Origin of the sequence: Herbaspirillum sp. C7C8, assembly GCF_022627875.1 — a bacterium.
In the GTDB taxonomy this organism is placed as follows: Bacteria; Pseudomonadota; Gammaproteobacteria; order Burkholderiales; family Burkholderiaceae_D; genus Herbaspirillum.
The window spans coordinates 56,530-170,587 of record NZ_JABXGG010000008.1; the positions used below are offsets into that span (position 1 = coordinate 56,530).

The 114,058-nt window shown below is 63.8% G+C and carries 101 protein-coding genes and 1 pseudogene (2 of these 102 running past the window's edge); 51 read left to right on the forward strand and 51 right to left on the reverse strand.

Features of this window, described 5'->3' with window-relative positions; translation table 11 throughout:
• A protein-coding gene (locus HWE01_RS11480) for an MBL fold metallo-hydrolase (RefSeq protein WP_241821871.1) crosses the window boundary here: on the forward strand, positions 1-841 show its 3' portion. The gene continues 224 nt to the left of window position 1, outside the view; 841 of the gene's 1,065 nt are visible here — the last part of the coding sequence; the start codon falls outside the window, past its left edge; its stop codon occupies positions 839-841.
• Between the two features lie 108 nt (positions 842-949).
• Here the strand turns inward: HWE01_RS11480 and def are convergent, their stop codons facing one another.
• Entirely contained in the window at positions 950-1,468 is a 519-nt protein-coding gene (gene def, locus HWE01_RS11485) for a peptide deformylase (protein WP_008333604.1), read from the reverse strand.
• Positions 1,469-1,773: 305 nt separating this feature from the next.
• Between def and dprA the strand changes: the two genes are divergently transcribed.
• The 3 genes from dprA (at position 1,774) to HWE01_RS11500 (ending at position 6,549) form a co-directional block, all read left to right on the forward strand.
• Entirely contained in the window at positions 1,774-2,907 is a 1,134-nt protein-coding gene (gene dprA, locus HWE01_RS11490; protein WP_241821872.1) for a DNA-processing protein DprA, read from the forward strand.
• Between the two features lie 86 nt (positions 2,908-2,993).
• Positions 2,994-3,470 (forward strand): Smg family protein, encoded by a 477-nt coding sequence (locus HWE01_RS11495; RefSeq protein ID WP_008333600.1) that lies wholly within the window; start codon positions 2,994-2,996, stop codon positions 3,468-3,470.
• A 412-nt stretch (positions 3,471-3,882) separates the two neighbouring features.
• A complete protein-coding gene (locus HWE01_RS11500; RefSeq protein ID WP_241821873.1) occupies positions 3,883-6,549 on the forward strand; it encodes a DNA topoisomerase III in 2,667 nt (888 codons plus the stop codon).
• 76 nt (positions 6,550-6,625) lie between these two features.
• Here HWE01_RS11500 and HWE01_RS11505 read toward each other — a convergent pair whose 3' ends face one another.
• Entirely contained in the window at positions 6,626-7,402 is a 777-nt protein-coding gene (locus HWE01_RS11505; protein ID WP_008333590.1) for an exodeoxyribonuclease III, read from the reverse strand.
• Positions 7,403-7,576: 174 nt separating this feature from the next.
• On the opposite strand from HWE01_RS11505, the gene pyrE reads away from it, so the two are divergent.
• Positions 7,577-8,236: an orotate phosphoribosyltransferase gene (gene pyrE / locus HWE01_RS11510; protein ID WP_008333588.1), complete on the forward strand. Its 660-nt coding sequence runs from the start codon at positions 7,577-7,579 to the stop codon at positions 8,234-8,236.
• An 89-nt stretch (positions 8,237-8,325) separates the two neighbouring features.
• On the opposite strand, the gene HWE01_RS11515 is transcribed toward pyrE, so the two are convergent.
• From HWE01_RS11515 to HWE01_RS11540, 6 genes are all read right to left on the reverse strand, one after another.
• Complete coding sequence (locus HWE01_RS11515; RefSeq protein ID WP_008333586.1) at positions 8,326-8,826, reverse strand: LapA family protein; 501 nt, start codon at positions 8,824-8,826, stop codon at positions 8,326-8,328.
• A gap of 179 nt (positions 8,827-9,005) precedes the next feature.
• A complete protein-coding gene (locus HWE01_RS11520) occupies positions 9,006-9,533 on the reverse strand; it encodes a TlpA family protein disulfide reductase (protein WP_241821874.1) in 528 nt (175 codons plus the stop codon).
• 159 nt (positions 9,534-9,692) lie between these two features.
• Positions 9,693-10,352, reverse strand: a complete 660-nt coding sequence (locus tag HWE01_RS11525) for a BON domain-containing protein (RefSeq protein WP_008333582.1) — start codon at positions 10,350-10,352, stop codon at positions 9,693-9,695.
• A complete protein-coding gene (locus HWE01_RS11530; protein ID WP_175343786.1) occupies positions 10,345-10,941 on the reverse strand; it encodes a phosphoheptose isomerase in 597 nt (198 codons plus the stop codon). The genes HWE01_RS11525 and HWE01_RS11530 overlap by 8 nt, the downstream gene beginning before the upstream one ends.
• Before the next feature lie 141 nt (positions 10,942-11,082).
• Positions 11,083-11,451, reverse strand: a complete 369-nt coding sequence (locus tag HWE01_RS11535) for a YraN family protein (protein WP_241821875.1) — start codon at positions 11,449-11,451, stop codon at positions 11,083-11,085.
• Positions 11,452-11,458: 7 nt separating this feature from the next.
• On the reverse strand, positions 11,459-12,736 hold the full coding sequence (locus tag HWE01_RS11540; protein WP_008333579.1) for a penicillin-binding protein activator: 1,278 nt from the start codon (positions 12,734-12,736) through the stop codon (positions 11,459-11,461).
• 13 nt (positions 12,737-12,749) lie between these two features.
• Here HWE01_RS11540 and rsmI point away from each other — a divergent pair, with 13 nt between their 5' ends.
• Positions 12,750-13,670, forward strand: a complete 921-nt coding sequence (gene rsmI / locus HWE01_RS11545) for a 16S rRNA (cytidine(1402)-2'-O)-methyltransferase (RefSeq protein ID WP_008333578.1) — start codon at positions 12,750-12,752, stop codon at positions 13,668-13,670.
• A 142-nt stretch (positions 13,671-13,812) separates the two neighbouring features.
• Here the strand turns inward: rsmI and HWE01_RS11550 are convergent, their stop codons facing one another.
• From HWE01_RS11550 to HWE01_RS11575, 6 genes are all read right to left on the reverse strand, one after another.
• A complete protein-coding gene (locus HWE01_RS11550) occupies positions 13,813-15,021 on the reverse strand; it encodes a septal ring lytic transglycosylase RlpA family protein (protein ID WP_008333571.1) in 1,209 nt (402 codons plus the stop codon).
• 174 nt (positions 15,022-15,195) lie between these two features.
• The gene (gene rodA / locus HWE01_RS11555; protein WP_241821876.1) at positions 15,196-16,305 is read right to left on the reverse strand and encodes a rod shape-determining protein RodA; all 1,110 of its coding nucleotides are present in this window, start codon (positions 16,303-16,305) and stop codon (positions 15,196-15,198) included.
• A gap of 106 nt (positions 16,306-16,411) precedes the next feature.
• Positions 16,412-18,379 carry a penicillin-binding protein 2 gene (gene mrdA, locus HWE01_RS11560; protein ID WP_241821877.1) on the reverse strand — a complete coding sequence of 656 codons (1,968 nt, stop codon included), beginning with the start codon at positions 18,377-18,379 and terminating at the stop codon, positions 16,412-16,414.
• Positions 18,380-18,398: 19 nt separating this feature from the next.
• On the reverse strand, positions 18,399-18,908 hold the full coding sequence (gene mreD, locus HWE01_RS11565) for a rod shape-determining protein MreD (protein WP_008333565.1): 510 nt from the start codon (positions 18,906-18,908) through the stop codon (positions 18,399-18,401).
• Positions 18,905-20,008: a rod shape-determining protein MreC gene (gene mreC, locus HWE01_RS11570; RefSeq protein ID WP_008333560.1), complete on the reverse strand. Its 1,104-nt coding sequence runs from the start codon at positions 20,006-20,008 to the stop codon at positions 18,905-18,907. Before mreC ends, mreD begins: the two co-directional genes overlap by 4 nt.
• Before the next feature lie 298 nt (positions 20,009-20,306).
• Positions 20,307-21,350 carry a rod shape-determining protein gene (locus tag HWE01_RS11575; protein WP_006465688.1) on the reverse strand — a complete coding sequence of 348 codons (1,044 nt, stop codon included), beginning with the start codon at positions 21,348-21,350 and terminating at the stop codon, positions 20,307-20,309.
• Between the two features lie 359 nt (positions 21,351-21,709).
• Here HWE01_RS11575 and gatC point away from each other — a divergent pair, with 359 nt between their 5' ends.
• The 3 genes from gatC (at position 21,710) to gatB (ending at position 25,058) form a co-directional block, all read left to right on the forward strand.
• Positions 21,710-22,012 (forward strand): Asp-tRNA(Asn)/Glu-tRNA(Gln) amidotransferase subunit GatC, encoded by a 303-nt coding sequence (gene gatC / locus HWE01_RS11580; RefSeq protein ID WP_008333559.1) that lies wholly within the window; start codon positions 21,710-21,712, stop codon positions 22,010-22,012.
• Positions 22,013-22,085: 73 nt separating this feature from the next.
• A complete protein-coding gene (gatA, locus tag HWE01_RS11585; RefSeq protein WP_175343778.1) occupies positions 22,086-23,552 on the forward strand; it encodes an Asp-tRNA(Asn)/Glu-tRNA(Gln) amidotransferase subunit GatA in 1,467 nt (488 codons plus the stop codon).
• A 45-nt stretch (positions 23,553-23,597) separates the two neighbouring features.
• Positions 23,598-25,058, forward strand: coding sequence for an Asp-tRNA(Asn)/Glu-tRNA(Gln) amidotransferase subunit GatB (gatB, locus tag HWE01_RS11590; RefSeq protein WP_241821878.1), 1,461 nt, complete (start codon positions 23,598-23,600; stop codon positions 25,056-25,058).
• A 101-nt stretch (positions 25,059-25,159) separates the two neighbouring features.
• Here the strand turns inward: gatB and HWE01_RS11595 are convergent, their stop codons facing one another.
• The 16 genes and pseudogenes from HWE01_RS11595 to aptA all read right to left on the reverse strand — a co-directional run bounded on the left by HWE01_RS11595 (position 25,160) and on the right by aptA (position 42,953).
• Positions 25,160-25,915 (reverse strand): putative type VI secretion system effector, encoded by a 756-nt coding sequence (locus HWE01_RS11595; RefSeq protein WP_241821879.1) that lies wholly within the window; start codon positions 25,913-25,915, stop codon positions 25,160-25,162.
• A 32-nt stretch (positions 25,916-25,947) separates the two neighbouring features.
• Positions 25,948-26,703: a putative type VI secretion system effector gene (locus HWE01_RS11600; protein WP_241821880.1), complete on the reverse strand. Its 756-nt coding sequence runs from the start codon at positions 26,701-26,703 to the stop codon at positions 25,948-25,950.
• Between the two features lie 32 nt (positions 26,704-26,735).
• A pseudogene (locus HWE01_RS11605) lies at positions 26,736-27,374 on the reverse strand (putative type VI secretion system effector); the annotation flags it as partial.
• On the reverse strand, positions 27,259-27,900 hold the full coding sequence (locus tag HWE01_RS22975; RefSeq protein ID WP_502798435.1) for a T6SS effector BTH_I2691 family protein: 642 nt from the start codon (positions 27,898-27,900) through the stop codon (positions 27,259-27,261). The pseudogene HWE01_RS11605 and the gene HWE01_RS22975, both read right to left, overlap by 116 nt.
• Positions 27,901-27,902: 2 nt before the next feature.
• Entirely contained in the window at positions 27,903-28,877 is a 975-nt protein-coding gene (locus tag HWE01_RS11610) for a DUF4123 domain-containing protein (RefSeq protein WP_241821882.1), read from the reverse strand.
• A gap of 277 nt (positions 28,878-29,154) precedes the next feature.
• A complete protein-coding gene (locus tag HWE01_RS11615; protein ID WP_241821883.1) occupies positions 29,155-30,090 on the reverse strand; it encodes a cupin-like domain-containing protein in 936 nt (311 codons plus the stop codon).
• A 138-nt stretch (positions 30,091-30,228) separates the two neighbouring features.
• Positions 30,229-31,833 (reverse strand): methyl-accepting chemotaxis protein, encoded by a 1,605-nt coding sequence (locus HWE01_RS11620; protein ID WP_241821884.1) that lies wholly within the window; start codon positions 31,831-31,833, stop codon positions 30,229-30,231.
• Positions 31,834-32,040: 207 nt separating this feature from the next.
• Positions 32,041-33,534, reverse strand: a complete 1,494-nt coding sequence (locus HWE01_RS11625) for a M81 family metallopeptidase (RefSeq protein WP_241821885.1) — start codon at positions 33,532-33,534, stop codon at positions 32,041-32,043.
• A 37-nt stretch (positions 33,535-33,571) separates the two neighbouring features.
• Positions 33,572-34,831: a Zn-dependent hydrolase gene (locus tag HWE01_RS11630; RefSeq protein WP_175343773.1), complete on the reverse strand. Its 1,260-nt coding sequence runs from the start codon at positions 34,829-34,831 to the stop codon at positions 33,572-33,574.
• Positions 34,832-34,866: 35 nt separating this feature from the next.
• Positions 34,867-35,571: an ABC transporter ATP-binding protein gene (locus tag HWE01_RS11635; RefSeq protein WP_175343772.1), complete on the reverse strand. Its 705-nt coding sequence runs from the start codon at positions 35,569-35,571 to the stop codon at positions 34,867-34,869.
• Entirely contained in the window at positions 35,568-36,335 is a 768-nt protein-coding gene (locus tag HWE01_RS11640) for an ABC transporter ATP-binding protein (protein ID WP_175343771.1), read from the reverse strand. The genes HWE01_RS11635 and HWE01_RS11640 overlap by 4 nt, the downstream gene beginning before the upstream one ends.
• A complete protein-coding gene (locus tag HWE01_RS11645; protein ID WP_241821886.1) occupies positions 36,332-37,336 on the reverse strand; it encodes a branched-chain amino acid ABC transporter permease in 1,005 nt (334 codons plus the stop codon). Before HWE01_RS11645 ends, HWE01_RS11640 begins: the two co-directional genes overlap by 4 nt.
• Positions 37,337-37,377: 41 nt before the next feature.
• A complete protein-coding gene (locus HWE01_RS11650; protein WP_241821887.1) occupies positions 37,378-38,244 on the reverse strand; it encodes a branched-chain amino acid ABC transporter permease in 867 nt (288 codons plus the stop codon).
• An 80-nt stretch (positions 38,245-38,324) separates the two neighbouring features.
• A complete protein-coding gene (locus HWE01_RS11655) occupies positions 38,325-39,518 on the reverse strand; it encodes an ABC transporter substrate-binding protein (RefSeq protein WP_008333535.1) in 1,194 nt (397 codons plus the stop codon).
• Between the two features lie 577 nt (positions 39,519-40,095).
• Entirely contained in the window at positions 40,096-41,589 is a 1,494-nt protein-coding gene (locus HWE01_RS11660) for a CoA-acylating methylmalonate-semialdehyde dehydrogenase (protein WP_008333534.1), read from the reverse strand.
• A 35-nt stretch (positions 41,590-41,624) separates the two neighbouring features.
• Positions 41,625-42,953 carry an omega-aminotransferase AptA gene (aptA, locus tag HWE01_RS11665; protein WP_008333533.1) on the reverse strand — a complete coding sequence of 443 codons (1,329 nt, stop codon included), beginning with the start codon at positions 42,951-42,953 and terminating at the stop codon, positions 41,625-41,627.
• A 338-nt stretch (positions 42,954-43,291) separates the two neighbouring features.
• Here aptA and HWE01_RS11670 point away from each other — a divergent pair, with 338 nt between their 5' ends.
• The gene (locus HWE01_RS11670) at positions 43,292-44,710 is read left to right on the forward strand and encodes an aminotransferase-like domain-containing protein (RefSeq protein WP_241821888.1); all 1,419 of its coding nucleotides are present in this window, start codon (positions 43,292-43,294) and stop codon (positions 44,708-44,710) included.
• Between the two features lie 6 nt (positions 44,711-44,716).
• On the opposite strand, the gene HWE01_RS11675 is transcribed toward HWE01_RS11670, so the two are convergent.
• A complete protein-coding gene (locus HWE01_RS11675) occupies positions 44,717-45,649 on the reverse strand; it encodes a DMT family transporter (RefSeq protein WP_241821889.1) in 933 nt (310 codons plus the stop codon).
• Between the two features lie 93 nt (positions 45,650-45,742).
• Between HWE01_RS11675 and HWE01_RS11680 the strand changes: the two genes are divergently transcribed.
• Positions 45,743-46,663, forward strand: coding sequence for a LysR family transcriptional regulator (locus HWE01_RS11680; RefSeq protein ID WP_175343765.1), 921 nt, complete (start codon positions 45,743-45,745; stop codon positions 46,661-46,663).
• A 126-nt stretch (positions 46,664-46,789) separates the two neighbouring features.
• Positions 46,790-47,437 carry an HAD family hydrolase gene (locus HWE01_RS11685; RefSeq protein ID WP_008333525.1) on the forward strand — a complete coding sequence of 216 codons (648 nt, stop codon included), beginning with the start codon at positions 46,790-46,792 and terminating at the stop codon, positions 47,435-47,437.
• Positions 47,438-47,459: 22 nt separating this feature from the next.
• On the opposite strand, the gene HWE01_RS11690 is transcribed toward HWE01_RS11685, so the two are convergent.
• The 3 genes from HWE01_RS11690 to HWE01_RS11700 form a co-directional block, all read right to left on the reverse strand.
• Positions 47,460-49,028, reverse strand: coding sequence for a methyl-accepting chemotaxis protein (locus HWE01_RS11690; protein WP_241821890.1), 1,569 nt, complete (start codon positions 49,026-49,028; stop codon positions 47,460-47,462).
• Positions 49,029-49,509: 481 nt separating this feature from the next.
• Positions 49,510-50,238 carry a DsbA family protein gene (locus HWE01_RS11695; protein ID WP_241821891.1) on the reverse strand — a complete coding sequence of 243 codons (729 nt, stop codon included), beginning with the start codon at positions 50,236-50,238 and terminating at the stop codon, positions 49,510-49,512.
• An 85-nt stretch (positions 50,239-50,323) separates the two neighbouring features.
• Complete coding sequence (locus tag HWE01_RS11700; protein ID WP_241821892.1) at positions 50,324-50,935, reverse strand: NAD(P)-dependent oxidoreductase; 612 nt, start codon at positions 50,933-50,935, stop codon at positions 50,324-50,326.
• Between the two features lie 186 nt (positions 50,936-51,121).
• On the opposite strand from HWE01_RS11700, the gene HWE01_RS11705 reads away from it, so the two are divergent.
• The gene (locus tag HWE01_RS11705) at positions 51,122-52,054 is read left to right on the forward strand and encodes a LysR family transcriptional regulator (RefSeq protein WP_008333512.1); all 933 of its coding nucleotides are present in this window, start codon (positions 51,122-51,124) and stop codon (positions 52,052-52,054) included.
• Between the two features lie 36 nt (positions 52,055-52,090).
• Here the strand turns inward: HWE01_RS11705 and HWE01_RS11710 are convergent, their stop codons facing one another.
• Entirely contained in the window at positions 52,091-52,651 is a 561-nt protein-coding gene (locus HWE01_RS11710) for a PAS and helix-turn-helix domain-containing protein (protein ID WP_008333510.1), read from the reverse strand.
• Positions 52,652-52,918: 267 nt separating this feature from the next.
• Here HWE01_RS11710 and HWE01_RS11715 point away from each other — a divergent pair, with 267 nt between their 5' ends.
• Positions 52,919-53,614 (forward strand): CoA transferase subunit A, encoded by a 696-nt coding sequence (locus HWE01_RS11715; RefSeq protein WP_008333508.1) that lies wholly within the window; start codon positions 52,919-52,921, stop codon positions 53,612-53,614.
• Positions 53,615-53,627: 13 nt separating this feature from the next.
• The gene (locus HWE01_RS11720; RefSeq protein WP_241821893.1) at positions 53,628-54,278 is read left to right on the forward strand and encodes a 3-oxoacid CoA-transferase subunit B; all 651 of its coding nucleotides are present in this window, start codon (positions 53,628-53,630) and stop codon (positions 54,276-54,278) included.
• Between the two features lie 106 nt (positions 54,279-54,384).
• On the opposite strand, the gene HWE01_RS11725 is transcribed toward HWE01_RS11720, so the two are convergent.
• Positions 54,385-55,899, reverse strand: coding sequence for a sensor domain-containing diguanylate cyclase (locus HWE01_RS11725; protein WP_008333498.1), 1,515 nt, complete (start codon positions 55,897-55,899; stop codon positions 54,385-54,387).
• A 95-nt stretch (positions 55,900-55,994) separates the two neighbouring features.
• Between HWE01_RS11725 and HWE01_RS11730 the strand changes: the two genes are divergently transcribed.
• Together HWE01_RS11730 and HWE01_RS11735 are read left to right on the forward strand one after the other, a co-directional pair.
• The gene (locus tag HWE01_RS11730) at positions 55,995-57,449 is read left to right on the forward strand and encodes a sensor histidine kinase (protein WP_241821894.1); all 1,455 of its coding nucleotides are present in this window, start codon (positions 55,995-55,997) and stop codon (positions 57,447-57,449) included.
• A complete protein-coding gene (locus HWE01_RS11735; RefSeq protein WP_241821895.1) occupies positions 57,434-58,783 on the forward strand; it encodes a sigma-54-dependent transcriptional regulator in 1,350 nt (449 codons plus the stop codon). Before HWE01_RS11730 ends, HWE01_RS11735 begins: the two co-directional genes overlap by 16 nt.
• Here the strand turns inward: HWE01_RS11735 and HWE01_RS11740 are convergent.
• The 3 genes from HWE01_RS11740 to HWE01_RS11750 all read right to left on the reverse strand — a co-directional run bounded on the left by HWE01_RS11740 (position 58,780) and on the right by HWE01_RS11750 (position 61,797).
• Positions 58,780-60,012 (reverse strand): MFS transporter, encoded by a 1,233-nt coding sequence (locus HWE01_RS11740; protein ID WP_008333492.1) that lies wholly within the window; start codon positions 60,010-60,012, stop codon positions 58,780-58,782. The two genes, HWE01_RS11735 and HWE01_RS11740, sit on opposite strands and share 4 nt — an antisense overlap.
• 73 nt (positions 60,013-60,085) lie before the next feature.
• Positions 60,086-60,844: an SDR family oxidoreductase gene (locus HWE01_RS11745; RefSeq protein ID WP_241821896.1), complete on the reverse strand. Its 759-nt coding sequence runs from the start codon at positions 60,842-60,844 to the stop codon at positions 60,086-60,088.
• A gap of 134 nt (positions 60,845-60,978) precedes the next feature.
• Positions 60,979-61,797 (reverse strand): SDR family NAD(P)-dependent oxidoreductase, encoded by an 819-nt coding sequence (locus HWE01_RS11750; RefSeq protein WP_241821897.1) that lies wholly within the window; start codon positions 61,795-61,797, stop codon positions 60,979-60,981.
• A gap of 110 nt (positions 61,798-61,907) precedes the next feature.
• On the opposite strand from HWE01_RS11750, the gene HWE01_RS11755 reads away from it, so the two are divergent.
• Positions 61,908-62,849, forward strand: coding sequence for a GlxA family transcriptional regulator (locus HWE01_RS11755; RefSeq protein ID WP_008333488.1), 942 nt, complete (start codon positions 61,908-61,910; stop codon positions 62,847-62,849).
• A gap of 14 nt (positions 62,850-62,863) precedes the next feature.
• On the opposite strand, the gene HWE01_RS11760 is transcribed toward HWE01_RS11755, so the two are convergent.
• Complete coding sequence (locus HWE01_RS11760) at positions 62,864-63,196, reverse strand: DMT family transporter (RefSeq protein ID WP_008333487.1); 333 nt, start codon at positions 63,194-63,196, stop codon at positions 62,864-62,866.
• 213 nt (positions 63,197-63,409) lie between these two features.
• Here HWE01_RS11760 and HWE01_RS11765 point away from each other — a divergent pair, with 213 nt between their 5' ends.
• From HWE01_RS11765 to HWE01_RS11780, 4 genes are all read left to right on the forward strand, one after another.
• The gene (locus HWE01_RS11765) at positions 63,410-64,144 is read left to right on the forward strand and encodes a hypothetical protein (RefSeq protein ID WP_241821898.1); all 735 of its coding nucleotides are present in this window, start codon (positions 63,410-63,412) and stop codon (positions 64,142-64,144) included.
• 79 nt (positions 64,145-64,223) lie between these two features.
• Positions 64,224-64,568 (forward strand): DMT family protein, encoded by a 345-nt coding sequence (locus HWE01_RS11770; RefSeq protein WP_008333485.1) that lies wholly within the window; start codon positions 64,224-64,226, stop codon positions 64,566-64,568.
• Positions 64,568-65,791, forward strand: a complete 1,224-nt coding sequence (locus tag HWE01_RS11775) for an MFS transporter (RefSeq protein WP_241821899.1) — start codon at positions 64,568-64,570, stop codon at positions 65,789-65,791. The genes HWE01_RS11770 and HWE01_RS11775 overlap by 1 nt, the downstream gene beginning before the upstream one ends.
• Positions 65,792-65,834: 43 nt before the next feature.
• Entirely contained in the window at positions 65,835-66,206 is a 372-nt protein-coding gene (locus tag HWE01_RS11780) for a c-type cytochrome (RefSeq protein WP_008333478.1), read from the forward strand.
• Between the two features lie 22 nt (positions 66,207-66,228).
• Here the strand turns inward: HWE01_RS11780 and HWE01_RS11785 are convergent, their stop codons facing one another.
• Positions 66,229-67,107 (reverse strand): oxygenase MpaB family protein, encoded by an 879-nt coding sequence (locus tag HWE01_RS11785; protein WP_241821900.1) that lies wholly within the window; start codon positions 67,105-67,107, stop codon positions 66,229-66,231.
• A 409-nt stretch (positions 67,108-67,516) separates the two neighbouring features.
• Between HWE01_RS11785 and HWE01_RS11790 the strand changes: the two genes are divergently transcribed.
• From HWE01_RS11790 to HWE01_RS11805, 4 genes are all read left to right on the forward strand, one after another.
• Positions 67,517-70,705: an efflux RND transporter permease subunit gene (locus HWE01_RS11790; RefSeq protein WP_241821901.1), complete on the forward strand. Its 3,189-nt coding sequence runs from the start codon at positions 67,517-67,519 to the stop codon at positions 70,703-70,705.
• 3 nt (positions 70,706-70,708) lie between these two features.
• On the forward strand, positions 70,709-71,941 hold the full coding sequence (locus HWE01_RS11795) for an efflux RND transporter periplasmic adaptor subunit (protein ID WP_241821902.1): 1,233 nt from the start codon (positions 70,709-70,711) through the stop codon (positions 71,939-71,941).
• Positions 71,938-73,416: an efflux transporter outer membrane subunit gene (locus HWE01_RS11800; RefSeq protein WP_241821903.1), complete on the forward strand. Its 1,479-nt coding sequence runs from the start codon at positions 71,938-71,940 to the stop codon at positions 73,414-73,416. Before HWE01_RS11795 ends, HWE01_RS11800 begins: the two co-directional genes overlap by 4 nt.
• 180 nt (positions 73,417-73,596) lie before the next feature.
• Entirely contained in the window at positions 73,597-75,147 is a 1,551-nt protein-coding gene (locus tag HWE01_RS11805; RefSeq protein WP_241821904.1) for a methyl-accepting chemotaxis protein, read from the forward strand.
• 158 nt (positions 75,148-75,305) lie between these two features.
• Here the strand turns inward: HWE01_RS11805 and HWE01_RS11810 are convergent, their stop codons facing one another.
• Both HWE01_RS11810 and HWE01_RS11815 read right to left on the reverse strand, forming a co-directional pair.
• The gene (locus HWE01_RS11810; protein ID WP_175343749.1) at positions 75,306-76,049 is read right to left on the reverse strand and encodes a response regulator; all 744 of its coding nucleotides are present in this window, start codon (positions 76,047-76,049) and stop codon (positions 75,306-75,308) included.
• A complete protein-coding gene (locus tag HWE01_RS11815; protein ID WP_241821905.1) occupies positions 76,046-77,500 on the reverse strand; it encodes an ATP-binding protein in 1,455 nt (484 codons plus the stop codon). Before HWE01_RS11815 ends, HWE01_RS11810 begins: the two co-directional genes overlap by 4 nt.
• A gap of 227 nt (positions 77,501-77,727) precedes the next feature.
• On the opposite strand from HWE01_RS11815, the gene HWE01_RS11820 reads away from it, so the two are divergent.
• The 8 genes from HWE01_RS11820 (at position 77,728) to HWE01_RS11855 (ending at position 88,272) form a co-directional block, all read left to right on the forward strand.
• Entirely contained in the window at positions 77,728-79,029 is a 1,302-nt protein-coding gene (locus HWE01_RS11820; protein ID WP_283817514.1) for an efflux RND transporter periplasmic adaptor subunit, read from the forward strand.
• A gap of 11 nt (positions 79,030-79,040) precedes the next feature.
• Positions 79,041-82,196, forward strand: coding sequence for an efflux RND transporter permease subunit (locus HWE01_RS11825; protein ID WP_241821906.1), 3,156 nt, complete (start codon positions 79,041-79,043; stop codon positions 82,194-82,196).
• Positions 82,196-83,716, forward strand: a complete 1,521-nt coding sequence (locus HWE01_RS11830) for an efflux transporter outer membrane subunit (RefSeq protein ID WP_241821907.1) — start codon at positions 82,196-82,198, stop codon at positions 83,714-83,716. Before HWE01_RS11825 ends, HWE01_RS11830 begins: the two co-directional genes overlap by 1 nt.
• 352 nt (positions 83,717-84,068) lie before the next feature.
• Entirely contained in the window at positions 84,069-84,923 is an 855-nt protein-coding gene (locus tag HWE01_RS11835) for an NAD-dependent epimerase/dehydratase family protein (protein ID WP_241821908.1), read from the forward strand.
• A 232-nt stretch (positions 84,924-85,155) separates the two neighbouring features.
• Positions 85,156-85,989: an amino acid ABC transporter permease gene (locus HWE01_RS11840; RefSeq protein WP_175343745.1), complete on the forward strand. Its 834-nt coding sequence runs from the start codon at positions 85,156-85,158 to the stop codon at positions 85,987-85,989.
• A complete protein-coding gene (locus HWE01_RS11845; protein ID WP_008333453.1) occupies positions 85,986-86,639 on the forward strand; it encodes an amino acid ABC transporter permease in 654 nt (217 codons plus the stop codon). Before HWE01_RS11840 ends, HWE01_RS11845 begins: the two co-directional genes overlap by 4 nt.
• On the forward strand, positions 86,623-87,417 hold the full coding sequence (locus tag HWE01_RS11850; protein WP_175343744.1) for an amino acid ABC transporter ATP-binding protein: 795 nt from the start codon (positions 86,623-86,625) through the stop codon (positions 87,415-87,417). The genes HWE01_RS11845 and HWE01_RS11850 overlap by 17 nt, the downstream gene beginning before the upstream one ends.
• Before the next feature lie 51 nt (positions 87,418-87,468).
• Positions 87,469-88,272: a transporter substrate-binding domain-containing protein gene (locus HWE01_RS11855; RefSeq protein WP_008333450.1), complete on the forward strand. Its 804-nt coding sequence runs from the start codon at positions 87,469-87,471 to the stop codon at positions 88,270-88,272.
• A 74-nt stretch (positions 88,273-88,346) separates the two neighbouring features.
• Here HWE01_RS11855 and HWE01_RS11860 read toward each other — a convergent pair whose 3' ends face one another.
• Complete coding sequence (locus HWE01_RS11860) at positions 88,347-89,069, reverse strand: FadR/GntR family transcriptional regulator (protein ID WP_008333449.1); 723 nt, start codon at positions 89,067-89,069, stop codon at positions 88,347-88,349.
• 447 nt (positions 89,070-89,516) lie between these two features.
• On the opposite strand from HWE01_RS11860, the gene HWE01_RS11865 reads away from it, so the two are divergent.
• A complete protein-coding gene (locus HWE01_RS11865; protein ID WP_008333446.1) occupies positions 89,517-90,773 on the forward strand; it encodes an MFS transporter in 1,257 nt (418 codons plus the stop codon).
• Positions 90,774-90,863: 90 nt separating this feature from the next.
• Here HWE01_RS11865 and yfcF read toward each other — a convergent pair whose 3' ends face one another.
• Together yfcF and HWE01_RS11875 are read right to left on the reverse strand one after the other, a co-directional pair.
• On the reverse strand, positions 90,864-91,523 hold the full coding sequence (gene yfcF, locus HWE01_RS11870) for a glutathione transferase (protein WP_241821909.1): 660 nt from the start codon (positions 91,521-91,523) through the stop codon (positions 90,864-90,866).
• A 355-nt stretch (positions 91,524-91,878) separates the two neighbouring features.
• Positions 91,879-92,613 carry a GntR family transcriptional regulator gene (locus HWE01_RS11875; RefSeq protein ID WP_241821910.1) on the reverse strand — a complete coding sequence of 245 codons (735 nt, stop codon included), beginning with the start codon at positions 92,611-92,613 and terminating at the stop codon, positions 91,879-91,881.
• A gap of 402 nt (positions 92,614-93,015) precedes the next feature.
• On the opposite strand from HWE01_RS11875, the gene HWE01_RS11880 reads away from it, so the two are divergent.
• The 4 genes from HWE01_RS11880 to HWE01_RS11895 all read left to right on the forward strand — a co-directional run bounded on the left by HWE01_RS11880 (position 93,016) and on the right by HWE01_RS11895 (position 98,389).
• Positions 93,016-94,257 carry an MFS transporter gene (locus tag HWE01_RS11880; protein ID WP_008333429.1) on the forward strand — a complete coding sequence of 414 codons (1,242 nt, stop codon included), beginning with the start codon at positions 93,016-93,018 and terminating at the stop codon, positions 94,255-94,257.
• Positions 94,254-95,087 (forward strand): amidohydrolase family protein, encoded by an 834-nt coding sequence (locus tag HWE01_RS11885; RefSeq protein ID WP_008333420.1) that lies wholly within the window; start codon positions 94,254-94,256, stop codon positions 95,085-95,087. Before HWE01_RS11880 ends, HWE01_RS11885 begins: the two co-directional genes overlap by 4 nt.
• Before the next feature lie 278 nt (positions 95,088-95,365).
• Positions 95,366-97,036: a phosphoethanolamine transferase gene (locus HWE01_RS11890; protein WP_241821911.1), complete on the forward strand. Its 1,671-nt coding sequence runs from the start codon at positions 95,366-95,368 to the stop codon at positions 97,034-97,036.
• A 66-nt stretch (positions 97,037-97,102) separates the two neighbouring features.
• Positions 97,103-98,389 (forward strand): NAD(P)/FAD-dependent oxidoreductase, encoded by a 1,287-nt coding sequence (locus HWE01_RS11895; protein WP_241821912.1) that lies wholly within the window; start codon positions 97,103-97,105, stop codon positions 98,387-98,389.
• Between the two features lie 15 nt (positions 98,390-98,404).
• Here the strand turns inward: HWE01_RS11895 and HWE01_RS11900 are convergent, their stop codons facing one another.
• The gene (locus tag HWE01_RS11900; protein ID WP_175343737.1) at positions 98,405-98,935 is read right to left on the reverse strand and encodes a cysteine hydrolase family protein; all 531 of its coding nucleotides are present in this window, start codon (positions 98,933-98,935) and stop codon (positions 98,405-98,407) included.
• A gap of 175 nt (positions 98,936-99,110) precedes the next feature.
• Here HWE01_RS11900 and HWE01_RS11905 point away from each other — a divergent pair, with 175 nt between their 5' ends.
• Positions 99,111-99,293, forward strand: coding sequence for a hypothetical protein (locus HWE01_RS11905; RefSeq protein ID WP_008333409.1), 183 nt, complete (start codon positions 99,111-99,113; stop codon positions 99,291-99,293).
• A gap of 125 nt (positions 99,294-99,418) precedes the next feature.
• Entirely contained in the window at positions 99,419-101,878 is a 2,460-nt protein-coding gene (locus tag HWE01_RS11910; RefSeq protein ID WP_241821913.1) for a DEAD/DEAH box helicase, read from the forward strand.
• Positions 101,879-101,912: 34 nt separating this feature from the next.
• Here the strand turns inward: HWE01_RS11910 and HWE01_RS11915 are convergent, their stop codons facing one another.
• Complete coding sequence (locus HWE01_RS11915; RefSeq protein WP_241821914.1) at positions 101,913-103,346, reverse strand: MFS transporter; 1,434 nt, start codon at positions 103,344-103,346, stop codon at positions 101,913-101,915.
• Between the two features lie 204 nt (positions 103,347-103,550).
• Here HWE01_RS11915 and HWE01_RS11920 point away from each other — a divergent pair, with 204 nt between their 5' ends.
• On the forward strand, positions 103,551-103,832 hold the full coding sequence (locus HWE01_RS11920; RefSeq protein WP_241821915.1) for a hypothetical protein: 282 nt from the start codon (positions 103,551-103,553) through the stop codon (positions 103,830-103,832).
• Between the two features lie 36 nt (positions 103,833-103,868).
• Here HWE01_RS11920 and HWE01_RS11925 read toward each other — a convergent pair whose 3' ends face one another.
• Positions 103,869-105,728 carry a sigma-54-dependent Fis family transcriptional regulator gene (locus tag HWE01_RS11925; RefSeq protein ID WP_241821916.1) on the reverse strand — a complete coding sequence of 620 codons (1,860 nt, stop codon included), beginning with the start codon at positions 105,726-105,728 and terminating at the stop codon, positions 103,869-103,871.
• 57 nt (positions 105,729-105,785) lie between these two features.
• On the opposite strand from HWE01_RS11925, the gene HWE01_RS11930 reads away from it, so the two are divergent.
• The 6 genes from HWE01_RS11930 (at position 105,786) to HWE01_RS11955 (ending at position 110,289) form a co-directional block, all read left to right on the forward strand.
• Positions 105,786-105,998: a hypothetical protein gene (locus HWE01_RS11930; protein ID WP_241821917.1), complete on the forward strand. Its 213-nt coding sequence runs from the start codon at positions 105,786-105,788 to the stop codon at positions 105,996-105,998.
• A 24-nt stretch (positions 105,999-106,022) separates the two neighbouring features.
• A complete protein-coding gene (locus HWE01_RS11935) occupies positions 106,023-107,492 on the forward strand; it encodes a benzaldehyde dehydrogenase (RefSeq protein WP_241821918.1) in 1,470 nt (489 codons plus the stop codon).
• Between the two features lie 64 nt (positions 107,493-107,556).
• Positions 107,557-108,324 carry a coniferyl-alcohol dehydrogenase gene (locus tag HWE01_RS11940; RefSeq protein ID WP_241821919.1) on the forward strand — a complete coding sequence of 256 codons (768 nt, stop codon included), beginning with the start codon at positions 107,557-107,559 and terminating at the stop codon, positions 108,322-108,324.
• 60 nt (positions 108,325-108,384) lie between these two features.
• Positions 108,385-109,353, forward strand: coding sequence for a SphA family protein (locus HWE01_RS11945; protein WP_241821920.1), 969 nt, complete (start codon positions 108,385-108,387; stop codon positions 109,351-109,353).
• Positions 109,354-109,514: 161 nt separating this feature from the next.
• Positions 109,515-109,763, forward strand: coding sequence for a hypothetical protein (locus HWE01_RS11950; RefSeq protein WP_241821921.1), 249 nt, complete (start codon positions 109,515-109,517; stop codon positions 109,761-109,763).
• 265 nt (positions 109,764-110,028) lie between these two features.
• On the forward strand, positions 110,029-110,289 hold the full coding sequence (locus tag HWE01_RS11955) for a DUF4148 domain-containing protein (protein ID WP_008333395.1): 261 nt from the start codon (positions 110,029-110,031) through the stop codon (positions 110,287-110,289).
• A 211-nt stretch (positions 110,290-110,500) separates the two neighbouring features.
• On the opposite strand, the gene HWE01_RS11960 is transcribed toward HWE01_RS11955, so the two are convergent.
• Both HWE01_RS11960 and HWE01_RS11965 read right to left on the reverse strand, forming a co-directional pair.
• The gene (locus HWE01_RS11960; RefSeq protein WP_241821922.1) at positions 110,501-110,746 is read right to left on the reverse strand and encodes a hypothetical protein; all 246 of its coding nucleotides are present in this window, start codon (positions 110,744-110,746) and stop codon (positions 110,501-110,503) included.
• Between the two features lie 182 nt (positions 110,747-110,928).
• On the reverse strand, positions 110,929-111,591 hold the full coding sequence (locus HWE01_RS11965) for an NUDIX hydrolase (RefSeq protein ID WP_008333388.1): 663 nt from the start codon (positions 111,589-111,591) through the stop codon (positions 110,929-110,931).
• 211 nt (positions 111,592-111,802) lie between these two features.
• Here HWE01_RS11965 and HWE01_RS11970 point away from each other — a divergent pair, with 211 nt between their 5' ends.
• The 3 genes in view from HWE01_RS11970 to HWE01_RS11980 are tightly spaced (at most 29 nt apart) and all read left to right on the forward strand, a layout consistent with a single transcriptional unit that may run on beyond the window.
• Positions 111,803-112,666: a cysteine hydrolase family protein gene (locus tag HWE01_RS11970; protein WP_241821923.1), complete on the forward strand. Its 864-nt coding sequence runs from the start codon at positions 111,803-111,805 to the stop codon at positions 112,664-112,666.
• Between the two features lie 29 nt (positions 112,667-112,695).
• On the forward strand, positions 112,696-113,898 hold the full coding sequence (pncB, locus tag HWE01_RS11975) for a nicotinate phosphoribosyltransferase (RefSeq protein ID WP_241821924.1): 1,203 nt from the start codon (positions 112,696-112,698) through the stop codon (positions 113,896-113,898).
• A gap of 28 nt (positions 113,899-113,926) precedes the next feature.
• A protein-coding gene (locus HWE01_RS11980) for an NAD+ synthase (protein ID WP_241821925.1) crosses the window boundary here: on the forward strand, positions 113,927-114,058 show its 5' end (the start). Its footprint extends 1,566 nt past the window's final position; only the first 132 of its 1,698 coding nucleotides appear in the window; the start codon lies at positions 113,927-113,929; the stop codon falls past the right edge of the window.

Consider the following 114,058-nt stretch of genomic DNA (forward strand, 5'->3'; position numbering starts at 1 on the left):
CGCGGCCTGGGAGCGCATCTTCGCCGAGGAGCTCGACGGACTGCCCATCGTGCGCGTGCTGGTCACGCATTGCCATCCGGATCATGTGGGCCTGGCCGACTGGCTGTGCCGACGCTGGCAGGCGCCGCTGTGGATGAGCACCGGCGACTACGCCTTTGCGCGCGTGATGTCGGCGGCCTTGCCGGGGGCCGAGGGCACGGCGGCCACACCGCATTTCCGGCGCCACGGGCTGGCCGACCCCGAGACGGTAGCCACGCTGCAGGGGCGCAATTCCTATTACCAGGATCTGGTGCCGGCGGTGCCGCATGCGTATCACCGCATGCAGGACGGTCACGCAGTGCGCATCGGTGGACGGGATTGGGACATCATCACCGGTTTCGGGCATTCGCCGGAGCACGTGTCGCTGTACTGCGCAGCGCTCAATGTGCTGATTTCGGGGGATATGGTGTTGCCGCGCATCTCCACCAATGTCTCGGTGTTTGCCATCGAGCCGGAGAGCAATCCCGTGCAGCAGTATCTGGATTCCCTGAAGAAGTATGGCCACCTGCCGGCTGAGGTGCTGGTACTGCCTTCGCATGGCAAGCCCTTCCGTGGCCTGCATACGCGTATCGCGCAGTTGAACGATCATCACCGCGAGCGTCTGGCCGAAGTGTTGCACGCCTGCGCCACGCCGCAGACGGGTGTGGATATCCTGCCGGTGATGTTCAAGCGACCGCTGGATACGCACCAGCTCTCCTTTGCGCTGGGCGAGGCGGTGGCCCACTTGCACAAGCTCTGGGTTGACGGTGCGGTTAGGCGGATGCTGGGAGAGGATGGGGTGTATCGCTTCGTGGCGGTGTAAGTCTTTCTGCATCAATCGATGGCATTGATGCAGATGACGTATCAATGAAAAACGCCGGCGGGGATGACCCGGCCGGCGTTATTTTTCATCTCGGATGGGGCAGGCGCTTCAGCCCGCCTTCTTCTTCATCTCGCGCTCTTCCTTCTGCAGCTTGGTCTTGATGCGGTTGCGCTTCAACGGCGAGAGATATTCGACGAAGACCTTGCCCTTCAGGTGATCCATCTCGTGCTGGATGCACACGGCCAGCAGATCATCGGCATCGACCTCGAAGGCCTTGCCGTCGGCATCAAAGGCGCGCACCTTCACGCGGGCCGGACGCTCCACGCCATCGTAGATGCCGGGCACCGACAGGCAGCCCTCGTCGTAGACGCGCTTCTCTTCGCTGGCCCAGAGGATCTCGGGATTGATGAAGACCTGCAGGTTCTTGCCCTCGTCGGAGACGTCGATGACCACCACCTGCTCATGCACGTCCACCTGGGACGCGGCCAGGCCCACGCCGGGCGCGGCATACATGGTCTCGGCCATGTCAGCCACCAGTTTCTTGATGCGCTCGTCGAAGACGGTTACGGGGGCGGCGATCTTGTGCAGGCGCGGATCGGGGTAACGGAGGATGTTCAGCAGGGCCATACGTGGGTTCTCGGTAAGCTTGGGGTTCGGTCTCGGTGGACCTGGTTCGGGCCGGATCTCGTCATTTTGCGAGCGTCCAGGGAATTCATTTCGGGATTTATCGTGTAAATGTGGCCGGAGCGCGACGCTTCAAGCGCGGCGGCAGCACAATTGCCCTCTTTGGCTGGCGTGTGCTGCATGGCCCGGCGGCCAAGGGTTTCCCGATCAATTGGAAAAGTGTATCACAGCCAGCCCCCGGCTCGCCCGGAGAGCCGCGCTGCGCGGCCTTGAGCGGGCATCTGATGCACAAAACTTCATTTCCTGTCATGCAAGAGCATTTCCATCAAGAGTCTGCCGATCTGGCGTCCTGGCTGCGCCTGGCGATGACCGACGGTGTCGGTCCGGTGCTGGCGCGCCGGCTGTTGTCGGTGTTCGGTTTGCCGGGCAATCTCTGGCAGGCTGATGCGCAGGCCATTCGCGAGGTGGTGCCGGCGCCGGTGGCGGCCAGCTTGTTGCGGGCACCCACGGCGCAGCAATGTGAACGCATCGCGGCCACGCTGGCGTGGGTGCAGGTGCCGGGGCAGTCCATCGTCACGCTGGCCGATGCAGCCTATCCGCCGGGCCTGTTGCAGATCGCCGATCCGCCCTTGCTGCTGTATCTGCGCGGCAATCCGGCACTGCTGGCGCGTACGGCCCTGGCCGTGGTCGGCAGCCGCAATGCCACGACCCAGGGCGTGCTGCATGCGGCGCGTTTTTCCGAGGAACTGAGCCGGGCCGGCATCACCATCGTCTCCGGGCTGGCCTTGGGCATCGATGCGGCGGCCCATGCGGGTGGGCTCAGCGGGACCGGTTCGACGGTGGCGGTGATCGGCACCGGCATCGATCTGGATTATCCCCAGCGTAACCGGGCGCTGGCACAACGCATTGCCGAGGGCGGCTGCATCGTCAGTGAATATGCGCTGGGTACGCCGCCGCTGGCGGCCAACTTTCCGCGCCGCAACCGGATCATCTCGGGCTTGTCGCGCGCCGTGCTGGTGGTGGAGGCGGCAGCCCAGTCGGGCTCGCTCATCACCGCGCGCATGGCGGCCGAGCAGGGGCGAGATGTGTTTGCCATTCCCGGCTCCATTCATGCCCCGCTGTCCAAGGGCTGTCATCAGCTCATCCGCCAGGGCGCCAAGCTGGTGGAGACCACGCAAGACATCCTCGATGAATTGCCCGCATGGTCCGTGTTGTCTTCGCAGCAAGCTGTCGTGCAGGAAACTTCACCTGCCGCCGTGGAAGATGTCGATCCGGCAAGCCGCCGCGTACTGCAGAGTCTGGGTCATGATCCTGTGGATGCCGATACCCTCGCCCAGCGCTGCGGCCTTGATGCAGCGGCCCTGGCAGGGAGTTTGCTAACGCTGGAACTGCAGGGTTGGGTGGAGTTGCTGCCGGGTGCACGTTATCGTCGACTCGTGTGAAGAAATTATCCCCGCAGCGCCGCAAATCCTGCCATACTGGACTTGGCTGACTTGTACATTCATAACCTTCGCGATAGAGTACGAACATGTTTGATGTCCTCGTTTACCTGTACGAAACCTACTATCGCCCTGATGCCTGCCCCGAACCCGAGGCGCTCGTCAAGAAGTTGTCCGCGATTGGTTTCGAAGAAGATGAAATCTCCCAGGCACTCGGATGGCTGACGGATCTTGAAGTCGCCAATCATGAGTTCGCCGACAACTATCCCCGACAGACCGCCTTCTCCTTCGGTACGCGCATCTATGCGACCCAGGAAAGCGATGTTCTGGGCGTGGAAGCCATCGGTTTCATCCAGTTCCTCGAATCGGCCAAGATGCTGGACCCGATCCAGCGCGAGATCGTCATCGAGCGCGCCCTGGCCGCCGGTGAAGCCCCGGTCGGCCTGGAAAAGCTCAAGGTCATCGTCCTGATGGTGCTGTGGAGCCAGGGCAAGGAACCGGACGGTCTGATGTTCGAGGAGCTGTTCCTCGACGAGGACGACACCGAACCTCGCCTGCTGCACTGAAAGCACCGGCCTGGCACGAGCGACAGGGCTGGGAGGGAGCCTTGCTGACATCGTGCTGACGCCGCATCCTGGCGTTGTTGCTTCATTTCAAGCCATTTCGACATGAATGAGCAGGAATGAACATGAAAGCCCGGAAAAGCGCATGATTCATTGAAACGGCAAGCCCTTGTGCTTGCCGTTTCATTTGCATCACGCTTATCATTCCCCCGCATTGGCCCGATATTGGCTACTATATAAAAATTCCGTTGTCCACAGGCAATGAAACGCCGGCCACTTGCCCAGCTCGCCGCCGCGCATCGTTTCCCGCCTGGGATGGCATGGCGTTGTTTCGGGACATTCCGGCCCCATGTGAGGCTGATCGCATTTCCGCAACACGCCAGCAACTGACCTCTCACCACCGAGATCCATACTTATGAGCAAGACCCTCATCATTGCCGAGAAGCCCTCTGTCGCGAACGACATCGCGAAGACGCTCGGCGGCTTCACCAAGCACGATGAGTATTTCGAATCCGACGAGTACATCCTGTCCTCGGCTGTCGGTCACCTGCTGGAAATCGCAGTCCCCGAGGAATACGACGTCAAGCGCGGCAAGTGGAGTTTCACCCACCTGCCGATGATTCCGCCGCACTTTGCGCTCAATCCGATCGCCAAGACCGAGTCGCGCCTGAAGGTGCTCTCCAGGCTCATCAAGCGCAAGGATGTGACCACCCTCATCAACGCCTGTGACGCGGGCCGCGAAGGTGAACTGATCTTCCGCCTGATCGCGCAATACACCAAGGCCAAGCAGCCGGTGAAGCGCCTGTGGCTGCAATCGATGACCCCCGGCGCCATCCGCGAGGGCTTTGCCCATCTGCGCGATGATGAAGAAATGCTCCCGCTGGCCAATGCCGCGCGTTGCCGCAGCGAAGCCGACTGGCTGATCGGCATCAACGGCACCCGCGCCATGACCGCCTTCAACTCCAAGGAAGGCGGCTTCTACCTGACCACCGTGGGCCGCGTGCAGACGCCTACGCTGTCCATCGTGGTGGAGCGTGAAGAGAAGATCAAGAAGTTCGTCCCGCGCGACTACTGGGAAGTGCATGCCGAGTTCGTCTGCGCGGCCGGCATCTACAAGGGCCGCTGGCTGGACAAGGGCCACAAGAAGGATGAAGCCGATCCCGAGAAGCGCCCCGAGCGCCTGTGGAGCAAAGCCGCAGCCGACTCCATCGTGGCCGCCTGCCGCGACAAGCCGGGCAATGTCACCGAGGAATCCAAGCCGACCACGCAGATGTCGCCGGGCCTGTTCGACCTGACCAGCTTGCAGCGCGAGGCCAACTCGCGCTTCGGCTTCTCGGCCAAGAACACCCTGGGCCTGGCCCAGGCGCTGTATGAAAAGCACAAGGTGCTGACCTATCCGCGTACCGACTCGCGCCACCTGCCCGAGGACTACATCAACACGGTCAAGGACACCATGGAGGCGCTGGCGGAGAACAACAACTACCACCAGTTCTCCAAGCAGATTCTGAAGCAAGGCTGGGTCAAGCCCAACAAGCGCATCTTCGACAACACCAAGATCAGCGACCACTTTGCCATCATCCCGACCACCCAGGTGCCCAAGAACCTGTCGGAGCCGGAACAGAAGCTCTACGACCTGGTGACGCGCCGCTTCATGGCAGTGTTCTTCCCGCCGGCCGAGTTCCAGGTGACTACCCGCTTCACGGAAGTGTCGGGCCACCAGTTCAAGAGCGAAGGTAAAGTCATGATCAACCCCGGCTGGCTGGCCATCTACGGCAAGCAGGTCGAGGAAGACGACAAGGACAAGGAAGGCGGCGGCAACCTGGTCGCCGTGGCTCCGGGCGAGAAGGTCAAGACCGACAAGGTCACCGCCAACGGCCTGGTCACCAAACCGCCCGCCCGCTACACCGAAGCGACGCTGCTGTCGGCCATGGAAGGCGCGGGCAAGCTGGTGGATTCGGATGAGCTGCGCGAAGCCATGGCCGGCAAGGGCCTGGGCACGCCGGCCACGCGCGCGGCCATCATCGAAGGCCTGCTCAACGAAAAGTACCTGATCCGCGAAGGGCGTGAAATGATGCCCACCGCCAAGGCCTTCCAGCTGATGACGCTGCTGCACGGCCTGGGCGTGGATGAACTGACCGAACCCGAACTGACCGGCGAGTGGGAACACAAGCTGGCCCAGATGGAGCGCGGCAAGATCAGCCGTGACGAGTTCATGCGCGAGATCGCGCAGATGACCCAGATCATCGTCAAGCGCGCCAAGGAATACGACAACGACACCATCCCCGGCGACTACGCGACGCTGAAGACGCCTTGCCCCAACTGCGGCGGCGTGGTGAAGGAAAATTACCGTCGCTTCGCCTGCACCAAGTGCGAATTCTCGATGAGCAAGGTACCCGGTGGCCGCCAGTTCGAAATCGCCGAAGTGGAAGAGCTGCTGCAGAATCGCACCATCGGTCCGCTGCAGGGCTTCCGCTCCAAGATGGGCCGTCCGTTCGCGGCCATCCTGAAGATTTCGCGCGACGAAGAGATCAAGAACTTCAAGCTCGAATTCGACTTCGGCCAGGACCAGGCCGAGGGCGAAGGCGGCGAGCCGGTCGACTTCAGCGAGCAGACCCCGCTGGGCGCCTGCCCCAAGTGCGGCAGCGGCGTCTACGAAATGGGCCTGGCCTATGTGTGCGAGAAGACCGTGGCCAAGCCCAAGGCCTGCGACTTCCGCAGCAGCCGCATCATCCTGCAGCAGGAAATCCTGCCCGAGCAGATGGCCAAGCTCCTGAACGACGGCAAGACCGACCTGCTGCCGGGCTTCATCTCGCAGCGCACGCGCCGGCCTTTCAAGGCTTTCCTGGTGCGTGGCAAGGATGGCAAGATCAGCTTCGAGTTCGAGGAACGCAAGGCCAAGACGCCCGCCAAGGGCAAGGCCGCTGCAGCGGACGCTGATGATGGTGCCGACGAGGCAGCCGCCAAGCCGGCCGCCAAGAAGACGGCGGCCAAGACCACTGCCACCAAGACCAAGGCGGCTGCTGCCAAGAAGCCGGCTCTGCGCAAGGCCACGCCGAAGAAGGCCGCTGCACCGGACGCCTGATTTTCCACCTGGTGGAAACGACAAAGCCCTCGCACTTCACGGTGCGAGGGCTTTTTGTTGGCGAGCTCAGTGTGACTTAGTCGCCGTACACCACCGTCAGCGGCGCATGATCCGAAAAGCGCTGTTCCTTGTAGATCGCCGCACTGACCGCCTTGGCCGCGATGCCCGGCGTGGAGACGTGGTAATCGATACGCCACCCCACGTTATTGGCCCAGGCCTGGCCGCGATTGCTCCACCAGGTGTAGGCTTCGCCGGTGGTCTCGGGATACAGGCGACGATACACGTCCACCAGGCCCAGTTGGTCGAAGATGCGCGTCATCCAGGCGCGTTCTTCCGGCAAAAAGCCCGAATTCTTCTGGTTGCTCTTCCAGTTCTTCAGGTCGATTTCCTTGTGGGCGATGTTCCAGTCGCCGCAGATGACCACTTCGCGGCCGCTCTTTTCCAGTTCCATCAGGTGCGGCAGGAAGGCTTCCATGAAGCGGAACTTGGCTTCCTGGCGTTCCTCGCTGGAGGAACCCGACGGCGCATAGAGCGAGATCACGGTCAGGTCGCCGTAGTCGCATTCGACATAGCGGCCTTCGTCATCGAATTCGGTATTGCCGAAGCCGATGCGCACCGAGTCCGGCTGGCGGCGGCTGTAGACGCCCACGCCCGAGTAGCCCTTCTTCTGGGCATAGTGGAAATGGCCAACATAGCCGGCCGGGGCCAGGAAGTCTTCGGTCATGTCGGCGGCCTGGGCCTTGAGTTCCTGCACGCAGACGAAGTCCGGCGCTTCCTTCTGCATCCACTCGAAGAAGCCCTTCTTGGCGGCCGAGCGGATTCCGTTGAGGTTGGCGGAGACGATTTTTGGCATGGATGTCCTGTTTGCTTGTTGTGCAAGCGTGTTCATTAAGGCCGGTAGCATAACCGATAGGATGAATCATTTAAAATGGCGGCCTGATGAAGGCTTTGCCACCGTGCTGCCTTGCCCTGCGGCAAGCGGGCGCGGTCCGCACCTTCCGTTTTGACTCTTCCCGGGAAATACATTGTGAGCAACTTGCGACAGGAATTCATCGAATTCGCGGTATCGGCCGGCGTGCTGCGCTTTGGCGAATTCGTCACCAAGGCAGGCCGTACTTCGCCTTACTTCTTCAACGCCGGCCTCTTCAGCGAGGGTGCGACCCTGGCCCAGGTGGCCCGCTTCTACGCCCAGACCCTGCAGGATTCGGGTGTGGAATATGACATGCTGTTCGGCCCCGCCTACAAGGGCATCACCCTGGCCTCGGCCACTGCCGTGGCGCTGGCCGGCATGGGCCGCAACGTGCCCTTCGCCTTCAACCGCAAGGAAGCCAAGGACCACGGCGAAGGCGGCACCATCGTCGGCGCCAAGCTGCAAGGCAAGGTCGTCATCATCGATGACGTCATCTCGGCCGGTACCTCGGTGCGCGAATCGGTGGACATGATCCGCGCCGCCGGTGCCACCCCCTGCGCCGTGCTGATCGCACTGGACCGCATGGAGCGCTCGGGCAAGGACGGTGCGCTCTCCGAACTGTCGGCCGTGCAGGAAGTGGCGCGCGAATACGACATGCCGGTCATCTCTATCGGCAACCTCAATGACCTCTTCGAGTACATCTCCAACGGCGGCGATGCCCGCCTGAGCCAGTACAAGGATGCGGTGGCAGCGTATCGGACCCGATACGGCGTCTAAGTACCCTGGAAATGCCTCCAAAAGGCATTAAATGAAGAAAAAGGCTGGATCCGCGAGGTTCCAGCTTTTTTGCGTGCGCGTTGGAAGAATTACGCCAGATTCTGGGGCAGGGTAGTCACGCGCTGACGCTGCAGGCGGTCATCGAGCTCGCCCACCTGGGCGGCCACGGCATTCTCGGTCTGTTCCACACGCTGGTGGAGGTCACGCTGCAAGGCATCCAGACGCTGCGCCAGCAGGGTTTGCTGTTCGCTCTGGCGCTGCTGCAACTGCTCCAGCTCGGTCTTCAGATAGCCGCGCAGGTCGTTGAAGCGCGAATGCTCGGCCTGGTCGGCCAGGGCGCGCTGCGCTTCCAGCTGCTTGGTCAGGCGCCGGCTTTCCAGCATCACGGTCGTCTGCAGCGCCAGAATGTAGAGCAGGAAGAAGGCCGTCAGCACCACCACCACGCCCAGCATCACCGCACCCAGCGGCGCCTGGAACTCGGTATAGATCAGCGACAGCGTGGTCGTGGCCGTAAAGGCCGTCCAGTTGACGGCGGCAAAGATGGCGACCAGCGCCAGCAGCACAATCAGGAAAATGGTCCGGAATTTCATGTCAGCCTCCTTTGTTGTGAAGGTGTCGGCAGAGGCACGCAAGTGCTTGTCATGACAGCAATATGAATATCTTGGACTAGGTCAGGCGCAGGGATGTTCCTTGCAGTTGCCCGATTGCAATCGGAAATGAAAAAGCCGGCATCACAGCCGGCTTTTGGGGGGGGAGGGTGGCGCAGGGCTCAGGCGGCCGCCAGGGCCTTTTCCAGCAGCTGATGCAGTTCGGCGAACTGCGGCTCACCCACGTAGCGCTTGATGATGTTGCCATCCTTGCCGATGACGAAGGTGGTCGGGGTCAGCTTGACGTCGCCGAAGGCCTTGGCCAGCGTGTCTTGCGGGTCGAGGGCGACCTTGAAGGGCAGCTTGCGGGTCTCGGTGTAGTTCAGCACGAAGTTGGGCGGGTCATAGCTCATGGCCACGGCCACGAAGTCCAGGCCACGGTCCTTGAACTTGTTGTAGGTCTCGATCATTTGCGGCATCTCGCCCACGCAGGTGGTGCAGCTGGTGGCCCAGAAATTGACCATGACCACCTTGCCGCGCAAATCCTTCAAGGCGACCTGCTGGCCATCGAGCTTGGTGAAGGTGACGTCGGGTGCGGCATTGCCGGCATTGACCTTGAAATAGGCGAAGGCGGCCACGGCAGCCACCACGAGGACGGCGGCCAGCTTGATCATGAAACCGTTCTTGGAAGCGTTTGCCTGTGCTTGCATGGAAAACTCCGGATTCGGAATGCGGGAAGGGGCTGCACAGGGCAACCCCATTGAAGTGAAGCATTATAGACCGCCGCGCGGGATCCTGCGGGCCGGGCCTGTACGTGAAAACCGCCGGACGGGCCGGCGGTTTGACCTGCATCAGGGGGAGGCCTGCGCTCAGCTGGTGGACTTGTTCTCGTCGGCCGGCTTGCGCTGGTAATCCTTCAGTTCGTCCTCGGTGATGTATTCGAACAGGGTCACGACCTTGTTCACGCCCGAGACGCCGCTGGCGATCTGCGCCGCGCGCTGGCCTTCACGCTGGGTCACGCGGCCCATCATGTAGACGATGCCGCGCTCGGTGGTGATCTTGAAGGCGCTGGAATACAGCGTCTTGTCATCCACCAGGCTGGCCAGGACCTTGCTGGTGATGAGCGCGTCACTGGAGCGCGAACCGAAGCTCGACGACGGGCCCACTTCCAGTTCGTTGTACACCGTCTCGACGTTCTGGATGGCCTTGGTTTCACGTTCGGCGGCGGCCTTGGAGGCTTCGTCGGGCACTTCGCCCGACAGCAGCACCTTGCGGTTGAAGGCGGTCACGTTGACATGGGAGCCGGCGGCCACCACGTCGGGAATGCGGGCTTCGCCCTTGACGACGATCGCTTTGTCTTCCGTCTGCGCACCCAGGGTGCGACGGTCGGTGGCGGCAAAGGTGGTGGCCAGCGCACCGCCGGCAAAGACTGCAAAACAGCCCTGCAGGCTCAGGGCCATCATGCCGCCCAGGGCCACGGCCGCCAGCGGGCGGCGCAGGCGGATCAACAAGGATCGTGCATCATTCATTCGCATCATCTCCAAAAAGCGCGACGTCGATACCGTCGCAAATGCAGTGCAGCGACACCAGATGCACTTCCTGGATGCGCGCGGTACGGTCATGCGGCACACAGAGATGCACATCAGCGTCGGTCAGGATCTTGCCGATCTTGCCGCCACCCTTGCCGGTCAGGGCCACCACGCGCATGTCGCGTTCGTGGGCCACTTCGATGGCCGCCAGGATGTTGCCCGAATTGCCCGAGGTCGAGAAGGCCAGCAGGATGTCGCCGGCCTGGCCGAAGGCTTGGACCTGCTTCGAAAAGATTTCCTGATAGCTGTAATCGTTACCGACCGCCGTGAGGATGGAAGTATCGGTAGTCAGGGCCAGCGCCGGCAGCGGCAGGCGTTCGCGTTCGAAGCGACCGACCAGTTCGGCCGCGAAGTGCTGGCTGTCAGCGGCCGATCCGCCATTGCCACAGGCAAGAATCTTGTTGCCATTCGACAGTGCAGTGAACATAAGTTCAATCGCCTGTTCGATCGGTTGGGCCAACACGTTGGCAGCCTTCATCTTCAGGTCGGCGCTTTCCTGGAAATGGGCGAGGATGCGAGGATTTGTCATGGTGCCTGCGATTATAGAGGACTTGAACACGGCCAAGCCCGGGCAATTGGTAAAGAGAGGTTTCCGGAATCCGGTCGCACATGATACGCCATGCCCGGCGTGATGGCCCCATGCTGCCCGTTCAGGCAGGATCCGGGGGGATCAGGCGCTGATGGCGTTGCGCAGCCACTGCAGCTGGCCACCCTCGAGGGCGACCACGTCGAAGCGGCAGGGTGGCAGTCCGGACTGGCCTTGCAACCAGACCTGGGCTGCCACCAGCAGGCGCCGCTGCTTGGCCGCCGTGACGCTGGCCACAGCGCCGCCAAAGGCGCTGCTTGCGCGGGCACGGACCTCCACGAAGACGATGGTGGCGTTCTCCCGCAGAATCAGGTCGATCTCGCCGCCCTTGCAGCGGAAATTGCGTTGGATCAGTTGCAGCCCCTGCGCCTGGAGGTAGGCCAGCGCCCGCTCCTCGGCATCGTCTCCGGTGCGCTGGCGCGCCGTGCGCCGCAGCAGGCTGCCTGGCGCCATGATGGCCTCAGTACTGGTCGGCCAGCGGCACCGGCCAGCCGTCCTGGTAGACGGCCTGGGTTTCCTGGCGCTGGAAGAAGGTGGTGCCGCCGCTGACCATGTTCACGTTCAGCCGTCCGGTGACACCGTCGATGTCGAAGCCGGATTGCTTCTGGGCGATGCCGTAGGCCACCCGGTAGGCATCGATGCCCAGGGCGTACAGGCGTGCCAGGTCAGCATTGGGACGCTCGTTGTCATTGACGGTCGGGCGCGGGTAGCGAGCCACGGCCACGTTGTCCGGCTGCAGCTGCCAGGGGATGTCGATCAGACGCACACCATCCAGTTCGGGCAGCTTGTCGTTGGGATTGTCGCGCTTCAAGGTGTAGGGATTGATCTGTGAGGTGCCGTACAGCGGCATGTCGTTGCCCACGGCATTGCGCAACTGCACGGTCTGCGCCGCATCCAGGGCCACGAAGATCAGGGCCGGCTTTTCCTGCTCTACGCGCCTGGCCAGTTGTGCCAGGCCGGGGGCAGAGAGGGCGTTGGCGGGCGTGCTCAGTTCCAGCGTGTCCACCTGCATGCCGAGCTGGCGCGCGCGTAGCTGGAAGGAGCGGGCCGCACGCTTCTGCCAGGCCGTGCCGGTGGAAATGGCGAAGATCTTGCCGGGGGCCTTTTCCTTCTCGACCCAGTTGGCGACCTGGCGCGCTTCCTCGTCGATGGAGAGGCCCACGGCCAGCATCTGCGGCGGCAGCGGCAGATCGGCTTCGCCATTCATGTCGGGCTGCGCCAGGGCCACGGTGGGCTTGCTCACCCGTCCGCTCTGGGCCACGGCGGTGACGGCGCTGCGCGAGAGCGGGCCGACCAGGATGTCGTACTTGGCCGAGGCTTCGTCATAAGCGCGCTGCATGTCGGCGGCGGAGTCACCGGTTTCGACGATGGCCAGCTGGATGTTTTCCTTCTGGCGCGAATAGGCCGTCAGGAAACCCGCGCGCACCGCATCGGCAGCGGCACCGAAGGCACCGCTGCGGGAAGGCAGCAGCAAGGCCATGTGGATGATGGGGGGCGCGGGCGGGACGGCAGGAACGGCAGGGCCGCCTGCGGCGGCGGCTTGCATCTCGGGCGAAGTGCCCGGTGGCAGGGCCAGCGGGGCCGGGTCGGCGGCGGCCGCGGGGGCGCCTGGCGTGGCAGCCTGGGCCAGCAGAGGTACACTGTGGGCTGCGGCGGCGCTGGCCGTCACCATCCATGGTGCCAGCATGCCTGCCAGCAGGGCCGCGTGCGCGGTCATTTTCTTCCAACTTGTGAACATCCCGCCCCCTTCAATGAATCAGAATTCCAGCGTCGCCGCTTCCATCCTGCAGGATGCCGCCCAGCAAAGCTATCCGGTGTCGGCATTATATGTGCTGGCCACGCCCATCGGAAATGTCTGCGACATCACCCTGCGCGGCCTGCATGTACTGGCCATCGCCGATGCAGTGGCCTGCGAGGATACCCGCAATACCAGCCAGCTGCTGCAGCGCTATGGTCTCTCAAAGCAGCTGCTGGCCACCCACGAGCACAACGAACGCGAAGCCGCCGCCAGGATCGTCGAACGCCTGCAGGCCGGCCAGCGGGTCGCCCTGGTCTCGGACGCCGGCACTCCGGCCATCTCCGACCCCGGCGCCCGTGTGGTGGACGCCGTGCGCGCGGCAGGGTTCCAAATCATCCCCCTGCCGGGCGCATCGGCGGCGGTGACAGCCTTGTCGGCCTCGGGGCTGACCGATGCGCGGTTCCACTTCGTCGGCTTCCTTCCTGCCAAGACTCGCCAGCGTGAAACCGCCCTGCAGGAACTTGTCGCCCTGCAGGCGGCGCTGGTGTTCTACGAAGCCCCGCACCGCATCGTCGAGACCGTGCAGTCGATGCTGCAGGTGTTCGGCCCCACGCGCCAGGTGGTGCTGGCCCGCGAGCTGACCAAGCTCTTCGAGCACCTCCACCGCTGCCCGCTGGGCGAGGCGGTGGCCTGGCTGGAGCAGGATGGCAACCGCCAGCGCGGCGAATTCGTGGTCTTGCTGGAAGGCGCACAAGCGGTCGAGGGCGAGGATGCCGAGGGTGAGCGCGTGCTGCGCATCCTGCTGGAAGAGTTGCCCGTCAAGCAGGCGGCCGCACTGGCCGCGCAGATCACCGGCCAGAAAAAGAATGCCCTGTATGAACGCGCCTTGCAGATCCGGCAAGCTGCGCAAGACGATGGGGCCGACCACGCCTGAGGCCAGTCCGGCCCGCCAGGTGCCTGGCACAGCCGGTTCCGGCCGTGATATGAAGATGTGCGCGGCCCCCCGCGCCACGCCGCCCTGTGCGGCAAGTCCGCCGCAGGGCAGGTGAAGATATTTCCCAAAAACCGGGGCCGGCTCAGCGCTCCACGATGAAGGGGGTGCCGGCGCTGCGCTGGCGCACCAGCATGGCCGCATTCTGTGCCGCCGGGCGGGTCGGATAGGGGCCGGCGTAGAGCCGATAGAGGCCATTGACCTGCACCGCCTGCATGCTGTCGACGATGCCGGTGAGGCTGGGCAGCAGCTTGTCGCGTGCCACCAGGGCGTTGGCTTCTTGCGAGTAGGCACCGAACTGCAGGTAATAGCCGGCCGTCAGCGGGACCGCCTGGGGCATGGCGGGGGAAGGTGCCGAACCGCTGGCCACGGCATTGATGATGCCACCGCCACCGGCCAGACCGGCCCCGCCGGCGGCACTGGTGGTGCTGGCATTGATGGGCTGCACGGCCGCCACGGTAGGCTGTGGCGGCAGGCCTTGCGCGCTGACCGTATTGATTTCTACCGCACCGGTGGAGACGCCCTGACCAGCGGCCCCGCCATCGGCCACCCGGTTGATCGGGTCGGCCGCCGCCAGCCTGGTGCCGCCGCCATTGCGGCGGGCATCGGCCATGCGCTGGGCTTCTTCGGGCAGGATGCGTTCGACCTCCAGTTCGCTGCTGCCGCTGCCGAGGTAGCCGAGCTTGAGCGCGGCCGTGTAGGAGAGATCGATGATGCGGTTGGAGTGGAACGGACCACGGTCATTGATGCGCACGATGACCTGCTTGCCGGTCTTCAGGTTGGTCACCCGGGCATAGGAGGGAATGGGCAGCGTGGGGTGCGCGGCCGTCATCTTGTACATGTCGTAGAGCTCACCCGAGGACGTCTTCTGGCCGTGGAATTTCTTGCCGTACCAGCTGCCGATGCCGCGCTGGATGAAGGGCTGGTTCTCGTCCGTGATGGGTACATAGGTCTTGCCGAACACCTTGTAGGGCCGGCTGGCCGCCTTGGAGACCGGTTCCACCTGCGGTTCGGCATCGGCCACGTCCAGCAGTCCGTCGGGGATGTGGTCGCCCGGACCGTCATCCTTGTAGTAGCCGCCGCGACCGGAGCCCGCCGCCGGAAGCGCCGGCACATTGGCCGGCCGCGATCCGGCCGATTTGCTCGTGGTGGCCGGCGCCTGTGCAGTCTGGCGCGAGGCCTGCTGGGTGGTGCCGCAGGCGGCCAGCAGCAGGGGCAGCAGCAGCGCGCCCCAACGCAGGAGGCGGTCCCCGGGGGCGCGCCGGTGGTGATGTTCTGGAGTGTTTGTTCCCATGGCCTGTCCTTGGTCAGCAGTCGATGCGCCGGAACGGAAAAAAGCCCGTCCCGGCCGGAATGTTCGCAACGATACCAGAGTGCAATGCAGCGAAGCTGACAACAGGTCCGTGCAGCGAGTTCACGAATCGTCGTGAACTTGTCGGAGGGGCAACAATGCAGCTGCGCAGCCTGGTCAGCTCTGTACCAGCTTGCGATGGCGCTGGATGCTCATCAGGATGCCCGCGCCCAGCCCCAGCGTGACCAGGGCGGTGCCGCCATAGCTCATGAAGGGCAGCGGCACGCCCACCACCGGCAGGATACCGCTGACCATGCCCATGTTCACGAAGGCATAGGTGAAGAAGATCATGGTGATGGCCCCGCCCAGAAGGCGTGTAAAGAGCGTGGGCGCATTGGCCGTGATCATCAGGCCGCGCCCGATCAGCAGCAGGTACAGCACCAGCAGCACGATGTTGCCGATCAACCCGAATTCTTCCGAGTAGACCGAGAAGATGAAGTCGGTGGTGCGTTCGGGGATGAATTCCAGGTGGGTCTGCGTGCCCATCAGCCAGCCCTTGCCGGTGATCCCGCCGGAGCCGATGGCAATGGTCGACTGGATGATGTGGAAGCCCTTGCCCAGCGGATCGGAGGTCGGGTCGATGAGCATCATGACGCGCTGGCGCTGGTAGTCGTGCATGAAGGACCACACCACGGGCAGACTGGCCGCCCCCGCCACGAAGAGCGCCAACAGGATCTTCCACGGCAGTCCGGCAAAGAAGATGACGTAGAAACCGGCGGCCAGCACCAGCAGGCCCGTGCCCAGGTCGGGCTGGCGGATGATCAGGAAGCCCGGGATCAACAGCAGGATCGCCGCCACCAGGAAGGCATCCCAGCGCAACATGCCTTCGCGCTTCTGGAAGTACCAGGCCAGCATCAGCGGCATGGCGATCTTCATGATCTCCGAAGGCTGCACCACCATGCCGATGTTGAGCCAGCGGCGCGAGCCTTTCTTGATGATGCCGAACAGGGCCACCGCAATCAACAGCGTCACCCCCACCGTATAGACCGGCACGGCCAGGCGCAGCAGCAGCTGCGGGGAGACGTTGGCGGCGATCCACATGATGATGAAGGCCACCAGGATGTTGCGCAGCTGGTCTTCCACCCGGCCCGGAAAGTTCATCCCGGCCGAGTACAGCGTGACGATGCCCACCGAGACGATCAGGAACACGATCAGCGACAGCGCGCCGTCGAACACCGTCAGGTGCGGCTTGATGGTTTGCCACAGGGGCGGACGTTGCAGGCTCATGCCGGCTCCTCGTGCGTACAGCTTGTTGCGATGTCTGGCCCGGCACAGGGCGATGGCGCCGCGCCAGCGTTCATGTCAGCGGCCAGGGGCCAAACGTCATGGGCTTTCATTCCTGCACATCCGGCTGGACCGTCGGCGTGGTGCCACCGTCCTCGGTGGTGGGGCCTTCGACCGGGGTGTCGGCGCCTGCCGCATCGGGGGCGACAGCCTTGATCGGCTCGTTGGGACGCTTGCCCAGCATGAAGTAGTCCATGGCCTTGCGCACCAGCGGCGCGGCCACGCCGGCACCCCAGCCCCCGTTCTCGACCACGGCCGCGATGGCGATGCGCGGTGCATCGGCCGGCGCGAAGCCGATGTAGAGGCCGTTATCGTGGTAGATACGGGCCAGCTTTTTGGAATCATACTTCTGGTTCTTGGCAATGTTGACCACCTGTGCGGTACCGGTCTTGCCGCCGGACTCATAGGGTGCGCCCCGGAAGGCCGCCGCGGCCGTGCCTTCCTTGACCACGCCCACCATGGCGCGCTTGATGAAGTCGATGTTTTCCTGCTTGAGCGGAATGCGATAGCTTTCCTTGGGCACGGTCTCGGTGCGCTCGTGGGTGACGCCATCCTCGATGATCTTGACCAGGTGCGGCTTCATCACCACGCCATTGTTGGCCAGGATGGCCGTGGCCTGCGCCAGTTGCAGCGGGGTGAAGCTGTTGTAGCCCTGGCCGATGCCCAGCGAGACGGTATCGCCGGCGATCCAGCGCTTCTGTTCGGGTTTGCGGAAGGCGGTGCGCTTCCACTCGGTAGAGGGAAGGATGCCGTGCTTCTCGTGCTCCAGGTCGATGCCGGTGATCTGGCCGAAGCCGAAGGGCTTCATGAAGTCATGAATGGCATTGACCCCCATGTCGTTGGCCAGCATGTAGTAGTAGGTATCGCACGACACCACGATGGAGCGGTACATGTCGACGATGCCGTGGCCGCCTTCCTTGTCATCGCGGAAGCGGTGGTTGCCCAGCACGAAGTAGCCGGGATCGCGGATGGCATCCTGCGGGCGGCGCTTGCCCAGTTCCAGGGCGGCCAGCGCCATGAAGGGTTTGTAGGTCGATCCGGGCGAATACACGCCCGACAGCGGTCGGTTCAGCAGCGGCCGGTCGGGCGACTTGTTGAGCTCATCCCAGCTCTGCTGGTCGATGCCTTCGACGAACAGGTTGGGATCGTAGGAAGGTTGCGAGACATAGGCCAGGATGTCGCCCGTGGCCGGGTTGATCGCCACCAGCGCGCCCTTCTGGTCGCCGAAGGCTTCTTCCACCACCTTCTGCAGCTCGATGTCGATGGACAGGATCAGGTTCTTGCCGGGCGTGGCCGGCGTGCGCGAGAGCGAGCGCACCGCGCGCCCACTGGCCGAGATTTCCACTTCCTCGTAGCCGGTGGTGCCGTGCAGCTGGGTCTCGTAGCTCTTTTCCAGACCTTCCTTGCCGATGTAGTCGGTGCCGTTGTAGTTGGCTTCATCGTCGGAATCGGAGATGCGCTCGGCATCGCGCTGGCTGATCCGGCCGATGTAGCCGATCACGTGCGCGGCCGTCTTGCCGTAGGGGTACTGGCGGAACAGGCGGGCCTGCACTTCCACGCCGGGGAAGCGATAGCGCTGGGCGGTGAACTTGGCCACTTCCTCGTCGGTCAGGCGGGTGCGGATGGGCACGCTTTCGAAATTCTTGGATTCTTCCTGCAGGCGGCGGAAGCGGCGGCGGTCGCGCGGCTGAATTTCCACGATCGTGCCCAGCTCATCGATGAGGTCATCGATGTTGGTCTTGATCTTGGAGGGCGTGATTTCCAGCGTATAGGCCGAGTAGTTGCGTGCCAGCACCACACCGTTGCGGTCCAGGATCAGGCCGCGGTTGGGCACGATGGGCACCACCGAGATGCGGTTTTCCTCGGCCTGGGCGGCGTAGGCGTCGTGACGCACCACCTGCAGCCACAGGAACCGCGCCAGCAGCAGGCTGAAGCACACCAGTACCAGGATGCTGGCAGCCAACAGGCGCATCCGGAACAGCCTCAGTTCTTGCGCGGTATTCTTGAATTCAGTCATGCTGCTTGCACCTGGCCCTTCAGATGGGGCGGTTCTCGTCGCGGTCCACGGCGCGGCGCTGGGGCGCCAGCAGCAGGATGCTCACCAGCGGCCACAGCAGCGCCGAGACCACGCTTTCGCTGAAGTAGAACCAGTCCGGCGACTTGCCCGTCACCAGCAGCTGGATCACCAGCTGCACCGCCTGGGCCAGCAGCATCAGCGGCAGCACATGCAGCGCCTGGGTACGCAACGGAAACCACAGCACGCGGCGGTGGATCATGATGGCGAAATACGACAGCAGGGTATAGGCCAGCGCGTTCTCGCCCAGGAGCGTGGCTTCGTTGACGTCCATCAGCAGGCCCATCATGAAGGCGATGCTGATGCCGACCTTGCGCGGCTGGTGGATGTTCCAGAACACCAGCGCCAGTGCCACGAAGTCCGGCACGCCGACCATCTGGCCCCAGGGCATCAGGTTCAGCACGAAGGCCACGATGAGGCTGAAGGCGATGAACAGCGGACTGGCCGGCAGGAGGATGGTTTGATTGTTCATCGTGCGGATTCCTTGGCCGCCGGTTTGGCGGCACCAGTGGCAGCGGTGGCAGCCTTGGCACCGGTGGCCGGGGTAGTGGTCGCCGCCGCAGCGCCGGCCGGCTTGGCCGGCGTAGTCACGCTGGCTGAGCCCTTGCGCTCCTCGGCCGGCTTGTCCTTGGGCGCGGGGGTGGCTTCCTCGCCGCCGTTGTCACGGGTGCTGTCACGCAGGCGGCGCTTGAAGAGCTTGGCCGATTTTTCATCGATCACGTCCGGTTCGGGACGCGGCGGCAGGTTCTGGTCCACCAGCAGGATCAGCAGCTGGCGATGACGGTCGATGCCGGCCAGCGGGCGGCAGACGATGCGGGCGAAGGCGTCCGCCGAGCGGGTTTCCACCAGCGCCACGCTGGCCACCGACAGACCGGGGGGATAGACGCCGTCGATGCCCGAGGTCACCAGCACGTCACCCTTCTGGATATCGGCGTTGGAGGGCATGAAGCGCAGGTCCAGTGCGCCGGTCTGGCCACGGCCATAGGCCACGCTGCGCAGGCCGTTGCGCAGCACCTGCACGGGGATGGCCTGGTCCTTGTCGGTCAGCAGCGTGACTTCGGAAGAAAACGGGAACACCCGCGTCACCTGGCCCACGATGCCGACATCGTCGATCACCGGCTGCCCCGGCGTGACGCCCTGTTGCGAGCCGCGATTGAGGATGATCTTGCGGGTGAAGGGATCGCGCGCATCGTAGAGGATCTCGCCGACGATGGACTTGACCGGCACCTTCTGCTGCATGTCCAGCAGCTTGCGCAGTTGCGCGTTTTCGGCCGCCAGCAGGCTTTCCTGCTGCATCAGCTGGGCATTGACGATCTGTTGCTGACGCAGCTCGCGGTTTTCCTTCTGCAGCGAGGCCAGCGAAGAAAAGTACTCGGACGAATTGGTAAAGGCGTCGCGCGGAATCATCGCTACCGTCTGGAACGGATAGAGGGCCGTGCCCAGCGCCTGGCGCAGCGTGCCCAGCACGTGCATGCGGGCGTCGACCACCAGCATCACGACCGAGATCAATGCGAAGACGGTCACGCGCACCCGGGCCGAGGCGCCCTGCTTGAAGAGTGGTGGGATTTCCATGGCGTCAGGCCGACTGCAGGGTCACGTCAGGTGACCGGCTGCAGGCGGATAACTCACTTCCTGCGTCGAAAACGGTAACAAAAAGGGGAGCCGAAGCGTTCCTGCGACGGTCCACCAGCCGGCCCTGCCCCCTGTGCGCAAGCGGTGTGCGCATCCTGTGGCTGGTCGGCGTGAACGGCGTCATATCGAACGGATCGGTTCCCCACTCATCCGGCGGTACATTGCCGCCGGTTCATGCTGTACTGCCTGCGCCTGCAGTCCGGCAGGCGCATCGTGCTGCTCGGACTTGCTACCCGGCTTATTCGGCCGAGAAGATCGAGCCCAGCTTGTCCATGCGGTCCAGTGCCATGCCCGAGCCGCGCACCACGCAGGTCAGCGGGTCTTCGGCCACGATCACCGGCAGGCCCGTTTCTTCCATCAGCAGGCGGTCCAGGTCGCGCAGCAGGGCGCCGCCACCGGTCAGCATCATGCCCTTTTCGGCGATGTCGGCACCCAGTTCCGGCGGGGTCTGTTCCAGCGCGTTCTTGACGGCCGAGACGATGTTGTTCAGCGGATCGGTCAGGGCTTCCAGGATTTCATTGCTGGAGATGGTGAAGGAACGCGGGATGCCTTCGGACAGGTTGCGGCCCTTGACTTCCATTTCCTTGACTTCCGAGCCCGGGAAGGCCGAGCCGATTTCCTTCTTGATCGCTTCGGCGGTCTGCTCACCGATCAGCATGCCGTAGTTGCGGCGGATGTAGTTGACGATGGCTTCATCGAACTTGTCGCCGCCCACGCGCACCGAACCCTTGTAGACCATGCCGCCCAGCGAGATGATGCCCACTTCGGTGGTGCCGCCGCCGATGTCGACCACCATCGAGCCGGTGGCGTCCGAGACCGGCAGGCCCGAGCCGATGGCAGCGGCCATCGGTTCCTCGATCAGGTAGACCTGGGAGGCACCGGCGCCCAGGGCCGACTCGCGGATGGCGCGACGTTCCACCTGGGTCGAGCCGCAGGGCACGCAGATGATGATGCGCGGGGAGGGGCGGAACAGCTTGGAGTCATGCACCATGCGGATGAACTGCTTCAACATCTGCTCGGTGACGGTGAAATCGGCGATCACGCCGTCCTTCATCGGGCGGATCGCCTCGATGTTGCCGGGCACCTTGCCCAGCATCTGCTTTGCTTCCTTGCCGACCGCCTGGATGGTCTTCTTGCCGTTGGGGCCGCCTTGCTGGCGGATCGCCACCACCGACGGCTCGTCCAGCACGATGCCGTGGCCGCGCGCGTAGATCAGCGTGTTCGCGGTGCCGAGGTCGATCGCCAGATCGTTCGAGAAGTAACTGCGGAGAAATCCAAACATGAGTTGTCCTGATGCGCCCGCGAGGGGGCGCTAGCTTTTTGATAGGGGGAGGTGTCCGTTCATGCTGCGGCGACGCGAAAATCAGGCGCCTGCAAGGCATTAATCCGACATTCTACCTTATAATTCCCGAGAAACCAGCAAGCCGGCTTGCCAAAAGTATCAGCACCCCGTGCCCTTCCGGCCGCCATCTGGCGCGGGTTTGCCGTTTCTTGTGCGAACCACGCCCTGACCTGGTCAAGCCGCCGCGCAAGCGAACTGGCCGCGGGCAGCCAAGGCGGCAGAATTCGTCTACCGGCCGCAGCGGCTACGGGTCTTCCCATTTCAACATCACGCGGCGCGCCCTGCGCGTCCTTTCGACCATGTCTCTAGCCCTTTCCGACGTCAAACGCATCGCCAACCTGTCCCGACTGGAGCTGACCGACGCCCAGGCCGGTGCCACGCTGGACAAGCTCAATGGCATCTTCGCCCTGGTGGAACAGATGAAGGCCATCGACACCTCCGGCGTGGAACCGCTGTCGCACCCGATCGCCGCCATTGAGCCGGCGCTGGCGCTGCGCCTGCGCGAAGATGTCGTGACCGAATCCAATCGCCGCGACGACTACCAGCAACCGGCCCCGGCCACCCAGGATGGTCTGTACCTGGTGCCCAAGGTCATCGAATGAACCCGGCGCCTGGCGCCAGCCACCGTCCGCTTCCGGCCCAGCCGGCCCGCAAGACCGCAGCGTAACCAATTCCATGCACAAGCTCACCCTCAAAGAACTGTCCGCGCAACTGCAAGCGCGCAAGATTTCCGCCACCGAACTGGCCACCCTGTTCCTGGACCGCATCGCGGCCAGCGACCTCAACGCCTTCCTGCACGTGGACCGCGATCTGACCCTGGCCCAGGCCAAGGCCGCCGATGTGCGCCTGGCAGGCAATGATGCCGGAGCTCTGACCGGTGTGCCCATTGCCCATAAGGACATTTTCGTCACCCGCGACTGGCGCACCACGGCCGGCTCACGCATGCTGCAGAACTATGTGAGCCCCTTCGATGCAGCCGTGGTGGAACAGTTCAACGCAGCCGGTACGGTGACCCTGGGCAAGCTCAACTGTGACGAGTTCGCCATGGGCTCCAGCAACGAGAATTCCTTCTATGGCGCGGTCAGGAACCCCTGGGACAAGACCGCCATCCCGGGCGGCTCCTCCGGCGGCTCGGCGGCCGCCGTGGCCGCCCGCCTGGCGCCGGCGGCCACCGCCACCGACACTGGCGGCTCGATCCGCCAGCCGGCTTCGCTGTGCGGCGTGACCGGCATCAAGCCGACCTATGGCAGCGTGTCGCGCTACGGCATGATCGCCTTTGCCTCCTCGCTGGACCAGGGCGGCCCGATTGCCAAGACGGCCGAAGATTGTGGCCTCTTGCTCAATGCCATGACCGGTTTCGATGAACGCGACTCCACCAGCCTGCAGCGTCCCAAGGAAGATTTCACCCGCTCGCTGAACCAGAGCCTGCAAGGCCTGCGCATCGGCGTGCCCAAGGAATTCTTCGGCGCCGGCCTGGCCGCCGACGTGGAAGCCGCCGTGCGCGGCGCCCTGGCCGAGTTCGAGAAGCTGGGCGCGACCCTGGTCGAGATCTCGCTGCCCAAGACCGAGCTGTCCATTCCCGTGTATTACGTGATCGCCCCGGCCGAAGCCTCGTCCAACCTGTCGCGCTTCGATGGCGTGCGCTACGGCCACCGCGCCGCCGACTACAAGGACCTGGCCGACATGTACAAGAAGTCGCGCGCAGAGGGCTTTGGCGAAGAGGTCAAGCGCCGCATCCTGGTCGGTTCCTACGTGCTCTCGCACGGCTACTATGACGCCTACTACCTGCAGGCCCAGAAGATCCGCCGCCTGATCGCCGAGGACTTCCAGCGCGCCCTGGCCGGGGCCGACCGCCTGTGCGACGTCATCATGGGACCGGTCTCGCCGACCGTGGCCTGGGACCTGGGCGACAAGACCGATGACCCGGTGGCCAACTACCTGGCCGACATCTTCACGCTCTCCACCAGCCTGGCCGGGTTGCCCGGCATGTCCATTCCTTGCGGATTCGGACAGGGCGAGAAGAACGGCAAGCGTCCGGTCGGCCTGCAGATCATCGGCAATTATTTCGACGAAGCGCGCCTCTTGAACGTGGCGCACCAGTTCCAGCAGGCCACCGACTGGCACCTGCGCGAACCGGCCTGATCGCTGGCCCTCGTCACCAACAACAGCATTCGCAAGGACAACATCATGCAGTGGGAAGTCGTCATCGGCCTCGAAACGCACACGCAGCTTTCGACCCAATCCAAGATCTTCAGCGGCAGCTCGACCCGCTTCGGCGCCGAACCCAATACCCAGGCCAGCCCGGTGGACCTGGCCTTGCCGGGCGTGCTGCCGGTATTGAACAAGGGGGCGGTGGAACGCGCCATCCAGTTTGGTCTGGCCATCGGTGCCACCATCGCACCGCGTTCCATCTTCGCGCGCAAGAATTACTTCTATCCCGATCTGCCCAAGGGCTACCAGATCAGCCAGTTCGAGATTCCGGTCGTGCAAGGCGGCACCATGTCCTTCGCCGTAGAGAAGGATGGCAAGACCGAGATCAAGACCATCAACCTGACCCGTGCGCATCTGGAAGAAGACGCCGGCAAGTCGCTGCATGAAGACTACCAGGGCATGACCGGCATCGACCTGAACCGCGCCGGCACGCCCTTGCTGGAAATCGTCACCGAACCCGAGATGCGCAGCGCCGCCGAAGCCGTGGGGTATGCCAAGGCCCTGCATTCGCTGGTGGTATGGCTGGGCATCTGCGACGGCAACATGCAGGAAGGTTCCTTCCGCTGTGACGCCAACGTCTCCGTGCGTCCGGTCGGCCAGGAGAAGTTCGGCACCCGCTGCGAGATCAAGAACCTGAACTCCTTCCGCTTCCTGGAAGAGGCCATCAACTACGAAGTGCGCCGCCAGATCGAGCTGATCGAAGACGGTGGCACCGTGGTGCAGGAAACCCGCCTCTACGATCCGGACAAGAAGGAAACCCGTTCCATGCGCAGCAAGGAAGACGCGCAGGATTACCGCTACTTCCCCGACCCCGACCTGCCGCCGCTGGCCATCTCGCAGGAGTGGATCGATCGCGTCAAGACCACCATGCCCGAGCTGCCCGCTGCCATGCGTGCACGTTTCGTGACCGACTATGCGCTGCCTGAATACGATGCCATGGTGCTGACCCAATCCAAGGGCATGGCCTCCTACTTCGAAGCCGTGGTGGCTGCGGCCGGCAAGGAACAAGCCAAGCCTGCCGCCAACTGGCTGATGGGTGACGTGGCCTCCACCTTGAATCGCGAAGACACCGACATCGCCGATGCGCCCGTGAAGGCTGCGCAACTGGCGCTGCTGTTGAAGCGCATTGCTGACGGCACCATCTCCAACAAGATCGCCAAGGAAGTCTTCGCCGGCATGTGGGAAGCCAGGTCCGACAAGGAGACCCTGGCCGATGACATCATCGAGGCCAAGGGCCTGAAGCAGATCTCGGACAGCGGTGCGCTGGAAGCCATCGTGGATCAGGTGCTGGCGGCCAATGAAAAGTCGGTGGCCGAATTCCGTGCCGGCAAGGAGCAGGCCATCAACGCCCTGATCGGCCAGGCCATGAAGGCCACGCGCGGCAAGGCCAATCCGGCGCAATTGACTGAACTGCTGCGCAAGAAGCTGGCGGGCTGAGTCACACCCGTTGCCTGGTAGCGCAACAAGTTGGTGGATGAGCCCCACGCCTCGCAACGGGCGTGGGGTTTCTTATTGGGGGCTTGGAAAGAGGGGCAGTTTTAATATTTGAAATAGAGTCCGTTGTCTTCCTCATCTTCGTCATCCTCATCTGGTGCGGTCAGCCGTTTGGTTGACTCCCACAAATTGATGTCGGAGGGTGATGGAAACTCCAGCGCACAAAAGATCTTTGCTGCCAGCTTGGCGAACGGAAGCCATTTTCGAAGCATGGTGAAGCAGATTCCCGAGGTGATTACCATGCCAAGGAAGAGACCCCCCAGGGCTTCCCTTGAGGAAATAAATTTGATTCCTGGCTCCAGTGACGGTTTTCCGCCAAACAGAAATAAAAGAGAAAGCGCAATGATGAAAAAAGCGTTGGCAAACAAGGTCCGTCTCAGGGCAGCGCGCAGGTATGCGCGGGTTCCTTTGATGCAATGGGGGTAAAGCGCGATAGTTCGTTCCGCTGGTTTGTACAGAGCGAACAATTCGTAACTGCCACCTTGCTTCTTGATCACAGCTTCTACATAGTCGCCGTCTTTGAATGGGCTGCCCCACAACCACCCATAAGCACGACGTCCTTCCAACTCAAATTGAACATAATCGCCGATACCCTCCATGGACGAGGCATAGTTCGAAAGAGTCGCCGCCTGCCCGGAGTCACCGATCAAGGCCGACAGAATGGCTCCGAGGCGCATGTGGCTCTGATCGCGTGCAGTGAAGAAGAAATTGGCTGTCTCGCGTGACTTCCTGAAATTCTTTATATGGCCTGATAATTTCTGAAGATCATTGCTGTTGGGGATGTCTGTAAAGTCGGTCATCTTTTAACTTTGTGCTCGGGTAGCCGGCTCTTCTAATATTTAAAATAGAGGCCGTTGTCTTCCTCATCTTCGTCATCCTCATCCGGTGCGGTCCACCGTGTGGTTGACTCCCATAAATTGATGTCGGAGGGTGACGGAAACTCCAGCGCACGAAAAATCTTTTCCGCCAACTTGGCAAAGGGAATCCACTTTCGGGTCATTGCTACGCAACTTCCCGTTGTGAGCACTATGGCCAGCAGGAAGCTCCATATACCGCCCAATGAAGAAACGAATTTGATTCCTTGCTCCAGTGACTGATGGCCAACAAACAGGAACAAGATGCAAAGAACGGTGATGAAGAAAGCATTCACAAGCAAGGTCCGTTTAAGGGCGCTACGCAGATACGCACGGGTCCCTTTGACGCAATGAGGATAGAGCGCGATAGTTCGTTCCTCTGGTTTGTACAAGGCGAACAGCTCGTAACGGCTGCCTTGCTTTTTGACGGCCGCTTCCACATAGTCGCCCTCCCTGAAGGGACTGCCCCAGAGCCATCCGGCCAGAGAACGTCCGTCCAGTTCAAATTGAACGTAATCACCCATGTCCTCCATGGATGAGGCATAGTTCGAAAGAGTCGCCGCCTGCCCGGAGTCACCGATCAAGGCCGACAGAATCGCTCCGAGGCGCATGTTGCTCTGATCGCGTGCGGTGAAGAAGAAATTGGCTGTCTCGCGTGACTTCCTGAAATTCTTTATATGGCCTGATAATTTCTGAAGATCATTGCTGTTGGGGATGTCTATAAAGTCGGTCATCTTTTAACTTTGTGCTCGGGTAGGCGGCGCTTCTAATATTTGAAATAGAGTCCGTTGTCTTCCTCATCTTCGTCATCCTCATCCTGTGCGGTTAGACGCTTGGTGGATTCCGACAAATTGACCTCGGCGGGTCGCGGAAAATCTAGAGCACGAAATATTTTTTCCGCAAGCTTTGCAAAGGGGAGCCATTTCCAAAGTATGGCGAAGCAAATACCAGTGGTGAGTGCGATGGCAAGCAAGAATCCCCACCTTGCTTCTATTGAAGAAATGAATTCTATCCGGTAGCTCAGCGACTGATTTCCGCCCAAAAGGATGATGAGGGAAACGGCTGTGAGAAAGAGAGCGTTGGTAACCAAGGTCTTTCTCACTGCGCTACGTAAGAAAGCACGCGTGCCTTTGATGCAATGGGGATAAAGGGCAATAGTGCGTTCCTCCGGTTTATACAAAGCGAACAGCTCGTAGCAGTTTCCTTGTTGCCTGACGGCGGCCTCTACATAGTCGCCGTCCTTGAAAGGACTTCCCCATAACCATCCACCGAGAGCACGCCCGTCAAGCTCAAGTTGAACATAGTCTCCGATGCCCTCCATGGAAGAGGCATAGTTCGACAGAGTCGCCGCCTGCCCGGAGTCGCCGATCAAGGCCGACAAGATCGCTCCGAGTCGCATGTTGCTCTGATCGCGTGCCCGCGGCTATCCAGGTCGCCGGCTCCAAGCATTGCATCCGGCGGTCACGGAGTTTGACGTCACGCTCAAAGTCGGCCAGTGTCTCCGCGCTCCATATATGCTCGGAAAACGCCAGCCAGACTCGCTTGCAGTGTTGCGGCTCTTCGATCGTGATGACCGATGCCGGGAGATTGTGCCCATTGCGCGCACACTGGGGTTCCTCGCTGACCAGCCGGATGGCGCTCGCCGATGGCATCTTCCATAGCGTGCCGGCCTCGGAGACCGCATAGACTTCCCATTTGATGTGGCTGCCGCTGGGATGCTTCTCGTGGAAGAGATAGAGGAAACCCTGTCTCAAGGTGCGCAGCGCATAGTTGTGATTGCGCAGAGGAACCGTCAAGACCTTGTTACCCAACGGCGCGGGGACAAATGCTTCAACCTCCCTGGGGACCACGCAATAGCGTACCGGCAGGATGGCCAGACCGCTTTTGTTGCAGTTCGGGCAGGATGGATTCTGAGGATTGGTACAAGCCATGATCAAAGCGCCTTTCGAAAAATCCCTGCCAGCAAGTCAGGGCGGTCGTGGATGACGTCTTCCAGAGCCCGTCCATATGGCACACCCTCCGCCGTCTTCAGCCATACCGGGGCAAGCAAGGGGGCAAGATGGAAGTCCATGCCAATCTCCAGCGCGTGTCTGGCAAACAGGGTGCGGCAACGGGCGTCGCGCAAACCGTAACGGCTGGCATGTTGCAGACTGTGGAAGGTGTGCTGAGGCCACCCGGCTTGCATGGCGAGCCGGTCAGCCCACAGGCTGTCTTGCGAGCACAGCTGCAGCCATGCGGCATGGACGTTGGCAAAGTCACTGACGCCAGCCCACTGGTCGGCACTCAGTTGCAGGCGCATCATGGATGGCGCGCTGTCGATGGCAGAGAGGTCTTCTGGAGAACGGTCCTGAACCAGCAAGCTGTGTTGCCGTCCGATGGCCCAGACGGCCTGGGACGGGCCAAGCAAGGTGTGGCGTTGCTGCGCATCGAGCATGGGCCAAAGCCATTCGCGCACCCCGGGGTCATGAAACCGCAGCAAGGTGTCCAGTCCGTTCCATCTGTGGAGATAGCAGCTTGCAGCCCAATGTCGGGCCAGATCCTCGGGACTGACGGAGCAGGTGATCCATCCACATACCGAATGCCCGCGCATTCTTTGTAGCTGCTCCAGTGTCCAGTCGGCCCAAGCCCATTGCACGCTGCGTTCCAGCAGATCGGAGTCGTTGCGGCGCGCCAGATCCAGCGTCACCAGATAGGGCCCCAGCAGCGGGTCGAAGTTGGCATGCGCCACAGGAAGACGCACCCGCCTGTCTTGCTCCACCTCGCCGGCGTCGAAGGGATCCTGAAGCACAGGATTGATCCACAGCAGACATCGACTGTCCGAATGCGCGCTGAAATGGCGGTGCAGATTCTGGATCAGCACATCGGCGCCGCCAGCCACCGCTGGCGCTTGGCGGCTCACGTGGTCCATGCGCTTGATGTCGCTGGTGTCGGCGCAGCGAGCCGCCTGGTTGATCGTGCGGGTTGCGATTGGGACTTCACGGTTTTCCTCGTCGTCAGGTCTTCAGGAAGAAGCTGCGATCTGGACTGTTGGTGAAGTTGAAGTGAAAACAGGTGCAGAAGCGTGTCTGCATCAGGCCGCAGCAAGGCCGCACATCATGCGGGGCCAATATCTGCGGAAGGCGTAAAGGGAAGAAAAAGAAGCGGAAGCTAGAAAATGATCGACGTTTATCTCGTCAACGTTTCGATCATGGCGATTCTGCGGCGTCCAAGACCAATGGTCGCCCCCGCGCCCAGCGATTGCTGGACAGCGAGAACGTCAACGAACTCACCTGGTGATACCACCCCGCGGGGATATACAGCATCTCTCCCGGCTGCACTTCGCAGCACACCAGTGCCGCCTGGCGCGCCAGCGGGAAGCGTTCCAGGTCCGGGTGATCCGGATCGAAGGGCGAGCCGAACAGGATGGCATTGGCCTGCTTCGGATAGAGATACTGGTCATGATGCGGCGGCGCCAGCCAGACCCGCTTCTTGCCCCACAGCTGGGCAAAGACATTGTCGTCATAGTCGCAATGCAGCGGCGTGATACAGCCTGCCGGACCGAGCCAGAACCGCGGCGGTCCCATCTTCTCGAAGAAGTTGGGCCAGTGGCACAGGCGATTCAAATTCCGCAGTTCCAGATTGCCCAGATACGGCGGCAGCCCGCTCTCGTCGGCCATTGCCCGTTCCAGATAAGCGACCAGTGTCATGTCCTGCATGGCCCGGTCCGGCGCAAAGGCGGTGTTGATGTAATCCCCCACGCGCGCCCGCACCGGCAACTGGCCGAAGTGTTCGCGCAAGGTCTCCACGGACATCGCCGACAGCGGCCAGCGGCTGGCCATGCCGGTCATGATGAAGGGCAAGCCCGCCCGTGCGCGTGCGCGGAAGGCGGCCGTCTTCTGCGGACCCAGACGCGGGATCTCATGTACCGCCGGTAGCACGGCACTGGCCTGGCGAATGGCCTGGCGCATCTCCTGCACCGACGCCACTCCCCGCACCTGGGCATCGCGCCGGTCACGCGCAGCCTCGCGCGCGGCGGCTTCTTCAGGGCTCATCGGCAAGAGGTCGGGGCGTGGCGGCAGCGCGCGGGCAGCTGTGCGGGCGCTTGGGGCGGGAAGTGAAGAAACGGGATCAGGCTGGCTCATGCGGGCTATTGTAGCGCCGGGCCCGGCGCGCATTGCGCCGGGGGAGATGAATTCTTCTTACCGATTCCGTGCGCGCGGGGGATGCGTCGCGGCATCTGGCACGATGCCGCGTTCGTCCCGCTGCTGCCGCGCGAGGCGCTATCGCACCACCGTCACAGGCAACGTGCCACGCTGACTTTCGTCCGGTGGCGTTGCTGCCGCACCGGCATCAAGACGAAACACGCTGACCGCCTCAGTCAGCGAGGCTGCCTGATCCTGCATCGAGCGCGCCGCCGCTGCGGCTTCTTCCACCAGCGCGGCATTCTGTTGCGTGGCTTCATCGATATGGGTAATGGCCAGGTTGACCTGCTCGATGCCATCGCTCTGCTCCTGGCTGGCCAGCGAGATCTCGCGCACGATCTCGGTCACGCGCGAAACGCTCTGCACCACTTCCTGCATGGTGTCACCGGCCTGGGCCACCAGCCGGCTGCCATCGCCGACCTTCTCCACCGAATCATCGATGAGCTGCTTGATCTCCTTGGCCGCCGAGGCCGAGCGCTGCGCCAGCGAGCGCACTTCGGAAGCCACCACGGCGAAGCCGCGTCCCTGTTCGCCCGCCCGTGCCGCTTCCACGGCGGCGTTCAAGGCCAGGATGTTGGTCTGGAAGGCGATGCCGTCGATCACGCCAATGATGTCGGCCATCTTCTGCGACGAGGCGTGGATTTCCCCCATGGTCGAGACCACCTGCTCCACCACGGCACCCCCCTGGCTGGCCACCTGCGAGGCCGACGCGGCCAGTGCATTGGCCTGGCGCGCGTTGTCGGCATTTTGCTTGACGGTGGAGGTGAGCTGTTCCATGGCAGAGGCAGTCTCTTCGAGCGACCCGGCCTGCTGCTCGGTGCGCGCCGACAGGTCGAGGTTGCCCGTGGCGATCTCGCGCGAGGCGGTGTTGATGGTATCGGTGCCGGAGCGCACACGGCCCACGATGTCCTGCAGGTTGCCATTCATGGATTTCAGCGCGGCCAGCAATTGCCCGGTCTCGTCGCGGCGGTCGGCGTCGATGCGGGAAGTCAGGTCGCCCGCCGCCACCGTCTCGGCAATGGCCACCGCCTGGTTCAGCGGACGCGTGATGCTGCGCGTGAGCAGCCAGGCCAGCATGGCGCCCAGCATCATCTCCAGGGCACCCAGCATCAGCAGCATGCTGCGGCCGGAACGATAGTCACCGTTGATCGCGCTGGCAGTCTGGTCGATCACTTTCTTCTGGTAGTCGGCGTAGCGCAGCACGCTGTTGGCGTAGTCATCCATCATCTTCACCAGTACCGTATCGGTCATCTCGCGGGCGCGGGCATCATCGCCGGCGGCCTTGATGTCGAAGATCTTCTGGCGTGTGTCGCGATAGGCGACACGCAATTTGCCGACCTCCACGAACAGATGTTTCTCCTCGGGATCGGTGATGGCCGCTTCCACCCGCTTCTGCAACTGGCTGATCTGGGCTGACTGGGCGTCGATCTGTTTCTGGAAATATTGCCGGAAGGCATGGTCGTCACTCTTCATGACGGCAAAGGTCCGCACTCCGTTTTCCTTGATGGCCGCATGCCACTGGACGGCATCGCGTTCCTTCTTCAAGGCGATCTGGGTCATCTCGTCGGTGGCTTCGCCGATGTTGCCCAGGCGCCAGATCCCCAGGCCCACCATCACCGCCATCAACATCAGCAAGGCAATGAAACCGATGGCCAGGCGTACGCCGATCTTGAGGTTTTTCATCCCGTGTCCCCTTGGGTGAGGCGACCGGCGGCTGGTTTCTTGTCGTGATCTTGGGCCGGGCGCTGGTTGCAATGATGAACCGACTATCCTTCTTGCTTTTGCAGGCTACCACAGGCCCCGGCCTGTACGGCACAACTCGGGAAAGTCCCGACGTCACGGTGTTGTATTACGGCCAAGCACCGTGCCGCAAGTCAGGGCCTGCGCGGCTTACCAGTCCATGCCCGCATCCAGCGGATAGATCGGTCGACGGACTTTCTTGATCGGGAACAGCCGGAAATTGGCACTGGTCGGGCCGCCGCTGTCCGAATCGCATTCCACCAGTGCACGGCTGATGGGGACGAAGACCGGTCGGCAATACATGCGCGACTTCAGGATCAGGAAATCCTGCTGCGCCGGATCCAGCCCCAGGCTGGTGAACACGCCCAGGTCATAGGGTTCGACCCGCTCCTCGGTGAGGACGATGCGTGCCGCGCCGATATCGAACAGCACGCTGCGTCCCATCTGCAAGGTCGACCCCGTATAGATCGGCCCGGTCACGGTAAAGCGGCCATCGCTGATGGCCAATACCTTGCCGGTATAAACCGGGGGCGTCTTGCTGATGCCCTGCGCGGCGAGCTCCACCTTGTTGCCGACGGCCAGCGTGAGCGTTGCGCCCACCCCGGCCTGCACCAGTTGCGCTACCGCCTCGGGATCGCTCACCGGTCCCACGGCAATCCCGCGCAGACCCGCCTGCAAGGCCGCTTCCAGCACATCCATGGTATTGCAGGTGCCCCCTGACATGACGTTGTCGCTGTGATCCAGAAGCAGCACCGGTCCTTGCCCCGGAGCTTGGCTCAACTGGCGCGCCTGCGCCAGCGATTCGGCCAGCGGCAGGCTGTCATAGACGAAATCGGCGCGCTCTTCCCAGATCTGGCGCGCGATGCGCTCGGCCACCGCATCGGCGAGCGCAGCATCATTTTCCGTCACCACCACCACCGACATGCCCGCATCGCGGAAATCCGACAAGGGGAATCCCGCCAGCACCGAGACCGCCAGTACCCCCGCTTCCTGCTCGGCGGCCTTGGCCGCTTCGACTGCGCGCTGCATGGCCGATGCCGACGTATTGCTGGTCAGCGTGGCCGACAGCACAGGCACCTGGCGCCAGGCCATCTGCGGTTGCGATTTGCCCTGCAGCCGCGCCAGCAGCAGGCGCCCTGCATGTTCGCCGGTCTCGAACATGTCGATGTGCGGATAGGTCTTGAAGCTGACGATGACGTCGGCATGCGTGACCATCTTCTGCGTGACATTGCCATGCAGGTCCAATGCCACCGCCATGGGCGTGTCGGGAGCGATGCGGCGGATGCGCTCAAGCAGCGTGCCTTCGCCATCCTCGGCGTTCTCGGCCACCATGGCGCCGTGCAGGTCCAGCAGGATGGCGTCACATCCTCCCTCGATGGCGCGCACGATGGCGTCGCACATCACGGTATAGGCGTCGGCCGCTACCGCCGCGCTGGGATTGGCCCAGGCCGCCAGGGGCGTGACGATCTCGGCACCGATCCGTTCGGCCAGTTCGAGGAAAGCACCCATGGCGGTACGCGCTCCCTTCTGGTCGCGACAGGCCGCGTCGTCCCATTGCGGGGCAAAGGCTTCAAGGGGTGTGGGAATCGGCGAGAAGGTATTGGTCTCGTGATTCATGCGTGCAATGACGATTTTTGGCTTCATGTTCAGTTTTTTGCATCAATTCAACATCAGACAATGATCATTGCGTGACCACGCCCGCACTGGCCAGCATGGCCTGCAACAGCACGTTGCAACCGGCTTCCAGGTGCTCGGGGCGGGCATCTTCGATCTCGTTGTGGGAGACCCCGTCCTTGCAGGGCACGAAGATCATGCCTGCCGGCGCCAGGCGCGCGGCATAGATGGCGTCATGTCCCGCGCCGGAGACCACATCCATGGTCTTGTAGCCCAATGCCGCCGAGGCGGCGCGCACATTGTCCACGCAATCCGGATGGAAGGGGCAGGGCGGGAAATAGGACACCCGCTCCAGTTCGATGGAGAGCCCGGTCTTCTTGCGCATGGCCTCCAGATAGGCCAGCAGGTCCTCGTGCATGCGGGTGAGCGACTCTTCGCTGACATTGCGCAGATCGATGGAAAACTTCACCTGCCCCGGAATCACGTTGCGGCTGTTGGGCATCACCTGCACCTGGCCTACCGTGCCGCGGCCATACGGGGCATAGCGGTGAGCGATGGCCACCACTTCCTGCATGATGAACGTCGACACTTGCAGCGCATCCTTGCGAATTTCCATGGGCGTCGGTCCGGCATGGGATTCGAAACCGGTCACCGTGCAGTCGTACCACGACAGCCCCAGCACCGCCGGTACCACGCCGATGACGGTATCGGCATTTTCCAGCACCGGCCCTTGCTCGATGTGGGCCTCGTAATACGCACCGATGGGATGGTCACCGCAGACCTGGTCGCCGATGTAGCCGATGCGTTCCAGTTCGTCGCGAACTTTCTTGCCCTCGATGTCGGTGGCGTTATAGGCATGTTCCAGCGTGAAGGCGCCGCAGAAGACCCCCGAACCCATCATCACCGGTACGAAGCGCGAGCCCTCTTCATTGGTCCACACCGCCACCTCGATGGGCGCCTCGGTCTGGATATCGTGCTGGTTCAGCGTACGGATCACCTCGATGCCGGCGAGCACGCCGTAATTGCCGTCGAACTTGCCGCCGGTGGGTTGCGTGTCGATGTGCGAGCCCGTCATCACCGGTGGCAGTGCATTGTTGCGACCGGGGCGGCGCATGAAGATGTTGCCGATCTGGTCTACCACCACGCTCATGCCTTCGGCGCGCGCCCAGGAGGTGACCAGATCCCGGCCCTGCTTGTCCAGGTCGGTGAGGGCCAGGCGACAGACGCCACCTTTGGCCGTGCCGCCGATGCGGGCCAGTTCCATCAGCGAATTCCACAGGCGCGTGCCGTCAATGCGCAGGGTGGAGGTTTGTGTTTTCATGTCCATATCGATTCCTTGTTCGGGTTGGCGGGCAGAGGTCCTCACGCCGCCAGATTCACGCCCAGATAACGGTCCTTGACGCCCTCATCGGCCAGGAACGCGGCATTGCTGCCGCTGTAGACGATGCGTCCCTGCTCGACGATGTAATGCCGGTCCGCCAGTTGGGTACAGACTTCCAGGTTCTGCTCCACCAGGATGATGGACATCCCGGTGCGCTTGATCTGCTTGATCTGCGCCACGATCTCGTCGACGATCACCGGTGCCAGTCCTTCCACCGGTTCATCCAGCATCAGCACGCGCGGATGGGTCATCAGCGCGCGCGCAATGGCCAGCATCTGCTGCTCACCGCCCGAGAGCTGGCCGCCGCCATTCCTGCGGCGCTCCTTCAGGCGCGGGAAGATGGTGTAGACCTCCTCCAGCCCCCACGCCGACTCCTTGCGCGCGGCCATGGTCAGGTTTTCTTCCACGGTCAGCAGCTTGAAGATGCCGCGATGCTCCGGCACCAGGCATACGCCGCGCGCAGCGATCTTGTAGGAAGGCAGTGCGCTGATGACCTGCCCCTCGAAGAGCACCCGACCCTGTGCCGGCGGCACCACGCCGACAATGCTCTTCAAGGTCGTGGTCTTGCCCGCGCCATTGCGTCCCAGCAGCGTGACCACCTCGCCCGCATCGACCTGCAGCGATACGCCCTGCAGGATGTGGCTCTTGCCATAGTAGCCGTGAACGTCTTCAACTTGCAGGATCATGCTTTGCCTCCGGTGATCATGCTGCCGAGATAGGCCCGGCGCACGCGTTCATCGTTGCGGATCTCGGCCGGCTTGCCCTGCGCCAGGATCTGGCCCAGCTGCATCACCGTGACGCGGTCCGAGATATCCATGACGATATCCATGTTGTGTTCGATCAGCACCACCGTGTAATCCTTCCGCAACCCGTGGATGAGCTGCTTCATGTCGGCAATGTCGTCGATGCCCATGCCCGAGGTCGGCTCGTCCAGGAAGATCACCTTGGGCCGCCCGGCCATGGCCATGCCCACTTCCAGCCTGCGTTGCTGGCCATGTGAAAGTTCTGCACAGGCCCGCTCGGCAACGCCCTGCAGGGACAGGCGCGCCACCAGTTCATCGGCCAGTGCGCAGGCCGCAGTGAATTGTTCGGCACGTTTCCAGGGATTGAGGGCCGCCAGCGGCGCGCGGCCCTGCGCAGCCAGCCGCAGGTTCTCGCGCACGCTCAGGTTGGGAAACAGGCTGGTCACCTGGAAGGAGCGCGCCAGTCCCTTCTGCACCCGGCGATTGCCCGGCAGATGCGCCACTTCCTCACCCTCGACCAGGATGCTGCCCTCGGTGATGGGCGTGGTACCGGTCAGGGTATGGAACAGCGTGGTCTTGCCCGCACCATTGGGACCGATCACCGAATGCACGGTACCGGCCTCGACCTCCAGCGTGATGCCGTTGACGGCGGTGAACTTGCCGTAGCGCTTGGTCACGTTGAGCGCTTGCAGGATGGGGCGGCTCATGAATGCTTCTCCTTGGTCGCAGTCGTGCTGGCGGCCTGCACCGGTTCCTTCTTGTGACCGCGCACGGCATCGATGATCTTCACGGCCAGTCCGAACAGGCCCTTCTGCATGTACAGGCTGACCGTGATCAGCAGCAGCCCCAGCAGCATCAGCCAGCGCGGCCACAGCGTGGAGAGCCAGTTGCCCACCAGCACATAGAAGCTCGCCCCCAGCACCGAGGCGAACAGGTTGCCGGTGCCGCCGATGACGGTCATCACCAGGATCGCTTCGCTGGTGTGGTACTCGATGTTGGACAGCGGTGCCACACCCGTCATCATGGCGTGCAGGCCACCGGCCAGACCGGTGACGGCGCCGGAGATGACGAAGGCGGCCAGTTTGAGCAGGCGTACGTCATAGCCCAGGGCGGAAGCACGCGCCTCGTTCTCGCGCACCGCCAGCAGCGTCTTGCCCAGTACCGAATCGACCACCCGCTGCAGCAGCCAGAACACCAGCACGAACAGGATGGCCACCACCGTGTAGTACTGCCAGGACGAGGTGGTCGACAGCAGCGTCATCCCCAACAGCGACAGCGGCGGACGCGGGATGTCCAGCAGGCCGTTGTCTCCGCCCGTGACGTCCTTCATCGTATAGGCGAGGAAGTAAAACATCTGGGCAAAGGCCAGCGTGAGCATGACGAAGTAGGTGCCGCGCTGGCGGATCGAGAACCAGCCCACTAGCAGCGCCACCAGTGCGCCACCGAGCGCGGCCAGCGCCAGGGCCGGCAGCAGCGCCAGCTTCAACTGCAGCAGCACCACGCCAGCGGTATAGCTGCCCACGCCAAAGAAGATGCCCTGGCCGAAGGACATCAGGCCGGTATAACCCAGCAGCAGGTTGCAGCCCAGCGCGGCCAGCGCGAACACCAGCACTTCGGTGGCCAGCGTGCCGGAGGGCAGCAGCATGGGCAGCAGCAGCGCCACAGCGGCTGCCAGCAGGGTGTAACGGAAATGCGCAATCTGTTTCATGGAAGCCTCGGTGCAGAAAACGTCAAGTGGCATGAACCGCGTCAGGCCGCGCCGGGCCGGCCCAGCAGGCCATTCGGACGCAGCAGCATCACGGCCGCCATGGCCACGTAAATCATCAGGTGCGCGCCCTCGGACCAGACCGTGCTCATCACGCTTTGCACGATGCCGACCAGGATGCCGCCGATGAGGGCCCCCCAGAAGCTGCCCAGCCCGCCGATGACCACCACCACGAAGGCGATGCCCAGCGCTTCCACGCCCATGAAGGGATCGGCTCCGCGGATCGGTGCGGCCAGCGCCCCGGCAAGACCGGCCGTGGCCGCGCCCAGGGCGAAGACCAGGCTGAAGATGCGTTGAATGTTCAAGCCGAGCAGGCTGACCATTTCGGTCGATTCCGAACCGGCGCGCACGATCGAGCCCAGGCGCGTGCCTTCCAGCACCCACCATAGCAGCAGCGCCATGACGGCGGTCAGGCCGATGACGAAGAGCCGGTACTTGGGATAGACGAAGCCGCCCCACATCACCACCCCTTGCAGCAGATCGGGCGGCGAGACGTTGTTGCCCAGCGGCCCCCATACCGAGATCACCGCTTCCTGGATCACCAGCGCCATGCCGACCGTGAAGAGAATGTGGAAGTGATGCGGCAGCGCATAGACATGGCGCAGCACGAAGCGCTCCACCACCCACGCGAACAGACCCACGAGCAGCGGTGCAATGAGCAGCGACCACCAGAAATCGAGGCCCAGGCTGGTGACCTGATAGCAGAGATAGGCGCCCAGCAGGAAGAAGGCGCCATGCGAGAAATTGACGAAGCGCAGCAGGCCGAAGACGATCGACAGGCCCACCGCCAGCAGGAAGTAGAGCATGCCGATGCCTACGCCATTGGCGATCTGCAGCAGATAGATGTTCATGGAACCTCGTGACGAAGATGCAGCAAATGCGACCTGTTCGCCAGGCAGGCGAACAGGCCCTGAAACTCAAGGCATGGACATCACAGCTTGCACTGCGTCTTCTCGAGCGCCAGGAAGGACTGGCCGGAGGAAACGATGTCCGCATAGTCATTCTTGTTGGCCATCTTCGCCTTGGCCTTGCCCTTGAGCAGGTAGTAGTTCTTGATGACCTGGTGATCGCCCTTGCGGATTTCCTCGGTACCGGTCAGCCCCTCGTACTTCATGCCTTCCATGGCCGCGATCACCGCCTTGGGATCGGTACTGTTGGCCTTGATGATGGCGTCCAGAATGATCTTGGTACAGATGTAGGAACCGGCCAGGCTGTAGTTGGGATCCATCTTGAGCTTGTCGTTGACCAGCTTGACGAATTCCTTGTTGAAGGGCGAATCGATGGCATGCCAGTACTGCGCGCCGAAGTAGACGCCATCGCAGATATCCGCGCCCAGGGTCTCGAACTGTTCCAGCCCCGACGCCCAGGCCATGAGGATGGTGCAGTTGTTCTTCATGCCGAAGCTGACGGCCTGGCGCAAGGTATCGGAGGACTGCGAGCCGAAGTTGAGCAACAGCAGCACGTCGGGTTTGGCGGCAATGGCATTGGTGAGATAGCCGGAGAATTCCTTCTCGCTCAGCGAGTGGTAGCTGTTGCCCACATGCTCGATGCCCTTTTCCTTGAAGATGTTCTTGGCCGCCGACAGCAAGCCTTCACCGAACACGTATTGCGGCGTGATGGTGTACCAGCGCTTGGCATTGGGCATCTTCTCCAGCAGCGGGCGCACGGTCTGTTCAATCGCACCGAAGGTCGGCACCGACCAGCGGAAGGTGGCGTGGTTGCAGTCGCTGCCGGTGATCTCGTCGGCCCCGGCGGTGGTGATGAAGACCGCGCCAGCCTTGTCGGCTTCCTTGCCCATGGCCAGCGCCTCGCCGGAGAGGATGCCGCCGGCGAAGAAGCGCGTGCCCTTCTCGATGGTCTCCTGCATCTTGCGTACGGCGGTGGCGGGTTTGCCTTCGGTGTCGAGGTTGACGTAGCTGGTGCTCTTGCCCAGTACCTTGCCGTATTTCTGCAGGGCCAGCTTCATGCCCATGTCGGCGAACTTGCCGTTGGCAGCGAAGGGGCCGGACATCGGCACCGGACAGCCGAAGGCAATGCTCTCGGCCTGGGCAAAGACATCGTGGTAGCTCAGTGCGCCGGGTGCGGCCAGTGCAGACAGTTTCAGGAAATTGCGACGGCTGATCATGCTTGTTTCTCCCTCAAGGCTAACGATTGACAGATGACATCCACGGAATTGCGCAATGCTGCAGTACTGCCCGTCAACGCAAGTTCCATGCCCGTTCCTCCCAAAAAACTTAGGAAGATCGCGCAGGCTTGATTTGCATGGACGTGAGAAATCCTCCGCCGCGAACGGGCGGAAAAGCGTCGGTCAACAGGGTCGCGCCGTCTGGCGACAGAGCCGCAAGACAGTACGTGACGACGAATGAAACGCTGCTGCGGCGCGCCTTTGCGCCGCGTGGCGTGAGCCGGCATGAGGCTCCTCCTGCTGCTCCTAAGAGCGTGTCTCCAGTTGTGGTTTGCCGTTCTCCCGTGCTGTCGGTGTGTCTCCACCGATCATCCACGACGGTCTGGTTTTCTAAGTTTTCCTGCTTTGGTGCAAGCCCGGACGTGACTTCCTGCGGGCTGAGGATGGCTGATGCTTCCTGCACCGTGCCTGACGTTTTCTGCACCAACAAGGCCGACGGCCATCGGTGGCGCCGGACCTTCATCATACGCATCCGCCAAAGAAAAACGGCATGAAAATTTCATGCCGTTGATCCTGTTTATTTCATCTGCGGGAAAGCGAATTCCGCACCTGCACTGGCGGTATTGGGCCAGCGCTGCATCACCGCCTTGGCCCGGGTGTAGAAGCGCACCCCCTCCGGTCCGTACATGTGATGGTCGCCGAAGAGACTGCGCTTCCAGCCGCCGAAGCTGCTGAAGGCCATCGGCACCGGCAGCGGCACGTTCACTCCCACCATGCCCACTTCGATCTGGCGCACGAACTCGCGCGCCACGCCGCCGTCACGGGTATAGACTGCCACGCCGTTGCCATACTCGTGCGCATTGATCAGCTCCACCGCGCTGGCGATGTCCGGGCAGCGCAGTACGCACAGCACCGGGCCAAAGATTTCCTCCTTGTAGACCGTCATTTCGGGGGTGACGTGATCGAGCAGCGTGCCACCGACGAAGAAGCCCTTCTCGAATCCTGGCACCTGATAACCACGGCCATCCACCACCAGCGTTGCGCCTTCTTCCACGCCACGGCCGATGAGGCTTTCAATACGTTGCTTGGCCGCCGCTGTCACCACCGGACCCATCTCGGCACCGGCCGCCATGCCTTCGTTGATCTTCAGCTTGCGCGCGCGCTCGGCCAGTGCGGCCACCAGTTCATCACCGGCGCTGCCCACGGCCACTGCCACCGAGATCGCCATGCAGCGCTCGCCGGCCGAGCCGTAAGCTGCGCCCATCAAAGCGTCCACGGCCAGCTGCATGTCGGCGTCGGGCATCACCACCATGTGGTTCTTGGCGCCGCCCAGGGCCTGCACGCGCTTGCCCTTGGCCGAGCCACGGGCGTAGATGTATTCCGCAATCGGGGTCGAGCCGACGAAGCTGATGGCCTTGACCTGCGGATGATCGAGCAGGGCATCGACGGTGACCTTGTCGCCCTGGATGACGTTGAAGACGCCATCGGGCAGGCCGGCCTCCTTCAACAGATCGGCGATCAGCAGCGCGGCCGAGGGATCGCGTTCGGAAGGTTTCAGCACGAAGCAGTTGCCGCAGGCAATGGCGATGGGGAACATCCACATCGGCACCATCGCCGGGAAGTTGAACGGCGTGATGCCGGCCACCACGCCCAGCGCCTGGCGCATCGACCAGGCGTCGATGCCGCGGGCGATCTGGTCGGTGTATTCCCCCTTGAGCATCTGCGGGATACCGGCGGCAAACTCGACGATCTCGATGCCGCGCGCCACTTCGCCCTGGGCATCCGAGAAGGTCTTGCCGTGCTCGCGCACGATGATGCGGGCGAAGTCGTCGGCGCGCTGCTGGATCAGGTGCAGGAAGCGGAACAGTACCCGCGCGCGCGTCAGCGGCGGCGTGTTGGACCAGGCCGGAAAGGCGGCCACACCGGCCTTCACTGCCGCATCGACCTCGTCGGCCGTACCCAGCGCGACCTGCGCCACCGGCACACCCTGGGCCGGGTTGAAGACATCGGCATAGCGCCCGCTGGTGGTATCGACGCGCGCGCCGCCGATGTAGTGTGCAATCTTTTCCATGACTCTTTCTTGCGTATTTTTTTCGTGAAGGGGGATCAGGCCAGGGTCTTGAGGATGGCCGCCAGCTTGCCGAACAGTTCGTCGATCTGCTGCTTGTTGATGATCAGCGGCGGCGACAGGGCGATGATGTCGCCGGTGACGCGGATCAGGATGCCGTCATTGAAGGCACGCACGAAGGCGTCATAGGCGCGGGCACCGACGCGGCCCTGGATGGAGGCCAGCTCGATGCCGGCGATCAGGCCGATGGTGCGCACATCGATCACGTGCGGCAGGCCGCGCAGGGAGTGCGCCGCCTCCTGGAAATAATCCGACACCGCTTGCGCATTCTCCAGCACGCCTTCGGTCTGGAACACCTCCAGCGAAGCCAGGCCGGCTGCGCAGGCCAGCGGGTGACCCGAATAGGTATAGCCGTGGAACAGTTCGATGCCATCCGGACCGTTCATGAAGGCATCGTGGATCTCTTTCTTGACGAACACCGCGCCCATCGGCACCACGCCATTGGTGAGGCCCTTGGCGGTGGTGAAGATATCCGGTTCCACATCGAAGTAGTCGGACGCAAAGGGCGTCCCCAGGCGGCCGAAGCCGGTGATGACTTCATCGAAGATCAACAGGATGCCGTGCTTGGTGCAGATTTCGCGCAGGCGCTTCAAGTAGCCCTTGGGCGGGATCAGCACGCCCGTGGAGCCGGCCACCGGTTCCACGATCACGGCGGCGATGTTGGAGGCGTCGTGCAGGGTGACCAGGCGTTCGAGCTCATCGGCCAGGTGCGCGCCGTACTCCGGCTCGCCCTTGGTGAAGGCATTCTTTTCCAGGTTGTGGGTATGCGGCAGGTGGTCCACGCCCGGCAGCAGCGCGGTGCTGAAGGTCTTGCGATTGCCGCCGATGCCGCCCACCGACATGCCGCCGAAGCCCACACCGTGATAGCCGCGTTCGCGGCCGATCAGGCGGGTGCGGGTGGCGTTGCCCTTGGCGCGGTGATAGGCCAGGGCGATCTTGAGCGCCGTATCCACTGCTTCCGAGCCGGAACCGGTGTAGAACACGTTGGCGAAGCGGTTGCCGGTGTAGGCCTTGAGGCGCTCGGCCAGTTCGAAGGCGCTCGGGTGGCCGAGCTGGAAGGAGGGCGCATAGTCCAGCGTAGCCACGGACTTCTGCACGGCCGATACGATCTTGGGATGGGCGTGGCCCAGCGGTACGCACCACAGGCCGGCGGTACCGTCCAGGATGGCGTTGCCGGCGTCGTCGCGGTAGTGCATGCCTTCAGCCGACACCAGCATGCGTGGCGCGGACTTGAAGTTGCGGTTGGCAGTGAAGGGCATCCAGTAGGCCGACAGGCTGGAGGGATGCGTTTGGTCTTGGCTGGACATGGCAGGCACCGTGAAAAAGGGAGAATTCGGGGAAATGAAAGACAGTGCCTGATTATTGCCAGACAGCGCCCGCATTGTTAGCTACACTTTTGATTTTCGCTGGAAACTGTATTGGTCTTCAGGGGAAACTGTATTGCTCCATCTGGCGGGAGAGCGCTGCCTGCCTGGGCATGGTCAGCCTGTCGTCATTCCCGTATTCAAAGGGGATGCGGCCTGATTTGCGTGTATCGGGAGTCACGCCACCGGGACCAATACAGTTCTGTATTTTCGCCTACACTTTGGCCTGCGGGAGCAATGCAGTCTCCCGCCAGCCGCCACACACTGTCAGAAAGGATGCCATGGCCAAGCCCGCCAGCGCACCGTTGCAACTGGATTTGAGACGCAAGACGGCTGAGCGCCTGGTGGAGCAGGTGACGGCTGGTCTGGCCGGCCTGATCGAATCGGGCGAATTGCGTTCCGGCGAGCGCCTGCCCTCGGTACGCCAGTTCGCGCAGCATCATGACATCGGCTCCTCCACCGTGGTGGAAGCCTACGAGCAGCTGGTGGCGCGCGGCATGCTGCAGGCCCGGCGCGGTGCCGGTTTCTTTGTCGCCGCGCGTGCCGGGCAATCCGGGGCGCGTGCCGTCTTCGTGCCGCCCGAGCCGGTGATTGACTCGGCCTGGCTGCTCTCGGAAATGTTTGCCGACGAGCGCGTGCCCATCAAGGCCGGTTGCGGCTGGCTGCCCGGCAAGTGGCTCAACGATGAGGGCCTGCACCAGGCCGAGCGCCGCATCATCCGTTCGCCCGGTGCCCAGCAGGTCGGCTATGGCCACCCTTACGGATATGCGCCGCTGCGTCAGCTCATCGCGCAGTTCCTCGGGCATTGGGCGCTGGAACTGGGCATCGAGCAGGTGCTGACCACGCATGGCGCCACGCAGGCGCTGGACCTGATCATCCGCACCATGACCCAGCCGGGCGATACGGTGCTCATCGATGATCCCGGTTACTGCAACCTGATTGCGATGCTGCGCCTGGCCGGCCTGAACGTGATCGGCGTACCGCGTACGCCCGGTGGCGTGGACACCGACATGCTGGACACGCTGGCGCGCACGCATCATCCCAGGATGTTCTTCACGACCAGCGTGCTGCAGAACCCGACGGGGACGTCCTACACGCCGGCCTGCGCCATGCGCGTATTGCAGGCGGCCGAGCGCTATGGTTTCTGGGTGGTGGAGGACGACATCTTCCGCGAACTGGGACAGGCCACCGATCCCATGCTGGCTGCGCTCGATGGCTTGCAACGGGTGATCTACGTGGGCAGTTATTCCAAGACCATCGCGCCGTCGCTGCGGGTCGGCTACATCGCCTGCCAGCGCGAACTGGCGCGGCAGATCGTGCATACCAAGATGGTGTTGACGCTGACCAATTCGGAGATCAACGAGCGCCTGGTGCATAACGTGCTCACCGAAGGCCATCACCGGCGTCATGTGCAGACGCTCAATGCGACGCTCCTCAATGCCCAGTCCACGCTCAACGCCAAGTTGACCGAAGTCGGCCTGACGCCCTTCACGACGGCGCGCGGCGGCATGTTCAGCTGGGCCACCATCGAGGGCTGTGAATTGTCAGCACGCGAGATCGCGGACCGGGCGCGGCAGAAGGGTATCTGGCTGGCACCGGGGGATTTCTTCCATCTGTCGGCGCCGCACAAGACCAGCTTCCGCTTCAATGTGGGGTATGCGGATGTGCCGGAGTTGTTTGATTTTTTGCGGGGGTTGTAGGCCGGGTTAGGTCGAATGGTTACGCGGCCGCAGCACCCACCCCGTGGCCCCCACGATCAGCAAGCCACCCATCCATCCCTGCAGGGACAGGTGTTCCTTCATCCACACCACCGCGATGAGCGCTCCCCACAGCGGCTCGCTGCCCATCAGCAGGGCCACGCGTGACGCACTGGTGCGTGCGGCCGCATGGTTCTGTACGAAGAAGGCCACGATGGTACACAGCAAGACCAGGAACGCCATCGCCCACCAGAAGGAGGCGGTGGCCGGAAGGGGCAGCCAGCGCTGACCCGGCAGGGCCATCATGAGCACCAGCGATCCCGCCGTCATGACACCCATCTGCACCGCCGTCAGCGTGAGTGCGGGCAAGCCGAACCGCAGGCCCTGGCGGCGTGTCAGGCACACCATCACACCCCGCAGGAGCGCGGCCAGCACCATCAGGGCATCGCCCCAGCTCAGGTGCGAGAGCGTGACGCCCTCCTGGAATGCCAGCAAGGCAGCGCCCACAAACGACAACGCGCACGCAATGAGCGCCGAACGCCCGGGACGCTGGCCCAGCAGCAGCCACTCGCACCAGGGCGTGAAGACCACGCACAGGCTGATCAGGAAGGCGGCATTGGAGGCCGTCGTCATCGATACGCCGACGGTTTCGCAGATGAAGATGGCCAGCAGGACCACGCCCAGTAGAAGGGCTCCTGCCAGCGATCTTTTCCACGCGGGGACAGAGGTGATGCTGCGCAAGGCGGGGGCCAGCAGGAGAAACGTCAGGCCGAATCGCAGCACCAGGAATTGCAGCACCGGCAACTGCTCCGTGGCGATTTTCGCGGCGCTGTAGCTGCCGCCCCAGATCACGGCGACCAGCAGCAGCGCCCATTCAACAGGATTGAGTCGCAGCAGGGTTGTAGGCCGGGCGGGGGCGTGCAGCAGGGAGGACTTGTTCATGAGGTCTCATCGTGGCGTTGGGTAGAGCTGGTGTATTGTCTTGGGACCGATGAGACCTGACTAGCCAGGGATGAAGAACAGGAGTTGTGCCGCATGAGAACAAATGAGTTGGCCGAGGTACTGCATGAGCTTGTCACGTTCGTGCGAGTGGTCGACGCCGGCAGCTTTTCGGCCGCTGCGCGTCAGCAGGGCATGACGCCTTCGGCCGTGAGCCGCCAGGTAGCGCGTCTGGAAAAGATGATGGGCGTGGCATTGTTCCAGCGCACCACGCGACAACTGCGCCTGACCGAAGCCGGACTGGATGTGCTGGAGCACGGACGCAAGATGGTGGCCGCCGCACGCGCCACCTTGCTGGCGGCCGAGGGCCATGCCGGCGCGCCCAAGGGACTGGTCAGGATGAGTGCGCCCAAGGCGTTTGCGCGGCACCTGCTGCAGCCGGTGCTGTTGGAATTCCTGACGAGCTATCCGGAGGTGGATGTGCATTTGATGGTAGTGGACCGGCTGGTTGATCCGCTGCGTGAAGGCGTGGATCTGGTCATCCGGCTGACGGACACGCCGCCGCCGGGTATGGTGGCGCGCGGCCTGCTGCCGGTGCGGCAACTGGTACTGGCCAGTCCGGCGTATCTCGCGGCCCATGGGCCGATCCATCATCCGGAAGACCTGATGAGCCATAGCTGCCTGACCCTGGGTGAACAGGAGCGGGACAATCGCTGGCGCTTCGTCTGCGAGACCGGATCGGCCGAGATCATCGTCGCCGGTCGCTGCGCAATCAATCACAGCGAGATGCGGCTGGCGGCCATCGAGGCGGGGCTGGGCGTAGGCTGCGTGCCCGATTTCGTGGCGCGGGAGGCTTTGGCTGCCGGTCGTGTCGTCCGGCTTCTGCGGGAATGGAATTTCGATATCAATTATTCCGGCATGGCTTATCTGCTGTTTCCATCGTCGCGCCATATTGCGCCCAAGATGCGGGTGCTCATTGACTATCTGGTGGAGGCGTTGCAGGCGCAAGCGGATTGATGGGGGGAGGCTGACCAGGCCGCAAGCATCTCTGCATCTTCAGCAGGGCAATGGATGAATTCGGCCCGGTTCTTCCGGATCTGCTATCGTCGCGACGCCAGCCTTATTTACCCCAGGATTTCAACCATGACGTTTTCTGCACCAAGTCCCATCCGCGCCGTCGTCTTCGATTTCGGCGGCGTGCTCTTCGACTGGAACCCGCAGTACCTGTACGAACAACTGATCGCCGACGAGCAGGAGCGCAATCACTTCCTCACCCACATCTGTTCGCCCGAATGGAATGTTCAGCAGGATGGCGGCCGCACCCTGGCCGAGGCCACTGCGCATCTGGTGGGGCAGTATCCTGAACACGATGCGCTGATTCGCGCCTTCTACGATCGCTGGACCGAGATGCTGCGTGGTCCGTTGCCGGAAGGCGTGGCGCTCTTGCGCGAACTGCATGCGCAGCAGGTGCCGGTGTTCGGCCTCACCAACTGGTCGTCGGAAACCTATCCGCATGCGCGCGACCACCACGATTTCATGCAGCTGTTTCGCGACATCGTGGTCTCAGGCCATGAACGCTGCATCAAGCCCGAGCCGCGCATCTACCAGATCGCGCTGGAGCGCTATGCACGGCACCTGCCGGACCTGAAGCCCGAAGAGCTGGTCTTCATCGATGATGCGTACAAGAATATCGAAGGCTGTCGTGCGCTGGGTTGGCACGGCATCCATCACGTCGATGCAGCGACCACGCGGGCGTCGCTGCGCGCACTGGGAGTGCCGTGCCGGGAGTGAAGACGTCCTGATGCCCCGGTCATCAGGCGATGGCAAACACCTCCACCACGTCGCTAAGCCGGCGCGCCTGCGCCTGCAGCGCCTGCGAGGCTGCCGCAGCCTGTTCCACCAGCGCGGCATTCTGTTGCGTGACCTGATCCATCTGCGAGATGGCATGGTTGATCTCAACGATCCCCTTGCTCTGCTCGGCACTGGAGTCACTGATGGCGCCGATCACCGACACTACCCGGTCCACGCTGGAGACCACATTGCTCATGGTCTCGCCCGCACGGTTGACCAGCGCGCTGCCGCTGGTGACCTTGTCCACGGAGTCGTCGATGAGCTCCTTGATCTCCTTGGCGGCCGAAGAACTGCGCTGCGCCAGGCTGCGTACCTCTGAAGCCACCACCGCGAAGCCGCGTCCCTGCTCACCTGCGCGCGCTGCTTCCACGGCGGCATTGAGGGCCAGGATGTTGGTCTGGAACGAGATACCGTCGATCACGCTGATGATGTCCACGATCTTCCTGGACGAGTCCTCGATGGCAGCCATGGTCATCACCACTTCCTTGACCAGCTGGCCACTTTCGGCCGCGACCACCGAGGCTTCGGTGGCCAGCCGGTTGGCCTCGCCAGCGCTGTCGGCGTTCTGTTGCACGGTGGCCGTCAGCTGCTCCATGGCCGAGGCGGTCTCTTCCAGCGAGCTGGCCTGCTCCTCGGTACGCGAGGACAGATCAAGGTTGCCCGTAGCAATCTGGCTGCTGGCCGTCGCAATGGCATCGGTACCGGAACGCACTTCACGTACGATCTCGCGCAGACCGCTGTTCATGCTCTTCATCGACATCATGAGACTGTTCGGATGGCGGGTATCAGCGTCGACCTCGCTGCGCAGGTCACCCTGCGCAATCCGCGCGGCCAGCGTCGAGGCCACGGCCGGTTCTCCGCCCAGCTGCCGCAGTACGCTCCTGGTGATGAGAGTGGCGGCGATCAGTCCGCTCGCCAGTGCCAGCATCCCCAGTGCGATGAGCAGTCTGCGCGCGGTCGCATAGACGGCAAGTGCCTCATTCTTTGCGGCGTCGTTGAGCTGATCCTCGAATGCGGAGAGCTCAGCCAGGGTATTGCGTCGTTGCGCCTGCATGGCGCCCACCGGACTGTTGACCCCGACCCTGAGCTCGTCGGTTTTTCCTGCTTTGGCGAGGTCAATCATCGTCGAGAGCAAAGGGGTGATTTCCCTTGTCTTTTGCTGGATGAGGCTCAGTGTCTTCTTCTCCGTCTCGGTGGTTTCCTCCACTTCTGCGAAGAGCTTGGCCAGTGCGCTTTCGGCCTCCGTGTAGATGACGATCTGTTTGTGCAGATTGTCGGCGTTCAGGTTCAGGTCTTGCGGTGTGCTTGCCAGCCCGATCCCGCGCGAGGACAGGGATTGTTCATAGGCTGCCGCACGCATGGTCGAGAGATGACGGATCTCCACATTGTTGACCTCGGTGATGGACAGCAATTGCTGGTTGACATCGGCGAGATCTTTCAGAGCGATGCCGATGATCAGCAGCATCAGAACGAGCACGGCACCAAAGCCGAACTTGAGGCGCGAAGAAACCGTCAGACGGGTGAAATCCATACACTCTCCATTGAGCATTTTTTAATCATAGGGTTGGGATTCAAGACGCCGCCTGAAAGTGACCGGGTGCGGATGATGTGGATGCTGATCCCACAGATGACGTCTGGAAGCGCGGATCCTGATTCAATAGGGGGCGATTGCTGTTCGAATGCCGTCCGCCATGAAAGAAGGATGAGGACAACGTGGTCTTGTCTTTCCCGATGCTGCGACCTGTCCCTCGGGAAAGCCGCTCAATGTAGAGCAAACGTGCGTGTTTGATTAGCGCTGAAAATTTAACGGCAGCATTCAAAAAAACCGTCCAATGGGCGGATGCTGCTCAGAGGGGAGGCCGCGAAAATGGACGGACTGACGCTGCAGGCGGGTCATGGCGCGGTTGCGCGATGGACGATCCTCACGGGGGCGGGGGCGAAGCCTGCGCAAGGAGCCTGCCGCGCAGCTTCGTGCGCGGCAGGCAGGGTGGATAAACGGTGTGGTCAGTGGCTTATTCGCAACGCCCACTCAGCAGGTCACATCGCACGGACCCGCCATCGGAGGCCGCTACGGACGCAGTCCCCCTCGCTTGCTCACCCAGATACGCCTTCCACTGCTCCGGCTGCCCCAGCCAGCGCCCGGTATCAAGCACTTCCAGGGTATTGCCCCGTTGCAGCACGAAGGTCGGGAAGCCGCGTCCGCCGACATGGTTCAATAATTCACGGCTGGCCTCGATGTGATTGGCCAGCTCTTCCTGTTCAACCCGCTGCAGTTCTGCGATGAAGGCAGCGGGCGCGATGCCCAGCGTCTGCGCCAGCTCGGTCAGCGTCGCTACTTCTGAGATGCGCCGTCCTTGCTGGTAATGCGCACGCTGAATCGCTGCCAGCATGTCCAGCCCGGCGGCCTCGTCCTTGAGCGCCCGCACCGCCAGCACGGCGGCGATTGGTGGTGCAGAGTCGAAGATCGCTTCGGTATCGCGCAGCAGGCCGTCGAAATAATTTTCGCCAAACGCTTGTCCGGTCATCTGCGCGATGCGGTGATCGTGCGGCATCACGTAATCACGCAGTTGCGCATCGACACGGCGACGATTGCGACCGGCCATCATGCCGCCCCCATGCGTCTGCACAGACAGTACCTCGCGTGCCGCCGCCACCAGCGGCGCGGCGCCATAGCACCAGCCGCACAGCGGATCGTGGATGTAGTGAAGCACGGTGTCGTGCGGGGTAGCGGGGGTGGTCATGATGCGATGTCCTCTTGAATGAATCGGCACAGGGCCTGACGTTTTCTGCACCGTCAGGCCCGTGATGCAATGATATGGAACGGGATCAGTAGCCTACCGTGAAGCGGGCACGCACGTGCTTCGGCTGTTCCAGTTCGTCCAGCAGGGCCACGGCGTAGTCCTCGTAGGAGATCCAGCTCTTGCCATCGGCACCGACCAGCAGAGCATCCTGGCCGAGGCGGAACTGGCCGGTGCGTTCACCGGCGATGAACAGCGCCGAGGGCGACAGGAAGGTCCATTCCAGGTCGGTTTCTCCGCGCAGGGCATTGAGAAAGTCACGTCCACCGGACGCCTCGGGCATGTATTCGGCGGGGAATTCCGGGGTATCGATGAGCGCCTTGCCCGGTGCGATTTCCAGGCTGCCGGCACCGCCGACCACGGCCAGGCGCTTCACGCCTGCTGCCTTCACCGCCGGCAGCAGGTCGGCGGCACCAAAGGCGGTGAAGCGGCCACTGGAGATGACCACGTCGGCGCCCTTGATGGCGGCGGCCAGTGCGGCAGCGTCCTTGACGTCGGCCGCGACGGCGGTCAGACCGGTACGCTGGGCGATCTTGCCGGCGTCGCGGGCGATGGCGATGATGTTGTGGCCGCGGCGCAGGGCTTCGTCCACGATGCGGGTGCCGACGTTGCCGGAGGCGCCGATGAGTGCGATTTTCATGAGGTTTCCTTTCTGGAGTGGGTACGGACAACTGGGCAGAATCTGGCCTGGAGCAGTCACCCACGTGAACACGTGGTCTTCATGTGGGTATCAGGAGTGGCCATCATAGGATCGCTTTTGATTTCGAAAAACAGCATAATCGATCACAGTTTGTTTCTGAAATCGTTCAAATCATGAGGTGGCGGGATGGATCGCTTGATGGCCATGCAGGTCTTCGTGACGGTGGTGGATGGCGGCAGCCTGTCGGCGGCGGCCGAACAGCTGGACTTGTCGCGGCCGGTGGTGTCGCGCTACGTGGCCGAACTGGAAGACTGGGTCGGCGCACGGCTGCTGCACCGGACCACGCGGCGGCTCTCGCTCACGCCCGCCGGCAACGAACTGCTGCCGCGCTGCCGCCAGATGCTGGAGTATTCCGAGGACATGCGCCATGCCCTTGATGCGCCCGATGAAACCCCGCGCGGGCTCTTGCGCATCACCGCCAGTACCTCCTTTGCGCAGACCCAGCTGATTCAGGCCGTGGTCGACTATGGCCGCCGCTATCCGGGTGTGGCGGTGGACCTGCTGGCGCTGGACCGCACCGTGAACCTGGTGGAAGAACGCATCGACCTGGCCATCCGCATGACCAACCGGCTGGAGCCCAACCTGATTGCGCGTCCGCTCGGGGTGTGCCGCTCGGTGATTTGCGCCACCCCGGATTACGTGGCGCGTCACGGCTTGCCGCGCAGGGTGGAGGATCTGGCCTTGCACAATTGCCTGACGCATTCGTATGTAGGGCGCAGCCTGTGGCAGTTTGATCCAAAAAAGAAAAAAGCCAGGGCCGGCAAGGGAAGTCATGCAGTCAAGACGCAGACCCAGAGCGTGGCCGTCGGCGGCAGCATCAGTGCCAATGAAGTGACGGTGTTGTTGCAGGCGGTATTGGCGGGCGTGGGCATCGGTCACATGCCGGCCTACACGGTGGCACCGCTGGTGGCCAGCGGTCAGCTGGTGCAATTGCTGCCGGACTACGAACCCTTGCAACTGGGCATGTATGGCGTCTATGCCTCGCGCAAGCACATGCCGGCGACCTTGCGCACGATGCTCGATTTTCTCGCCCAGCGGTTTGCGGGCCAGCCGTTCTGATCAGGACGATCGGCTCGATCAGGACGACAAGAATGATCAGGGCGTGATGCTCAGCAGCTTGTGCACCAGCTCGGAGGAGGTGGAGGCAGCGAACTTGCGCATCAGCCGGGCGCGGTGCATTTCCACCGTACGCGGGCTCAGTTCGACCTGGCGGGCGATGAGCTTGCTGGTCTTGCCTTCCACCAGCAGCGCGGCGATCTCGCGTTCGCGCGGGGTCAGACCGGGCGCGATGGGGCGCTTGGCGCTGACATCCTCGAAGGTCCAGATACCGGCCGCATGCGGGTTGTCGCGATTGAGCGCGTGGCCGGTGACGTGGCACCAGAACATTTCATCGTTGGAGCGCTTCATGATGCGCTCGTCCGAATAAAAGCCCTTTTCGTTCAAGATGGGGACCAGGCGCAGGCCGGTGCGCTCGAATTCATCGGCAGTGGGATAGATCTCCTGGAAGGAGGTCTGGCGCAGGGCATCGACCTCGTAGCCGAACATCGCCGCCATGGCCAGGTTGGCCTGCTGGATGACGCGGTTGTGGGAGACGCACATGCCAATGGGCGCGTGCATGAAAACCTGTTCAAAGTCGATGGGAAGTGGCTGGATCATGTGCTGCTGCAATTTGGCTAGGCCCTATCAACTGGCGGGACCGTCCGGCGGACGGTACCATGCTGCATTGCGCCAGGTATTTTTACCGTATTGTATGGCTTATTTCAGCTGCCCTATGATAATTGGCGCTATTTGGAGCCGAATGGGGCCTGGCGACGTCCTCATGCGTTGCGCAAGAGAAGCCCCTGCATCCATCCCTGTTGAAGCCGGCAAGTCCGCCGGCCCGCTTGCAACCCTGCTCGCAAGACAAGAGCCGAAAGGAGACTCGTGAACAAAGTGTATCCAGACGCGGCCACCGCGTTGAAAGACATCGTCAAGGACGGTCAGACCATTGCGGTCGGCGGCTTTGGCCTGTGTGGCATCCCCGAGGCGTTGATCGCCGCCCTGCGTGATTCGGGCGTGCAGAACCTGACCGCCATTTCCAACAACGCCGGTGTCGATGGATTCGGCCTGGGGCAGTTGCTCTCCACCCGCCAGATCAAGAAGATGATCGCCTCCTACGTGGGCGAGAACAAGGAGTTCGAGCGCCAGTACCTGGCCGGTGAACTGGAACTGGAGTTCACTCCGCAAGGCACCCTGGCCGAGAAACTGCGCGCCGGTGGTGCCGGCATCCCCGCTTTCTTCACCAAGACCGGTGTGGGCACGCTGGTGGCCGAGGGCAAGGAGGTGCGCGAGTTTGACGGCGAGCGCTACGTGATGGAACGCTCGCTGGTGGCCGATGTGTCGCTGGTGAAGGCGCAGAAGGCCGACAAGGCCGGCAACCTGGTCTTCAACAAGACCGCGCGCAACTTCAATCCCAACGTCGCCATGGCCGGCAAGGTCACCGTGGTGGAGGTGGAAGAACTGGTGGAAGTGGGCCAGCTGGACCCGGACCAGATCCACACTCCCGGCATCTTCGTGCATCGCATCGTGGTCAACGCCACGCCCGAGAAGCGCATCGAACAACGCACCGTGCGCGCATAAGGAGACACAGAAAATGGCATGGACCAGAGATGAAATGGCTGCGCGCGCAGCCAAGGAACTGCAGGACGGCTTCTACGTGAACCTGGGTATCGGCTTGCCCACGCTGGTGGCCAACCACGTTCCGAGTGATATCGAAGTGTGGCTGCAATCGGAGAACGGCTTGCTGGGCATCGGCCCCTTCCCCACCGAAGACCAGGTCGATGCCGATCTGATCAACGCCGGCAAGCAGACCGTGACGACCATTCCCGGCTCGTCCTTCTTCAGCTCGGCGGACTCCTTCGGCATGATTCGCGGCGGCAAGATCAACATCGCCATCCTGGGTGCGATGCAGGTCTCGGCCAAGGGTGACCTGGCCAACTGGATGATCCCCGGCAAGATGGTCAAGGGCATGGGTGGCGCGATGGACCTGGTGGCCGGTGTGGGCCGTGTGGTGGTGCTGATGGAACATGTGGCCAAGGCCAAGGATGGCAGCACCTCGAAGAAGATCCTCAATGACTGCAACCTGCCGCTGACCGGCGTGGGCGTGGTCAACCGCATCATCACCGACCTGGGCGTGATCGATGTGACACCGGGTGGTCTGAAGCTCATCGAGCTGGCCACCGGGGTGACCAAGGAAGAAGTGATCGAGAAGACCGAAGCACCGCTGGATGTGAGCGAGGTCTGATTGTCATCCCGTCCTCAGCCGGCCGCTGCCGTTGCGGCCGTGTCGGGATGAACGAAGGGCGCCATGACAATGGCGCCCTTTTTGTTGGAGTCCGCATCCACGTGCATCACGCCACGCCGCTGATGCGCACCGCATTGCGCCCATCCCGCTTGGCGCGGTACAAGGCCGCATCGGCGGCATTGAGCACGTCCTCCACACGACGATGATGTTCGCGCTGCAGCGTGGCCACACCGACGCTGATGGTGAGCACGCGCAGCGGACTGGTGGCATGCACGATCAGGCGGCTGTAGACCGCGTCACACAGGCGCTGCGCCATCAGGCGGGCGCCCTGTTCATCGGTCAGTTCCAGCAGCACCACGAACTCCTCGCCGCCGTAGCGGCCGGCGCAGTCGGTGTTGCGTGGCAGGTTTTCAGCAATGGCCTGCGCCACCTCCTGCAGGACCTCGTCGCCCAGCTTGTGACCATAGGTGTCGTTGTAGAGCTTGAAATAGTCCACATCGATGAACAGCACCGAGAAGGTCGAATTCAGATTGCGCCGGCAGCGCTCCCAGGTGGCCTGCAGGGCATCGTCCAAAGCGCGGCGATTGAGCAGCCCGGTCAGGCCGTCGGTGAGGGCCAGTTCCTCCAGGCGCCTTTCGGTGCTCACCCGGCGACGCAGCTCTTGCCGGATATGCGAGAGCAGATAGGCCGAGAGCAAGGCGAAGATGAACAGCGAGAGCAGCACGGCATACAGCGTCTTGCGCCAGCTCTTGAAGATCGTCTCTTGCGCATAGCCGACGAAGACGATCAGCGGCGAATCGGGAATGCGGCGGAACGTATAGAGCCGCTCCTGGCCATCACTGTTGGCGCGGGCGAAGAAACTGCCCTCCTCATGCTGCAGAGCGTTCTTGATATGCTGGAAATTGCCGCTGCCGCTGAGGTCGCGTCCTATCATGTCCTCGCGGTAAGGGACCCGCATGTAGGCCACGCCATCGTCCGAATACAGCGAGATGACGCCATTGGCGCCCAATGACAAGCCTTCGAACAGATCGCGGAAATAAGCCAGGTCCAGCGCCATGACGACGATGCCGCCAAAGCTGCCATCTTCATTGAACAGCCGCTTGGACAGCACCACCACCTGCAGTTCATTGCCCAGCTTGGCCCGCATGGGACGGGAAACGTACAGGCCGACATTGGCCGAATCGCGGTGCGCGGTGAAGTAGGCACGGTCGGCATAATTGGGGGCGGCTTCGCCAGGACGGCGACGCGAACTGGCCAGCACCTCGCCGCGAGGGCCGATGACGGCCATCACCGTGATGTTGCTGACGCTGGGCGCGCTGCCGAACAGATAGGCATAGCGCTGCGCCTCGTTGAGCCGGTGGCCACCCAGCGGATGCTGGTAGCGGTAGGCCAGCGTGTCCAGCGACAGCGACAGTACTTCGAGGTTGCGCGAGATGGCGCGCTGGGAGATCAGCGTCACGTTGTTGGCATTGGCTACTGCCGAAAGACGGGTCTGGCGGTAACTCTGATAGAGCGTGCTGGCACACATGGCCACCACCATCAGCATGGCAATGCCCAGGACGACGACCAGGTATTTCTTCAACTGCTTGATTTTTGTTCCCCCACGAATCCCCAGGCGCAATTAACGCATAAAGCAAAACGCGCTTCCATCTTGATCGGCGGCAACGTGATTGTCCTGCAACAAATGATGAACCGGTGTGCAGCACCGTCTGTCACATGGTTTCATTGGTCGCCCGCTTCATGGTCAAATGCGAGCGCCGCCAACCGAACTGGCGCCGTGCCGGAGGCATCCTGAACATCAAGAACACCATCAAGCGCGACCTGGTCATCCTGTGGGCCTTCATTGCTCTGATCGCCCTCATCCTGGCCTTCCTGCTGCTGCAGCTGAGCCGCCAGGGCGCCTCCTCGCAGATCAGTCAGGCCACCGGCCAGGCCGCCGTGAGCTGTGCGACCATGAGCGCGGGCCTGGCGCACGCGCTCTCTTCCGGCAGTGGCGCGCCCCGCATTGCCACCGACGGAGATGGCCTGCCCGGCAGTGCGATCATGCAGGCGGTGATCGACCTGTCCCTGCGCGATCAGGCCGGAGTGGAGGGGGGCTTCTGGCATCCGCAGCGCAATGTCGTGGCCTATGCCTTCCCGACCTATGACGGCAGCGGCATCAAGCGCGACCCGCCGGGCGCGGAAATGGAACGCATCGTCTCGATGGCGCAGCGCGCCCTGGATGGCGGGACTACCGTCACCGACGTGCGTCCCGGCCTGCGCGAGGCGGTGGTGTTTGCCGCCTGTCCGGTGCCGCTGGACAAGCTGCCCCTGGCCGCCTGGACCCTCAAGCGCGTCCCCGTGATGAGTGCCACGGTGCTCAATCAGTTGCTGGTAGCCAGCGCCCTGCTGCTGGCCTTCGTGATCATCAGCGGTGTATGGCTGGGCGCTACGCTCACGCGCTGGCGCAGCCAGTCCGAACGCCTGGCCAGCCAACTCGCCCATGCCGAACGCCTGGCCACGCTGGGCCGGGTCGCTGCCGGCATGGCCCACGAGATCCGCAATCCCATTGGCGCCATGCGCATGAAGGCCGAGAATGCCCTGGCCGCACCCCCGCAGGTGCGCGAGAAACGCGTGACCGGCGCGCTGGAAATGGTGGTCAGCCAGACCGAGCGCCTGGATACGCTGGTGGCCAGCCTGCTGGCGCTGGCGCAGCCCTTCCAGGTGCAGCGCCAGGCCACCGATCTGTCGGCCTGGATCGATGCCCGTTGCCAGGCCCATGCCGAACTGGCCGAGCGACAACAGGTGCGCTTGCAAGCCGCCATCGACAGGGGCAGCTTTGCCGGGCGTCTCGTCACGAGTGCGCTGGATCCGGTGCAGATGGCGCGCGCCGTGGACAATCTGCTGCTCAATGCCCTGGCGCATGGCACTGCAGGTGGTCATATCGAACTTGGCGCCCGCCTGCGCGACGATGGCTGGCTGGTGCTGTGGGTGGCCGATGACGGACCGGGCGTGCCGGAGGCCTTGCGTGACAGTCTGTTCGACCCTTTCGTCAGCCAGCGCAGTGGTGGCACCGGGCTGGGCCTGGTGCTGGTGCGCGAGATCGTGCATGCGCATGGTGGCGTGATCAACCTGGCCGCCAGTGAACGCGGCGCCCGTTTCGAGATGGAGTTGCCATGGCGCGCATCCTGATCGTCGATGACGATGTTGCCTTTCGCGGCAGCCTGGCCGAGACCGTCGGCGACCTGGGTCACGAGGTGCTGGAAGCCGGCAGTACTGCCGCCGGCCTGAGACTGCTGGGCGCGCATGCGGTGGACGTGGCCATCGTCGACCTGCGCATGCCGGAGGAAGATGGCCTGGTCTTCCTGCAGCGTGCCCCGGCCATCGCGGCCATTCCCTGCATCATGCTGACCGCTTACGCCAGCGGCGACAACACCATCGAAGCCATCCGCCTGGGCGCCTTCGATCATCTGACCAAGCCGGTGCCGCGCGCTGCCCTGGTGGAAACGCTGGAGCGCGCCCTGCGCCAGAGCGCGGCCCGCGCCGATACGGCAATGACGCCAGACACATCAGCCAGCAGTGAACGCAATGCCCTGGTCGGCGACAGCGAGGCCATGCGCCAGGTGTTCAAGCAGATCGGGCGGGCTGCCACCAGCGACGCCACCGTGCTGATCCTGGGCGAGACCGGCACCGGCAAGGAGCTGGTGGCGCGCGCCCTGCATCGCAACGGCCTGCGCGCGGCGCGTCCCTTCGTGGCCGTCAATTGCGCTGCCATTCCCGCCGAGCTGATCGAGAGCGAACTGTTCGGCCACGTCAAAGGCGCCTTCAGCGGCGCCACCGCAGCGCGCCTGGGCCGCTTCCAGGAAGCCCATGGCGGCACGCTGTTCCTGGACGAGATCGGCGACATGGCCCTGCCGACCCAGGCCAAGATCCTGCGCGTGCTGCAGGAACGCGAACTCAAGCCGGTCGGTGGCCAGCAGGCGGTGAAGGTGGATGTGCGGGTGATCGCCGCCACCCACCGTGACCTGCCGCAGGAAATCAGCGAAGGGCGCTTCCGCGAGGATCTCTGGTATCGCCTGCAGGTCCTGCCGATCAAGGTGCCGCCGCTGCGCGAGCGTCCCGGCGACATCCTCGCCATTGCCGAACATTTCCTGCGCCAGCAGGGTGGCGACGCCCCCAAGCGCATCAGCCCGGCCGCAGCGCGCCGCCTGCTGCAGCATGCCTGGCCGGGCAACGTGCGCGAGCTGCGCAATACCATGGAGCGTGCGGCGGTGATGAGCCATGGCGCCTGCATCGAGGCCGAGCATATCGAGCTGGCTGATCGTACTGCCGTGGGCAGCGCCAGCGAAGTCGCCATCGACTGGGACGGCGAACTGGCCGTGGCCGTGGCGCAGGTCGAGCGGGTGATGCTGCAGCGGGCGCTGGCGGCGGCCAACGGCAACCGCGCCGAAGCCGCGCGCCGGCTGGGCATCTCGCGCCAGCAGTTGTATCGCAAGCTGGAAGAGCAGGGGCCTTCCGGCGGTTAAGGCGCCTTCATCCTGCGTTCCAGCAGCACGCCTGCCAGGGCGCAAGCCCCCGCGAACAGCCCGATGCCGCCCACCCATCCCAGCGCCAGGATGCCTGCGCCCACGGCGCTGCCCAGAGAGAAGCCCAGGTACATGGTCGAGGTGTTGAGCGACAAGGCCACAGAGGCCTGTGCGGGCGGACCTGCCGCGATCAGCCTGGCCATCTGCGCCGGAAAGAACGCCCACACCGCAAAACCCCACACCACCACCGCGGCCAGCACCGGCACCAGCGCGGCCTGCGGCGCCAGCAGCGTAGCCGCACTCAAGGCCCAGAATGCCAGCATCAACAGCAGCAGCGACAGCCGCACCACGCGGCCCGAGCCGAAGCGGTCATTCAGGCTGCCGCCCACGGTCACGCCCACGGCGGCAGCGGCACCCCACAGGCTGACGGACATGCCGATGCCCTGGTCGCCGAAGGAAAGCGTCTGCGCCAGGTAAGGCGCAATGTAGGGATAGGCCGCATACGCGCCCACCGACCAGAACAGGGTGATGGCCAGCAGGCGCCGGATCTGCGCTTGCCCCACCACGCCCAGCCGCTCGCCCAGGCCGGCCACGTGCAACTGCCCACCGGCACGCCGATCCACGCCCAGCCAGATGCCGGCCACCGCCACTGCCCCCATCACGGCCACGGCACCAAAGGTGGCGCGCCAGCCGAAGGCATGGCCCACCACCGAACCCAGCGGCAGGCCCAGCGCGATGGCGATGGTCATGCCGCCGCTGACGATGGCCAGTGCCCGTCCGCGCTGCTCGGGTTTGACGATGGCACCGGCCAGGGCGTTGGCGTTGGGCGTGTAGAGACCGGCCGCGACCGCCATCAGCAGGCGCGATGTCAGCAAGCTGGCAAAGCCGGTCGACTGCGCCGCCAGCAGATTGGCCAGGGTGAAGATGCCCATGGCGCCGATGAGCAGGTTGCGCCGGTTGATTCCCGCCGACAGCACCGTGGTAATGGGCGAACTGACCGCCAGCACCAGGGTAAAGACGATCACCAGGCTGGCCACGGTCGAGACGCTCATGCCGAAGTCGGCCGCCATTCTCGGCAGCAGCGGCGCAATCATGAAACCCTCGGTGCCGATGGCAAAACTGCCCAGGGCCAGGAACCCGGCGGTGAGCAGCGAGCCTTGGTGCGGCTGTGCCTGCGGCGTGGAGGAGGTGGGAGTGGTAGGAGTGGTATTCATGGTGGGTTCGACCATCAGCGAGGCGACCGGTCCATGGACAAGAAAGGGACTTCTGCCATGGCCGGTTGCGGTGGAAGAGCGGTCCCGATCAGACCGGGATGGGATTGGCGATCAGCGCGGCGTTGAAGCCATTGACTAACCCGTGTTCATTGGCACCGGGATTGTCGCGCAAGGGCTTGACGGCCTCGACGATGATTTCTTCGGCGTCGCTTTCCAGCTTGGCCATGGTTTCGGCGATGAAGGCATCCAGCGGCATGGCGCGCGGGTCGCCGCTCTTCTTGACCAGATCGGTATCGACCCAGGGCGGGGCGATCTCCTGCACCCGCACCGAGGTGTCGCGCAGCATGAAGCGCTGCGACAGGGCATACGAATGCAGGGCCGCCTTGCCGGCCGAATAGACCGCCGTGACCGCCAGCGGCACATAGGCCAGCACCGAGGTGTTGTGAATGATGGTGGCGCGCGGCTGGGCCTTGAGCAGGTCGATCAGGGCCGAGGTGAGGCGGATCGGGCCCAGCAGGTTGGTGTCGAGGATGTTGCGGCTCACCTGGTCATCGATGGTGCCGCCGGCGTCGTCGAAGGGCATGATGCCGGCATTGTTGATGAGCACGTTGAGCTTGGGGTAGCGTGCCTTGAGGGTGGCGGCGGCGGCATCGATGCTGGCCAGGCTGGAGACGTCGAATTCGATGGCATCCATGCCGGGATTGGCAGCAGTCACTTCATCGAGCAGGGCCTTGCGGCGGCCGCCGATGATGACCTGGTTGCCCAGTTTGTGGAAGGCTTCGGCCAGGGCGCGGCCAATGCCGGAGGTGCCGCCGGTGATGAAGAGGGTGTTGTCGGTCAGTTTCATGATTTTCCTTCACGTGGTCAGGGTTGGGGTGCCGCAAACGCCCGCCCGTAGCGGGCCGTCGCGGCAAGGTTCATATCGGGACAAAAAACGGCCTATCCGTGGTGCTTCGGGCAGTTGCGGGCAGCCTCGGCCGCTCAGTGCAGATCGGTGCGGGTGTAGCGCGGCGCCGGGGTATTGGCGGAAAGCTGGGTGGCCATGTGCTGGCGTGCGCTCTCGAAACGGGTCCAGGCGTCTTCCTCGTGCAGCGAGGGGATGGTGACCAGCTCGCCGCGCTGGAATCCCACCAGGGCCGCATCGACCATCTGCTCGGCCGACATCACGATGGCCGGGTCCAGGTGTTCCACCGGCAGGCCGCCGATGGCCCAGAAGTCGGTAGCGGTGGCGCCCGGCAGCACCGCTTGCACCTGCACGCCCTGGGCCGCCAGTTCGTGGTGCAGCGATTGCGAGAAGGCCAGCACGAAGGCCTTGCTGCCGCCGTAGACGCCATTGAGCACTTCCGGCGCCACGGCCACGATGGAGGAAATGTTGATCACCGCACCCCGGCCACGGGCCACGAAACCGGGCACGGCGGCATAGGTCAGGCGGGTTGGGGCGGTGACGTTGAGGGCGATCATGCCGGTCATGTGCTCGACCTTGCTTTGCAGCAGCGGCGTATGGGTGCCGATGCCCGCATTGTTGACCAGCAGGGTGATGCTGGCATCGCTGCGCAGTTTCTCTTCCACCTGGGCCAGCGAATCGGCCTGGCCGAGATCGGCCTCCAGCACTTCGACGTTGCGGCCGGTCTGGTTGGTCAGGCTGGCGGCCAGGGCATTGAGGCGCTCGCGGTTGCGCGCTACCAGGATCAGGTCGTAACCCTGGCGTGCCAGGCGGTCGGCGTAGATCGCGCCGATGCCGGAGGATGCGCCGGTGACGAGGGCAGTGCCACGATGGACTTGGTTTTGCGGCTGGTTCATGCTGTTCTCCTTGGGTGTGGTGTGTCGATGGAGTGCATCTTAGGCCGCTTGCAGACTTCCTGAATGACGTATATGGTAGTGTTTTAGGACATTCGTTACGGAGTCAGGACATGCACCACATCGGCTATCTGCTCACGGAAGGATTCCAGGTCATGGGCCTGGCCACGCAGTCGGTCTTTGAATATGCCAACAAGGTCGTCGGCCACGAGTTCTACCGGATGCACAACTATTCGGTCGATGGCGGCGATGTCACCTCGTCTCTGGGCATGCGGGTCAATACCGGCAAGGCCGCCGCCTCGGCCACCATCGATACCTGGATCGTCTGCGGCGTGGGCGATCCGCTGGAGTCGCCCGCCAGTGCCGGGGAGCGCGCCTTCCTGCAGCGCGCAGCCAAGCGGGCCAGGCGCATCGCCGGCATCTGCACCGGCGGCTTCGTGCTGGCCGAGTCGGGGTTGCTGGCACGGCGCCGTGCCACGACGCACTGGGCCTTCGCCGCCGCCATGCGCACGCGCTTCCCCGACATCCAGGTGGAAGACGACCGCATCTACATCGTCGATGGCCCCCTGTGGACCTCGGCCGGCATGACCGCCGGGCTGGACCTGGCGCTGGCCATGGTCGGCAAGGACCTGGGCGAGGAGGTGGCGCGCGGCGTGGCGCACAAGCTGGTGATGCACCAGCATCGCGCCGGTGGGCAGTCGCAGCATTCCGAAATGCTGGCGCTGGCACCCAAGACCGACCGCATCCAGGATGCGCTCAACTATGCCCGCCGCCATCTCAAGCGCGCCCTCACGGTGGAAGAACTGGCCGAGCAGGCCAACCTCAGTGCGCGCCAGTTCACCCGGGTGTTTACCGCAGAGACGGGGCAATCCCCGGCCAAGGCCATCGAGGGCTTGCGGCTGGAGGCGGCGCGCTTGATGATCGAGCAGAGCCGTCATCCGCTGGAGGTGGTGGCGCGCGAGACGGGTTTCAGGGATCGCCGCCACATGCGTGAAGTGTTCCTGCGCGGATTTGGCGTGGCCCCGCAATCGATGCGGCGCGAAGTGCGCGCCTGAGGTGTGAACAGTCCCTAGTGCGCCGCACTGGCCGAAAACAGATTGATCACCATGACGCCGGCCACGATGAGCGCAATGCCTGCGATGGCCGGCCAGTCCAGCCGCTGATGGTGAACAAGCCATGCCGCCAGGGTGATGAGCACCAGACCCACCCCGGACCAGATCGCATAGGCCACGCTGGTGGGCAGGGTGCGCAGGGTCAGCGCCAGGCAATAGAAGGACACCCCGTAGCCCAGCACCACGATGATGCCCGGCAACAGACGCGTGAATCCCTGTGAGGATTTGAGGGCGGTGGTGGCGATCACCTCGGCGACGATGGCGACCGCCAGGGTCAGGTAAGCGGACATGCGGGTTTCTCCTGTGGATAAATCAAGTCGTTCAACGTGTGCCGGCGCGCGGCGCGGACAGTGTCCGGCAACGGACGCCAGGGTGTCACGAGAACGGACACCGCTCGAGGAGGAATAGTTTCAAGTCATTGATTTTCAAGGGATTCATGGCAGGCACGGGGTTTGCAAAAAAGAGAGCGTACCTCTCTCACCTCACAGCGCAAAGGAGTTGTCATGTCCCGTTCCACCTTGCTTCCTCGTTGGCCAGTTGCGTTCCCGGCCCTGGCCCTGGTCCTGTCCGGATCGATGATGGTGGCCCAGGCCCAGGCCCAGGCCGTGCCGGCCCCGCCGCCGGGCGCCGCGCCGCTCGCCGCGCCCATGGCGCCCCCGCCTGCCACCTATGATGCCGCCATGACCTCCCAGGCGCCCATCACCGAAGGTCGCGTGAGTCGTCTGCTGATCAATCCCTATGGCGAAGTCGATGGCCTGATGGTGGGTGAGCGCACGGTCGTCAAGTTCCCGCCGCACCTGTCGCAGACCCTGCAGAACGCCGTCAGGCCGGGCCAGTCGGTGCGCGTGTTCGGCCAGGCGGAAGCGGCCGGGGTGATCAAGGCCGATGCCATCGTCAACCTGGCCAACGGCCAGACCGTGATCGACCGCCCGCCTGCCTTCGATGCCAATCCGCCGCTGCCGCCGCATCTGCGCGCAGCACAATTGCGCCAGCTCTCGGTGCGCGGCAAGATCGCCCTGGTGCTGACTGACCCGCGTGGCCAAGCCAATGGCGTGATCCTTGATGACGGCAGCATCGTGCGCTTCGCCCCCGACAGCCTGCGCACCCCGCTGGAACCCGGCGCGCCATTTGCTGCCAATGGCCTGGGAACCCGCAACAGTGTCGGCACCGCCATCGAGGCCATCGATGCCGGCGCCAGCGCCGATTCCCTGCAACCCTTGTACAGCCGCGTCCGATAAGGGTTTGCGGCACAGGCAGGCGGCCGCTCTGCCCGATGTCCTGCGTGTCATTTCATCCATCTGATCAAGAACAAGAACCATGTCGCCAAAAATCCTTCCCATCGTTTTCCTCATCATCTCCAACGTCTTCATGACCTTTGCCTGGTACGGCCACCTCAAGTTCGAGAACCGGCCGCTGTACCTGGTGATCCTGGTCAGCTGGTGCATCGCCCTGGCCGAATACTGTTTCGCGGTGCCCGCCAACCGCATCGGCCATACCGTCTACAACGCCGCCGAACTGAAGACCATGCAGGAGGTCATCACGCTGGTGGTGTTTTCGATCTTCTCGGTGCTGTACCTGGGCGAGCAGTTCACCATCAATCACCTGGTCGGCTTCGGCTGCATCTGCCTGGGCGCCTTCTTCATCTTCAAGGGGCCCCTTTGATGAATGCCAGCGCCGGCTCCATTGCCTGGCTGTCCAGGCTGAACTTCTTCCTGGCCGATGTGCGCGACGGACTCGGCCCTTTCCTGGGCGTCTTCCTGATGGGTCATGGCTGGGCCGCTGACGACATCGGCTATGTGATGACGTTGGGCGGTATCGCCGGCATGCTCGCCACCACCCCTGCCGGCGCACTCACCGATGCGGTGCGCGCCAAGCGGCTGGTAGTGGGAATCGGTTCGGTGCTGGTGGTGGCGGGCTCGCTGCTGTTGCTGATCTCGTCCAGCTTCACGGTCACGGCCCTCTCGCAGGTCGGCACCGGCATCGTCGGCGCCATCATCGGACCGGCCATTGCCGGCCTGACGCTGGGCATCGTCGGCCAGCAGGGCTTGCCTGCGCAGCTGGGAAACAATGAGGCCTGGAACCACGGCGGCAATGTCTTCTCGGCGGCGCTGGCCGGTGCACTCGGCTACTTCTGGGGCTTGCCGGCGGTGTTCGTGCTGATGGCGGTGATGGCGGTGGCGTCGCTGGTGTGCCTCTCGCGCATCCGGCCCGAGGACATCGACCATGATGTCGCCCGTGGCCTCGATCCTGAACGTGCCGCCGACCAGCCGCAGGTGTCCACCTGGCGCGTGCTGGCCGGTTCGCGTGCGCTGATGCTGCTGGCGCTGGTGATGATGCTGTTCCACCTGGGCAATGCGGCCATGCTGCCCTTGCTGAGCCAGTCGGTGGTCTCGCGCGGCAATGCCGATCCGGCGCTCTATACGGCGCTGACGGTGATCGTGGCGCAACTGGTGATGATCCCCACGGCGCTCTTTGCGGGTCGGTTCGCCGACCGCAAGGGCTACTGGCTGTTGATCACCGTGGCTCTGCTGGCGTTGCCGGTGCGCGGCCTGGTAGCCGGGGTCTGGGATTCGGCCTGGGCGCTGTTGCCGGTGCAGATGCTCGATGGCGTCGGCGCGGGTTTGCTGGGGGTGGCCTTGCCGGGCTCGGTGGCGCGCATCCTGCAGGGTAGCGGCCACATCAACATCGGCCTGGGCGCGGTCACTACCATCCAGTCCATCGGTGCAGCCATGAGCCCGGCATTGGCCGGCGTGGTGGCCAGGCACTACGGTTATGGCGCGGCCTTTGCAGCCCTGACCGGGATCGCCTTGCTGGCGCTGGGGGTGTGGGGTGCGCTGGCGCAGCGGCGGGAACATGGGGCCGCACCGATGGCGGTTCAGCGCTAGAATCCCCGCATGCCCGCCAGGGTAGAACTTTCAAGAGTCGATCATGCGTTCCTGCCTGTTGTTTGTCCTTTGTCTTGCCAGCCTTCCGCTGGCGGCCCACGCGGCCGGCGACCCCGTCGCCGGCCGTGCCGCCTTCGCCAAATGCGCCAGCTGCCATGCGGTCGGCCCCTCGGCGCGCGGCGGCTTTGGTCCGCAGCTGACCAACGTGATCGGGCGCAAGGCCGGCTCCACCGTCGATTTCAAGTATTCCCCGGCGATGGCATCGGCCGGTTTCATCTGGACCGAAGACAAGTTGCGCGCCTTCCTCAAGGCCCCCAGCGATGTGGTCCCCGGCAACAAGATGCGCTTCTGGGGCATCGGCAGCGACAAGCAGATCGACGACATCCTCGCCTACCTGCGCAGCTTCAGGCCCTAGGCCGACATTGCCACCCTCTCCCTCAGGGCTGCGGCGGCAAGCCCATGCGTCTGCGGGCCAGATGAATGGAGCCATTGCGCATGGCCCAGCGGACAGGCTGCGCAGCCAGCCATACCGAGCGGCGCAGCAGTTCGCGCCGCATCGGTCCGCGCGGCCTCACACCCAGCATCTCCTGCGCCCAAGGCGGCAGCAGGTCCACGCCGCCGCGCATCATCAACCTCGTCCAGGGCTGTGCTACCGCGTTGGGAGCGGGTGCATCCAGGACCAGTTGCAGGGTCGTGCGGGTACGGTCGTCACAACGCAATTGCGGTCGCATGCGGTCGATGTAATCGGCGATGGCCGCCCTTGAACGCGGCACCTCGCGTGCGCCCAAGGCTTCGGCGACCAGTGCGATCTCCTCCAGATAGCGGTCTTGCCGTGCCGCCGGAAAATCCGGATGGCGATAACGCAGATAGCCCTGCAGGAAGCAATGCACCTCGGCCACGTGGACCCAGGTGAGCAGATCCGGATCGCTGGCCGCATAAGGGCGTCCGTCGGGCGCAGTCCCGGTGACGCCAAGATGAATCTGCCTGACGCGCGCAATCAGCCGCTCGGCGTCGGCCCGGCTGCCGAAGGTGGTGCCGGCGACGAACTGCGCGGTGCGGCGCAGCCGGCCCAGCATGTCGGCCTGGAAGTTGGAGTGGTCCCAGACGCCTGCCAGCGGCAGCGGATGCAGCATCTGCAGCAGCAGCGCGGCCACGCCGCCGGTGAGCATGGCGGTGAAGTCACTGTGCACCTGCCAGGCCGCCGAGTCCGGGCCGAACAGGCCGGGGTCGCCCGGCGGCTGCAGGAAGTCGGCACTGCCGGGGCCGCGACTGATGGCGAGGACGTTGGCTTCGATGCGCTGGCGCAGGAATTCCATGATGCAGAAATGGCGAGAAGGAAGGGCAGTGTGCCATAGCGACCGCATTCTTGCCGGGGCCTTCATGTGGACTTTTTTCCGGATGTGCTGGCAGCCGGCGAGAAGCGCTTCGCTGACATTTCTGTCAGAAAGCGATTTGTCGAAAAGCCTTCTGCACGCGGCTTGCGAGGCCGTTACAATAGCCACGCCGCGCGGTCCCAGAAGAACAACATCGGGGCGCAGGGCAGCGCAAAACAAGCGCACATTCAGGCAACGCGGCCGGGACACCGGGGAAACACGCCAGGCCGCGCCAGAGGTCATGCAGCATCACGGGAGAGGACGGCCGACATCGCACGGGATGCCGGCTGCGGGCAGGGCTGAGCCACAGGGCAGCCGGTCCGGCCTGCCCGTTTCACAGGGATAGCAGTTCATGAACATGGTTGCGCTGGCCTTGCGCCGCCCGTACACCTTCATCGTGATGGCCTTGCTCATCGTGCTGGCCACGCCATTGACGCTGAAGAACATGGCCACCGACATCTTCCCCGAGATCAATATCCCGGTGGTCTCCATCATCTGGAACTACAACGGCCTGTCGGCCCAGGAGATGGGCCAGCGCATCGCTGCGCAAAACGAGCGTGGGCTGACCACGGTGGTGAGCGACATCGAGCACATCGAGTCGCAGTCGCTGGCCGGGGTGACGGTGATCAAGGTGTTCTTCCAGCCCAAGGCCAACATCCAGACCGCCATTGCCCAGGTCGTGGCCTCGGTGCAGACCCAGGTGCGGCAACTGCCACCGGGCATTACGCCACCGCTGGTGATCAAGTACTCCGCCTCCAGCATCCCGGTGATGCAGCTGGCGCTGTCCTCGCCCACGCTGCCTGAGCAGACCGTCTTCGATGCCGCCGTGCAGACCCTGCGTCCGCAACTGGTGACCATACCCGGCGTGGCCGTGCCTTATCCCTACGGCGGCAAGAGCCGGCTCATCTCGGTGGATCTCGATACCCAGGCCCTGCAGGCGCGCGGGCTGGCCCCCATCGATGTGGTCAATGCGATCAATACGCAGAACCTGATCCTGCCTTCCGGCACCGCCAAGTTCGGCGCAACCGAATACGCGGTCAGGATCAACGGTTCGCCCGAAGCGGTGGCGGGCCTCAATGAACTGCCGGTGCGCACCACCAATGGCGCCACCACCTATGTCAAGGACGTGGCCAACGTGCGCGATGGCTTCTCGCCCCAGACCAACGTGGTGCGCCAGGATGGCGCGCGCGGTGTGCTGCTGTCCATCCTCAAGAACGGCGGCGCCTCCACGCTGGACATCGTGGACAACCTGCGCAAGCTCCTGCCCACGGCCGCCCAGACCCTGCCGGAAGACCTCAAGATCACTCCGCTGTTCGACCAGTCGCTGTTCGTGAAGGCAGCCGTGACCGGCGTCATCAGCGAGGCGCTCATCGCCGCCGGCCTCACCGCGGCCATGGTGCTGCTGTTCCTGGGCAACTGGCGCAGCACGCTCATCATCGGACTGACCATTCCGCTGTCCATCATGGCGGCCATCCTGATGCTGGCGGCGCTGGGTGAGACGCTCAACCTCATGACCCTGGGCGGTCTGGCACTGTCGGTCGGCATCCTGGTGGACCAGGCCATCGTCACCATCGAGAACATCGAACGCCACCTGCACCTGGGCAAACCGCTGCACGATGCCATCATCGTCGGCGCCGGCGAGATCGGCGTGCCGGCCTTCGTGGCCACGCTGTGCATCTGCATCGTGTTCGTGCCGATGTTCTTCCTCTCGGGCGTGGCGCGCTTTTTGTTCGTGCCGCTGGCCGAGGCGGTGGTGTTTGCCATGGCCGCTTCCTACCTGCTTTCGCGCACCCTGGTGCCCACGCTGGTGATGCTGCTCATGGCCCACCATGGCCAGGTCGACAGCACCAGGCAGAGCCTGTTGCAGCGTCTCTATCGTGCCTTCGACAACCGTTTCGAGCGCGTGCGCCACGGTTACACGCTGGTGTTGTCCTCGCTGCTGGCGCACCGGCGCCGGTTCGCGCTGGGCTTCCTGGGCTTCTGCCTGCTGTCCTGCCTGCTCTATCCTTTGCTCGGGCGCGACTTTTTCCCCAATGTGGATGGCGGCCAGATCCGCCTGCACATGCGCATGCCCACCGGCACCCGCATCGAGGAAACCGCACGCGCCGCCGATGAAGTCGAACGTGTCATCCGCACCCTGATCCCGGCTTCCGAACTGGAGACCATCCTCGACAATCTGGGCGTACCCAATTCCGGCATCAACCTGTCCTACAGCAATGCCGGCACCATCGGTACCCTGGATGGTGAAATCCTGATGGCCTTGAAGCAGGGCCATCGCCCCACCGAGGAACTGGTGTCGTTGCTGCGCGAGCAGTTGCCGCGCCGCTTCCCGGGCATCGAGTTCTTCTTCCAGCCGGCCGACATCGTCACCCAGATTCTCAACTTCGGCCTGCCGGCCGCCATCGACGTCCAGTTCACCGGTCCCAACATGCAGGCCAACGCGCTCCTGGCCGCCGAACTGACCAAGCGGATCCGCCAGATTCCGGGGGCGGTCGATGCCCACGTGCATCAGCGCCTGGATGCGCCCGCGCTGGACCTGCGCATGGATCGCACACGGCTTCAGCAGTTCGGCCTGTCGGCGGCCAACGTCGGACAGAACCTGCTCATTGCCTTGTCGGGTAGCTCGCAGACGCAGCCGGCCTTCTGGCTCAATCCCAACAATGGCGTGGTCTACAGCATCGCGGTGCAGTCGCCGCAATACCAGGTCGATTCGCTCGATGCCCTGCTCAACATTCCGGTGGGCGCCGGCGCCAATGCCACCACACCGCCGCAGTTGCTGGGCAACCTGGTCGATGTGCATGCGGGACGCCAGATGGCGGTGGCCTCGCGCTACAACATCTCGCCGGCCATCGATGTCTACGTCAGCGTGCAGGGCACCGATCTGGCCAGCGTGGCCGACAAGGTGGCCACCCTGGTGGACGAGATCAAGCCCAGGCTGGCGCGCGGCAGTCAGGTGGTCATGCGCGGCCAGGTGGAGACCATGCAGTCCTCCTTCATCGGCCTGGGCGTGGGGCTGGCCATGGCCATCGTGCTGGTCTACCTGCTGGTGGTGGTGAACTTCCAGTCGTGGATCGATGCGGCCATCATCATCGCCGCCTTGCCCGCAGCCCTGGCGGGGATTGCCTGGATGCTCTTCATCACCGGCACCACGCTGTCGGTGCCGGCCTTGACCGGCGCCATCATGACCATGGGCGTGGCCACGGCCAACAGCATTCTGATCGTGGCTTTTGCGCGGCAGCGCAGGCAAGACGGTGCCACACCGCTGGCGGCCGCGCTGGAAGCGGGTTCCACCCGTATCCGTCCGGTGCTGATGACGGCACTGGCCATGATCATCGGCATGATCCCCATGGCCCTGGGCCTGGGCGAGGGGGCCGAGCAGAACGCCCCGCTGGGGCGTGCCGTGATCGGAGGTCTGTTGCTGGCCACCGTATCGACCTTGTTCTTCGTGCCGGTGGTGTTTGCCGGCGTGCATCAGCGACTGGCCCGCCGCGCCGAGAGACGTCGCATTCAGGCGGGCGGGCCCGCGCATCAGGAGTCTTGAACCATGTCGCATGACCGTCATTCCGAACTCGGCATCCACCCGCTTGGCGAGGGCGAGCCGCAACAGCGCCAGCAGATGATGAGGCGCGCCAAACTGGTGCTGGTCGTGGTCCTGCTGCTGCTGGCTGCGGGGGCCGCGCGCACCTTGGTCAGCCGTGCCGCCAATGCCCGCGCACTGGAGGCTGGCACGGCCGAGCGTGCCAAAGTCTTCGTCAGGGTGGCACCCGCCCGCAGCAGCAGCGAAGGCCAGACGCTGACCTTGCCGGGCAGCCTGCAGGGCTACGTGCAGTCGCCCATCTCGGCGCGCGCCGGAGGCTATCTCAAGCGCTGGACCAAGGATATCGGCGCCGAAGTGAAGAAGGGCGAACTGCTGGCCGAACTGGATACCCCCGAGATCGACCAGCAGCTTTCGCAAGCCCTGGCTGCACGCCAGCAGGCCGCCTCCGGCATGGAACTGGCCAGGAGCTCGATGGTGCGCTGGGAAGCCCTGCGCAAGAAGGACGCCGTCTCGCAGCAGGAACTCGATGAACGCCGCAGCGCCTTCGCCCAGGCCAGTTCCAACCTGGCGGCGGCAGACGCCAATGTCGCGCGCCTGCGCCAGGTGGAGAGTTTCAAGCGTATCGTGGCGCCGTTCTCGGGCATCATCACGCGCCGCAACGTGGACGTGGGCGATCTCATCGATCCGGGTGCCGGGCGGGCGCTCTTCGTGCTGTCGCAGACCGATCCGCTGCGCGTGTACGTGAACGTACCGCAGGCCTACGCCAATCTGGTCAAGCCCGGCCAGCCGGTGACGGTGACCCAGTCCGAATTGCGCGCACGCAAGTTCGAAGGCAAGGTGGCGCGCACCGCTGGTGCCATCGATGCGACCACGCGCTCGATGCAGATCGAGGTCACGCTCGCCAATGCCGACAAGGCGCTGCTGCCGGGGGCCTTCGTGCAGGTGGCCCTGCCGTTGAAGCCCAGTGGCACACTGCTGGTGGCGGCCGATACGCTGATGTTCCGGCGTGATGGTTCGCTGGTGGCGGCGGTGGATGGACAGAACAGGGTGCAGCTGAAGAAGGTTCGTCTGGGGCGCAATTTCGGTGCGACCGTGGAAGTGCTGGACGGCTTGAGGGGCGACGAAAAGCTGATCCTCAATCCCCCCGATTCGCTGGCCGAAGGCGATCAGGTCGAACCTGCACCGGTTCAGCCCAAGGACAGGCAGGACAAATCCGCCGACAGGAAGGCTGCCTCATGAACCTGCCGCGCCGCCACAGTCTTGTGCTTGCCTTGGCCAGTGCGTTGCTGCTGGTTGCCTGCGCCAGCGGTCCGGATTACACGAGGCCGCAGGTGGACATGCCCGCCGCCTGGACCCCGGAAGCCCCGTGGCGCACCATGCAGCCGCAGGATGCTGCCCCGCGTGGCCCGTGGTGGGAACGTTTCAACGATGCGCAGCTGAACGCCCTGCAACAGCAGGCACTGGCCGGCAACCAGACCCTGGCCATTGCTGCGGCCCGACTGGCGCAGGCACGCGCACAGCTGGAGGTGGCCGGGGCGGCGCAAGTGCCGCAGGTCGGCATCAACGCACGGGCCGCGCGCGGGCGCATTTCAGCCAACCGGCCCCTGACCAACTACAACTCGCCCAACTACGCCACCGTACAGAATGATTTCGCACTGGGCCTGAACGTCAGTTATGAGCTGGATTTCTTCGGACGGGCAAGACGTTCGGTGCAGGCGGCCACTGCCTCGGCCCAGCAATCGGCGGCTGACCTGGAAAACACGCGCCTGTTGCTCACAGCCGAACTGGCCAGCAACTACTTCAACCTGCGCGAGCTGGACATCGAGCTCGACGTCGTCCGGCGCGCCATCGCGCTGCAGCGCAAGGCGCTGGAACTGGCGACCTCCCGCCACGACCTGGGCGCCACCTCGGGACTGGACGTCGCCCAGCAGCAAGCCCTGCTGGACAACACGCTGACCCAGGTGGATCTGCTCGGCCGCCAGCGTGCGCAATACGAACACGCCATCGCCACCCTGATCGGTACCCCAGCGCCGGTGTTCCGCCTGGCGCCCTCGCTGGCACCCGTCGCGCTGCCGGACATTCCCTTGGGCGTGCCCTCGGACGTGCTGGAGCGCCGTCCCGATGTGGCTGCCGCCGAACGCGCCATGGCCGCGGCCAATGCCCAGATCGGTGTGGCCAGTGCCGCCTTCTATCCCAGCTTCATGCTGCAGCCCGGGTACGGAGTCGACAGCCGCAACTGGGCTACGCTCTTCAATGCGCCCAGCCTGCTGTGGTCGCTGGGGGTGTCGGCCTCGCAAAGCCTGTTCGATGGCGGTCGCCTGCGGGCCGGGGTGGATTTGAGCCAGGCCGGCTACAACGCCGCCGTGGCCAGCTATCGACGTACCGTACTGACGGCCATGCAGGAAGTGGAAGACGGCATTACCGGTATCGCCGCACTGGACCGGGCTTGTCGGCAGGCACAATCGGCCATCGCCAGTGCGCGTCGGGTACTGGAGATTGCCAGCAGCCGCTATGAGGGTGGGGCCACGCCCTATCTGGATGTGATCACCGCGCAACAGGCCTTGCTCAACAGCGAGCGCCAGGCGGCACAGTTGCAGGGGCAACGCCTGCTGGTGTCGGTGTTTCTCATCAAGGCGCTGGGCGGCGACTGGCATGAGCGCCGAGACGGGGCGCCGCTTGTGCAATCGCAAACTTTATCGCCGGCAGAGAAGTAGTGATCTGGTGGCCTGACCAGTTTCGGGGGAGTGGGAGGACATTTCTGACGGTCTTGTCAGCGCCGTGTCACAAGCGCTGCAATTGCCCCGTAAACGCCCGTGTAATCGACGATATGGCCGCTTCCCGACCTGCCTAGAATCGCCAGTGATATTCCCACGAGCAAGAACAACGAGGCAGACATGAACTGGTTCAACAATCTGAAGATTGCCAAGAAGCTCATCCTTTCCTTTGCGGCCGTCATCGTCCTGACGGTCATCCTGGGGATCTTCGCCATCAGCGAGTTGAAGGCGGTCAACCAGGCTTCTACCGACATGGCCACCAACTGGCTGCCTTCGATCAAGGCGGCGCAGTCGATCCAGGCCTCGCTGCCGCGCATGCGCATTTCGGAATTGCAGATGATCACCGCGGTCACGCCCGTCGAACGCGAGGATGCCATCAAGGCCATCCATACGCGACTGGGCATTCTGGCCAAGCAGCGCGCCACCTATGAAGCCCAGTTGTCGGAGCCGGAGGAGAAACAGGCGTATGAGAAGTTCTCCCGAAGCTTCGCCGCCTATCTGGAGATCGACAAGAAGCTCGCCGACATTTCCGGTGCCGGCAAGGAAGAAGAAGCCCGCGCGATGTTCAAGGGAGAATCCAACAAGACCTTCCGCAGCATGCTGGAGAACATGGATGAGATCATCAAGATCAACGATGCCGGCAGCACGCGTTCCGACCAGAGCGCCACCGATGTCTTCAGGTCGGCACGTGCGTGGATCTTCGGTTTGCTGGCGGCCATCGTGGTCATCGCCCTTGCCTTGGCCATCGCCGTGGCGCGTGCGGTTTCGCGCCCGCTCAACGAAGCGGTGAGCGTGGCCGAACGGGTGGCGCAGGGTGACCTGACGGTCGATATCCGTTCCGACAGCAAGGATGAAACCGGCATGCTGATGCACTCGCTGCGTGCCATGAATGACAGCCTGCACAAGATCGTCAGTGAAGTGCGTCATGGCACCGATGCCATCACCACGGCTTCGCAGGAAATCGCCACCGGCAACCTCGACTTGTCCTCGCGCACCGAGGAGCAGGCCGGTTCGCTGGAAGAGACCGCCTCTGCCATGGAAGAGCTGACGGCCACCGTCAAGCAGAATGCCGACAATGCCCGCCAGGCCAACCAGCTCGCGGCCTCGGCCTCGGATGTGGCCAGCCAGGGGGGCGAAGTGGTGGGACAGGTGGTGCAGACCATGGAAGGTATCACCGAGAGTTCGAATCGCATTGCCGACATCATCACGGTCATCGATGGCATCGCCTTCCAGACCAATATCCTGGCCCTGAATGCGGCCGTGGAAGCGGCGCGGGCCGGCGAGCAGGGCCGCGGCTTTGCGGTGGTGGCCTCGGAAGTGCGTTCGCTGGCACAGCGCTCGGCTTCCGCCGCCAAGGAGATCAAGCAGTTGATCGATGACTCGGTGCAGAAGGTCGGCGCCGGCAGCCAGCTGGTCGAACGTGCGGGCGCGACCATGAGTGAAGTGGTGGCCAGCGTCAAGCGCGTCACCGATGTCGTGGCCGAGATCAGCGCGGCCAGCAACGAGCAGAGTACCGGCATCGAGGAAATCAATCGCGCCATCACCCAGATGGATGAAGTGACCCAGCAGAATGCGGCACTGGTGGAAGAGGCGGCCGCTGCTGCGCAGTCCTTGCAGGATCAGGCTGGTCGCTTGTCGCAGGTGGTGAGCGTGTTCAAGATCCAGCGTTGACGCAGTGCCGGTGGATCTGACCGATCATTGAACATGACGGTTTTACGTAATTGTTGATTACGTAAAACCATCGTTCATGAATCCTGATCGAAAGTGACTTTCAGATTGCGTTCAATGAACTGCGGCTGATTCAGCATCGCCAGGCAATGCCGCCCGTTTCAATCCGGCGGCAACGCAAAGCAATACCCGACGCCGTACACCGCCTGAATCGCATTGTGTCCCGGAAAGCAGGGTTCCAGCTTGCGGCGCAGGTTCTTGATATGGGTATCGATGGCCCGATCGGTCACGGAGCGATCATCATCATGCAGGTGATTGAGCAGTTGTTCCCGCGAAAAGACCTGTCCCGGTGCCGCCGCAAAGGTCTTGAGCAGCCGCAGCTCCAGCGGCGTCAGGTTGAGCGGTTCGCCACGTACGCTGGCCTGGTGGCGGAGTTCATCGATGACCAGCGGGGCGGCCATCTGCGCTGCCGACCCGACCTGCACCGAACGCTGTACCAGCGCATTGCGCCTGAGCATGGACTTGACCCGGGCCACGATTTCGCGCGGCGAAAACGGCGTCTTGCCGATATAGTCGTCCGCCCCCAGTTCCAGCCCGCGCAAGCGATCGTCTTCCTCTGCGCGCGCAGTGAGCATCAATACCGGTACATCCGAGAAGGTCCGTAGCTGGCGGCAGATCTCCCAGCCATCCATGCCCGGCAACATGATGTCGAGCAGGATCAGGTCCGGGCGCTGCGCGCGCACCGCATCCAGTGCCGCATCCCCGCGTGCTACATGACGCGAGGTGTAGCCGGCCAGTGCCAGGTATTTCTGCAGCAACTCGGCCAGCTTGGGCTCGTCCTCGACGATGAGGATATCGGCGCTGGCGGGGGCGGCAAAGCGGAATTCTTCGGAGCCATCACTCATGCGGCATTCCCTTCCTCCTCCAGGCGGGCCGGCAACACGACCGAGATCCGCAGCCCGCCCAGGGGCGAGGCAGTGGCACCGATGGTCCCCTGATGGGCATCGACGATGCGCCGGCAGATCGCCAGGCCCAGCCCGGCCCCGCCGCTGGCGCGGTTGCGCGAAGCCTCGACCCGGAAGAAGCGTTCGAACAGGCGCGCCATCACCTCGGGCGGTACGCCCGGCTCGCTGTCGTCGAAGACCAGATGCCAGTGCTGTTGCTGCAGTTGGGCATGCACTTTCAGGCGACCTCCGCTGTCGGTGTAGCGCAGGCTGTTCTCGAAGAGATTGTTGAGCAACTGCTGCAGGCGTGCCGCGTCGGCGTGCACGGGCATGGTAGTGGGCAGGCTGCAGGTCAGCGTCATGCCGCACTGGCTGAAGCGTTCGCCATAGACGGCTGCGCTCTCGCGCAGCAAGGGTACCAGGTCGATGTCGCTGCGACGATAGGTGAGCGCACCGGCATCGGCCAGGGAGAGATCATAAAGGTCCCCTACCAGTTTGTTCAGATGCGCCACCTCGCTCTTGAGGGAGTGCAGTGTCTGCGCATCGGGTTGCAGCACGCCATCTTCCAGCGCCTCCAGCTGGCCGTTGAGAATGCCCAGGGGAGTGCGCAATTCATGCGAGACATCGGCCATGAATTCGCGCCGCAGTTTTTCATTGCGCTCCAGGGTCATGGCCAGCCGGTTGAAGTCCTGCGCCAGCATCCCGACTTCATCACCCGATTCCACCTCCACCCGGATCGCATAATCGCCACCGGCCAGCCGGTGCGTGGCCCGCGCCACGCGCGTGAGCGGGCGCGTGAGCACGCCCGAGATGCGCACCACCAGGAAGGCCGCCAGCATCACCGCCACCACGGCAATGATGAGCTGGGCCAGGAACTGGCTTTGCTGGAAGCGCAGGTCGAGGGCACCGATCACGCTTTCAAAGGGCGTCTGCGCCACCCAGCCGACGATCACGTCATCCTGGAGCAGGGGCCGCAGGCGCGCATCGGGACCGACCTTGGGATAGCCGATCACCAGTTGTCGTCGGGCATCCAGCAAGGAAAAGCGCAGCGTCGCGCCGGTCAGGTCGGAGGCCGTCATGGGTGGCCCCGGCGTGGTGACCACCCCATTGTGTTCGACGATGGCCGGCTTCATCAGCTCGAACCAGACGCGCGGCTTGCCGCGAATGAAGTCCCAGTTGCCATGTTCGCGATAGGCCTGCTCCAGGCGCGGCACCATGTCTTCCATGCGCTGCTGGGCCTGCTCGTTGAGATAACCGAGGAAGTCGCGGTTGAAGATGTAATGCCCGGCACCATTGATGGCCGCGATCACCACCACGATCAGCGCCAGCATCGCATAGAAGAGTTTCAGGCGGATGTTGGCGCGATAGAAGAGGCGGTCGGTCAGCTCGACAATCGAGTGGGCGATGGACATGGGGATGCAGCAGGCGGTCGGTGGAATCAGGCCAGAGCTTATCAAGAACCCGGCGTCCGGTGGCGCACAAGTTGCCGCTGCGCCCCGTCCTGTTGCAGGACGGACATACCGCCGCGCCTGCTCATTTTTCCCTCACATTTGTTGCCCATAATCGCAGGTCCGATAGCTCATTGCGCCCGGAACCCGCGCCCATGGCGGACCGCGGACGGGCAGAAAGCCTCCCGATCATGCACGACACTGCAACACTCCCGCGCCGCCAGGGGCGCCGCTCTTCCACCGCAGCCCGTCTGGCGCTGTCTCTGATGCTGGTGGCCGTCCTCGGCGCCTGCTCGCGCTCCGGCGACCAGCCCAAGCCCGCCGCCCAGTCCGAAGTCGGCTACGTGGTCGTCAAGGCCCAGCGCCAGGCACTGACCACCGAGTTGCCGGGCCGTACCACGGCCTACCTGACGGCCGACATCCGTCCTCAGGTCGGCGGCATCATCCAGAAACGCCTGTTCAAGGAAGGCAGCAAGGTCAAGGCCGGCCAGCCGCTCTACCAGATCGATCCGGCCAGCTATCAGGCTGCCTATGACAGCGCCAAGGCTTCCCTGCTCAAGGCGCAGGCAACGCTGGCCTCATCGAAGCTGAAGGCCGATCGTTATGCCGAACTGAACAAGATCGATGCCGTCTCCAAGCAGGACAACGACGACGCCCAGAGCACCCTGCGCCAGAACCAGGCCGATGTGGAAGTGCAGAAGGCCGCCGTGCAGACCGCCGCCATCAACCTGCAATACACCAGGATCCTCTCGCCCATCTCGGGCCGCATCGAGCAATCCAGCGTCACTCCCGGCGCTCTGGTGACGGCCAGCCAGACCACGGCACTGACGACGGTGCAGCAGATCGACCCGATCTATGTCGATGTGACGCAATCCACCGTGGATCTGCTGCGCCTGCGGCGCGAACTGGCCAGCGGTCAGATCAGGAAGAGCGGTGACAATGCCGCCCAGGTCAAGATTCTGCTGGAAGACGGCTCCACCTATGAGCGCACCGGCAAGCTCGAATTCACCGGCCTCTCGGTCGATACCGGCACCGGCATGATCACCTTGCGCGCGGTGGTCCCCAATCCGGACGGCGTGCTGCTGCCGGGTGCTTACGTGCGTGCCGTGCTGGAAGAAGGTGTGGATGAACACGCACTGCTGGTGCCGCAGAAGGCGGTCAGTCGCGACCAGACCGGTGCAGCGACCGCGCTGGTGCTGGGTGCCGACGGCAAGGTACAGCAGCGCCTGGTGACCGTGGCGCGTGCGGTGGGCAACAACTGGTGGATCAGCAAGGGTCTCAAGGAGGGCGACAAGCTCATCGTCGACGGATTGCAGAAGGTGCGTACCGGTGATACGCCACGTGCCATCGACATCACCGACAGTCTGCAGAAGGATCTGGCCCGTGAAGCCGCCGCTGCCGCTGCCGATCCGTCGCTGGGCGGGGACACCGACCGGGCAGCCGGTGCGACTGCTGCCCCGGCCACTGTCGCCACCGGCACCCGGTCGAAGTAAGCGAGGCACACATGGCACGTTTCTTTATCGACCGGCCCATCTTTGCGTGGGTCATCGCCATCATCATCATGCTGGGGGGCATGATGGCTATCCGCTCGCTGTCGCTGGAGCAGTATCCCGACATTGCCCCGCCCAAGGTCAACATCAAGGCCACCTATACCGGTGCCTCGGCCAAGACCCTGGAAGATTCGGTGACCCAGGTCATCGAGCAGCAGATGAAGGGGCTGGACAACCTGCAATACATGTCGGCCAGCTCCAGCTCGGCCGGTAGCGCCACCGTCTCGCTGACCTTTACCGCCGGTACCAATCCCGACGTGGCGCAGATGCAGGTGCAGAACAAGCTGCAGCAGGTCACTGCGCGCCTGCCGCAGGCGGTGCAGAACAATGGCGTGACGGTGACCAAGGCCTCGACCGACATCCTCATGGTGCTGTCGCTGACCTCGGATGATCCGCGCATCACCAGCATCGACATCGGCGACTTCATCAGCAGTACGCTGACCGACCAGATCAGCCGCGTGGAGGGCGTGGGCGACGTGACCGCCTTCGGTACCAACTATGCGATGCGCATCTGGATCGATCCGGCCAAGTTGCAGAAATATGCGCTGATGCCCTCCGACATCACCAGCGCGCTGGAAGCGCAGAACACCGAGGTATCGGCCGGCGAGATCGGTGCGCTGCCGGCACAACCGGGCCAGCAGATCAACGCCACCATCACGGCGCGCAGCAAGCTGACCACGCCGGATGAGTTCCGCAACATCATCGTCAAGTCCTCTTCCGATGGTTCGGTGGTGAAGCTCGCTGATGTCGCGCGGGTGGAGCTGGGCGGCGAGAGCTACCAGGTCGCTTCGCAGCAGAACGGCAAGCCGTCCTCGGCGCTGGCGATCCAGCTGGCCACCGGCGCCAACGCGCTGGCCACGGCGGACGCGGTCAAGAAGAAGATGGCCGAGCTGGAGCCGTACTTCCCGGCCTCGATGAAACTCAAGACCAACATCGCCTATGACACCACGCCCTTCGTGCGCGTGTCGCTGGAAGAAGTGGTCAAGACCCTGATCGAAGCCATCGTGCTGGTGGTGCTGATCATGTACCTGTTCCTGCAGAACATCCGCGCCACCTTCATTCCGGCCATCACGGTGCCGGTGGTGCTGCTGGGGACCTTCGGCATCCTGGCCATGTTCGGTTATTCGATCAATACGCTGACCATGTTCGGGATGGTGCTGGCCATCGGCTTGCTGGTGGACGACGCCATCGTGGTAGTGGAAAACGTCGAGCGCCTGATGAGCGAGGAGAAGCTCAGTCCCAAGGAAGCCACGCGCAAGTCCATGCGGGAAATCACCGGTGCGCTGGTCGGTATCGCCATGGTGCTCTCGGCCGTGTTCATCCCGATGGCCTTCTTCGGTGGATCGACCGGGGTGATCTATCGCCAGTTCTCCATCACCATCGTCTCGGCCATGGCCTTGTCGGTGATGGTGGCGCTCACGCTCACACCGGCCCTGTGCGCCACCTTGCTCAAGCCGCATGCCGGCGGTCATGTGCAGCAGGGCAAATTCTTTACCTGGTTCAATCGTACCTTTGACCGCAGTGCCACGCGCTATCAAGGTGGTGTGGGCGGCCTGCTCAAGCGCGGCAAGCGCGGCCTGTTGATGTATGCCCTGATCGCGGTGGCGATGGCGGTGCTGTTCATGCGCCTGCCCACCTCCTTCCTGCCGGAAGAAGACCAGGGCGTGCTGATGGCACAGATCCAGTTGCCTACCGGCGCCACGGCCGAACAGACCGCTACCGTGGTCAAGACGGTGCAGCAATACTTCATGAACAAGCCCGAATCCGTTGATTCGGTGCTGGCCATCGTCGGTGCGGGCGTGGGTGGCAACAGCCAGAACGGGGCACGCGCCTTCATCCGCCTCAAGGCTTGGGACCAGCGTACCGGTGCCGGGCAGTCGGCCGCCGAGCTGGTACGCCGGGCCAATGCCGACCTCTCCAAGATTCGCGGTGCCCGCGTGTTCCTGATGAACCCGCCGGCGGTGCGCGGCCTGGGCCAGAGTTCGGGCTTCGATCTGGAATTGAAGGATGTCGGTGGCGTCGGCCACGATGCCTTGCTCAAGGCGCGCGACCAGTTCCTGCAACTGGCGCGCAGCAATGCGCTGCTGGCCAACGTGCGTACCACCGGCCTGGATGATACGCCCCAGTTGCGCGTGGCCATCGATGACCGCAAGGCCGATGCCTTGTCGATTTCGACCTCCGACATCAACTCGACCCTCGCCACGGCCATGGGCGGTACCTACGTCAATGACTTCCTCAGCAATGGCCGCGTCAAGAAGGTCTATGTTCAGGGCGATGCCGCCTTCCGCATGCAGGCCGAAGACCTGAACCGCTGGTATGTGCGCAATTCGGCCAGCCAGATGGTGCCGTTCTCGGCCTTCATGAGCAGCAAGTGGACTTACGGTCCTTCCCTGCTGGAGCGCTACAACGGCGTGTCTTCCTTCGAGATCGTGGGTGAACCGGCAGCCGGCGTGAGCTCGGGCAGCGCCATGGCCGAAGTGGAGAAGCTGGTGGCGCAACTGCCGGCGGGCATCGGCTTCGAGTGGACCGGTTCGTCCTACCAGGAGCGGCTCTCGGGCAACCAGGCACCGATGTTGTATGCGATTTCCATCCTCTTCGTGTTCCTGTGCCTGGCCGCTTTGTACGAGAGCTGGTCGGTGCCCTTCGCGGTGATTCTTGCGGTGCCGCTGGGTATCGTCGGGACCGTGCTGCTCACGGGCATGTTCGGGATGTCCAATGACGTGTATTTCCAGGTGGGGCTGTTGACCACCGTGGGCCTGTCGGCCAAGAACGCAATCCTGATCGTGGAATTTGCCAAGCAACTGCATGAGTCCGGCAAGAGCCTGCGGGAGGCCACCCTGGAGGCGGTGCAGCTGCGCCTGCGTCCGATCCTGATGACTTCACTGGCCTTCATGTTCGGCGTGCTGCCTCTGGCCGTGGCCAGTGGCGCCGGATCGGCCAGCCGCCGCGCCATCGGCACCGGCGTGCTGGGCGGCATGCTCTCCGCGACTCTGCTGGGCATCTTCTTCGTGCCCTTGTTCTACTACCTGATCGGCACCTGGCTGGACCGCCGCACGGCCAACAAGCCGCCCAAGGATGACGATCACGCCATGCAAAAGGAGGGTGTGTGATGACCCAGCCCATACAACAGAGCTCGATCCTGTGGACCCGTACGGCCATGGTGCTGGCGCTCACGACAGCGCTGGCGGGTTGCGCCAATCTCGCGCCCGACTACGCCCGGCCGTCGGCGCCGGTGCCGGCCAGCTGGGCCCGGCCGGTCGATGGCAAGCCCGTCGGCACCCTTGCTGCCAAGGCCGCTGATGCAATCGATGCCGACCAGCTCGGCTGGCGTGAGTTCTTCCTCGATCCGCGCCTGCAGCAGGTGATCGCGGCCGCGCTGGAGAACAACCGCGACCTGCGCGTGGCCGCGCTCAATATCGAGAAGGCCCGGGCGCAATATCGCATCACCGATGCCGACCGCTATCCGGCCATTTCAGCCACCGGAACCAGCAGCGCCAGTCGCACGCCGGCGGAGTTGTCCACCAGTGGCCGCGCCACGGTATCAAGACAGCAGAGCGTGACGGTGGGCGTGAGCGCCTATGAACTGGATTTCTTCGGTCGTCTCAAGAATCTGTCGGATGCTGCCCTGGAAACCTATCAGTATCAGGTGGAGACCCGTCGCAGCACCCACATCAGTCTGGTGGCCGAAGTGGCCACGGCCTGGCTCACGCTGGCCTCGGACCGCGAGCTCTTGACACTGGCTCAGGACACCTATGCCAGCCAGTCACGTACCTATGCACTGAGCCAGCGCAGCCATGACATCGGCACCGTCTCCGGCGTCGATCTGGCCAGCCAGGAGGCCACGGTGCAAGCGGCGCGTGCGGATGTGGCCAGCTACACCAGCCAGGTCGCACAGGACATCAATGCCCTGCGCCTGCTGGTGGGCGCTGATGTCGATGCGGCGCTGTTGCCCACGGCGTTGCCCGAGACGGCCAGCGTGTTGCCGGCCACACCGGCGGACCTGCCTTCGCAGGTGCTGTTGCGACGGCCCGACGTGCTGGCGGCCGAGCACACCCTCAAGTCCGCCAATGCCGACATCGGTGCGGCGCGTGCGGCCTTCTTCCCCAGCATCTCGCTGACCGCCGACGGCGGCACCGCCAGTCGTACCCTGGGCGGCTTGTTCAAGGCGGGCAGTGGCAGCTGGAGTTTCGTACCGTCGATCAACCTGCCCATCTTCAATGCCGGCAGCCTGCGTGCCAGCCTGGACTCGGCCAAGATCACACGTGACATCGACGTGGCCAGTTATGAGAAGACCATCCAGACCGCCTTCCGCGAAGTGGCCGATGCCCTGGCCGTGCGCGCCACGCTGGATCAGCGACTGGATGCACAGGGCAAGGCCACGGCGGCCAGCGAGAAGGCTTTCCGCCTGTCCGAGGCGCGCTACAAGAACGGTATCGACAGCTATCTCACCACCCTGGTGGCGCAGCGCACGCTGTACTCGGCACAGCAGACGCTGATCTCCCTGCGGCTGACCGAGCAGAGCAATCGCATCACGCTCTACAAGGTGCTGGGCGGTGGCTGGAACGAAGACACTGCCCGGCCAACTGCCCGCCCGCAGGGCACCGCATCGTCATCACCGGACCGCTCTTAGGCGCAGGACGCGGACATCGCGATCTGCTCCAGGCGCTGTGGTGCAGTCCTGCGCGGCTGGGGCAGGTCGGAAAGATGGCAGAAGATGGTTGAATTTTGAAGGTAAATTCCCGTCGAATGGCGGGAGATGCGAGTTGGCCCTGGCTGCGTCAACACCCCCGCTTCTGCCGTCCACCTGCCCGCAAATACGGTTGACAAGCCGAACCTCGCCGGGAATAATCCGCCAAGTGATACGACGACGTACAAGATCAGTCGGTCGCACGCCCGGTACCGGGTGTGCGCGCATCACGGCCCTTGAATACAGCACCCGACCGACAACTACAACGATGAGCAACCATCAGGAGACCGCCCGCATGAGCGCAGAGACTGAACGCGATGCGTGGCAGAGCGCCCGATTTTCCCGCCTCTTGCTGACCGGCGCCGCCGGTGGCGTGGGACGGCAATTGCGGCCGCGCCTGGCGTCTTTCGCCGAGCGTGTGCGGGTAGCCGATCTGGCAGCGGCCATGCAGGGCGTGACGCCGGCAGGGGCGCATGAAGAGGTGCTGGGTTGCGACCTGGCCGACCGTGCGGCGGTCGATGCCATGGTGGCCGGCTGTGAGGCCATCATCCATCTGGGTGGCGTCTCGGTGGAGCGTCCTTTCGAGGAGATCCTGGAAGCCAACATCAAGGGTGTCTTCCACATCTACGAAGCCGCGCGCCGTCATGGCGTCAAGCGCGTCATCTTCGCCAGCTCCAATCATGTCACCGGTTTTTATCGTCAGGATGAGCGCATCGATGCGCATGATCTCAAGCGTCCCGATGGCTACTACGGCTTGTCCAAGTCCTATGGTGAAGACATGGCGCAGTTCTATTTCGACCGCTATGGCGTGGAAACGGTGAGCATCCGCATCGGCTCGATCTTCCCGGAAGCGACCAATCGCCGCATGCTGGCCAGCTGGATGAGCATGGACGACTTCGAGCAACTGCTGCGGCGCGCGCTGTTCATTGCGGGTGTGGGTCACACCATCGTCTACGGCATGTCGGCCAACGCCAAGACCTGGTGGGACAACCGTCATGCCGCGCACCTGGGCTATGCGCCCAAGGACAGTTCGGAGATCTTCTGCGCCAAGGTGGAAGCGCAACCGCAACCGGCTGCGGATGATCCCGTCGCGACCCTGCAAGGTGGCGCCTTCACGGCGGCGGGACCCTTTGATCCATTGGCGGACTAACTCAAATTTTCCACAGCGTTTTCGTTTCACCCGAGCAGTCACCTCGCATTTCGTCGTACTCCGCCGCGGCAGGACCTCTCCTGTCGCGCGGCATGGCAGCACCGCACGCAACCGCTTGACCTGAATCGCAGCAAGGCAGCACCCGGAACACCGGGCCGCTCGCACGCAGCAGGATCGCGCCCGCGCCGCACCGATGTCCGGTTTCCTGAAACCTTGATGGACCCGGCAGCCCATGAACTTCTCTCTCGACTTCACTCCGCTGGCGCCCTACTGGCCCGTGTTCCTGCACGGCGCCTGGCTGACACTGAAGATGACCACGCTGGCGATCATCGTCGGCGTCGCCATCGGCATCTTCGTTGCCTTCGCCAAGAACAGTCCCAATCGTCTGTTGGCCCGCACCTGTAGTGCCTATATCGAGGTGGTGCGCAACACGCCCTTCCTGGTGCAGATATTCCTGCTGTATTTCGGCCTGGCCAGTCTGGGTATCCGCATGCCGACCTTCGCGGCGGCGGTGCTGGCGATGATCATCAACATCGCCGCCTATGCCGCCGAGATCATCCGCGCCGGTATCGATTCGGTGCCGCGCGGGCAGATCGAGGCCGCCCAGTGCCTGGGCCTGTCGGTCTGGCGCATCCGCTGGCACGTGATGCTGCAACCGGCCATCGAGCGCGTCTATCCGGCGCTGACCAGCCAGTTTCTGCTGATGATGCAGGCCTCGGCGATGGCCTCGCAGATCTCCGCCGAAGAGTTGACCGCCATTGCCAATACCGTGCAGTCCGATACCTTCCGTTCGCTGGAGACCTATATCGTGGTCGCCGCCCTGTACCTGGTGCTGGCGGTGCTGGTCAAGCTGGTGGCTTATTCCATTGGTGAAACTATCTTCAAGCGCCGCCGCACCTTGCGCCGTGCTGCTGCGCTGGGCCGGCGCAGTCCGGTGTCGCGGCTGCCTGCGACGGATCCTGCGGGGATGGCACCCCTGGCCCATGTGCCTTATGTGCATGGCGTATCGCGACCGGTGGCGGTCAATACGAGCGCCTCGCTGCGCATCGAAGGGAGCACATCATGATGGGCAACTTCAGCTGGACCTATTTCTTCTTCATGGTGCAGTCCATCGGCTGGACGCTGGTGCTCTCTGCGCTGGCTTTCGTGCTGGGCGGTCTCGGCGGGTTCCTGGTGATGCTGGCGCGCATCTCGCCGCGCGCCTGGTTGCGGCGGCCCGCCATCCTCTTCATCGAGTGCATACAGGGCATACCCTTGCTGATCCTGCTCTTCATCGTCTATTTCGGTCTGTCGGTGTATGGGCTGGTGCTGCCGGCGCTGGTGGCGGCCGGGCTGGCGATGATGATCTATACCAGCGCCTACCTGGGCGACATCTGGCGCGGCTGCGTGGAGGCCATGCCGCGTCCGCAGTGGGAGGCCTCCGAATGTCTGTCGCTGACCCGCTGGCAGACGCTGCGCCTGGTCATCATCCCGCAGGCCACGCGATTGTCACTGCCGCCCACCATCGGCTTTCTGGTGCAGCTGATCAAGATGACCTCGCTGGCCTCCGTCATCGGATTCGTCGAACTGACGCGGGCCGGGCAGATCATCAACAACTCCATCTTCCAACCCTTCCTGGTGTTCCTGCTGGTGGGCACCTTCTATTTCCTGCTCTGCTATCCCTTGTCGCGGTGGAGCGCATCCATGGAGAGAAAGCTCAATGTCAGCCATCGCTAAATCCGAATCCGTGCCGCATCTGCGGCCCGTTGCGTCGGCGCAGGAGCCGCAGCCCGTCATCGTCAGGCTGGACCAGGTCTACAAGAGCTTTGGTGACAACCAGGTCTTGAAGGGCGTGTCCTTCGAGGTGGCGCGCGGCGAGATGATTGCCATCATCGGTGCCTCCGGCTCCGGCAAGTCCACCGCGCTGCGCTGCATCGACCGCCTCGAGACCATCGATTCCGGCAGCATCGAGGTGGCGGGCATCCGCGTCGATGATCCGCAGGTCGACCTGCACAAGCTGCGGCGCGAAGTGGGCATCGTCTTCCAGAGCTACAACCTGTTCCCGCATCTGAACGTGCTGGAGAACGTCATGCTGGCCCTGCGCCACGTCAAGCAGCAGGACAAGGCCGAAGCGCGCCGCGTGGCCCTGGCCGCGCTGGCGCAGGTCGGGCTCGATGAGAAGGCCGGCGCGTATCCGGAACAGCTTTCAGGCGGCCAGCAGCAGCGCGTGGCCATCGCGCGGTCGCTGGCGATGTCGCCCAAGGTGATGCTGTTCGATGAAGTGACCTCGGCCCTGGATCCGCAACTGACCGGTGAAGTGCTGCGCGTGATGGAAGACCTGGCCGCCAATGGCATGACCATGCTGCTGGTGACCCACGAGATGAACTTCGCCAAGCGCGTGGCTGATCGCATCATCTACATGCACCAGGGGCGGGTCTGGGAAGTCGGTCCCGGCGACATGCTGGACCACCCGCACACCCCCGAATTACAGGCTTTTCTGGCCGCCGACCTGTAGCGCAAACGCTGTTCCCTGTACGACCTGTTCATAAAATAACGGAGACAAGTAATGAAAAACGCAAAATTGCGCACCCTCGCGCGCACCGCCCTTGCGGCCCTGATCCTGGGCCTGAGCGCCCACGCGGCGCTGGCCGACCAGCTGGACGATATCAGGAAGGCCGGCAAGATCCGCATCGCCACGACCTCCAGCACACCGTTGTTCGGCTACAGCGACGAGAAGCTGCAGCCGGCCGGTTCCGACGTCGAGGCCGCGCGGCTGCTGGCCCAGGACCTGGGGGTGCAGCTCGACCTGATCCCGGTGGCCAATGCGGCGCGCGTGCCGACCTTGCAGGCCAATCGCGCCGATATCGTGGTGGGTTCGCTGTCGATTACGCCGGAACGGCTGAAGGTCATCGATTTCTCCATTCCCTATGCGGTCATCAGCCTCATCATCGGGGCCCCCAGGAACATGGCCATCAAGGATTATGCGGATCTGAACGGCAAGCGCATCGGCGTCACCCGCGCCACGCCCAACGATACCCTGACTACCCAGAACGCCAAGGGCGCGGAGATCATGCGCTATGAGGATGATGCGACCCTGATCACGTCGATGGTGACGGGTCAGGTGGACGTCTTCTCCAGTACGCCATCCAATCTGCAGGAGATGCAGAAGAAGTCGCCCGGCAAGAACCTGGAAATGAAGTTCGAACAGAAGGCCTTTGATCTGGGCATCGCCATCAACAAGAACCAGCCGCGCCTGAAGCAATGGATCGATGGCTGGGTCAAGACCAACATGAGCAATGGCAAGCTCAACGCCATCTACAAGAAGTATCACGGCCGCGATCTGCCGGCCAACGTGCAGCATCCCGCGTAATACCGGCATGTTCCAGCGACGCCGGGCGCAGCATGGCCCGGCGTCGTTGCGTCATGTGCAGCATTGAGCCGCCTTCAGCCGCCTTCGAAGATGCGCTGGCGGGCATGGCCGATGTGCGCGCGCATGGCGGCTTCGGCCTGCTCTGGCGAACCCAGCGCGATGGCATCGATGATGGCCTGGTGCTCGTCATCGATGACCTGGATACGTTCGCCTTCCTGCGGTGAGCCCAGGTTCTGGGCCAGCTCCATGCACTGGCGGATAGGACCCAGCGCATGTTCGATGGTGGAGATGAAGAAGGGATTGCGGGTGGCCCGGGCAATGGCCATGTGCAGCGCCAGGTCCTCTTCCACGCCGGTCTGGCCCTGCAGTTGCGCGCGCCGCAGCGCCTCCAGGCAATGGCGCATCAGGGCGACATCCTCTTCCTTGCGGGCCGCGGCGGCGATGCCGGCCGCGCCCACCTCCACGCATTCGCGAAAAGCGTAATAGCGCTCCACATCATGGATGCTGGCAATCTGCGCCGGGGCACTGCTTTGCAGCACCGGCAGCCGCTGCACGTAATTGCCCGAGCCCCGGCGCGAGACCACGATGCCCTCCGAGCGCAGCCGCGAGAGCGCTTCCCGCACCGTGGTGCGGGAAGCCTCGTAGCGCTGCGCCAGCTCCACTTCGGTGGGCAGCTTGCGGTTCTCCCCCAGCTCCCCGCGCAGGATGGACGCGATGATCTGCTTGCAGATATGTTCGGAACGGCTGAGATTGCCGCGACGTGAAGGATCGGGGGAAGGCGGATTGAATGCTGACATGTACGATGACTGCTGCCGATGAGTTCGTCTGCGGACACTATGAAGGAGTCGACGCCAGGGTGCAAGCCTTGTCCTCGGGCGCTGCACGATGATTCAGCCTGTCGTGCCAAAATCGCCTGCGAAAGCGCTTTGCGGGAAGAAAACTGCAGCGAATTCGGTTGACTTCCTGCCCACTGATCATTAGAGTTGTCCACCTGCATGAAGAATTAGTCCGACTAATCGCAGCATAACTTATACGACATCGTATAAATAAATGACAAAAAAGATAAAAAACCTTCCTTTGGAGACAGGCATGGACTCCCGACCTGCCTGACGCCAGGCGGCCCGGTGCCGCCCGGGGCTGACGGCTGTGCGCCATCCACCGCGAGAGCGGGCGTACAGCCGGGTCCGGGCGGCCACAGGTCGCGCCATGCCTGCCTGTTGAAGAACTATCCTTTTGGAGACGCCATGAAGTACGTAAGAGGAATCCGCTGGTACATGGTGACGCTGGTCACCCTGGCCCTGATCGTCAATTATCTGGCCCGCAACACCTTGTCGGTCGCCGCGCCGACCATGATGAAAGAGCTGAACATGAGTACGGAGCAGTACTCGTACATCGTGGTGTCATGGCAGATCTGTTATGCGCTGATGCAGCCGGTGGCCGGCTACATACTCGATGCCGTAGGGACCAAGATCGGCTTCGGCATCTTCGCCCTGGCCTGGTCGCTGGTATGCGCCGGGGCGGCACTGGCCACGGGCTGGCAGGGGCTGGCCTTCTTCCGTGCCCTGCTGGGCATCACCGAAGCGGCCGGCATTCCGGGCGGCGTGAAGGCGTCCACCGAGTGGTTCCCGGCCAAGGAGCGCTCGGTGGCGATCGGCTGGTTCAACATCGGCTCCTCCATCGGCGCCCTGTGCGCACCGCCGCTGGTGGTGTGGACCATCCTGCATGGCGGCTGGAAAATGTCTTTCGTGGTGGTGGGGGCACTGGGCGTGCTGTGGTTCTTCCTGTGGATGCTGTTCTACAAGAGCCCGCGTGACCAGAAGCTGCTCTCGCCGCAAGAGCGCGACTACATCCTCGATGGCCAGGAGAAGTCGCCCGAGAAAGTGGTCCGCGAAAGCTGGACCAAGATCGTGCGCAGCCAGAACTTCTGGTCGATCGCCATCCCGCGCTTCCTGTCGGAACCGGCCTGGCAGACCTTCAACGCGTGGATTCCGCTGTACATGGCCACCGAGCGCCACATGAACATCAAGGAAATCGCCATGTTCGCCTGGTTGCCTTTCCTGGCCGCCGACATCGGATGTGTTCTGGGCGGCTACCTGAGTCCCTTCTTCCACAAGCATCTGAAGGTCTCGCTGTTCACCTCGCGCAAGCTGGTCATGCTCACGGGCTGTCTGGCCATGATCGGGCCGGCCTGTGTGGGCTTCGTCGATAGTCCCTATGTGGCCGTGGCCTTGCTCTCCGTGGGCGGCTTTGCGCACCAGACGCTGTCGGGCGCGCTGTATTCGATCACCTCCGATGTGTTCACCAAGAACCAGGTCGCCACGGCTACCGGCCTGACCGGCATGAGCGGCTACCTGGGCGCGACACTGTTCACGCTGCTCTTCGGCGTCCTGGTCACGCAGATTGGTTACGGTCCTCTGTTCATCCTGCTGGCAGTCTTCGACCTGTTGGCTGCGGCGGTGGTGTTCGCGATTGCCCGTCCGCGTCCGGACGCCATTGCCTGACGGTGCTCATACGGAGTTCGTCCTGCAAGGGGCGACGTCTTGCGACGTCGCCCCTTTTTCATGATCAGCGCGGATCAGCCATAGCGATGGTTACGCGGCGGGAGTCGACAGAGGAGGGCGCTGCATTGCCACCCATTCCTGCACGGCGGGCCGTTGCCATTGTGTCCGTGCATAGTCGGCCAGGCGCGGCGGCACGGCGTCGTCGTGCAGGGCAAGACGATTGATCATCAGCGCCAGGTCGGTATCGGCGATGCACCACTCACCGAAGAGGCAGTGAGCACCTTCCGGCAGCAGGGCGTTCGCCACACTGAACAGCCGTTGCACGGCGGCCCGCGCCTGCGCTGACAAGGGCGGCTTGCGTGCACCGTAGAACAGCACTTGGGTATTGCGCTCTTCGCGCAGGGGCAGCAGGTCGCTGCGCAACCAGGCCTGCACCTGCCGGGCGCGAGCCCGCGCGACGGGGTCGGCCGGGTAGAGCGACGGGCCGCCGAAGACATCCTCCAGATATTCCGTAATGGCCGATGACTCGGACAGTGCCAGGCTGCCGTGCTCCAGGGTCGGCACGCGCGCGGTCAGGGACAGCGTGGCATAGGCCGCATCCTGATGGGCGGCGGCATCCAGATCGACCGTATGCAGCGTGAAGGGCAGGGCCTTGGCGCGCAGGGCGACGAAGACCGACATGGCGTAAGGACTGGCGTACTGGGCGTCGACGTGCAGCTGCAGAGCCTGTGGATGACGATCGTATTGCATGTGTACCTCGTGAAGAACGGTTGAAGAAAGCCGTTCCGCCGGTAGTACGCCGGGGCGAGGTCTGAAAGGGCAGCGCTGTTGCGATTCAGTCCCGCCAGGCGATCCGCCGGACGGGACGTGACATCCCCGTCAGCGGAGATGCCGTTTTTTGGTGTTCAGCCCGCGCATGCCGACGCCAGCGGCCACAAGGGCAGCGGGTGACTGGATGAGGGATCGCTTCAGTTGCATGGTGGGAGAAGTGATGGGCCGAGCGACGATAGTAAACCAGATTGCAGCATTTTTGCCATGCGTGTGCGCTTAAGCCACAGCGGGGTCGGTCCGCAGGATACAACGCCCGCCGATAGCTGAGCGTGAGTCAGCGAATCTCCGCGCTATACCTGAACTTGCTTGCCGCCCCGCGTGACTGTCGCCATTCCAGGGGAGTGCCGTCCGAGCCGAAGGCGATGCGTTCGATCACCACGACCGGCGTCTTCTCCGCCAGGCCCAGCAGCCGCGCCTGCGCAGCCGTGACGGTCTCCACCGTCAGGGTCTCGCGCGCAGAGGCGACGATGAGCCCGCATTCGCGCTCGTAGAGCGGATACAGAAGATCACCGAAGTCTTCCGGGGCCTTGTCGGCCAGGGCCTTGAAGCGCTGGGCGCACAGATAGATGTTCTCGGCCAGCACCGGTTGGCCGTCGACCTTGCGCAGACGCAGCAGTTCGATCACCCGCGCATGGCTCTTCAGGTGCAGGGCCTCGGATACCCGGCGCGGCGCTTCGATGAGCTTGCGGCTGACGATCACGCTGGTCGGTTGCAGCGCTCGACCATCGGCCGCTTCAAAGCGGAAGAAGCGGAACAGCGAGTTGTCGAAACGCGCCTTGCGCACAAAGGTGCCGCGTCCATGAGTCCGTTCCACCAGACCCTCGCTCATCAGCGTTTCGACCGCCCGGCGTACCGTCCCGATGGCGACCTGATAGGTCTGGCTCAGTTCTGCCTCGGAGGGGATGGCCTGGCCTGGTTGCCATTTCTGGGCGCGGATCTGCGCCGCGAGCTGGTCGCGCAACTGGAGGTAGAGCGGCAGGCGCGCATCGGCGCCATTCTGGTCGAGCATGCTGAGACTTGCCTTGCAATGAGAAAGTGCTCAGTCTACCCGGGGGCGGGCGCACTCACAACGGGCCGGTGAAGTGCAGGTGGACAAACCAAGCGGCACAGCATCGCGTTGCTTGCCCGGCGCGTTCTGACGGACGATGATCTGCCCACATCCGACGGCTTGCAAAACGTATCGCTGGAGGTCGCAGCACCCCTGATCGGGAAGGATTGTTGCATCCTCCCGGCTGTGTTATCTTCCGTTAACTCATATAGATGACTATATGAGTAGTTGAGTAACTGAATAATTCATCCGATAAATCAATCCGCTACGCGCCGCCATCGGTCTGGCACCACGTTCCGTCACAGCATGGGCTGCCGGGCGGGGCAGCCCGAGGTTGCGCGCCTTCAGCATAGAGGACGAGACATGTTTTCATGGTATCGGCAGGTCACTGCCAAGGAACGCAAGACTTTCTGGGCCTGCTTCAGTGGTTGGGCACTGGACGCGCTGGACGTGCAAATGTTCAGCCTGGCCATCCCCGCACTGATTGCAGCCTTTTCGCTCTCCAAGGCCGATGCCGGCATGATCAGCGGAGCCACCCTGGTGGCCTCTGCCATCGGCGGCTGGTTCGCCGGCACTCTGTCGGACCGCTACGGACGCGTCAAGACCCTGCAGATCACCATCATCTGGTTCTCCCTGTTCACCTTCCTGAGCGCGTTCGCCCAGAGTTATCCGCAATTGCTGGTGCTCAAAGCCTTGCAGGGCTTCGGTTTCGGCGGCGAATGGGCGGCCGGTGCGGTGCTGATGGCCGAGACCATCCGCGCCGAACATCGCGGTCGTGCCATGGGTACCGTGCAGAGTGCCTGGGCCGTAGGCTGGGGCGGTGCAGTGCTGCTGTTCTCGGTGCTCTTCACCATGCTGCCGCAGGAAATGGCCTGGCGCGCGATGTTCATCATCGGCCTGCTGCCCGCGCTGCTGGTGGTCTACGTGCGGCGTTCGGTGCCCGAGACCGATGCCTTCCTGGCCGGTCGCAAGGCAGCTGCCGGCAAGCCCGCCGCCAGCACGCTGCTGGGCATCTTCCGCCCCGATGTGCTGCGCCTGACCCTCATCGGCAGCCTGCTGGGCGTGGGTGCGCACGGCGGCTACTACGCACTGATGACCTGGCTGCCGACCTACCTCAAGACCGAGAAGCACCTGTCGGTGCTCTCTACCGGCGGCTACCTGGCCGTCATCATCATCGCCTTCTGGTGCGGCTGCATCGTCAGCGCGCAATTGCTGGATCGCATCGGCCGTCGTCGTACCGTGGCCAGCTTCGCCCTGTGCTGCGTAGCCACTGTCCTGTGCTACATCTTCCTGCCCCTGAGCAACACCCAGATGCTGGTATGCGGCTTCCCGCTCGGCTTCTTCGCCGCCGGTATCCCGGCCAGCCTGGGGGCGCTCTTCAATGAGCTGTACCCCAGTGGCATTCGCGGTACCGGCGTGGGCTTCTGCTACAACTTCGGACGCGTGGCCTCGGCCGGTTTCCCGGTCCTGGTCGGCCACATGAGCGACTCCATGCCGCTGGGCCAGGCCATTGGCATCGATGCCGCCATCGCTTATTCGCTGGTCGTGATCGCCGTGCTGATGCTGCCGGAAACCCGGGGCCGCCAGATGGAAACCGGCGCATGAGTTTCCCCGCCGTGCCCCCAGCCGCGCTGCGCATTGATACTCACGCGCACGTCTTTGCGCGCGGCCTGCCGATGGCCGACGTACGCCGTTACACGCCGGCCTATGACGTCACGGTCGATGAATACCTGGCGCGGCTGGATGCACATGGCATGAGTCATGGCGTACTGGTGCAACCGAGTTTCCTGGGCAGCGACAACGATTATCTGCTGCAAGCCATCGCCCGCGCCCCGCAACGCCTGCGCGGCATCGCCATGGTCGACGCGGATATCGGCCTGGCGCAGTTGCAGGCCCTGCAGCAGGGCGGCGTGGTCGGCATACGCCTGAACCTGGTGGGCGGTGCGCCGCTGCCCGATTTGCGCGGTGTCTGGCACGACACGCTCACGCACATTGCGGCCATGGGCTGGCAGGTCGAGATCCATCGCGAGGCCGCGGATTTGCCGCTGGTGCTGGAACCCTTGCTGGCACTGGGTTTGAACGTGGTGGTCGATCACTTCGGCCGGGTCGATGCGGCGCTGGGCGTGGACGACCCCGGTTTTGGCTACCTGCTGTCCATCGCCGCCTCGCGTCAGGTGTGGGTGAAATTGTCGGCGCAGTATCGCAACGGCGGCAGCGAGGGTGGTGCCCGTTTCGCTCGCCGGGCCTGGCCGCTGCTGCGCCGGCACTTCGGGGTCGATCGCCTGCTGTGGGGCAGCGACTGGCCGCATACCCAGCATGAAAGCGTGACCGACTACGGCGACAGCTGGCGACGCTTCGAGGCCCTGGTGAGTGATGAACAAGACCGCCGGCGCATCACCGGCGAGACGGCGGCGCAGTTATTCCGTTTCGGCTGAGCCTGCGCACCGCGGACAGGGAAGCAAAGAACCCGACGGGGATGGATGTACCGCTGCACTCACGCGGCAGCGGATCTGAGCCGGCATGGTTGGTGTTTTTCCTGCGGGGTGCGATACTCTGCCGCGCCGCGCGGAAACAAATCATCGCCGAGCCTGTCCTATCGCGCAGGCCCGACAGCGTGTCGGCACCAGGGTGAACAAGCCGCCAGGGAAGCGGTGTCATGGACAATATTTCTTCGGGATAACATCTTGCCGGGTGGGGCGGCGGAAAGACTGCATTGAACAAACTGGTCAACCGACTTGGCCTGGGTCTCGTGGGCCTGGTCATCTTCTGGGCACTGGATCGCATCAGCACCAATGAACTGGCCAAGAGCGGCGTGCTCATGGCGACCGCCTTGCCGGGCATTGCCGGCCTGTTCCTGATATTGTCCTGGCTGCGCGAGCGGCCGCAGTGGTTCTCGCGCGCTACCCTGGCCGTGCTGGGGCTGTTCTTCCTCGATGCGGCCATCAAGGGTTTCCTGCGCGACTACTTCGGCCTGCGCCCCAATCCCATTCTGGTGCTGCAAGCCGTCTTCAACACCAACCCCGCCGAGAGCAGCGAATTCTTCCGTCATAACGGTGGCGACCTGGCCGAGGCGCTGGGCCTGCTGCTGCTGGCGTGGGGCGGCCTGTGGCTGGGCGAGCGCTGGCTGCGACGCCGCGAGCAGGCCCGGCCCGCCGCACCCTGGCGCTGGCGTGGCCGGGCCGCCGTGGGCGCCTTGCTGGCCGTGTTCGTGGCCCTGCATTTCAATCCCACCATGGCCAAGGAAAACCCGCTGCTGTTCTGGCCCATCCGCTATCTCGACTATCGCGACCAACTGGCCCAGGCCGCCAGCATGGAAGCCGATGTGGCCCGTAACATGGCGCATCGCTCCGACTGGCAGGTACGTTACACGGGACCGGAACGCAACACGGTCGTGTGGATCATCGGCGAGAGCCTCAACCGCGCCAACATGTCCCTGTATGGCTACGAGCGCCCGACCTCGCCGACCCTGGAAGCGATGCGCCAGGAGCTCATCGTGTTTCGTGACGTGGTCTCCTCGGAACCGGCCACCATGGCCTCGCTGATGAAGATGTTGACGCCCGCCGACCTCAACGATCCGCAGGCCTGGAACCGCAAGCCGGATGTCCTGATGCTGGCACGTGAGGCGGGGTTCCGCATTCACTGGCTGTCCAACCAGCCCCCCAATGACGGCTGGCTGGGCCTGGTCTCGCGCCGTGCCGACGAGCAGGTATTCATCAACAAGGGGGCCGGGCGCGGTGAAAACAATTTCGACGGCAACCTCTTGCCGGCGCTGGAAACCGCCTTGCAGGACCCGGCCCCGAAGAAGCTGATTGTGGTGCATCTGCTGGGCGCGCACCCTACCTATGACATGCGCTATCCCGGCGAGTATGCGCGTTTCGACACCGTGCGCGACGGCGTGACGGAGAAACTGGAAGGTGCCGACCGCTCGGCTTGGATACGCCAGCTGCGCAATGAATACGACAACGCCATGGCCTACAACGACTACGTGGTCGGCAGCATGTTCAGACTCACCATGAACGCGGCGCGGCAGGACAATGCCAGCCTGCTCTTCAGTTCCGACCATGCGCAGGAGGTGGGCCATACGCGCAATCACGCCGGCCAGTCGGTGAGCGATGCCACCGGTTATGAAATCCCGATGCTGGTATGGACCCGCTCCTTCACCGGCAAGAGTCCGGAAGACAAGGCCCAGCTCGAGTACCGTCCCTACCAGACCGACCAGCTGGAGCATACGGTCATGGGCCTGCTGGGCGTGCAGTCACGCTATTACGATGCGCGCCATGACATCCTCAGCGTGCAATTCGGCAGTGGCCATTTTCATCAGCAGCGGCGCATCAATGGCCAGCCCTATCTGCCGCGCACGGTGCTCTACAACCAGGCGCGGTGATCCTGCACGCGCCTGACGTCTGCGACCAGTTCTCGTATCATGCAGCTTTGCGTCGCACATCCCGCCATGTCCAGCTCCCCTGAGATCATCTTTCCCCGCCATGCCGTGATCATCGGCAGCGGTGCCGTCGGCCTCATGAGCGCCATCCATGCGCTCGACCAGGGCTTGCAGGTCACCCTGCTTGATTTCAATGCAGCCGGTAGTGAAGAAGCCTCCAGCTACGGCAATGCCGGCTGGTTGTCCTCGCATTCGGTGATCCCCCCGGTGGAGCCGGGCATGTGGAAGAAGGTGCCGGCTTACCTCATGGATCCGCTGGGGCCCTTGTCGATTCGCTGGCGTTACCTGCCGCGCCTCACTCCATGGCTGGTGCGCAACCTTGCCAGTGCGCGGCGTGATCGCATCCGTAGCACCGCGCGCGCCTTGCGCACCCTGGTGGCCGACGCCCGCAGCCTGCATCTGGAGGTAGCGCAGCGCGCCGGCGTGGCCCACCTGATCGATACTTCCGGCGTCCTGCACGTCTATCGTTCGCGCCAGCATTTCGACAACGACGCCTTCGGCTGGGGTGTGCGCCGCGAGCTGGGCATCCAGTGGCAGGAAGTGGAGGGCGCCGCCCTGCGTGCGCGTGAACCGGACCTGGACCCGGCCTTCGGCTTTGCAGTGCACGTCGACGAGGCTGGTCACTGTCGCCATCCCGCCGCCTACCTGCAGGCCTTGCAGGCCTATGCACTGGCGCGCGGTGCGCATCGTGTCGACGGGCGCGCCACCGGTTTTCGCGTGGAGCAGGGACGGCTCAAGGCGGTGCTGACCGAACAGGGCGAACTCGCCTGCGATGCCGCCGTCATCTGCGCCGGTGCGCGTTCCAAGGCACTGGCAGCCGCCGCCGGCGATCAGGTGCAACTGGAGAGCGAGCGCGGCTACCACGTCGTCATCAGTGGGCAGGACCACCAGGCGCGCGCCCGTACGCCCATGATGGTGTCCGAATTCAAGGTCATTGCGACCCAGATGGAGACCGGCTTGCGCATTGCCGGGCAGGTCGAGTTCGCCTCCTTCGAGGCGGCGCCGGACTGGCGACGCGGCGAGATCATGCGCGACATCGCGCTCAAACTTTTCCCCGGCCTGCCGCGCACGCTGCCGGTGGAGGACGTGAAATACTGGCTGGGTCGCCGTCCCAGCACGCCCGACGGCATGCCCTGCATCGGCCCGGCCAGCGCCAGTGCCGACATCATCCACGCCTATGGCCACGGTCACATCGGACTGGGTTGTTCAGCTCGCACTGGACGCATCGCCGCACAGTTGCTGGCGGGGCAGGCGCCGGAAATCGATCTGACGCCGTTCAGCCCGCAGCGGTTCTGAACGCCCCGGGCAGGATCAGAAGGCGACATCGCAGGCCGCCGTGATGGTAGCGCGCACGCCATACGCCCCCAGATTGGCCAGCGTAGCCTGATGATGTGCCACCACCTCTGGTACCGACAACACGCCATTGGGCGCGGTGGTGTGCGCTCCGGCGGCCAGCGTCACCGCAAAGCCCAGCGCCAGCGCGCGGCGCACGGTGGATTCCACGCAGAACTCGGTCTGCATGCCGCAGATCACCAGACGCGTCACGCCGCGTTCGCGCAGCAGGGATTCCAGCGCGGTCTGGTGGAAAGCGTCCGAGCCGCGCTTGCGCAGGTAGAGGTCATCGGCCTGGTGATGCAGTCCGTGTGCAAGTTGCCATCCGTCACTGTCGTGCTGCAAGGAGCCGCCGTCTTCGTGTTGTACGAAGATCACCGGCACGCCCGCCGCACGCGCATTTGCCCGCAGCAGGTTGATGTTGGCAATGGTGGCGTCGCCGTCGGCAACGGCCTGCGCACCGGTGCAAAGGGCGCGTTGGACATCGATGATGAGCAGGGCAGTGGTCATGATGGCGAGGCGGCAAGCAGCGAAGGAACAATGCGTCAGGGTAACAGAGTACCCCGCACGGTGCGACGCAGGGATATTGCCAGCGTGACACTGCGGCAATTTGTCCCATTTCATCGGGCCGGGGCCTTGGCTACAATGAGGTCTCCCAAGTTTTTCCATTTCTGCATCTATCTCCATGACCGCCCTGTTTGACCGCGTCGAAGGCTTCCTGCGCAAGGCATCCGGACTGCACATCGTGCTGGCTCTGCTGCTGGTATGCAGCCTGCTGTGCTGGGCCGTATGGGTATGGGCCACCGGCGAGGGCCGCACACCCTTCGCGATGATGCTGGACTTCTGCATCACGCCGCCCGCCCGGTAAGAGGTCCCGTCACTGCCCATGCGTAGTGCGCATGCGCAGGACGTCCAGCGGTTTCATCCGCGCTCCTGCACGCCTGGCGCTGAAGCGCCCTACAATGACTGCTTCCCCGTTCTTCCCCCGGTCGCATGTCCGCTTCGCATTCCCCCAGCGCATTCCATCCCCGCCTGACCCTGCAGACGCTCACCCGTGGTGACGGCTTGTTGGGCATGCGTGCGCATGGCCTGTTCGGGCCACGTGGCGGCATGGTGACGGTGGCGCAGATCGACTGGGTCTATGGCCAAGGCGCGCAGCGCTGGAGCACGCCGGCGCCCGTGGGCCATCCCGATGACGAGCTCACGTACACGCCAGCCCATGTTGTGCGTGACCTTGTTGCCGAGTCCAACGCGCTGGAGATCCTTCGAGAGATGGGCCTGCTGCCCTTGCGGGAAGATGCCCTGCAATGGCGTGCCGACAATCCCCTGCACGACGCCGGTCCCCTGTGGACTCTGATACTGGAAGAAAGCTTCGGCGATTTCTGGGCCGACCAGGCGCCACGTCTGCAGCAGATGGGCTGGACTCTGCGCGTGCGTCCCGGCTTTGCACATGAGAGCGTCCCGGTCACGGCATGGCGCTTCATCGTCAGCAGCGAGACCGGTGAGGTCAGCGCGCGCGAAGTGGCCGCACCCTTGCTGCCGCGCCCCTTCTCCAGCGAGATCTTCGACGGCCTGGACCCCAGTGGTCGCTGGCTGCTCTCGATGGGCATCGAGGTCGATGGCCAGACCCTGGATGTGGCGCCGATGGTGGCCGACCTGCTGCGCCGCGATCCGCGCTGGGCCGATGCCCAACAGGTAGAGCGCATGGACCCGCACGCCGTGATCTCCCTGCGCGCTCCCGGTGGTCGTCGCATCGATGCCATGGCCGGTCCGCTCAAGGCAGTGGTGCTGGCCCTGCTGGACCTGCTGGTCGACCTCAAGCGCAAGGAAGGTCCGCTGCCACTCTCGCCCTGGGATGCGCATCGTCTGGAGAGCCTGCAGACCAGTCTGCAGACGCTGGACGGTGGCGCGCCCTGGCACCTGAGCGGTGCCGGTGGCGTGCTGCAACTGGCCCGGCGCCTGCGCGCCGCCGGCAGTGTGCCGCCGGTGGCCGCGCCCGGGGGATTGGGTCTGACCCTGCGCGCTTACCAGTTGCAGGGCGTGGCCTGGATGCAGTACCTGCGCCAGCATGGCCTGGCCGGTATCCTGGCCGACGACATGGGCCTGGGCAAGACTGCGCAGCTGCTGGCCCATCTGCTCATCGAGCAACAACAGGGACGGCTCGACCTGCCTGCGCTGGTGGTAGTGCCGACCTCGCTGTTGTTCAACTGGCAGCAGGAAGCGCAGCGCATCGCCCCCACCCTGCGCGTGAGGGTGCTGCATGGCCAGCAGCGTGCGCAGCATGTCAGCGCCGTTGCCCAAGGACAGGCTGACCTGGTCCTGACCACCTATCCCTTGCTGTGGCGCGACCTCGACCTGTTGCTGTCGCTGCGCTTTCATCTGCTGGTGCTGGACGAGGCGCAGACCATCAAGAATGCCGCCGCCCGCAGCACCGCCGCCGCGCGTCGTCTGCATGCGCGCCATCGTCTGTGCATGACCGGCACACCACTGGAAAATCACCTGGGCGAATTGTGGAGCCAGTTCCATTTCCTCATGCCGGGCTTTCTCGGCGATGCACGCAGCTTTGCGCGACTGTGGCGCAAGCCCATCGAGCAACAGGGAGAAACCGTGCGCGCGCGCCTGCTGGCCCAGCGCGTACGTCCCTTCATCCTGCGTCGGCGCAAGCAGGATGTGTTGCAGGAGCTGCCCGCCCGCATCGAGATCGTCGAGCGCCTGCAATTGCAGGGGCGCCAGCGCGACTTGTACGAGAGTGTACGCATTGCCGCCGACAAGCAGGTACGCCGCGCGCTGGAGCGGCGCGGTCTGGGCAGTAGCCAGGTCACGGTGATGGATGCGCTGCTCAAGTTGCGGCAGGTCTGCTGCGATCCCTATCTGTTGAAGCAGGGCCGCATGCCGCGCGGACTGGAACGCGCCAAGATCGAGTGGCTGTGCGATACCCTGCCGTCCTTGGTGGAGCAGGGGCGGCGCATCCTGGTCTTCTCGCAATTCACCAGCATGCTGACATTGATCGAGGCGCAACTGCAGACGCTGCAACTGCCTTGCCTGATGCTCACCGGTGACACCGAGCCGGCCGCCCGCAGCGGTGTGATCGCCCGCTTCCAGCGCGGTGAGGTGCCGCTGATGCTGGTGAGCCTGAAGGTCGGCGGGGTCGGCCTGAACCTGACTGCCGCCGATACGGTGGTGCTGGCCGATCCGTGGTGGAATCCTGCCGTCGAAGAGCAGGCCATTGCCCGCGCGCACCGGCTCGGGCAGACGCGCCAGGTCGTGGTCTACAAGCTGGTCATCGAGGGCAGCATCGAAGAACGCCTGCTCGAACTGCAAACGCGCAAGTCCGCCTTGGCCGATGGCATGCTGGGCCGCGATGACACCGCCACCATCAAGTTCGGTGAAGAGGAATTGCAGGCCTTGCTGGCACCGCTGGGAGCGGGCATTGCGGAAAAAATCCTGTCATAAGCCCGGCTGATGACAGGATGGTTGTCTCATCAGCTCAGGTTTTCCATTCCGCCACCTCTTCGAGCGTGCGCCTTTCCGCATCCACCGCAAAGCGCAGCGCGCACCCCCCGGCCAGCAGCGCCAGACATGCGCCCAGCGCATAGCCTGCGGCTACCGCATGGCGGTCTCCACTGGCGATGAGCCAGCCCAGCAGCACCGGGGCAAGGAATCCGCCTACGCCGGTGCCGATGGCGTAGAAGATCGAGATGGCCATGGCACGCATGCGCAGCGGGAATACCTCGCTGGCGGTGAGGTAGGCCGAACTGGCCGCCGCCGAGGCGACGAAAAACACCGCACTCCAGCACAGCGCCAGCGAGCGCGCATCCAGCAGCCCGGCATTGAAGGCCCAGGCCGTGGCGGCCAGTCCGGCTCCGGAGAGCAGATAGGTGGCCGCGATCATGCGGCGACGGCCGATGCTGTCGAACAGATGGCCCAGCAACAGCGGCCCGAGCACATTGCCCAGCGCAAAGGGAAAGATGTAGAGCGCCACGCGATGGTCCGGCACCTGGAAGAAGCGCGTGAGCACCAGCGAATACGTAAAGAAAATGGCGTTGTAGACGAAGGCCTGGGCCACCATCATCAGCGCCACCATCACGCTGCGTTGGCGATAGCGATGCAGCAGCACGTGGGCGATCTCGCGCCAGGGCAGCATGCCGCTGCCTGCCGCGCCACCTTGGGCTGCTGCACCGGGCGCGTGGTCCACGGCGGGCAGGGCTCCGTGTTGCTGCTCGACCTGCGCTTCGATGCTGCGCACCACGGCTTCGGCTTCGGCGTGGCGGCCGTGCATGAGCAGCCAGCGCGGGCTTTCCGGTACATGCCGGCGCACCAGCAGTACCGCCACCGCCAGCACCGCGCCCAGCAGGAAGCATGCGCGCCAGCCCAATGCGGCGCCCATCACCTGCGGGTCCAGGATTACCAGCGACAAGCCTGCACCCAGCGCCGCCCCGATCCAGAAACTGGCGTTGATGATGAGGTTCACCCGTCCACGCACACGCGCGGGCACCAGCTCATCGATAGCCGAGTTGATGGCCGCATATTCGCCGCCGATGCCCAGGCCGGTCACGAAGCGGCACAGTGCGAGGAAGAGGAAATCCTGCGCAAAGGCGGTGGCCAATGTCGCCGCCATGTAAAGCATGAGCGTGAGCATGAAGAGCCGCTTGCGTCCCAGGCGGTCGGTGAGGCGGCCGAAGATGAGTGCTCCCAGCACGGTACCGGCGATGTAGAGCGAGCCGGTCCAGCCGACCTGGGCCGCATCCAGCGCCAGGGTATCGCTGCGCTCCAGCACGCTGCCCAGCGAGCCGACCAGGGTCACTTCCAGCCCGTCCAGCACCCAGGCCACACCCAGTGCGATGACCACGCGCCAGTGCCAGCGCGACCACGGCAGGCGGTCGAGGCGGGCAGGGATGTTGGCGGACGGGGTGGCAATCATCGGGGGCTCCGTGGACGGGGAATGCGGGTCGGGTGCATCCTGCAGCCCGGGCCTGAACGGCAGACCGTGTGCCGGTGGCGCCGGTTCCTGTGGATGAGCTTGGCCGCCTGTCGCCCCCGGCGCCTCAGTCATTTCCTGATGGGCGCCTGCGAGGCCGCGCGCTACCATCGCCGCATGACCTGAGATAACGACGACGGGGAGGACATGGACTGGTTCGACAACATCATGCAGTACGCCATCTATGCCGCCCTGGCGCTGTGTTCGCTCGGGCTGGTCGCGGCCATTGCGCTGTTCATCGCGCTGGAACACCGCTGGCAGGAGCGCGTGACGCAGGATGTGGAGGACCTTGCCGCCCGCATGCAGTCCGGGCCCCGCGATGACAACCTGCCCATTCATCCCTGGGAGGAGTTGCGCAACCGCATCGGCGAGATGCAGATCGTGGACGAAGAGACCGACCGGCCCAGTCCCTACAAGAACGTCGCCTGACGCTCCCGCGCTTTCTTTCCCGGCACCGCCCGGGCCCTAAGGCGTCCCTTTCTGCTGGCGGTAAGCCAGCTGTGCCCGCGTGATTCCCAACAGACGTGCCGCCGCAGAGAGGTTGCCTCCGGCGCGGGCGATGGCCTCGGCGATCAGGGTTTGCTCCAGTGCGGGCAGGGACAGTGGCGCATCGGTCTCCTTCTGTGTGCTGCGCCATTGCTGAACCGTCTCCAGCAGGCTGCCTGCGGGAGACGCTGAGGTCGATGCCGGATCGCGGCCCCGGCCATGCCGTCCCGCCAGCGTGCCCCGCTCGCTTTCGCCCTCACCCTGCAGGGCCAGGGACAGCACCTCGTCATTGAGCGTTTCGCCGCTGATGAACATGTGCGGCAAATCCAGCGGATGCCCTTGGGCCAGGATCACGCCGCGCTCGATCAGGTTCTGCAATTCCCGGATGTTGCCGGGAAAGCTGTAGTTGAGCAGGGCCTGCACTGCGCGTTGCGTGAAACCGCGCACTGCCACGGCATGGCGCTGACCATAGAACTTGAGGAAGTGATTCATCAACAGCGGAATGTCGTCGCGTCGCTCGCGCAGCGGGGGCAGGTGGATCGGGAACACGTTGAGCCGGAAGAACAGATCCTGGCGGAAGCGTCCCTCACGTACCGCCAGCGCCAGGTCCTCGTTGGTGGCGGCCACCACGCGCACCTTGACCTTGAGCGGACGGCTCGAGCCGACGCGCTCGAATTCTCCCTCCTGCAACACGCGCAACAGCTTGCCTTGCGCCACCAGGCTCAAGGTCCCCACCTCATCGAGGAAGAGCGTACCGCCATCGGCCAGTTCGAAGCGGCCAGCGCGTGACTGCGTGGCCCCGGTGTAGGCGCCGCGTTCCACACCGAACAGTTCGGTTTCGATCAGAGTCTCGGGAATGGCGGCGCAATTGATGGCGACGAAGGGTTGGCGTTCGCGGCGACCGATCTGGTGCAGCATGCGCGCAAAGCGTTCCTTGCCCACGCCCGACTCCCCCGTGAAGAGCACCGTGGCATCGGTGGCGGCTACGCGATTGAGCAGGTGGCAGGCGGCGTTGAAGGCCGAGGACGTACCCACCAGCGCGCGGGTCAGATCAGCCTCCATGGCCTCGATATCGGGCCCGGCGGCACCTTCGGCAGCCATCTCGCCATCGGTGGCCAGCATCCCGCTGCCGACGAAGTCCTGGGCATTGAGGTAGCGCAGGTCATCCTCTGCATCGCTCCACAGTTCGGCCGATTTGCCGATCACGCGGCAATGCGGCGTGCCCATGGCGCGGCATTCGACCTCCCGGAAGATCACCAGATGCCCCAGCAGCGTGCTGACGTAGCCGATGGCATAGCCGATCTGCTGCCAGCAGGAAGGTGCGGTGGCCACACCATAGGCGGCCAGGTGTTCATCGGCTTCGCTGGAGTTGTGCCAGAGGAACTGGCCCTCGTAGCGGCCAGTCTCGGGGTCGTAGCTGAAGCTGACCGGGACCACCTTCACCACGCCCTCCAGGGTATGCAGCCGCGTCCCGGCCATGAGGATGGTGGAGGGGTCAGCCTCGGGCCAGCGTTCGCGCACCAGTTGCGCATCCCGCGCCCCCGAGATGTAGCCGGCGCGGGTCAGCAGGCCGCGTGCCTTGTCGATGCCGAGATTGTCGATCAGCTCGCGCCGCAGCGTGCCCATGCTGCGACTGTGGATGAGCAGCATGCGCTGGTCATTGAGCCAGATGCGGCCATCGCCCGGAGAGAAGAACAGGCATTCGCTCAGGTCCGACAGGGTCGGATGGGCATCCACGCTCCAGCGGTCGGTACTGGCCGAACTCAGCTGGACCGGGGACGCTGCCGTGCCCTGGCTGCGCACCATCTCGGCAAGGGAAATACGCTGGGATGGCGGCATGGACGGGCTCCTGGCAAGGGTTCGGCAAGCGCGCGCCGCGATGGCGCAGTTCATCAAATGATGAAATTCAGTGGGCTGATGGTTGGTGAATTTGCGCAAATGCGCAAGCTGCAGTGCATCAAGAAACCGCTTCCGACGCAGCAATTTTCCGCCCTGAAAAAACCATCCGACAGCAAGGGGTGCGGATGGATGAGCTTGCTGCAAAGCCGCATGCAGTGGCGTATCGCGCGGTGGCACAGGCTTTGCAGAATGGCCGCTGATCCGGATTGACCGGCCATTACCAAGGAGACCTGCATGTCCAAGCCATCCACCCCTTTGCTTGATCCTGCCCGCTGGCAGCGCCACCTGTTTCGTGGTCGCTGGGAAGAAACCGCCCACGGCACCACCGTCATCGAACCCGCGACCGGCGCGCCGCTGACCGAGGTCGGCCTGGCCGGTGCCGACGATGTGGCCGTCTCGGTGCAGGCTGCCGTGGCGGCCCAGGCCGACTGGCTGGCGCGGCCGCCACGTGAGCGCGCCGAGATCTTCCGGCGCGCCGCTGCGCTGTTCCAGCAGCACTTCGATGAGCTGGCGCGCATGGTCGCCCGCGAGACCGGCGGCGTGCTCTTCAAGGGCGAGCACGAGGTACGCGAGGCCATCACCCTATGCCATCTTGCCGCCGCCATGCCCTTGCAGGCCCAGGGCCAGCTGCTGCCCGGCAGTCCCGGACGACTGAGCATCGCGCGGCGCGCGCCGCTGGGTGTGATCGGGGTGATCTCGCCCTTCAATTTCCCGCTGATCCTGACCTTGCGCACGGTCGCGCCGGCGCTGGCGGCGGGCAACGCGGTGGTGGTCAAGCCGGATGTGCGTACACCGATTTCCGGCGGTTTCATGCTGGCCCGCGTCTTCGAGGAAGCGGGTTTGCCCGCCGGACTGCTGCACGTGCTGCCCGGTGGCGCACAGGCTGGCGAGGCGCTGGTGACGGCGCCCCAGGTGGCGATGATCGCCTTCACCGGTTCGCCCGCCGTGGGCCGTCGCATCGGCGAACTGGCGGGGCGACATCTCAAGAAGGTCTCGCTGGAACTGGGCGGCGCCAATGCGCTGGTGATCCTCGACGACGCCGACCTCGATATCGCAGCCAGCAACGCCGCCTGGGGCGCCTGGCTGCACCAGGGCCAGATCTGCATGGCGGCCAATCGCATCCTGGTCCATGCCTCGCTGGCCCCGGCTTTGCTGGAGCGACTGGTTGACAAGGCGCGCCACCTGCCCGTGGGCGATGGCGCCGGCGGCCAGGTGGCCCTGGGTCCGCTGATCGATGCGCGCCAGCTGCAGCGCGTGCATGGACTGGTGCAGGACAGCGTGGCGGCAGGCGCGCACTTGCTGGCTGGAGGCGCATATGAAGGTTTGTTCTATCAACCGACCGTCCTCTCCGGCGTACGACCGGGCATGCGCGTATTTGATGAAGAAATCTTTGGTCCGGTGGCCAGCGTCATCACCGTCGGTTCCGAGGACGAGGCCATCACCCTGGCCAACCAGAACCAGGGCGGACTGGCCGCCGGCGTGATCTCCGGTTCGCTGGCGCGGGCCATGCGGGTGGCCGCGCGGCTGCGCCAGGGCATGGTCCACGTCAACGATCAGACCGTCAACGACGAATGCGTCAATCCCTTCGGTGGCCCCGGCATCGCCGGCAACGGCACCAGCGTGGGCGGCCCGGCGGACTGGGAAGAATACACGCAATGGAAGTGGATCACGGTCAAGGAGCAGGCCACGCCGTATCCCTTCTGAAGCCATTGCATGGATGCAGCAGCAAGAAGTTGAACGATATAAATCATTATCCAAGGAGACCAGCATGACACTGCAAGACAAGACCATCGTCGTCACCGGCGTTTCTTCCGGCATCGGTGCCGAGACCGCCCGGCTGCTGCGGGGACAGGGCGCCCGCGTGATCGGGGTAGATCGCAATGCGCCCATGATCAGCATGGCAGCCTTCGTGCAGGCCGATCTCTCCAGCGCCGATGCCATCCATGACGTCGTCGCGCAACTGCCCGAGCAGATCGATGGCCTGTGCAACGTGGCCGGCGTGCCCGGCACCGCGCCGGTGGACTTGGTTGCGCGCGTGAACTATCTCGGCTTGCGTCATTTCACCGAACTGCTGATCCGTCGCATGCCGCCCGGCAGTGCCATCGTCAACGTGGCCTCCATCCTTGGTGCCGAGTGGCCCAAGCGGCTGGAACAGCACAAGGCGCTGGCCCAGACCGCTGGTTTTGCGGCGGGCGCCGAATGGCTGGCGCAGCATCCGGTCGCGCAGGAGAACTGCTACCAGTATTTCAAGGAGGCGCTCATCGTCTGGAGCATGGCTCAGGCCCAGCCCTGGTTCCTCCAGCATGCGATCCGCATGAACAGTGTCGCCCCCGGTCCGGTGCTCACCCCCATCCTGGGTGACTTCGTGACCATGCTCGGGCAGGAGCGCGTGCAGAAGGATGCCCACCGCATGAAGCGCCCGGCCTATCCGGACGAGATCGCCGCGGCCATCGTCTGGCTGTGCGATGACGGCAGCCGCTGGATCAATGGCGTGAACCTGCCGGTCGATGGCGGGTTGGCGTCGACCTATCTGTGAGTCGCTGCAACGGGGCCCGAACGACAACAACACAACAACACAACAACACAAGGAGACAACATGAGCAACAAGCGACAACCCGCCCGCCGACGTGCGGCGTGGCTGGCACTGACCTTGAGCCTGCTGCCCGCGCTGGCCAGCGCCTACGACCAGCCCGCCGTCAACCTGGGCGGCACCAGCTTCTTCGATGGCGCACCGCTGCCCGGCGGTCCCGGTTTTTATTTCGTCGAATACCTCACCTACACCAAGGCCACCAGACTGCTGGACAACAACGGCAAGCGGCTGGGCCTTCCTGCCACCCAGGACATCAGCGTCTTCGCGCCCATCAGCCAGTTCATCTACGTGCCACCGGGAGCGAAATTCGGCAACAAGCAACTGGGCTTCCAGGTACTGGTGCCGTGGGTGGCCCATGCCAAGGTCGACGATGGCGCCAGCAATGCCATCCTTCGCGGCAATACCGGCGTGGGCGACATCAGCGCCGGCGTGTCCGTGCAGTTCGACCCCGTCATGGGGGCGCAAGGGCCGCGCTATGCGCAGCGTTTCGAACTCCAGTTCATCTTGCCGACCGGTGCCTATGACCGCAACGCCTCCGTCAATCCGGGCAGCAATGCCTGGTCCTTCGATCCTTACTGGGCCGGCACGCTGTGGGCCAGCCAGAACCTGAGTTTCAGCTGGCGCCTGCACTATCTCTGGAACGCCCGCAACAACTCGCCCAATGCGGCCTTTGGCAACAACGTCAGTTCCACCCAGGTGGGGCAGGCGGTGCATGCCAACTTCTCCGCCGAGTACGTGCTCAATCCGAATCTGACCATCGGTGCGGCGGGCTACTGGCTGCAGCAGATCACCGATACCCAGGTCAACGGCAGCGATGTGGCGGGGCGTCGCGAGCGCGTAGTCGGACTGGGGCCGGCAGCGATGGTGAAATTGTCTGATCGCGATCTGCTGTTCTTCAACGTGTACCAAGAATTTGCCGTACGCAACCGGGCCGAGAACAGCAAGTTCCAGATCCGTTACGATCACCATTTCTGATCCGGCGCATCTGGCTCCCTGGTCCGCTGCGGCTCTGCCTGCTTTCCTACAGCAGGCAGAGCCGTTGTCCGCTTAACGGCAAGCCTTTCCGGCGTGATACTGGTCTCGACAATGACAACGCGGCACGCTTGCTTGCCGCGACAAGACGGGAGATCCGCACCATGCCAGCCACCACCCCATCCACTACCGACCAGCCCGCGCGCCTGCGCAAGTCTCTCGGGGGTGGACGCCTGCCGCCGGTGGAGCGTCCGCCGCAGCTGCCCATGCCCCCTGCGCGGATATCCTCGCAGCCTGGCTCACCGACGTCCCGTACTGCGGCCGAGGCCGATCATGCCAAGCCCGTAGTCAGGCAAGCGCAGCACGAGGAATACACCCGGCCCCTGCGCGCAAGCCAGCGTCAGTGGACCTGATGTCGCGGCTTTGTTTCATTTCCGGACTATCGCTCTGATAGGCAATGACGATTGTTCCAGAACCCGGAACACTCAATTCTCTCCAGCATGGTTTTTCTCCCTCGCGCTCTTCCGTAGACTTCAGTCCATCGATGAACGACATCGCAACGCAAGAAACGATGCGGTTCTAGAGAGTGGTATCGGCCGACCGACATCCCGGCCAGGTGCTCACTGAACTGTAATGAACCTGACTCAAGTCCACTTAACGCATTCAAGGAGAAACATCATGTCCGCAAAGACCATCATCGCCGCTGTCCTGGCCCTGTCCGCTTCGTCGGTCGCTTTCGCTGAAGCCCAATACCCGGTCGACCAGCCTTTCGTTTCGCACACCACCCGCGCTGCAGTGAAGGCTGACCTGGCCCGCGCCCAGGCACAAGGCATCGCCAACCAGCCTGACTCGGTGTTCCCGGTTCTCGGCAACGGTCCCGTCAAGAGTGAAGTGCAGACTGCTGACAGCACCGCCGATTCGACCTACGCTGGTGCCTGATGCAGGGCCATCCGATGCGTGGGCCGGCTTGATCGGCCACGCATCGCGGTTCGCTGCATCGTCACTGGTGTGACGCAGGAACCCCGGCACGTAAAACAAGAAAGAGGAATTCATCATGCTGCATCAACTGTTCTCGCGTAGCCTCCGCCACCGTGCGGCTCGATGTGCGTGAACGACCTGTCAGCCTGTTCGAGGATGACGCCTTTGGTCGTCATGACACTGCAGCCCGCGTCTTATCGACCGGGTTGCAGGGCAAGTCGTTGAATTCAAGCCAGGTCTGATCGGCCAAGCGCGCAAGAGCAAGCGCGAAGTCGCGTGACAAGCCCTCGCCGTCGTCAAGCTGGTTGGCTAACGGTTCATTTTGGGAGACGGGGTGATACGGAAAAGCCCGCCGCAGAATGCGGGCGTAAGGATGGTCCGGAAGCAGCTGTTCCAGACCCGGGGATGCTTTGGGCATGCGAAGATCCTGTGCTCATCAAGTATCCCTCCCTGATGCAACACTGGCCCGCATTGTAATGTTTCCTTTTGGAAACGAGCAACTCCCGAATGATGACTGCGGCTACGAACTGCTGAAGATACGACCAATGAGCAGTCCACCCAGCGATGTCCCTGGGCCGCTCACGTTGCGGCTTGCCATCCTCAAAGCCCGCGCTCCAGCAACTGCAACTGTTCACGGAAGGCGGGCTTCAGGCGATACAGCTGCGCCGGACGATGCGCCCCGCTCTCGAACTGGCCATCGACCGGTTCGAGCATGTCCATCTCGGTCATCTTGCGGCGGAAGCTCACCTTGTTGATGCTCTCGCCCATCAGCACTTCATAGACCCGCTGCAACTGCGGCAAGCTGAAGACATCGCCCAGCAGATGGCAGGGCAGGGACGAGTACTGGCTCTTGCTGCGCAGGCGCGAGACCGCCATCTCGATGATGTCCCCATGATCAAAGGGCAGGGGCGGCAGCCGGTCCACGCTGTGCAGGCGAATCTCGTCCCGCTCGGCCTGGGCGATGGTGCTGGCCGGCACCAGCGCGTAATACGCGATCGATATCGACCAGCCACGCGGATCACGCGCCGCGCCGGAGAAGGTGGCCAGTTGTTCCAGATAGGGCGCGGCGATGCCGGTCTTGTCCAGCAGCACGCGGCGCGCGGCATCGCGCGCATCGACATCGGTACGCGCATGGATATAGCCGCCGGGCAGCGCCGCCACCCCCTTGAAGGGGGCATGTTCGCGCTTGAGCAGCGCCACCTCCAGCCCCTCGGCTGTGAGCGTGAGCAACGCCACATCGACTGTGCAGATCACCGGATCCATTTTTATCCTCGCCTTGTCCAAGTGGGGGAAGTCTAAAGGTACTTAGTGTCATTGTGAATCTATTTGTTGTAATTCGAATCATGGATGGCCTGTAAAGCCCATTTAAAGGGCAAATCAAGAAAAATCACGAAATCTTTGTTAGTTGCAAAAGTAAATTAAGTGGTCTACACTGGCCTCACCGTAACCCGACGCACTCCGAAAGGTGGACACCATGAAGCGCTCCCTGCATCTCCTCGTGATCGATCCGCAAAACGATTTCTGCGATCTGCCGGCGCACTGGTTGCCGGTGGACCCGGCCACCGGCGGGGTATTGCAACCAGCGCTGCCGGTGGCAGGCAGCCATGCCGACCTGCAACGCGTGGCGCGTCTGATCGACCAGGGCGGTGAGGGCCTCTCGGCCATCAGCATCACCCTCGATGCGCACCACAGGCTGGACATCGCTCACCCCACGTTCTGGCAGCAAGCCGATGGCGCGGCGGTCACGCCCTTCACCCAGATCGAGGCCGCGCAGGTGCGTGCCGGCATTTACCTGCCACGCGATCCACGAGCGCTGCCGCGCGCACTGGCCTATCTCGATGCGCTGGAAACCGCCGGACGCTATCGCCTCATGGTCTGGCCGGTGCACTGCGAGATCGGCAGCTGGGGCGGGGCGGTCCACGCCGATGTGCGCGCCGCCTACAACGGCTGGGAAGAACGCACGCTGGGCGTGGTCACCAAGCTGGGCAAGGGCAGCAACCCGTGGACCGAGCACTATTCGGCCGTGATGGCCGAAGTGCCGGATGACGATGATCCCGCCACCCAGCTCAACCGTGGCTTCATCGCCACCCTGGGCGAGGCCGATACCGTCTACATCACCGGCGAGGCGGGCAGCCACTGCGTGCGCGCCACCACCGAGCACATCGCCGCCAACCTCGATGCCGCCGGCCGTGCCCGGCTGGTGCTGGTGACCGACTGCATGAGCCCGGTGGCCGGCTTCGAGGCGCAGTACCAGGATTTCCTGGCCGCCATGTCACAGGCCGGTGTGCGCCTGGCCACTTCCGAGCAGGTGCTGCAGGAACTGCAAGCCAACGCCTGATCCATTCACGTCTGAAAGGAGTGCCCATCATGGCACCCGTCGTTCGCAGTCTGCTGGAAACCGATCTCTACAAGTTCACCATGTGGCAGGCGCTGCTGCACAGCCATCCCGGTGCCCAGGCCGAGTACACCTTCGTGTGCCGCAACCAGCCACAATTCCCGCTGGCCGAATTGAAAGAAGAGGTCGAACGCGAGCTGGATCACTTGTGCAGCCTGCGCTTTGGCAACGATGAACTGGCCTATCTGGCCCAGCTGCGCTACATGAAAAGTGACTTCATCGATTTCCTCGCCCTGTTTCGTTTCCAGCGCAAGTTCATCGAGGTCAGCACCGAGGGCGAGCGCCTGTGTATCGTGGCGCGCGGTCCGCAGGTGCATGTGATGGGCTTCGAGATCTTCGTGCTCTACATCGTCAACGAGCTTTATTTCCGCCGCGTCGGATCGGCTGCGGCGCTCGGGGAAGCAAGCCGCCGCCTGCGGGACAAGATCGGTCTGCTGCGGGCCTTCGCTGCCGAGCCGCCTCGCCGTCATCCCTTCGAGTTCTTCGACTTCGGCGTGCGCCGCCGCTACAGCGCTGCGTGGCAGGAGGAAGTGGTGGCCACGCTGGCGAGCGAGCTGCCGCAGTATTTCAAGGGCACTTCCAATGTCTGGCTCGCCAAAAAATATCAGCTGGTGCCCATCGGCACCATGGCCCACGAATACCTGCAGTCCTATCAGTCCTTCGGCGTGCGCCTGCGCGATTTCCAGAAGGCCGCGCTGGAAGACTGGGTGCAGGAATACCGCGGCGACCTCGGCGTGGCCCTGACCGACGTGGTCGGCATGGATGCCTTCCTGGCCGACTTCGACCTGTACTTCGCCAAGCTCTTCGACGGCCTGCGGCACGACTCCGGCGATCCCTTCGAATGGGGCGAGAAGGCGCTGGCGCACTATCGCAAGCTACGCCTGGATGCCAATACCAAGCGCCTGGTGTTCTCCGATGGTCTGGACCTGCCGCAGGCGCTGCGTTTGTATCGTCACTTTTCCGACCGTGCCATGACCGGTTTCGGCATCGGCACCAACTTGAGCAACGACACCGGCATCGCGCCGCTGAACATCGTCATGAAGCTCTCGTCCTGCAACGGCCAGGCCGTGGCCAAGCTGTCCGATTCGCCGGGCAAGACCCTGTGCAAGGACGAAACCTTCCTGGCCTATCTGCGCCAGCTGTTCGGCATCGCCGTGCCGGCCACCCCTGCCTGAGCCGCTGCGGCGGCAGAAAGGACGCATCATGCTTCGCATCGCCATCGCTCAATGCAATCCCACCATCGGTGACTTCACCGGCAACCTGGCACTCCATCTCGATGGCCTGCAACGGGCCGCCCAGGCCGGTGCCGACCTGCTGGTCTTTCCCGAACTCTCG

Excerpts from the sequence above, each read along its gene's own strand:
- HWE01_RS11650 (WP_241821887.1), bottom strand. The coding sequence starts at position 38,244 with ATGAACATCTATCTGCTGCAGATCGCCAATGGCGTAGGCATCGGCATG.
- HWE01_RS11735 (WP_241821895.1), top strand. The coding sequence starts at position 57,434 with ATGGCGCGCATCCTGATCGTCGATGACGATGTTGCCTTTCGCGGCAGC.
- HWE01_RS11750 (WP_241821897.1), bottom strand. The coding sequence starts at position 61,797 with ATGAACCAGCCGCAAAACCAAGTCCATCGTGGCACTGCCCTCGTCACC.
- HWE01_RS11810 (WP_175343749.1), bottom strand. The coding sequence starts at position 76,049 with ATGAGTGATGGCTCCGAAGAATTCCGCTTTGCCGCCCCCGCCAGCGCC.
- HWE01_RS11720 (WP_241821893.1), top strand. The coding sequence starts at position 53,628 with ATGGCATGGACCAGAGATGAAATGGCTGCGCGCGCAGCCAAGGAACTG.
- HWE01_RS11835 (WP_241821908.1), top strand. The coding sequence starts at position 84,069 with ATGAGCGCAGAGACTGAACGCGATGCGTGGCAGAGCGCCCGATTTTCC.
- HWE01_RS11695 (WP_241821891.1), bottom strand. The coding sequence starts at position 50,238 with ATGACCACCCCCGCTACCCCGCACGACACCGTGCTTCACTACATCCAC.
- HWE01_RS11800 (WP_241821903.1), top strand. The coding sequence starts at position 71,938 with ATGAACCTGCCGCGCCGCCACAGTCTTGTGCTTGCCTTGGCCAGTGCG.
- HWE01_RS11745 (WP_241821896.1), bottom strand. The coding sequence starts at position 60,844 with ATGAAACTGACCGACAACACCCTCTTCATCACCGGCGGCACCTCCGGC.
- HWE01_RS11970 (WP_241821923.1), top strand. The coding sequence starts at position 111,803 with ATGAAGCGCTCCCTGCATCTCCTCGTGATCGATCCGCAAAACGATTTC.
- gatB (WP_241821878.1), top strand. The coding sequence starts at position 23,598 with ATGCAGTGGGAAGTCGTCATCGGCCTCGAAACGCACACGCAGCTTTCG.
- HWE01_RS11575 (WP_006465688.1), bottom strand. The coding sequence starts at position 21,350 with ATGTTTGGATTTCTCCGCAGTTACTTCTCGAACGATCTGGCGATCGAC.
- HWE01_RS11825 (WP_241821906.1), top strand. The coding sequence starts at position 79,041 with ATGGCACGTTTCTTTATCGACCGGCCCATCTTTGCGTGGGTCATCGCC.
- HWE01_RS11915 (WP_241821914.1), bottom strand. The coding sequence starts at position 103,346 with ATGATTGCCACCCCGTCCGCCAACATCCCTGCCCGCCTCGACCGCCTG.
- HWE01_RS11960 (WP_241821922.1), bottom strand. The coding sequence starts at position 110,746 with ATGCCCAAAGCATCCCCGGGTCTGGAACAGCTGCTTCCGGACCATCCT.
- HWE01_RS11955 (WP_008333395.1), top strand. The coding sequence starts at position 110,029 with ATGTCCGCAAAGACCATCATCGCCGCTGTCCTGGCCCTGTCCGCTTCG.
- HWE01_RS11670 (WP_241821888.1), top strand. The coding sequence starts at position 43,292 with ATGGCCAAGCCCGCCAGCGCACCGTTGCAACTGGATTTGAGACGCAAG.
- HWE01_RS11625 (WP_241821885.1), bottom strand. The coding sequence starts at position 33,534 with ATGAAGCCAAAAATCGTCATTGCACGCATGAATCACGAGACCAATACC.
- HWE01_RS11595 (WP_241821879.1), bottom strand. The coding sequence starts at position 25,915 with ATGACCGACTTTACAGACATCCCCAACAGCAATGATCTTCAGAAATTA.
- HWE01_RS11850 (WP_175343744.1), top strand. The coding sequence starts at position 86,623 with ATGTCAGCCATCGCTAAATCCGAATCCGTGCCGCATCTGCGGCCCGTT.
- mreD (WP_008333565.1), bottom strand. The coding sequence starts at position 18,908 with ATGAACAATCAAACCATCCTCCTGCCGGCCAGTCCGCTGTTCATCGCC.
- HWE01_RS11950 (WP_241821921.1), top strand. The coding sequence starts at position 109,515 with ATGCCAGCCACCACCCCATCCACTACCGACCAGCCCGCGCGCCTGCGC.
- HWE01_RS11760 (WP_008333487.1), bottom strand. The coding sequence starts at position 63,196 with ATGTCCGCTTACCTGACCCTGGCGGTCGCCATCGTCGCCGAGGTGATC.
- HWE01_RS11675 (WP_241821889.1), bottom strand. The coding sequence starts at position 45,649 with ATGAACAAGTCCTCCCTGCTGCACGCCCCCGCCCGGCCTACAACCCTG.
- HWE01_RS11705 (WP_008333512.1), top strand. The coding sequence starts at position 51,122 with ATGGATCGCTTGATGGCCATGCAGGTCTTCGTGACGGTGGTGGATGGC.
- HWE01_RS11505 (WP_008333590.1), bottom strand. The coding sequence starts at position 7,402 with ATGCCAAAAATCGTCTCCGCCAACCTCAACGGAATCCGCTCGGCCGCC.
- HWE01_RS11660 (WP_008333534.1), bottom strand. The coding sequence starts at position 41,589 with ATGGAAAAGATTGCACACTACATCGGCGGCGCGCGCGTCGATACCACC.
- HWE01_RS11630 (WP_175343773.1), bottom strand. The coding sequence starts at position 34,831 with ATGGACATGAAAACACAAACCTCCACCCTGCGCATTGACGGCACGCGC.
- HWE01_RS11755 (WP_008333488.1), top strand. The coding sequence starts at position 61,908 with ATGCACCACATCGGCTATCTGCTCACGGAAGGATTCCAGGTCATGGGC.
- gatC (WP_008333559.1), top strand. The coding sequence starts at position 21,710 with ATGTCTCTAGCCCTTTCCGACGTCAAACGCATCGCCAACCTGTCCCGA.
- HWE01_RS11535 (WP_241821875.1), bottom strand. The coding sequence starts at position 11,451 with ATGGCGCCAGGCAGCCTGCTGCGGCGCACGGCGCGCCAGCGCACCGGA.
- HWE01_RS11610 (WP_241821882.1), bottom strand. The coding sequence starts at position 28,877 with ATGGACCACGTGAGCCGCCAAGCGCCAGCGGTGGCTGGCGGCGCCGAT.
- HWE01_RS11740 (WP_008333492.1), bottom strand. The coding sequence starts at position 60,012 with ATGGTCGAACCCACCATGAATACCACTCCTACCACTCCCACCTCCTCC.
- HWE01_RS11770 (WP_008333485.1), top strand. The coding sequence starts at position 64,224 with ATGTCGCCAAAAATCCTTCCCATCGTTTTCCTCATCATCTCCAACGTC.
- HWE01_RS11525 (WP_008333582.1), bottom strand. The coding sequence starts at position 10,352 with ATGAATGATGCACGATCCTTGTTGATCCGCCTGCGCCGCCCGCTGGCG.
- HWE01_RS11925 (WP_241821916.1), bottom strand. The coding sequence starts at position 105,728 with ATGCCGCCATCCCAGCGTATTTCCCTTGCCGAGATGGTGCGCAGCCAG.
- HWE01_RS11730 (WP_241821894.1), top strand. The coding sequence starts at position 55,995 with ATGGTTTCATTGGTCGCCCGCTTCATGGTCAAATGCGAGCGCCGCCAA.
- HWE01_RS11910 (WP_241821913.1), top strand. The coding sequence starts at position 99,419 with ATGTCCGCTTCGCATTCCCCCAGCGCATTCCATCCCCGCCTGACCCTG.
- yfcF (WP_241821909.1), bottom strand. The coding sequence starts at position 91,523 with ATGCAATACGATCGTCATCCACAGGCTCTGCAGCTGCACGTCGACGCC.
- HWE01_RS11865 (WP_008333446.1), top strand. The coding sequence starts at position 89,517 with ATGAAGTACGTAAGAGGAATCCGCTGGTACATGGTGACGCTGGTCACC.
- HWE01_RS11550 (WP_008333571.1), bottom strand. The coding sequence starts at position 15,021 with ATGGGAACAAACACTCCAGAACATCACCACCGGCGCGCCCCCGGGGAC.
- HWE01_RS11500 (WP_241821873.1), top strand. The coding sequence starts at position 3,883 with ATGAGCAAGACCCTCATCATTGCCGAGAAGCCCTCTGTCGCGAACGAC.
- HWE01_RS11885 (WP_008333420.1), top strand. The coding sequence starts at position 94,254 with ATGAGTTTCCCCGCCGTGCCCCCAGCCGCGCTGCGCATTGATACTCAC.
- HWE01_RS11945 (WP_241821920.1), top strand. The coding sequence starts at position 108,385 with ATGAGCAACAAGCGACAACCCGCCCGCCGACGTGCGGCGTGGCTGGCA.
- HWE01_RS11875 (WP_241821910.1), bottom strand. The coding sequence starts at position 92,613 with ATGCTCGACCAGAATGGCGCCGATGCGCGCCTGCCGCTCTACCTCCAG.
- gatA (WP_175343778.1), top strand. The coding sequence starts at position 22,086 with ATGCACAAGCTCACCCTCAAAGAACTGTCCGCGCAACTGCAAGCGCGC.
- HWE01_RS11615 (WP_241821883.1), bottom strand. The coding sequence starts at position 30,090 with ATGAGCCAGCCTGATCCCGTTTCTTCACTTCCCGCCCCAAGCGCCCGC.
- HWE01_RS11880 (WP_008333429.1), top strand. The coding sequence starts at position 93,016 with ATGTTTTCATGGTATCGGCAGGTCACTGCCAAGGAACGCAAGACTTTC.
- HWE01_RS11900 (WP_175343737.1), bottom strand. The coding sequence starts at position 98,935 with ATGACCACTGCCCTGCTCATCATCGATGTCCAACGCGCCCTTTGCACC.
- HWE01_RS11930 (WP_241821917.1), top strand. The coding sequence starts at position 105,786 with ATGATGAAATTCAGTGGGCTGATGGTTGGTGAATTTGCGCAAATGCGC.
- HWE01_RS11690 (WP_241821890.1), bottom strand. The coding sequence starts at position 49,028 with ATGGATTTCACCCGTCTGACGGTTTCTTCGCGCCTCAAGTTCGGCTTT.
- HWE01_RS11645 (WP_241821886.1), bottom strand. The coding sequence starts at position 37,336 with ATGAAACAGATTGCGCATTTCCGTTACACCCTGCTGGCAGCCGCTGTG.
- HWE01_RS11655 (WP_008333535.1), bottom strand. The coding sequence starts at position 39,518 with ATGATCAGCCGTCGCAATTTCCTGAAACTGTCTGCACTGGCCGCACCC.
- HWE01_RS11940 (WP_241821919.1), top strand. The coding sequence starts at position 107,557 with ATGACACTGCAAGACAAGACCATCGTCGTCACCGGCGTTTCTTCCGGC.
- aptA (WP_008333533.1), bottom strand. The coding sequence starts at position 42,953 with ATGTCCAGCCAAGACCAAACGCATCCCTCCAGCCTGTCGGCCTACTGG.
- HWE01_RS11815 (WP_241821905.1), bottom strand. The coding sequence starts at position 77,500 with ATGTCCATCGCCCACTCGATTGTCGAGCTGACCGACCGCCTCTTCTAT.
- HWE01_RS11710 (WP_008333510.1), bottom strand. The coding sequence starts at position 52,651 with ATGATCCAGCCACTTCCCATCGACTTTGAACAGGTTTTCATGCACGCG.
- HWE01_RS22975 (WP_502798435.1), bottom strand. The coding sequence starts at position 27,900 with ATGGCTTGTACCAATCCTCAGAATCCATCCTGCCCGAACTGCAACAAA.
- HWE01_RS11600 (WP_241821880.1), bottom strand. The coding sequence starts at position 26,703 with ATGACCGACTTTATAGACATCCCCAACAGCAATGATCTTCAGAAATTA.
- HWE01_RS11830 (WP_241821907.1), top strand. The coding sequence starts at position 82,196 with ATGACCCAGCCCATACAACAGAGCTCGATCCTGTGGACCCGTACGGCC.
- HWE01_RS11905 (WP_008333409.1), top strand. The coding sequence starts at position 99,111 with ATGACCGCCCTGTTTGACCGCGTCGAAGGCTTCCTGCGCAAGGCATCC.
- pncB (WP_241821924.1), top strand. The coding sequence starts at position 112,696 with ATGGCACCCGTCGTTCGCAGTCTGCTGGAAACCGATCTCTACAAGTTC.
- HWE01_RS11820 (WP_283817514.1), top strand. The coding sequence starts at position 77,728 with ATGCACGACACTGCAACACTCCCGCGCCGCCAGGGGCGCCGCTCTTCC.
- mreC (WP_008333560.1), bottom strand. The coding sequence starts at position 20,008 with ATGGAAATCCCACCACTCTTCAAGCAGGGCGCCTCGGCCCGGGTGCGC.
- def (WP_008333604.1), bottom strand. The coding sequence starts at position 1,468 with ATGGCCCTGCTGAACATCCTCCGTTACCCCGATCCGCGCCTGCACAAG.
- dprA (WP_241821872.1), top strand. The coding sequence starts at position 1,774 with ATGCAAGAGCATTTCCATCAAGAGTCTGCCGATCTGGCGTCCTGGCTG.
- HWE01_RS11780 (WP_008333478.1), top strand. The coding sequence starts at position 65,835 with ATGCGTTCCTGCCTGTTGTTTGTCCTTTGTCTTGCCAGCCTTCCGCTG.
- HWE01_RS11855 (WP_008333450.1), top strand. The coding sequence starts at position 87,469 with ATGAAAAACGCAAAATTGCGCACCCTCGCGCGCACCGCCCTTGCGGCC.
- HWE01_RS11495 (WP_008333600.1), top strand. The coding sequence starts at position 2,994 with ATGTTTGATGTCCTCGTTTACCTGTACGAAACCTACTATCGCCCTGAT.
- HWE01_RS11860 (WP_008333449.1), bottom strand. The coding sequence starts at position 89,069 with ATGTCAGCATTCAATCCGCCTTCCCCCGATCCTTCACGTCGCGGCAAT.
- HWE01_RS11520 (WP_241821874.1), bottom strand. The coding sequence starts at position 9,533 with ATGCAAGCACAGGCAAACGCTTCCAAGAACGGTTTCATGATCAAGCTG.
- HWE01_RS11845 (WP_008333453.1), top strand. The coding sequence starts at position 85,986 with ATGATGGGCAACTTCAGCTGGACCTATTTCTTCTTCATGGTGCAGTCC.
- HWE01_RS11805 (WP_241821904.1), top strand. The coding sequence starts at position 73,597 with ATGAACTGGTTCAACAATCTGAAGATTGCCAAGAAGCTCATCCTTTCC.
- HWE01_RS11790 (WP_241821901.1), top strand. The coding sequence starts at position 67,517 with ATGAACATGGTTGCGCTGGCCTTGCGCCGCCCGTACACCTTCATCGTG.
- HWE01_RS11965 (WP_008333388.1), bottom strand. The coding sequence starts at position 111,591 with ATGGATCCGGTGATCTGCACAGTCGATGTGGCGTTGCTCACGCTCACA.
- HWE01_RS11640 (WP_175343771.1), bottom strand. The coding sequence starts at position 36,335 with ATGAGCCGCCCCATCCTGCAAGCGCTCAACGTGACCAAGCGCTACGGC.
- HWE01_RS11920 (WP_241821915.1), top strand. The coding sequence starts at position 103,551 with ATGGACTGGTTCGACAACATCATGCAGTACGCCATCTATGCCGCCCTG.
- HWE01_RS11635 (WP_175343772.1), bottom strand. The coding sequence starts at position 35,571 with ATGATCCTGCAAGTTGAAGACGTTCACGGCTACTATGGCAAGAGCCAC.
- mrdA (WP_241821877.1), bottom strand. The coding sequence starts at position 18,379 with ATGACTGAATTCAAGAATACCGCGCAAGAACTGAGGCTGTTCCGGATG.
- HWE01_RS11935 (WP_241821918.1), top strand. The coding sequence starts at position 106,023 with ATGTCCAAGCCATCCACCCCTTTGCTTGATCCTGCCCGCTGGCAGCGC.
- HWE01_RS11700 (WP_241821892.1), bottom strand. The coding sequence starts at position 50,935 with ATGAAAATCGCACTCATCGGCGCCTCCGGCAACGTCGGCACCCGCATC.
- HWE01_RS11840 (WP_175343745.1), top strand. The coding sequence starts at position 85,156 with ATGAACTTCTCTCTCGACTTCACTCCGCTGGCGCCCTACTGGCCCGTG.
- HWE01_RS11530 (WP_175343786.1), bottom strand. The coding sequence starts at position 10,941 with ATGACAAATCCTCGCATCCTCGCCCATTTCCAGGAAAGCGCCGACCTG.
- rodA (WP_241821876.1), bottom strand. The coding sequence starts at position 16,305 with ATGAGCCTGCAACGTCCGCCCCTGTGGCAAACCATCAAGCCGCACCTG.
- HWE01_RS11685 (WP_008333525.1), top strand. The coding sequence starts at position 46,790 with ATGACGTTTTCTGCACCAAGTCCCATCCGCGCCGTCGTCTTCGATTTC.
- HWE01_RS11680 (WP_175343765.1), top strand. The coding sequence starts at position 45,743 with ATGAGAACAAATGAGTTGGCCGAGGTACTGCATGAGCTTGTCACGTTC.
- HWE01_RS11795 (WP_241821902.1), top strand. The coding sequence starts at position 70,709 with ATGTCGCATGACCGTCATTCCGAACTCGGCATCCACCCGCTTGGCGAG.
- HWE01_RS11620 (WP_241821884.1), bottom strand. The coding sequence starts at position 31,833 with ATGAAAAACCTCAAGATCGGCGTACGCCTGGCCATCGGTTTCATTGCC.
- HWE01_RS11540 (WP_008333579.1), bottom strand. The coding sequence starts at position 12,736 with ATGTTCACAAGTTGGAAGAAAATGACCGCGCACGCGGCCCTGCTGGCA.
- HWE01_RS11775 (WP_241821899.1), top strand. The coding sequence starts at position 64,568 with ATGAATGCCAGCGCCGGCTCCATTGCCTGGCTGTCCAGGCTGAACTTC.
- HWE01_RS11895 (WP_241821912.1), top strand. The coding sequence starts at position 97,103 with ATGTCCAGCTCCCCTGAGATCATCTTTCCCCGCCATGCCGTGATCATC.
- rsmI (WP_008333578.1), top strand. The coding sequence starts at position 12,750 with ATGAATCAGAATTCCAGCGTCGCCGCTTCCATCCTGCAGGATGCCGCC.
- HWE01_RS11785 (WP_241821900.1), bottom strand. The coding sequence starts at position 67,107 with ATGGAATTCCTGCGCCAGCGCATCGAAGCCAACGTCCTCGCCATCAGT.
- HWE01_RS11765 (WP_241821898.1), top strand. The coding sequence starts at position 63,410 with ATGTCCCGTTCCACCTTGCTTCCTCGTTGGCCAGTTGCGTTCCCGGCC.
- HWE01_RS11515 (WP_008333586.1), bottom strand. The coding sequence starts at position 8,826 with ATGAAATTCCGGACCATTTTCCTGATTGTGCTGCTGGCGCTGGTCGCC.